Here is a 108,719-nt window from a genome sequence, read left to right on the forward strand (position 1 = left end):
AGCAATCGCCGGGCGCGCAGGAACATCTCCAGCCGCTGTGCCGCGATCAGGCCGAAGGCGAGTGCGAGCAGCATGTCGGAGAGCGCGATCGGGTCGAGGTGAAGGACCGCCGCGCCTTCCGCTCGCGCCGCCTGCCGCAGGACGACGATCGCCAGGATCAGGACCAGCGCGGCCGGCGACGAGGTCTGGCTGAGCCGGTGCGTGACCGGATCCACGTCGATCCGCATCATCCGGCCGCGCTGCCAGCCCAGGGCCGCGCCGAGCAGCATGGCGCTTGCACAGAAGAGCCAGGCGATGCCGTGGGGCGGTGCGCTGGCGAAGCTGGCGATCACGGCCACGCCGAGGATGGCGGGAAGGATCCAGAGCCGCTCGATCCGCAGGGGCAAGGCTCGACCGGTCCGCCGCCATCGTATCGCCAGCACGATCGCGAGGACCACCGCGGTGATGGCGTAGGTGACGAGGGTGTCGGGCCGCTGTTGCATGGCGCGCATCATGTCTCGGCGGCGGCCACGGGTCCAGCCGGTGCTTGAACGCACGCCCGGCTTCGCGCAGGCTGCGGTCATGATCCGATCGATGCTGCTGACCGCCTCAGTCTTCGCGCTTTTTCCCGCTCACGCCGCCGCTGCGCAATCCCCGCCCGCGAGCGCCGCGCCACAACCGGCCAACGCTGCCGACGCGCGCTTCGTGACGATCTGGCAGGAGGAATATGCCTGGCGGCAGAAGGAGGGCTTGGCCGACGACGACCGCGATGCCGCGAGCGACCGGCTGCCGGATGTCTCGGCAGCCGCGCAGACCCGCCGCGCGGCCTATTGGCAGCAGGTGATGACGCGGCTCGACGCGGTCGATCCCGCCGCCTTGTCCGCTGCGGAGCGCGTGAACTATCTCGTCTATCGCAATCAGATCTGGGGATTTCTCGACGATGCGCGCTTCCGCGAATGGGAGAAGCCGCTCAACGGCGACAGCGCCTTCTGGGGCGATCTGCAATATGTCGCGCGGGGGCAGTTCGCGCGGGGGTCGGCTGACTATCGCAACTACCTCAAACTGCTCGGCGACATTCCCCGCTACCTGGATCAGCAGACCGATAATCTGCGCAGCGGCCTGAAGCGCGGCTTCACCCCGCCGGCGGTGGTGATGAAGGGTCGCGAGGCACCGGTCGTCGCGATCGCCGAGGCGAAGACGGCCGAGGCGACCGTCTATTACGAGCCCTTCGCCAAGATGCCGGCGACCGTCGCGGACCGCGACGCGCTCCGGGCCGAGGCGAAGCGGGTGATCGAGACCCAGGTCATTCCGGCGCATCGCAAGCTGCTCGCCTATCTTCGCACGAGCTACTTTCCCGGCCTTCGCACGAAGCTCGATGCGACGAGCTACCCGGACGGTGCCGCCTATTACCGCAGCCGCATCCGCCAGTTCACGACGCTGGACATGAGCCCCGACGCGATCCACGCCCTGGGGCTGAGCGAGGTCGCGAAGATCCGCGCAGAAATGGAAACGATCAAAGCTGAGGTGAAATTCCAAGGCGATCTGAAGGCATTCCTGACCTTCCTTCGCACCGATCCGCAATTCTACGCCAAGACGCCCGATCAATTGCTCAAGGAGGCCGCGTGGGAGGCCAAGCGGTTCGACGCGATGGCGAGCCGCTGGTTCGGACGGAACCCGCGGGCGCGATTCGCGATCCGGCCGGTGCCCGCGGACATCGCCCCCTTCTACACCGCCGGCCGCGGTGGCCCGGGAGGCTATCTGGTCAATACCTACGACCTGCCGTCGCGCCCGCTCTTCCAGCTCCCGGCGCTGACGCTGCACGAAAGCGCCCCGGGCCATGCCTGGCAGATGTCGCTCGCAAACGAGAATAGCGGCCTGCCGCCCTTCCGCCGCTACAGCTACATCTCCGCATTCGGCGAAGGCTGGGCGCTCTATTGCGAGCGTCTCGGCGACGAGATGGGCTTCTACGAAACGCCGTACGAGCGGTTCGGCATGCTAAGCTATCAGATGTGGCGGGCGGCAAGGCTGGTCGTGGACACGGGCATCCATGCCAAGGGCTGGACCCGCGATCAGGCGCTGGCCTTCCTGCGCGACAACACCGCCCTGTCCGAGCGCGAGATCGGGACCGAAGTGGACCGCTATATCGGCTGGCCCGGCCAGGCATTGAGCTACTATCTGGGGCAGCTCGCGATCCAGCGTGATCGTGCGAAGGCGGAGAAGGCGCTGGGCAACCGGTTCGACATTCGCGCCTTCCACGACACGGTGCTGTCGCTGGGCTCGGTCCCGCTGCCGGTCCTCGACGGCCGCGTGGATGAATTCATCGCCGGCGGCGGCAAGGGCCCCTACCCCGCGGACGGGTGACGCCGGCGGGGCGCCACCCCTCCGGCAGGGGTGGCGCCCACGGCCGGGTTCCTACTCGGCCGCTTCCCGCTGCGGCGCAGGGTCCTTCCACACCAGTACCGGCTTTCGCGCGGCCAAGGTCTCGTCCAGCCGGGCGCGCGGGGCGAAATGCGGGGCCGACTTGAGCGCGGCATCCCCCGCCTTCGCCCGCTCCGCCACCGAACGCAGCGCCCCGATGAACTGGTCGAGCGCCGCCTTCGACTCGGTCTCGGTCGGCTCGACCAGCATCGCGCCGTGGACGACGAGCGGGAAGTAGACGGTCATCGGGTGGAAACCCTCGTCGATCAGCCCCTTCGCGATATCGAGGGTGGAGAAGCCCTGCGCCAGGTTCGCGTCGGAGAACAACGCCTCGTGCATGCAGGGCCCCGCCCCCGCGAACGGCGCGTCGAGCACATCCTCGAGCGAACGGAGCACGTAATTGGCGTTGAGCACCGCATCCTCCGCGACCTGCCGCAGCCCGTCGGCGCCATGGCTGAGGATATAGGTCAGCGCACGGGTGAACATGCCCATCTGGCCGTGAAAGGCGGTCATCCGCCCGAAGCTGTCGAGCCGCCCGTCGAAATGCTCGGCAGAGAATTCCTCGGCGCGCTCCTCCTCGATCAGGTGGACATGGCCGTCGCGGGTGCGCGCGGTATAGGGCAGCGGCGCGAAGGGCGACAGGGCCTCCGACAGCACCACCGGCCCCGAGCCCGGTCCGCCGCCGCCATGCGGGGTCGAGAAGGTCTTGTGCAGGTTGATGTGCATCGCGTCGACGCCGAGGTCCCCGGGGCGGACGCGACCGACGATGGCGTTGAAATTGGCGCCATCGCAATAGACGTAGCCGCCCGCCGCGTGCACCGCGTCCGAGATCGCCTTGAGATCGCGCTCGAATAGGCCGCAGGTATTGGGGTTGGTGATCATCACCGCGGCGATGTCCGGCCCCAGCCGCGCCTCGAGCGCCGCCAGGTCGACGCGGCCGTCCGGAGTGGCGGGAATGTCCTCGACGGTGAAGCCGGCAAAGGCCGCGGTGGCGGGGTTGGTGCCATGCGCGGATTCGGGAACGAGGATCACCTTGCGATGGCCTTCGCCGCGCTTCTCCAGTGCCGCCTTGATGCACAGAATGCCGCACAGCTCGCCATGGGCGCCCGCCTTGGGGCTCATCGCGACGCCGTGCATGCCGGTCAGCTCGATCAGCCAGAAAGCGAGCTCGTTGATCACGCCGAGCGCGCCCTGCACCGTGTCGACCGGCTGCAGCGGATGGACGTCGGCGAAACCGGGCAGCCGCGCCATCTTCTCGTTGAGGCGCGGATTGTGCTTCATCGTGCACGAGCCGAGCGGGAAGAGGCCGAGATCGATCGCATAATTCTGCCGCGACAGCCGGGTATAGTGACGCACCGTCTCCGGCTCCGACAGGCCGGCAAGACCGATCGGCGCCGTGCGGGCAAGACCGCCGAAGCGGCTCGCTCCGGTACGGGCGACGGCCGGCAGGTCGACGCCCGTCGTCTCCCCGTCGCCGATCTCGAAGATCAGCGGCTCCTCCAGCATCAGCGCCTTGTTGCCGGTGAAACCCGGGGCCGGCGCGCGGCTGTCGCCGGCGGTCATCTCGGGACGCCAGCCGCTCTGGTTGATGCTCATGCCAGTATCTCCTCCAGCGCCGAGGCGAGCCTCTCGACATCCTCTTCCGTAGCAGTCTCGGTCACCGCGACGACGAGCCCGTTGGCCAGCGCGTCCGCACCGGGATAGAGCCGCCCCAGCGACACGCCGGCCAGGATGCCGCGATCGGCCAGGGCTCGCACGATCGGCCGCGCCTCCTGCCCCAGATCGAGCGTGAACTCGTTGAAGAAGCTCTCGTTGATCAGGCGGACGCCCGGCACCGCTGCCAGCCGGTCCGCCGCGGCGACGGCCGCGGCATGATTGATTCCCGCCAGGCCACGCAGGCCCTTCTCGCCGAGCAAGGTCATGTGGATCGAGAAGGCCAGCGCGCAAAGCCCTGAATTGGTGCAGATGTTGGAGGTCGCCTTCTCGCGCCGGATATGCTGCTCGCGCGTCGAGAGCGTCAGCACGAAGCCGCGCTTGCCATTCGCATCCACCGTCTCGCCGCAGAAGCGCCCCGGCATCTGCCGGATATATTTCTCCTTGCAGCCCATCAGCCCGACATAGGGGCCGCCGAACTGCAGTCCGACGCCGATCGACTGCCCTTCGCCGACGACGATGTCGGCGCCCATCTCGCCCGGCGAGCGGATCGCGCCGAGCGCGACCGGCTCGGTGACGACGGCGATCAGCAACGCCTTCTTCGCCTGGGCGGCTTCGGCCAGCGGCGTCAGGTCGGCAGTGCGACCGAGAATGTCGGGATATTGCACCACGACGCAGCTGGTATCGTCATCGATCGCGGCGATCAGCCGGTCGAGATCGGTCTCGGCCGAGAGATCGGGCAATGCCGTTTCGAGCGCGTCGCCGGTATATTTGGCCATCGTCCGGGCCACCGAGACATAATGGGGATGCAGTCCGGAGGAGAGGATCGCCTTGCCGCGCTTGGTGATGCGCCGCGCCATGCCGATCGCCTCCCAGCATGCGGTCGAGCCGTCATACATGCTGGCATTGGCGACATCGGTCCCGAGCAGGCGGGCGACCTGCGTCTGGAACTCGAACAGCATCTGCAACGTGCCCTGCGCGATCTCCGGCTGATAGGGGGTATAGGCCGTCAGGAACTCGCCGCGCTGGATCAGGTGGTCCACCGAGGCGGGCACATGGTGGCGATACGCGCCGCAGCCTAGGAAGAAGGGCACCTCGCCCGCCACGACGTTTTGCCGCGCGAGCGCCGTCATGTGCCGCTCGACCGCGAGTTCCGAGGCATGGCTCGGCAGGCCCGAGACCGGGCCGGACAGACGCGCCGCCTCCGGCACGTCGGCGAACAGATCATCGATCGACGACGCTCCGATCACCGAGAGCATCTCGGACCGGTCGGCGGACGTGAGGGGCAGGTAGCGCATGATTTCCCTTCTTCCCCCTCCCCATCAGGGGAGGGCCGGGTGGGGCGTCACCCCGCGCGCGGCGCCTGCGGCCACGCCCCACCCCCAAAGCCCTTCCCGAGAGAAGGGACTCGTTGCCGTCAGAGCTTGGCGACGAACGCTTCGTAGGCGGCTTCGTCCATCAGGCTTTCCAGCTCGGCTTCGTCCGACAGGGTCAGGCGGAAGAACCAGCCTTCCCCTTCGGCATCGGAATTCACGAGATCGGGCTGGTCGGCGAGCGCGGTATTACCCTCGAGCACGGTGCCGGAGACGGGCGAATAGACGTCGGACGCCGCCTTGACCGATTCCACGACGGCGGCCTCGTCGCCCTTGCCGAGCGAGCGGCCGTCGGCCGGTACGTCGACGAACACGATATCGCCGAGCTGTCCCTGCGCGTAATCGGTGATGCCGACCGTGCCGATCTGGCCGTCGACCTCGATCCATTCATGATCTTCGGTGAAATAACGCATGTCAGGCTCCCTTGGTGGCGCTGGCGCGCACATAGCGATGGGGGACGAAGGGCATGGCCGCAACGGTCGCCTCATGGACCTTGCCGCGCTGGACGAGCCGCACGCCGGTGCCCGGCGCGGCGAGATCGGCGGGCACATAGGCCATCGCGATCGCCGCCCCCAGGGTCGGCGCGAAGCCGCCGCTGGTGACGCGGCCGATCACCGCGCCGTCCTCGGCGACGACCGAGGCGCCCTCGCGCACCGGCTGGCGGCCCGAGACGAGCAGGCCGACGCGGCGGACCGCCGCGCCCGCCTCGCGCTCCGCCAGGATCCGTCCGGCCCCGGCGAAGTCGGCGGCGTCGCGCCGACGCTTCGACACAGCGAAGCCGAGATCGGCCATGACCGGCGTCGTCTCGGGATCGAGATCGTGGCCGTAGAGAGGCAGCCCCGCCTCCAGGCGCAGCGAGTCGCGGGCACCGAGCCCGATCGGCTTCACCTCCGGCTCGGCATAGAGCGCATCGGCGAGGGCGGCGGCCGCCTCGGCCGGCACCGAGATCTCGAACCCGTCCTCGCCGGTATAGCCCGACCGGCTGATCCACAGCGCATGGCCGTTCCAGGAGAAGCTGCCCGCGGTCATGAACACCAGCGCCTCGACGCCCGGCACCAGCCGCGCGAGCGCGTCGACCGCCTTGGGGCCCTGCAGCGCCAGCAGCGCCTGCTCGTCCTGGAGGTTCATCGTCACGTCCTCGGGCAACACGTCGAGGAGATAGCCGATGTCATCATATTTGGTGGCGCCGTTGACGACCATGTAGATCTCGTCCTCGCCCGTCGCGTTCGCGCGGCGCGTGACCATCAGGTCGTCGAGTATGCCTCCCTCTTCGTTGAGGAGCAGCGAGTAGCGCATCCGACCCTCGCCGAGGCCGCCGATATCGCCGGGAAGCATCGCCTCCAGCGCCCGAGCGACCGCATCGACCCCGGCCTCGGCGGTGAAGACCAGCTGGCCCATATGGCTGACGTCGAACAGCCCGGCCGACTCGCGCGTCCAGAGATGCTCGGCCATGATGCCCTCATACTGGACCGGCATCAGATAGCCCGCGAACGGAACCATGCGGCCGCCGCGCGCGCGGTGCCAGCCATCGAGCGGCAAAATCTGCGGCTCGTCGACGCCCTCGGGCGCGTCTTCCACGTTGAGCTGCGTCTCGGTCGCGAGGTCGGTCATCGGCGGCACTCCGGCAAGGGGGAACGTCGGGCGGAATGCCGCCGATCGTCCTGAGCCCCCCTCTGTCACGGAACCTGAGAGCTTTCCCCCGGGCATTGCCGGGGTTACCCCTTCGGTGGCCTGCCGCCTGAAAGGCCGGCGCTTTCCAGAGTGTCGTAGAGCCTCGCGCGGTCCCTGGTGCCTGAGAGATTCCGGGGTGGTTGCTCCTTCGGCGGCCCCTTCAGGGGCTCTCTCCCGCGCGTCGCATCGACGCACCGGCTCTGGCCAGCCGCGCGGGCGTCGTCAAGCGCTTTGAACGCGTCGATTGATCCTCAGCGCGCCAGTCGCTCGAAGGCCGGAACGCACGCCCCACCTGGCAGCGTCCTGGCCGACACCGCCACCGGCCGGGCCGGGCGCGGCGCATCCGCCTTCCCGTTTCTGCCCTGCGACGCACCCGCCAACACCGCCGGAAGCGGCTGGACGACCTCGGCGCGCGGGCCGAAGACCACCTTGCGCATCGCGGGGATCGCCGCGGGCACGGCCTGCTCGGCGAGCACCGGCCCCTCGGTCGGGACCTGCGCCAACGCCGGCGTCGCAGCGTCCTGCTTCAGGGCCAGCGCGGTCGGCTGCCCCATATCGGTCGCCGCGGGCTGCACGCCGAGGAGTGCCGCCACCTGCTCGGTCGGACGCTTCGCCTGGGCGAAGGCGATCCATTCGAGCATGCGGGCGTCGAGATCGGCCGGCGAGACGTCGACCGCCGCGACGACCCGGGCCATCTGCCACTGGCCGGATAAGGCGAGGCTCAGCGCCAGGTTCTGGCGAACCTGAGCCGTGGCGCCGCGATCGCGCGCGGCGGCGGTCAGCAGCGTCACGGCCTGGGCGGGTTCGCCGGACAATGCGAGTGCGAGGCCGAGGTCGGACGCGCTGATTCGCTCGCGGAAGCTGGCGAGGGTCGCGCGGGCGCTCTCCGGATCGCCGCAGGCGATCTGTGCGAGCGCGAGGTTGAGCGCGGCGCGGCCATTCAGCGGGTCGAGGGTCAGCACATCGGCAAAGGCCTGACGCGCCGAGGCGAAGCGCCCGTCGGCGAGATAGGCGCGTGCCAGGATGAAGCGATAGTCGGCCCGGTCCGGCGCGGCCTGGACCGCCGCCTCGGCCAGCAGGACCGCGCGCGGATCATGCCGGTCGAGCGCGCGACTCGCCTGTCTGGCATAGTCCGCCTTGGGCGCCGCCGCATCGCCCGCCGAGGCGACGCCACGGGCCGGCCGGTTGAGCGCGCAGCCGGCGGTCAACGTACCGCCGGCAAGCACCAACGTGCCCAGCGCGAACAGCGAACGAACGGTCATCGACGGCTCCTCCGATTGGCCTTGGGAAGCTGGCCGGCCAGTTGCTCGACCGCCGGCATTGTGGCGAGAAAGGCATCGAGCGCGTCGGTCAGCAGCAGCTGGGCGGACTGTCCGGCGACCGCGCTGGCGAGCCGCAACCTCAGGTGGCGATCGGCATCGAGCCGCAGGGTGAAGGCCGCCTTGCCGCGCGCCGTCTGCGCCGCGCTCTCGCGCCCGATCCGCGCCGCGGTCGCCGCGGAGATGGCGGATACCGGTGCCGCAGGGGCCGGCTCCGGGGCGCGAATTGGCTCGGCGGACGATCGCGGCTCCGGCGTCAGTTCCAGTCGCTCGCGCAGCCGCTCGCGCGTCGCCACGACCGGCGGCACGGCGGGCGTTTCGCCCCAGCCCATGTCGTTCCAGCCGAGATCCTCGAGCTGGGAGGGCGAAGCGAGGCCGCCGCCCGAAAGGTCGACGAAGCTCTGCGGACGCATCGCCGGTCGCGCCTGCCCCTTGCGGGCGAGCAGGCCCGAGCTGAGCGAGGCGAGCGGCTTGGCGGTTCCCATGATGCCCATCTCAGCCGACCTGCCGGCGACCGAAGGTGGCGGCGGGCGCACCCGGACGCGCGCCGATGCCCGGTGCGGCGAAGGGAGCGGCGAAGACGGTGCGGCGGAAATTCTTCTCGAGGCGGTCGCCGATATAGCTCCAGAGTGCGGCGATCTCGGCCGCCGACTTGCTCTTGGGATCGCACTCCATGACGGTGCGGCCATCGATCATCGAGGCGGCATAGTCGTTGCGCTGCTGGATGGTGATCGGCGCGACGGTGCCGTGCTGCGACAGCGCGACCGCCGCCTCGCTGGTGATGCGGGCCTTCATCATCGCGGCGTTGACGACGAAGATCAGCGGCTTGCCGGCCCGCTCGCACAGGTCGACCGTGGCGCCCACCGCCCGCAGGTCATGCGGGCTGGGACGGGTCGGCACGACGATCAGCTCGGCCACCTGGATGACGCTCTGGATCGCCATGGTGATGGCGGGCGGCGTGTCGATGACGGCCAGCTTGAAGCCCTGCTGACGCAGCGTATCGAGATCGGAGGACAGGCGGGCCACGGTGGTCTGGGCGAAGGCCGGATATTCCGCCTCGCGCTCGTTCCACCAATCGGCCAGCGAGCCCTGCGGATCGATATCGATCAGCACGACCGGGCCATGGCCCTGACGCTGCGCCTCTACGGCGAGATGGCCGGACAAGGTCGTCTTGCCCGATCCGCCTTTTTGAGATGCCAGTGCGAGAACGCGCATCGTCCGGTCACATCCTTCCCGAATAATCGGAACGGGCGTGACACGGTCGGCGCTAAGAAGCGGTTAATGCTCGCAAAGCGCGCGTCTACTCCGCGGCCCAGTCGGCGCGGGCGATGCCTTGCGCATAGAGCAGCGCGGACAGGTCGCCATGCGCGATCCGTGCCGCGGCGGCGGCCGCCACCACCGGCTTGGCGTGATAGGCGACGCCCAGCCCCGCCGCCTCGATCATCGGCAGATCGTTGGCACCGTCGCCGACCGCCAGGGTTTGAGCCGGGGCAAGCCCGAGCGCGTCGGCGACGGCCCTCAGGGTCTCCAGCTTGGTGGCCGCGCCGACGATCGGCCGCGCGACCCGGCCGGTGAGCGTGCCTTCCGCCACGAGCAGGCGGTTGGCGATCGCGCGGTCGAACCCGATCTCGCGCGCGACCGGCTCCGCGAAGCGCGTGAAGCCGCCCGACACCAGCACCGTCCCGGCGCCCCGCGCGCGCATCGTCCGCACCAGTCGCTTCGCGCCCGGCATGATGCGCACCCGCTCGGCGAGGCAGCGGTCGATCGCCTCTTCGGGCAATCCGGCGAGCAGGCCGACCCGTGCGTCCAGCGCGCCCTCGAAGTCGAGTTCGCCGCGCATGGCACGTTCGGTGATCTCCGCGATCTGCGGCTTGAGGCCCGCATAGTCCGCCAGCTCGTCGATGCATTCGACCGTGATCATCGTCGAGTCCATATCGGCGACGAGCAGCCGCTTCTCGCGCCCGTCACGGGGCTGCACCACGACATCCGTCCCGCGAAAGGCCCCTTCCAGAGCGCCCCGCGCGGCCGCGGGATCGGCGGCGAAGTCGATGTCACAGGCGATGCCGGGCTCCACCCATCGCGGCGCAGCCGGTCCGCAGGCCACCGCCGCCAGCCGGTCGGCCGCGGCCGAGACATCTCCCGCAGCCAGCCCGTCGCCTGCTATCAGCGTCGCCGTGAACATCGAATATTCCCCCAAACCGGTCGTCGCGCTCATCGCAGGGCCTACCGCCAGCGGCAAGTCCGCCGCCGCGATCGCGATCGCGGAGCGCCATGGCGGCATCGTCATCAATGCGGATGCCAGCCAGGTCTATGCGGATCTCCACGTCCTGTCCGCCAGACCCTCCGCCGAAGACATGGCGCGGGTACCGCACCGACTCTTCGGCCATGTCGACGGCGCCGACACCGGCTATTCCGCCGCGCGCTGGGCGGCCGAGGCGCGGGCCGCGATCGACGCAGTGTTGGAAGCCGGTTCGCTGCCCGTCCTCGTCGGCGGCACCGGCCTCTATATCCGGACGCTGCTGGACGGAATCGCGCCCGTACCGCCGATCGCCGCGGCGATCCGGGCCGAGGTGCGCGCCCTGCCCGTCGCGGACGCCTATCGCGCGCTGGCGAAGGAGGACCCGGTCGCGGCAGCCAGGCTGCACGCCGCAGATACGACGCGGGTCGCCCGGGCGCTGGAGGTGATCCGCTCGACCGGGGAGCCGATCGGCGCGTGGCAGACGCGGCGGGAAGGCGGCATCGGTGACACGATCCGGCTCGCCGCGATACGGCTGCTGCCCGATCGGCACGCGCTCGCCCGCCGCATCGAGGCTCGCGCCGACGCGATGTTCGATCCCGCGCTCGCCGAAGTCGCGCGGCTCGCAGGGCGTGCCGACGTGCCGGCAGACGCGCCGGTGCGCCGGGCGATCGGCGTTGCGCCGCTCGAAGATCATATCGCAGGCACGCTGTCGCGCGATGCGGCACTGGCGCAACTGACCGGAGACACAAGGCGATACGCCAAGCGACAGTATACGTGGTTCCGCAATCAACCGCCGGAAGAATGGATCATCGAGACAGAATATTCCAACGCGGAGGTGACTTTCGAACGATTATTGTGACGAGGCGGGTTGACGCAGTGCAAAACGGAGACTAGCGCCCCTCCCACTCTTCCCGATACCCGAACGGAGCGACACCATGACCGAGCGAAGCGGAGCCGACATCCTCGTCGAGGCCCTGTGCGATCTCGGTGTCGAGGTCATTTTCGGCTATCCGGGCGGCGCGGTGTTGCCGATCTATGACGCGATGTTCCGGTCGAAGCGGATCCGGCATATCCTGGTGCGCCACGAACAGGCCGCGACGCACGCCGCCGAAGGTTATGCGCGGTCGACCGGCAAGCCCGGCGTCGTGCTGGTCACCTCGGGGCCCGGCGCGACCAATGCGGTGACCGGGATCACCGATGCGCTGCTCGATTCGATCCCGATGGTCGTGATCACCGGCCAGGTGCCGACCGCGCTGATCGGGACCGATGCTTTCCAGGAAGCGGATACGGTCGGCATCACCCGCCACTGTTCGAAGCACAATTATCTGGTCAAGGACCCCGCGCATCTCGGCGCGGTAGTGCATGAGGCGTTCCATATCGCGACCTCCGGCCGTCCGGGTCCGGTCGTGATCGACATCCCCAAGGACGTTCAGGTCGCCACGGCCCGCTACACGCGCCCCGGCCCGATCCAGCACAAGACCTATCGCCCGCAGGTCAAGCCGGACCGGCAGGCGATCGAGGCGGCGGTCGACATGCTGGCCGCGGCCGAGCGGCCGGTCCTCTATACGGGCGGCGGCATCATCAATGCCGGGCCGGCCGCGTCGCAGCTGCTGCGCGAGCTGGTGCGCCTGACGGGCGCGCCGGTCACCTCGACGCTGATGGGGCTCGGCGCCTATCCCGCGACCGGCCCGCACTGGCTCGGCATGCTCGGCATGCACGGGACCTACGAGGCCAATATGGCGATGAACCAGGCCGATCTGGTGTTGGCGATCGGCAGCCGCTTCGACGATCGCGTCACCGGTCGGCTGGACGCGTTCAGCCCCGGCAGCCGCAAGGTGCACATCGACATCGACCGGTCGAGCGTGAACAAGAACGTCCGCGTCGATCTGGCCGTGATCGCCGATGCCGGCCGCGCACTCGAGGACATGATCCATGTCTGGAAGGCCCGCCAGCATCCCAAGCCAGACCTGTCCGAATGGAACCGGCGGATCGACGGTTGGCGCGCGGTGCGCTGCCTCGACTTTCCGGAGGCGGGCAGCGAGATCATGCCGCAGCGGGCGATCCGCGCGCTCTACGAGGCGACCAAGGATCGCGCGCCGATCATCACGACCGAGGTCGGGCAGCACCAGATGTGGGCCGCCCAGCATTTCGGCTTCGATGCACCCAACAAGTGGCTGACCTCGGGCGGGCTGGGCACCATGGGCTATGGCCTGCCCGCGGCGATCGGTGCGCAGCTCGGCAACCCCAGGGCGCTGGTGATCGATATCGCCGGCGAGGCCTCGATCCAGATGAACATCCAGGAGCTCGCCACGGCGACCCAATACCGGCTGCCGGTCAAGATATTCATCCTCAACAACGAATATATGGGGATGGTGCGCCAGTGGCAGGAGCTGACCTATTCGTCCCGCTATGCCGAGAGTTACAGCGAATCCCTGCCGGACTTCGTGAAGCTTGCCGAAGCCTATGGCTGGAAGGGCATCCGGATCGAGACGCGCGATCAGCTGGACGGCGGCATCGCCGACATGCTGGCGCATGACGGGCCGGTGCTGGTCGACTGCATGGTGTCCAAGCTGACCAACTGCTTCCCGATGATCCCATCGGGCGCGGCGCATACCGACATGATCCTGCAGGCGAACGAGGTGTCGGGCGAGATGGACGACGAGGCGAAGGCGCTGGTCTGACGACCGGCGGACGCCTCGACGGCCGGGCGGAGGCTCGGCCGTAGCTGATCTTATAATAGGGGGATCCCGGCCGGAGCCGGGATGGCGACCGGATGCATATCAAGACCGAAACCGTCGAACGCCATACGCTGGCGGTGATCGTCGACAACGAACCGGGCATCCTCGCCCGGATCGCCGGCCTGTTCACGGCGCGCGGCTACAACATCCAGAGCCTGACGGTGTCCGAGATCACGCAGGACAAGGCCGTCAGCCGCATCACCATCGTCACCAGCGCCTCGCCGCCGGTGATGGAGCAGATCATCGCGCAGCTCGACCGGCTGGTGCCGGTGCACAAGGTCGTCGATCTCACCGTCGCGGGCGATCATGTCGAGCGCGAGCTGGCGCTGGTGAAGGTGGCGGGCAGCGGCGACCGGCGGATCGAGGCGTTGCGCCTCGCCGAAGTCTATCGCGCGCGCGTGGTCGATGCGACAATCTCCAGCTTCGTCTTCGAGGTGACCGGCACGATCAGCAAGATCGACAAGTTCGTCGAGCTGATGGGCGAGGTCGGACTGGTCGAGGTCGCGCGCACCGGCATCGTCGCTATCGCCCGCGGTCGCGAGGCGGCCTGATTGTTCCCTCTCCCGCCGGGAGAGGGAGGGAGCGCCGACGGCGCGGAAGGGGCGAGGGCCGTCGAGGCCCCTGCCACCACTAACTCCGGCTCGGCAGCACACTGCCAAATTTTCGTATCCTTTCCCGCAGGGAGAGGAAGAGAAGCAAAGGGAACATCATGAAGGTCTATTACGATCGCGACGCCGATCTGAACCTGATCACCGGCAAGAAGATCGCCATCCTCGGCTATGGCAGCCAGGGCCATGCCCATGCGCAGAACCTGCGCGATTCGGGCGTGGGCGAGATCGCGATCGCGCTGCGCCCCGGCTCCGCCTCCGCGGCCAAGGCCGAAGGCGCCGGCTTCAAGGTGATGGCGAACAAGGACGCGGCGCAATGGGCCGACATCCTGATGATCCTGGCGCCAGACGAGCATCAGGCGGGCATCTACGAGGCGGACATCAAGGGCCATATGCGGCCGGGCAGCGCGCTCGCCTTCGCCCACGGCCTCAACGTGCATTTCGGGCTGATCGAACCGCCGGCGGACATCGACGTCATCATGATCGCCCCCAAGGGTCCGGGCCACACCGTCCGCAGCGAATATGTGCGCGGCGGCGGGGTGCCCTGCCTGATCGCCATCCATCAGGACGCCAGCGGCAATGCCCATGACGTGGCGCTCGCCTATGCGAGCGGGGTCGGCGGCGGCCGCTCGGGCATCATCGAGACCAACTTCCGCGAAGAGTGCGAGACCGACCTGTTCGGCGAGCAGGCCGTGCTGTGCGGCGGCGCTACCGCGCTGGTCCAGGCCGGGTTCGAGACGCTGGTCGAGGCCGGCTATGCCCCCGAAATGGCCTATTTCGAATGCCTCCACGAGCTGAAGCTGATCGTCGACCTGATGTACGAGGGCGGCATCGCCAATATGCGCTACTCGATCTCGAACACCGCCGAATATGGTGACATCAAGACCGGCCCGCGCATCATCACCGAAGAGACCAAGAAGGAGATGAAGCGCGTGCTCGCCGACATCCAGTCGGGCCGCTTCGTCAAGGATTTCGTGCTCGACAACCGGGCCGGCCAGCCCGAGCTGAAGGCCAGCCGGATCGCCGCCAAGCGCCACCCGATCGAGCAGGTCGGCAGCGAGTTGCGCGCGATGATGCCCTGGATCGGCGCGAACAAGCTGGTGGACAAGGCGAAGAACTGATCGGATCGTCTCTGCCGGAGCATGCGCAATGCGCTCGCTCCGGCACTCTTCGGGATCGGCGCGCGTAGGAAACGGTTCGTTGCCGGACCGGCGTTTGACCTCGATCACTTCGCAGGCCAGCATCGCCCTGTATCAACAGGGAGTTTGCCTGCATGCGCTTCGTCTACGCCGCCGCCCTTCTTGCCGCCGCCGCGGCCCCTGTGCTGGCCCAGGCGCCCGGCCTTCCCGGGTCATCCGACCGGTCGGTGGTCAAGGCCGGCACCTATCAGGTCGATCCGGCTCACACGCAGGTGACCTGGACGGTCAACCATATGGGCTTCTCGATGCTGTCGGGGCAGTTCGGCGCCGGCTCGGGCTCGATCACGCTCGATCCCGCCAAGCCCGCCGCGACCAAGGTCGACGTGACCTTTCCGGTCGACCAGCTGTCGGTCACCGCGGCCCCCTTCGCGAATCACCTGAAGTCGAAGGACTTCTTCGACGTCGCCAACAACCCGACCGCGCGCTTCGTCTCGACGCAGGTCACGCCGATGGGCGATCACTGGATGATGAACGGCAATCTGACGCTCAAGGGCGTCACCAAACCGGTCAGCCTCACCGTGCGCTTCGTCGGTGCCGGCACCAACCCGATGAGCAAGAAGGTCAACTTCGGCTTCCATGCGACCGGGTCGATCAATCGCAGTGACTTCGGCCTCGGCTATGCCGTGCCGGCCGTGTCGGACAAGGTCGATCTGGCGATCAACGCCGCCTTTACCCAGGGCTGAGACCCGACGGGGCGCCGCGCGGCCGGTCAGGCCGCGCGGCGCATCTCGGCAAGCCCCAGGAACGTGCCCTGCACCGCGGGGCTCGCGCCGGAGGAAAGAGAGGCGACGCGGGCGATCGTTGCCGCGGCATCCTCGTCGCGCCGCTGGAACGCCATCGACCAGTCGCCGAACTCGCGCGCCTCGATCGTGCGACGCGACAGAATCACGATCGCCCGGTGGCGGGGATCGCGGCTAATCCGGTCGAACACCCTGACCACATCGGCCTCCTCTCCTTCGAGCACCTGCAGGAAGCGCCGACCATCGTAGAGGAGCAACCCGGTCACGCCATCGCGGACGTTGTTGCGGCGCGACACCGCCAGAATGGCATCGGCATCGATCGGCGCCCCCGCCTGTTCGCGCGCCGTGCTGATGTAGAGAAGCTGGTGCATCGACGATCCTGTCCTTCGGCCGGCCCCCACCCGCTGCATCCAGAGCTACGTCCGTTTCCTTAATGACCGGATAAGTCGCCGACGGCGAAGTGATCGATCGAGATCAGCTTTCGCGTTCGGAGGCTGTGCGGCGAAGTAACGCCATATAGCGCTCGACAAGTGCGACCGGGCGAGGCATTTGGCCCCCATGAAATGCGCACGTGAAGACCTGCGACTTACCCGCCCTTAGGGCGGCTGTGCAGCCTCGCGCGCGGCTTCCCTAAGGGCTGACGATCACCGAAAGCGCCATTTCGGCCGCACCGGGTATCGCATGCCCGCCGTGCGGCCCCGACCCGGAAGGGACGTTTCATGCTCCGCGACCCATCGACCAAATACCGCCCGTTTCCGACGATCCCGCTGCTTGACCGGCAATGGCCGTCGCGCACCATCACCCGCGCGCCGCGCTGGCTTTCCACCGACCTGCGCGACGGCAACCAGGCGCTGATCGATCCGATGGATGCAGAGAAGAAGACCCGCTTCTTCGACTTTCTGGTGAAGACCGGATTGAAGGAGATCGAGGTCGGCTTCCCCAGTGCCGGCGCGACCGAATTCGACTTCATCCAGGGGTTGGTGCGCGACGGCCGCATCCCGGACGACGTGACGGTACAGGTGCTGACCCAGTCGCGCCGCGACCTGATCGAGACGAGCTTCGCCAGCCTGAAGGGCGCGCGCCGTGCGATCGTCCACCTCTACAATGCCGTATCGCCCGCCTGGCGGAAGATCGTGTTCGGGATGACCCGCGACGAGGTCAAGGCGATCGCGATCGCCGGGGCCAAGGTGCTGCGCGACGAGGCCGGCAAGCAGCCCGAAACCGAATGGTTCTTCGAATATAGTCCGGAGACCTTCTCGACGGCGGAGCTCGACTTCTCGGTCGAGGTCTGCGCCGCGGTGATGGAGATCCTGCGCCCCACGCCCGATCGCCCGCTGATCCTCAACCTGCCGGCGACCGTCGAATGCGCGACGCCCAATGTCTACGCCGACCAGATCGAATGGTTCGGCCGCAACATTCCCGATCGCGACAGCGTCGTCCTTTCGCTCCACACACATAACGATCGCGGCACCGGCGTGGCGGCGGCGGAGCTGGGACTGATGGCCGGCGCCGACCGGGTCGAGGGATGCCTGCTCGGCAATGGCGAGCGGACGGGCAATTGCGATCTCGTGACGGTCGCGCTCAACATGTACACACAGGGCGTCGATCCCGGGCTCGACCTGTCGGACATCGATGCGGTGGTGAACACGGTGCAATATTGCACCAACATCCCCGTCCACCCGCGCACGCCCTATGCGGGCGATCTCGTCTTCACCGCCTTTTCCGGCTCGCACCAGGATGCGATCAAGAAGGGGTTCGCCGCCCAGTCCGCGCGCAACGACGGATTGTGGGAGGTTCCCTATCTGCCGATCGATCCCGCCGATCTGGGGCGGAGCTACGAGGCGGTGATCCGCGTCAACTCGCAATCCGGAAAGGGCGGCGTCGCCTGGGTCATCGAGCAGGACAAGGGGCTCAAGCTGCCCAAGCGTCTGCAGGCCGACTTCTCGCGGCACGTCCAGGCGCTCGCCGACGAGACCAGCCGCGAACTGAATGCCGCGGATATCTGGGGACGGTTCGAGGCGACCTATCTTCCCCGCGACGGCGATCGGTTCGCGCTGGTCGACTATGAGGAAAGCGGCTCGGCCGGGGCGCGCGTCTTCGTCGGTCGCGTCTCGGTGGACGGAGAGGAGCGCTCGATCTCGGGCCGGGGTAACGGCCTGATCTCCGGCGTGGTCGCCGCGCTGGCGGACAGCACCGGGCCCGACCTCGATGTCGTCGACTATAGCGAGCATGCGATCGGTCACGGCGCCGATGCCCAGGCGGCCGCCTATGTCGAATGCCGTACGGCGGATGGGCGCACCGTGTTCGGCGTCGGGCTCGACACCGACATCGCGACGGCGAGCGTCCGCGCCGTGCTTTCCGCGGCGAACCGCGTCGGCTGAGTGGTCGGAGACTATCGGGCGAGCGAGACGAAATCCTCGTCGAAGGGCACAAGATGCGCGCCGCCGTCGACGAACAGCGTCTGCCCTGTGACGGGGGCCGCGGCGAGATAGGCGACCGCGTCGGCGATGTCGTTCGGCGTCGGCAGGCGGCCGAGCGGCATCAACGCCGACAATCGCGCCATCTGCGCGGCGTCATAGTCCCCGGTCGGCAGCGTGAGCCCCGGTGCCACCGCGTTGACGCGGAGCGTCGGGAAGCTGGCGGCAGCGATAGTACTCCAGCCGGCGAGCCCCAGCTTGCCGAGCGTGTAGGAAAGCTGGTCGCGATGCGGGTGGGCGATGCGCTGGTCCAGGATGTTGATCACCGTCCTGCCCCCAGCCGCCGCCATCGCCTGCGTGAGCAGCACCGGCGCGGCGCAATTGACCGCGAAGGCCTCCGCGAGCGTCGCCGCGGTCGCTTCGCCCGCACGATCCGGGCCGAAGACCGAGGCATTGTTGACGAGCAACGCCGGGGGGCGGCCGCAGCAAGCGACGACGCTGCCGAACAGTCGTTCCGCTGCGCCGGCCTCCGCGAAGTCGGCGACGAAGGTCGCACAGCCTAGATCTGCCAGCGGCGGCTCCAGCGCCTTTTCCCGGCTGCAATGGATGGCGAGGTCATAGCCTTCCTGCGCCAGCCGCGCGGCAATCGCTGCACCCAGTCGACGGGCGCCGCCGGTGACGAGAGCCAGCGGACGCACCATGATCAGTCCCGGCTCCGCAGGCCCATCAGGTTGAGCACCTCCTTGCGGCTGCGCTCATCCTCGCGGAACACGCCCATCATCCGGCTGGTGGTCATCGAGACGCCGGGCGTGCGCACGCCGCGCGCCGTCATGCAGGCATGGGTCGCCTCGATCACCACGGCGACACCCTGCGGTCGCAGATGCTCCCAGATGCAATCGGCGACTTCCGCGGTCAGCCGCTCCTGGACCTGCAGGCGCCGGGCGAAGCCGTGCAGCACCCGCGCCAGCTTCGAGATGCCGACGACGTGGTTGCGCGGCAGATAGGCGATGTGGGCCCGGCCGATGATCGGGGCCATGTGATGTTCGCAGTGCGACTGGAACGGGATGTCGCGCAGCAGGACGATCTCGTCATAGCCGCCCACCTCCTCGAACACGCGGGACAAGTGGATTGCCGGATCGTCTGCATAGCCCGCGCAATATTCGCGCCACGCCCGCGCCACCCGGCGCGGCGTGTCGACCAGCCCCTCGCGGGAGGGATCGTCACCGGCCCAGCGGATCAGCGTGCGGACGGCCTCCGCGACGTGATCCGGGATCGCGATCTTGCCGTCGCTGCCGATCAGGTCGCCATCGACCAGGGCATTCCCGCCGCCCTCACCCGCCGCATTCGACACGCGCATACCTCCGCCATGGAAACCAAAACCCTCCCTGCCGCGCTACAGAGGCTGCAAGCAAGGAGACGATGCGATGGCCGATCTGAAGAAGGGCGACAAGGTGAGCTGGAACTCGCACGGCGGGACGGCTCATGGCGAGGTCGAGAAGAAGGTCACGAGCGACACCAAGATCAAGGGCCATACCGTCCGCGCCTCCAAGGACGACCCCCAATACATTGTAGAGAGTGACAACGGCGGAAAGGCGGCGCACAAGGCGTCCGCGCTCGACAAGGCGTGATTCCGCTTCGTGCGGATGGACAGGTTTTGCAAAGGGAACAAACGAGATGGCCACAGCCAAGCAGGAAGCGGGCGCCAAGAAGGCGGCTACCAAGCAGACCAAGGAAGGCTCGGGCATCCATGCGCCCGTCAAGCCGTCGGGCGATCTGGGCGCGATCGTCGGCAACGACGCGCTGCCGCGCAGCGAGGTGATCAGCAAGGTCTGGGACTATATCAAGAAGAACAACCTGCAGAATCCCGAGAACAAGCGCGAGATTCTCGCCGACGACAAGCTGAAGAAGGTCTTCGGCAAGGACAAGGCGACCATGTTCGAGATGAACAAGTACATCTCGGCGCATCTCAGCAAGGCTTGAACCGACCGGTCGGGGGCACCAGCCGGTGCCCCCGAAGAGTTCGAGCCGCCGGTTGGCGACGCCTTCAGCCCTGCGGCACCGGCAGGCTTCCGATCCCCCGCCCTGCCAGCGGTCTATAGAAGCGGTCGTCGATGGCGGCCGTCGTCGCCACGGCGCCGTCCGGCGTGGATCAGAAACGCTCCAGACGCTTCAGACGGCGCGACCGCTCCAGATTCAGCCTGTCCAGCTTTTCCTGGAAAAAAGCCGCACTCTGCGGCGTCAACCGTCCTCCTTCTGCCGCCTGCTGCTTCAGCGCGGCCTTGCGCAGCTGCTGGAGGTCTTGCCGATAATCCTGATCGATGAAGATGATCGAGGAGAATGGGCGGGCGGTGATATAGCCGTCCAGGTTCGGCCGGACCACGGGCGCCGAACCGACCGCCAAAGCGGCAGAACTGGGTTGCGCCGCCAGCGGCGCTTCCACCAGCAACACGGCTCCCGCAACAATCATCAACGCTGCACGCATGATGTTTCCTTTCCTTCACCCAGCCCGAAAATGACGGTCCAGTTCGAACGGCGACACCGAAGATTGTGTCCCGCCCGATCCTCTACAGCATTCAAATGGCAGTCAATTCCGATTCGCCGCCGCGGTGGATCGATCGCATGCCGCGCCTATCCGCCACGGGAATGCCAGGCGCGCGACGTTGGTGGTGCCCCCGAGAGGACTCGAACCTCCGACCTGCGGTTTAGGAAACCGTCGCTCTATCCGGCTGAGCTACGGGGGCACTGGCGCGGGCGGAGGGATAGGCGAAAGCCGCCCGGTGGGTCAACGACCGCGTTGTCAGCGCCTCGCCGCAGACGGGGCGAAGGTCGGGTGACCGCCCTCAGTCGAGCGACAGGCCGCGCGTCGCGTCGCTGGCGTGGAGCGCACCCGCAGCCGACCGCTCGCCGCGAACCACCACCACGCTGCCGGCGACGATGAGAACTCCTCCGAGCAGCAGCGGCAAGCCCGCCGGATCGCCGAACAGGCCGATGCCCAGGCTGGCCCCGATCAGCGGCTCGATATTGATGAAGACCCCGGCGCTCGCGCTGTCGACGCGGGCCGCGCCATATTGCCAGGCGGCGGTGGCGATGAAGGTCGAGAGCACCCCCTGCCCGACCATCCCGCCCCAGGCGACGGCGGATAGACGCACCGGCGGCAAGCCGTGGAGCAGCAACGCCACTGGCAGCACCACCGCGGTGGCGACCACCAGCGTCACGGCCGGCACGGCCAGCGCCGATTGCGTTACCGGCGCCCGACGCAGCACCAGAAGCCAGCCCAGGAAGATCAGAAGCGATGCCAGCGACAGGGCGATGCCCAACGGAGTGCCCGCGCCGCCGGGCTTGCCCGCGATCAGTGCGGCCCCCGCGGTCGCCGCGGCGACGCCCAGCCACGATGCGCGACTGACCGGCTCGCCCGTCAGTCTGGCGCCGATCGCCACCAGGGCGGGCATGGCTCCGACCAGAAGCGCCGCCAGCGTGACCGTCACGCCGGCCAAGCCTTCGAACTGCACCATGAAGCCTAGCCCGTACAGGGCACCGGCAAGCAGCACCGGCGGCGACCGGAAGAGCGCCCGCCCCTCGCGACTCAGGGCGAAGGGCAGCGCGATCAGGCTGGCGACGGCGAACCGCCACAACACCATATGCGCCGGCGCGATCTCGCGAAGGGCGAGCTTGCCCAGCGGAAAGCCGAGGCCCCAGAAGACGCCCGCCAGCACGAGCGCGGCGAAGGCAAGGCGGCGACTGCCCATGGCGCCGGTCAGTTGAGCTGCTCGGGAGGCGTGACGGGGAGCGGCAGCGGCAGGATCGGCACGCCCTCTTCGACGAGTGCCTTGGCCTCGGCGGGGCTGGCCTGGCCATGGATCGTCGCCTGGGCCTCCTGCCCCAGATGCATCGCACGTGCCCGCGTCGCGAACGCGGAGCCGACCCACTCCGAGTGCTCCAACAGGGCCGCCTGCTTCGCCGCGAGCTCGCGGATCGCGGCCCTTCTGTCGGCGGCCGGACGATCGTCTGCGCGATTGCCCTTCGCTGCCACGGCGGGCGCCATGACCGCCTTCGCCACCTCGCTACTGCCGCACAGGGGGCAGATCAGCCGGCCAGCCTCGCGCTGCTCGTCGAAGGCGGTGGACGAGGCGAACCACGCCTCGAAGACATGGCCTGCGGTACAGCGAAGGTCGAAGACGATCATGACCGACTGATGGGTGCGATGGTGCGCCGGTGGCTCAGGGCGGGGATCCGCGCCCGCACCTCTGCCACCCGCGCCGGATCGAGGGCGATGACGGCGAGCTCGGCCTCTTCCCCCATGTCGAGAAGAACGTCGCCCCATGGATCGACGGCGAGCGAGTGCCCGTAGGTCGCACGGCCGTCCTGATGCACGCCTGTCTGCGCCGCCGCCAGTACGAAGCTTCCCGCTTCGATCGCCCGTGCGCGCAGCAGGACATGCCAATGGGCGGCGCCCGTCGGACGGGTGAAGGCGGCCGGCACGGCGAGAAGGGACGCTCCCGCATCGGTCAACGCCCGGAACAGGTCCGGGAAACGAAGGTCGTAGCAGATTGCGAGGCCCAGCTTGCCCAGCGGAGTATCGACGACGACCGCTTCCTCGCCTGGCGCATAGCTGGCCGATTCCCGCCAGCTTTCGCCCGAGGGCAGATCGACATCGAACAGGTGCATCTTGTCGTAGCGGGCCCGAATGGCGCCATCGGCGTCGATGACGAACGCGCGGTTGGCCAGCCTGCCATCCTCGCGCCGAACGGCCAGCGAACCAAGATGGATCCAGATGCCGTGCCGGACGGCCGCCTCTCGCGCCGAGGCCAGAACCCCGTCGTCCTCCTCCCGGGTGATGGCGCGGGCGGCTCTGGCCCGATCGCGATCGATCAGGTTCGTCATCTCGGGCGTGAACAGCATCGCTGCGCCCTCGCCCGCTGCCCGCTCCGCCGCATCGATGACGAGCCGGGCATTGGCGGCGGGATCGATCCCCGCCGTCATCTGCAACACTGCCGCGTTCACGCCGCCAACAAAGGATCGAGCCCGCCGGCCCGCTCCAGCGCCGCCAGATCGTCCGATCCGCCGATGTGGCGGCCGTCGATGAAGATCTGCGGCACGGTAGTGCGACCGCCGGCGCGCTGGATCATCTCGGCGCGGCGCGGGCCGCCCATCGTGATGTCAAACTGGTCGGGCTCGACCCCCTTGTCGGAGAGCAGCCGCAAGGCGCGCGTGCAATAGGGGCAGAACGCCTTCGTGTAGATTTCGACCTGTGCCATATGGCGGAGGTGTGGCGTGCATGGCCGCTTGTCAATCGTTCGCATCCGCGCCCGCCAGCACGCGCGCCCAGCACAGGATCGTGACGGACCCCGCACCGGCGGCGAGCAGCGCCCGCGTACAGGCAAGGGCCGTCGCTCCGGTGGTATAGACGTCGTCGACCAGGATCACGGACCGCCCCTTGATCGCGGCACGGCGCGACGGACGGACCCGGAACGCGCCGGCCACCATCCGCGCCCGCGCGCGGCGACCCAGCCCTCGCAACAGGCGGGTGGCCCGAAGACGCTCCAGGACGAGCGGATCATGCGCCACCCCGCAGCGCCTGGACAGCGCGGCCGCGATCAGCGCGGCCTGATTGAACCCGCGTCGCCACAGCCTTGCGCGATGGAGCGGCACCGGGATCAACAGGTCCGCGCCTTCGGGCACCAGCCTGACCATCGCGCGTGCCATCGTGCCGGCGATGGCGATACGGCCGCCATGTTTCAGCCGCACCGCAAGCGATCCCGCCACATCGCCATAGGCGACCGCGGCACGGACGCCGGCATGGCGGGGCGGCGCGGCGGCGCATGACGCGCACACTGCCCCCTCGCCACGGTCGAAGGCGAACGGCACATGACATGCGGCACACCAGGGTGGCGCGATGAAGCGCAGCTTGCCCCAACAGGTCGCGCAGAAGCGATGGTCCTCGCCGACCGGCGTCCCGCAGCCGGCGCAGCGCGGCGGCAGGACGTAATCCACCGCCCAGCGCAGCGGCGAGGTGAGGCGATGCAACATGGATCGCTTGTCGCCGCGGTCACCGCGCGGCACAAGCCGCACCATGTCCGTTCCCGACATCTTCGATCGCGCAGTGCGACGCCGGCGGCGCGACCGCGCATTGCAGGATTTCGGCGCGCATGACTTCCTGCGCGCAGCCATGCTGGACGGTATCGCCGAGCGCCTCGATGCCGTCACCCGCGATTTCGCCGAGTTTCTCGATATAGGCTGCTACGATGGCGGCTTCCTGCCGCCGCCCGCTGCGCGGATCGCACGGCTGGATCCGGGCTATCGGTTCGCGCAGCGGAGCGGCGGCGTCCAGGGGGACGAGGACCGGTTGCCGTTCGCCGACGGCAGCTTCGACTGCGTGATCAGCGCCGGCGTGCTCGATCAGGTCGGGGACCTGCCCGGCGCGTTGACGCTCGCGCGTCGCGTGCTGCGGCCGGACGGGCTGTTCCTCGCCGCGTTCGTCGGCGCGGGCTCCTTTCCGATGCTGCGGCGCGCCCTGGCGGAGGGCGAGCGCGACCGGCCAGTGGCGCGACTGCATCCGCAGGTCGACGTGCGCTCCGCCGGCGATCTGCTGATGCGGGCGGGGTTCGCCCTGCCGGTGGCGGACGTGGAGACGCTCAGCATCGGCTACCCGCACCTCTTCCGCCTGATCGAGGACCTGCGCGGTATGGGCGGCACGAGCATCCTCGCCGACCGTCATCCGCTGTCGCGCGACGCGCTGGCCCGCGCCGCCACGGCGTTCGCCGGGATGGCCGGCCCGGACGGGCGAGTCCGCGAGCGGGTCGAGATCCTGTTCCTGACCGGCTGGGCGCCCGATCCGAGCCAGCCCAAGCCGGCCCGGCGGGGCAGCGGCACAGCGTCGCTGGCGCAGACCTTGGGGAGCAGACCCTGAGGGAGAGAATGTGGTGCCCCTGGCCGGACTCGAACCAGCATGCCTCGCGGCGTTCGATTTTGAGTCGAATGCGTCTACCAATTTCGCCACAGGGGCAGCGAACAGGGGCTCGCTAGCCGAGGGGCCCTGAGACCGCAAGCCGCGTCGCTCAATTGCGTGGCGGTTGCCGGCGATAGGACAGGGCCTCGGCGACATGGATGCGCCCGACCTCTTCGGCGCCTGCCAGATCGGCGATGGTGCGGGCGACGCGGAAGATCCGGGTATAGCCTCTCGCCGTCAGCCGCATCGCCGCGGCGGCATGGGCAAGCAGCTCGCGCCCGGCCGCGTCGGGCGTGGCCACGGCATCGAGTAGCGGTCCGTCCGCTTCCGCGTTGGTTCGCGCCGCATGGCCGGCAAAGCGCGTCCGCTGGAGCGATCGCGCGTCCGCCACCCGGGCGGCGATCTCCGCCGACCCCTCGGCGGGTACCGACAGCATCAGATCGGCGGCGCTGACGGCCGCCACGTCGACATGAAGGTCGATCCGGTCGAGGAGCGGCCCAGAGACCTTCGCCTGATAGTCCGCGGCGCACCGGGGCGCGCGGGCGCAGGCGAGCGCCGCATCGCCCAGATGCCCGCACCGGCACGGATTCATCGCCGCGATCAACTGCACCCTCGCCGGGAACGTGACGTGCGCATTGGCGCGGGCCACGGTTACCGTCCCCGTCTCGAGCGGCTGGCGGAGCGAGTCGAGCACGGCGCGATTGAACTCGGGTAGTTCGTCGAGGAACAGGACCCCCAGATGCGCAAGGCTGACCTCGCCCGGCTTAACCTTCAATCCGCCGCCGGTGAGGGCAGCCATCGACGCCGAATGGTGCGGCGCCCGGAAGGGACGCGCGCGTGTCAGCCGACCGCCGGCCAGCGTCCCGGCGACGGACTGGACCATCGAAACCTCCAGGGCCTCCGCGGGATCGAGCGGGGGCAGGATGCCGGGCAGGCAGGCGGCCATCAACGACTTGCCCGCGCCCGGAGGACCACAGAACAGCAGATTGTGCCCGCCGGCCGCCGCAATCTCGAGCGCGCGCTTGGCGGTCTCCTGCCCTTTGACCTGGCGCAGGTCCGGGCCGGATGGCACCTCTTCCATTCCCCCGGGCTGCGGTGCCGGCAACAGTCCGTGGCCTCTGAAATGATTGATGATCGCGAGGAGGTCGGGCGCCGCGAGCACCTCGACCGAACCCGCCCAGGCCGCCTCCGCACCCTGGGAGGCGGGGCAGATCAGACCCTTCCCTTCGGCCCCGGCATGCAAGGCCGCAAGCAGCACGCCCGGCGATGGAGCGATCCGACCGTCGAGTCCCAGTTCGCCGACCACGACGAAGTCCGCCAGCGCCTCGGCATCGACCACGCCCATCGCGGCGAGAAGCGCCAGCGCGATCGGCAGATCGAAATGGGACCCCTCCTTCGGCAGGTCCGCCGGCGACATGTTCACCGCGATCCGCTTCGGCGGCAGCGCGAGACCCATCGCGGCGATCGCCCCCCGCACCCGCTCGCGGCTCTCGCCGACCGCCTTGTCCCCCAGGCCGACGACGTTGAAGGCCGGCAGGCCGGCGATGAGCTGCACCTGTACCTCGACGGCGCGTGCTTCCAGCCCCAGATACGCCACCGTCGCCACGATCGAAGTCATCGCCGTCCCCCCGCCCCGCTCTTAGCGACAGGGGTCGACCCAAGGGAATGGCGGAGCGGTGCCCGGAACGGGACAGCCGATTGACTTGGCGGGTCTGCGCCTCTATGCGCCAGCCAACAAAGGCCGTCCCACGGGCGGCCCTTTTTCGTTGTAGATGAATTTGCCGAGGAATGAACGATGAAGCGCACCTTCCAGCCGAGCAACCTGGTGCGGGCTCGCCGCCACGGCTTCCGCGCGCGGATGGCGACGGTGGGCGGCCGTGCGGTGATCCGGGCGCGTCGCGCCCGCGGTCGCAAGAAGCTGTCGGCCTGACCATGCTGACTCGCCGCCGGGATTTCCTGGCGGCGAATGCAGGGCGGCGGGCGCCGATGCCCGGTTTCGTCCTGCTCGTACAGTCCCGCGACGACGGCGATGCGATGATGCGCGTCGGCTATACCGTCACCAGGAAGATCGGCAACGCGGTCGTCCGCAACCGCATGAAGCGCCGCTTCCGGGAACTGGCGCGCGAAATCTTGCCGACGGCGGGGATCAGCGGCGCCGATCATGTGCTGATCGGCCGCAGCGGCGGGATCGAACGGGATTTCGCCAGCCTCCGCTCGGAGCTCGCCAAGGCCCTGCGCAAGGTGGCGCGGTGAGCCGGGCGGGCGATCCCGAGGGCTCGCCCGGCCTCGCCGACCGGGGGGCAGGATCGGCCGAATCGGCCACGCGATCCGACAAGACCTTGCGCGCGAACGATCCTACCGGCCTGGGCGCGACGATCCTGATCTGGCTCGCCCGGGCATGGCAATTGGGTCCCTCGCTGGTGCTTCCGCCATCCTGCCGGTACGATCCCTCCTGTTCGGCCTATGCAATCACCGCCCTTCGCCGCTATGGCGCGCTCAAAGGGGGCTGGCTTGCCGTGAAGCGCATCGCGCGCTGTCATCCATGGGGGGGCCACGGCCCGGACCCGGTTCCCTGACCGACTGACCAACCCGATTGGGACACAACGATACCGTGAAAGACGATCGCCAGAATTTCGTGCTGTTCGCGGTCATCGCGGCGCTGATCCTGTTCGGCTGGCCGCTGATCCAGAACCGATTCTTCCCCACCGCCAATCCGCCCGCGACCAAGATCGAGAAGGGCAAGCAGGTCGCCCTTCCCAAGCCCGGCGCCGATCCGACCGCCGACAGCCCCGCCGCGATCCGCGACCGGCAGCAGGTGTTGGCGGAGACTCCGCGGGTGCGGATCGAAACGCCCGCGCTCAAGGGCTCGATCAACCTGCGCGGGCCGCGCATCGACGACCTGGTACTGACCCGTTACAACGAGACGGTCGCCAAGGACTCCGCGCCGATCCGGCTGCTGTCGCCTGCCGGTGCGCCAGAGGCCTATTTTGCCGGCTTCGGCTGGCGTGCCGAGGGACTCAACCCGCCGGGCGCCAACACCGTATGGACCGCCTCCGCGCCCGTGCTCGCTCCCGGCAGGCCGGTGCGACTGGAAGCGGCGAATGCGACCGGTCAGCGCTTCCGCATCGAGATCGCGGTCGATCAGGACTATCTGTTCACCATCCGCCAGACGGTGATGAATGCCGGGAGCGCGCCGGTCACGGTGGCGCCCTATGGCTATGTGAACCGCATCGGCGTGTCGAAGGATCCGGACAGCTGGACGATCCATACCGGACCCATGTCGGTCAACAACGGTGCGGCGCAGTATTCGACCAACTTCAAGGATCTGGCTCAAGGTCCGCAGCGCTTCACCACGCAGGGCGGCTGGCTGGGCTTCACCGACAAATACTGGCTGACCGCGCTGGTGCCCGATGCGCAGCAGGCCTTCGACGGCCAGTTCCGCGCCGGTGCCAATACCAGCTTCCAGGCAGACTACAGCGTCGCGCCGCGCATCCTTCAGCCCGGCCAGGCGCTGACCGAAAGCGCGCGCTTCTTCGCGGGCGCCAAGGAAGTGGCGCTGCTCGACCGCTATACCGATCAGGGGATTGTCGCGAAGCTCGACTATGCGATCGACTGGGGCTGGTTCCGGCTGGTCGAGAAGCCGATCTTCTACGTGCTCGACTGGCTGTTCCGGATGGTCGGCAATTTCGGCGTGGCGATCATCCTCTTGACGCTGATGATCCGTGCGCTGCTCTTCCCGATCGCGCAGCGCCAGTTCGCCTCCATGGCCGCGATGCGTGCGCTTCAGCCCAAGATGAAGGCGCTGCAGGAGCGGTACAAGGACGATAAGCAGCGCCTGCAGCAGGAGGTGATGGCCCTCTACAAGACCGAGCGGGTCAACCCGCTGGCCGGCTGCCTGCCGACGCTGATCCAGATTCCGATCTTCTACGCGCTGTACAAGGTGCTGCTGCTGACGATCGAGATGCGGCACCAGCCCTTCGTGCTGTGGATCAAGGATCTGTCCGCGCCCGATCCGCTGACCCCGGTCAATCTGTTCGGCCTGCTCGCCTTCACCCCGCCGCACTGGCTGGGCATCGGCGTGGTGCCGATTATCCTCGGCATCAGCATGTACTTCCAGTTCAAGCTCAATCCGCAGGCGATGGACGAGACGCAGCGCCAGGTCTTCGCGATCCTGCCCTGGGTGCTGATGTTCGTGATGGCGCCCTTCGCGGTCGGCCTCCAGGTCTACTGGATCACGACGAACTGCGTCTCGATCCTTCAGCAGCGGCTCCTCTATGCGCGGCATCCGGGGCTGAAGCAGCCGGTGGCGAAATGAGCGAGCAGCCTCCCCATGCGGATCATGGGGAGGGCGCGGCCGAGGCCCCCTTCCCGCCCGAACTCGTCGAAGCCGCCCGCAAGCTCTTCGCCGGCCCCGTCTCCTTTCTGAAGTCGGCGCCGAAGCTGGAGCACCTGCCGGATCCCGTCGTGCCCGAAGTGGCCTTTGCCGGGCGTTCCAACGTCGGCAAGTCCTCGCTCCTCAACGCCCTGACGAACCGGAACGCGTTGGCGCGCACCTCCAACACGCCCGGCCGCACGCAGGAGCTGAACTTCTTCGACGTCGGTCAGCCCCTCGCGATGCGCCTCGTCGACATGCCGGGCTACGGCTTCGCCAAGGCGCCGAAGGACATGGTCCGCCAGTGGCGCTACCTGGTCAACGACTTCCTGCGCGGCCGGCAGGCGCTCAAGCGCGCCCTCGTGCTGATCGACTCGCGCCACGGCATCAAGGATGTCGATCGCGAGATCCTGACCATGCTCGACAAGGCGGCGGTCAGCTATCGCGTCGTCCTTACCAAGGCCGACAAGGTCAAGGCGACCGAGCTGGCGGCAGTGCTCGCCCGCACCGAGGAGGAGGCACGCAAGCGCCCGGCCGCCCATCCGGCGATCATCGCCACCAGCTCGGAGGGGGGCATGGGCATCGCCGAGCTACGCGCCGCAGTGCTCGAGGCCGCGCAGCTGTGATCGCCGCCGTGGAAGAGGTAGCCGATCAGAGCCTCTTCTCCTACGGCACCTTGCAGGATCCGTCCGTCCAAATCGCCACCTTCGGCCGCCTGCTCACCGGTCAGCGCGACGCGCTGGCCGGCTGGCGGATCGCAACCGTACAGATCCGCGACCCTGACGTGCTGGCGACCAGCGGCATGGCGGAGCATCTCGCGCTCGTCCCCGATGCCGAGGCGCCTGCCGTGCACGGAGCCGTCTTCCTCCTCACCCGCGCGGAACTGGCGGCGGCCGACGTCTACGAGAGCGAGCACTACCGGCGCGAGTGGATCAGGCTCGTCTCGGGGCGCCACGCCTGGGTCTATGTGAAGGCCTGAGTGCATCGGCCGGCGCGGCTCGGTTGCCGAGCCCCGGTGCAGCGGCTACCCCATCGGCCATGAAGCTCATCATCGGCAACAAGGCCTATTCCTCCTGGTCGCTGCGCGGCTGGCTCGCCTGCAAGCAGGCGGGCGTTTCCTTCGAGGAAGTGGTCGTGCCGCTCTACGACGCCGAGTGGGACAGGCGGCGACAGGGCGACGAGTTCGCCCCCTCGTCGGGCAAGGTCCCGATCCTGTGGGACGGGGACGCGGTGGTCTGGGACAGTCTTGCCATCGTCGAATATCTCGCCGACAAGGTCGGCCGTGACCGCTTCTGGCCGGCCGACGATGCGGCGCGGGCCATGGCCCGATCGATGGCCGCGGAGATGCACTCCTCCTTCCAGGCACTGCGCCGCAAGCATCCGATGAACATCCGGCAGATCCATCCTCCCGCGCGCCCGGACGAGGACGTCATGGTCGATATCGCGCGGATCATGGAACTCTGGGCGCAGGCGCGCGCCCGGTTCGGCGGGTCCGGCGACTTCTTGTTCGGGGATTTCGGCGCGGCCGACATCATGTTCGCGCCGGTGGTTACCCGCTTCGTCACCTATCAACTCCCGGTCGCCCGCTTCGCCGCCGCCTATATGGAAGCGATCCTCACGCATCGCTGGATGCAGGACTGGATCGCCGGCGCGCAGGAAGAGGAATGGGTGCTCGAACGGTACGAGCAGGCAGCAGGCGCGTGATCGATCCGGTCGCGCTCGCCGCGGCGCTGATCCGGGCGGACAGCATCACGCCGGCGCGCGGGGCGGTCTTCGACGTGCTGGAAGCGGCATTGCAGCCGCTGGGCTTCGCCATCGATCGCTTCGTCGTCGGCGAGGCACCCGATGGCCCCGTCGAGAATTTGCTCGCCGTGCGCGCCGGTACGGGTCGCCACCTTGCCTTTGCCGGGCATGTCGATGTGGTCCCTCCCGGAGAAGGCTGGACCGGATCGCCTTGGTCGGGCGAGGTCCGGGCCGGCCTCCTCTACGGGCGCGGAGCGGTCGACATGAAGGGCGCGATCGCCGCCTTCGTCGCCGCCGCGGCGCAAGAGGATCGCGCACCGCTCAGCCTGATCATCACCGGTGACGAGGAGGGTCCGGCCACCTACGGCACGGTCGCGCTGATCGCACGCATGGCCGCGCGCGGCGTCGCGCCCGACCTGTGTCTGGTCGGGGAACCCACCTCCGCGCAGCGGCTCGGCGACACGATCAAGATCGGCCGACGCGGCTCGGTCAATATCTGGCTGTCGCTGGAAGGTCGGCAGGGGCATGTCGCCTATCCCCACCTGGCCGACAATCCCGTACCCCGGCTGGTCGCGATGCTGGCCGAGATCGATGCGGTCGTCCTCGATCATGGAAATCGCTGGTTTCAGCCGTCGAACATCGAGATCACCGACCTCTATGTCGGCAATCCCGCCACCAACGTCATCCCGGCGCGGGCAGAGGCGCGGATCGCGATCCGCTTCAATGACGAGCATCGGGGCGAGGCGCTCGTCGCCCGCATGGCTGACATCGCCGCACGTCACGGCGGTCAGGCACGCGCGCGCATCTCGGGCGAGGCCTTCCTGACGCCGCCCGGTGCCTTGTCGGAACAGGTTGCCGGGGCGATCACGCGGCATACGGGGCTCACGCCCGAACTGTCGACCACCGGCGGAACGTCCGACGCCCGCTTCCTGTCGCGCCTGTGCCCCACGGTCGAGTTCGGGCTGCTCAACGCCACCATGCATCAGGTCGACGAAGCGGTGGCCGTCGAGGACGTGATGACCCTGACCGCCATCTACGCGGACATCATCCGCAGCGTGGCCGCCTGAGGACGATGTAGAGCGCACCCAGTCCGCCGTGCCGCGGATGGGCGCCGCGCACGGCGGCGATGGCATCGGCATGGCGGGAGGCTGCGATCCAGTCCGCCACGGCCGCGCGGATCGCGCCGCGGGCATGCGGACGCTCGCTGTCCGGCCGTGGCGGCTTGCCGGTCACGAGCAGCAACACGCGATCCCCACGCCGGATCGCCCGGTCGAGGCCCTGGTCCAGCAGGGCATGGGCCGATGCCAGCGTGTGGCCGTGCAGATCGATCGAGCTGTCGGGTAGCACGATCCCGCGGGTCAGCTTGCGGTTCCAGGATGCATCGAGCGTATTGGCAGCGGCCACAGGGCGCGGCGGTGTGGGCGCCGTTCGCGCGGTGCGCACCGACATTCTTGGCGGCTCCCGAGCGGGCGGCGTGACAGCCTTGGCCGGAGCCGAAGCCGGCGTCATTTTGGGGGCCGGGGCAGCCATCGCGCGTATCGGTCTGACCGAGGCCATAACCCGCCCCCAGGCTTCCGCCTCGTCAGGGCGTAGGCGTCGCACCTGCCGCTCCCTGGCTAGCGCCGAGCCGGGCGAGCGTTCCGATCGGCACCAACAGAAAGGCCGTACCGCGAGCCGACATACCCCCCGCGACGGTGGCTGCCATGGGCCCCGCACCCCAGAAGGTGTCGAAGCGGTTCGCGCCCTTGATCGCGCCGCCGGTGTCCTGCGCGACCCAGAGCCCGGTCGCATCGGCGCGATCGGCCGAGAGGAAGATCGGAGCTCCCAAGGGCACGAACTTCGGATCGGCCGCGACGCTGACCTGCCCCGTCACCGCATATCCCATTGCGCCCTGCGGCGGACCATCGAGTTCGCGGAAGAAGACGAAGCTCTTGTTCTCCCGCATCAGTGCGCGCCCCTGATCGGGGTTGGCGCGCAGCCACGCGACGATCCCCTGCATCGACGCCTGTCCCGGTGCAAGCAGGTTACGCTGGCGCATCAGGCTGCCGATCCCGGTATAGGAACGGCCGTTCTGCGTATCATAGCCGATCCGCAGGATGGCGCCGTCCGGCAGACGTACGCGACCCGAACCCTGGATCTGCAGGAAGAAGACCTCGACCGGGTCGGCCGCCCAGGCCAGCACCGGCGCGGTGCGCGCGATCGCGCCCTCCTCGATCTGCGTCCGGTCGTAATAGGGGACAAGCGTCGTACCGCTGACCCGCCCCCGTACCTTCTTGCCCTTCAGATCATCGGAGAATTGCGCCAGATCGACGTCGATCAGGTCGGTCGGTCGACCGTAGATCGGCACCTCATAGCCGCTTCGGCGATCGAGCGAGCCGCGGATCTCGGGCTCGTAATAGCCGGTCGCAAACGCCTTGCCGTCGCCGACCTGCACGGCCTCGAACCATTGCGCGAAGAAGGCGCGCGCATCGCCGCCGGCTCCCGCCGCCGCGCATGCGCCTTGCCAGTCGGCGCCCCGGGTCAGGCCGGACTGATCGGTGCGTCGCATCAGCCCCGGGCAGGATCGCGCGAAGGCCGCGCGCGCCGCCTCGGCCTGAACCGCGGTGATCGGCAGCGAGGCGATCGGCGGTCCGGCAAGCACCCCGGAGGCCGCCGCGGACGTCGCTGCTGCGGGAACGAACGCCGGCTGCGCCGGCAGCGGCACGGATCCGACGATCTGTCCGGTCGCGCCCCTGATGTCCTGCGCGGCCTCATCGCGAACAAGATGGTGGCGAGGCCGCTCAACACTCGCCCTCGGTGCCTCGACGCCGGGCCTGGCGGGCGGAACGAACCCGCCGACGCATCCGCCGATCGCGAGCGCGAAGGACAGCCCGCCCCAGCGGGCCGCCCATGACCACACCACCCGTATCCGCAAGATCACGCCTCGTCTGTGTCGGCGAGCGTCCAGTTCGGATCGGCGCTCTTCAGCGTCCGGGTGAACGTCCAGACATCGTGCGAGTCGACCGCGTCGGTCAGCGAGCCCGCAACCACCTGGCCTTCGGCATTCCGCGTCACCGCGGCGATATCGGCATCGAAGCGGATCGTGATCCGCGCCTCGCGCCCTTCGACCTGCGCATCGACGATCGTCGCCCGCTCGATGGTCACGAGCCGGTTCTCCAGCGTCTCGCCGGCAGCCTTGCGCGCCGCGATCGACTCGGCAAACGCCGCCCGGACATCGGGTTCGACCAGCGCGGCCAACGCCGCCTCGTCCCCGCGCCAGAAGGCCTCGAGGATCATGCGGTACGCGCCCTTGGCACCGTCGAGGAACCGGGCGACCTCGAAGCCGGGCTCGCCCGACACGATCGCACGCAGGCCCGGCTCTGCCCGCGGCTCGATATTGCGGTCGGTGCGCTCGCGCGGCTCGGCGACCACGTCCACCGTGCGCGCAGCCGGGGCGATTGCCGGGCGATCCTCGGCAGCCCGCGGCAGCGGCTGTTGCTCGTGCCCGGTACGCTTGCCGAGCACGCCATAGAGGCGGAGCGCCACGAAGGCGGCGATCATGGCGAACACAACTACGTAGAGCACTGGGCCTCCGATCTTCGCGCCAACATAGGCGCAACGCCGCGGCTATTCAAACCCGGCCCGTTGAAACTGCACCGGGGCGCTGCTAGGCGCGCCCGACCGGATCGAACGCGCGGACTCGCCGCTTCGCTCCCCCGTTATCGTGAAGGAAGAACGACATGGACGATCTGGACACCGGCGCATCGCAGCAGCCCCTGGGCAACGGCGCCGACACCGCACCCGCCGCGGGCCTGATCTCCCAATATGTCAAGGATCTCTCCTTCGAGAATCCGAATGCGCCGGCGATCTTCCAGAGCCAGGCGCAGCCGGCGATCGACGTGCAGTTCAACATCGGCGCGACCCAGGTTGCGGACGAGGTGCATGAGGTGGTGCTGAAGATCGACGTCCGCGCCGAGGTCGACAACCAGGTCGCCTTCATCGTCGACCTGTCCTTCGCCGGCCTGTTCGGCTTCCGCAACGTGCCGGCCGACCAGATCCAGCCCTTCATGCTCGGCGAGGCTCCGCGCCTGCTGTTCCCGTTCGCCCGCCGCGTGCTGGCCGATGCGGTGCGCGACGGCGGCTTCCCGCCGCTGCTGCTGGAGCCGATCGATTTCGGCCAGCTCTACCTCCAGCAGGCCCAGCAGCAGCCGAACACGACCGAAGTCGGTCAGGCCTGATCCGCCGCTGATCCATGAACCTTTCCAAGGCGCTGGGCTCGGTCGGCGGGCTGACGCTGGCCAGCCGCGTCTTGGGACTGGTGCGCGACGCCTTGTTCGCGCGCTTCGTCGGCGCAGGCTTCGCGTCCGACGCCTTCCTGATCGCCTTTCGGCTGCCCAACATGTTCCGCGCCCTGTTCGCGGAAGGGGCGTTCTCGGCCGCCTTCATCCCGATGTTCAACCGCAAGGTCGCCGAAGCGGGCAGTGACGGCCTGCCGCAGGGCGTTCGCTTCGCGGAGGACGCGCTTTCGGTCCTGCTGCCGATCCTGATCCTGATGACCGCCGCGGTCGAGGTCGCGGCCTATCCGGCGACCTGGCTGCTCACCTGGGGCTTCAACGACGCGACGCCGGCGCAGTTCGCCTATGTGGTCGAGCTCTGCCGGCTGACCTTCCCCTATCTGCTGCTCATCAGCCTGGTCTCGCTGTTCGGCGGCATCCTCAACTCGCTCCATCGCTTCTGGGTCGCCGCCGCCGCGCCGATCCTGCTCAACCTGACGCTGATCGTCGCCCTGCTCGTCTTCCATGCCGAGACCCCGCTGCTGACCGCGCGGAACCAGGCGATCGCCGTCACTCTCTCGGGCGCGCTCCAGCTTCTCTGGCTCTGGTGGGCGTGCAGGCGCGCGGGCGTGTCGCTGCGGCTGAAGGCCCCCCGCCTGTCGCCGGACGTGAAGCGACTCCTCGCGCTGATCTGGCCCGCGGCGGCAGGCGCCGGCGCGGTCCAGATCAACCTCGTCATCTCCACCGCCCTCGCCGCGCGCATGCTGGAGCACGGTTCGGTCACCTATATCTATATGGCCGACCGGCTGAACCAGCTGCCGCTTGGCCTGGTCGGCATCGGTCTCGGCACGGTGCTGCTGCCCACCATCTCCCGCCTGCTCGGCAAGGGCGACGAGGCTGGCGCGATGGAGACCCAGAATCGCGGGATGGAGCTGGCGCTGTTCCTGACCCTGCCGGCAACGGTCGCGCTGATCATCTGCGGCCTGCCGATCGTCGCCGCCCTGTTCCAGCACGGCGCATTCTCCGCGACCGACTCGGTCGCGACGGCGCAGGCGCTCGCCGCCTTCTCGATCGGCTTGCCGTCCTACATCCTCGTGAAGGTGCTGACGCCCGGCTACTATGCCCGGTCGGACACGCGCACGCCGGTCCGCTATGCGACCGTGTCGATGGCGGTGAACCTGATCCTCAATCTCGCGCTGATCGTGCCGCTCCGGCATATGGGACCGCCGCTCGCGACCGCCATCGCCTCCACGGTCAACGTCGCGCTCCTCTATCGTACGCTCGTGCAGCGAGGGCATTTCCAGGCGGACGCGCAATTGCGCCGCCGGGCGCCGCGCCTCGCCCTTTCCGCCCTGCTGATGGGCGCGGCGATGTGGTTCCTCAACGACCTCTTCCACCCCTTCGTCACCGGCAGCACGATCGAGCGCTGGGGCGCCATGGCGGCGCTGGTCGCCACCGGCGTCCTCGTCTATGCGGCGGCGGTGTTCGTAACGGGGGCGGTCCGACCGGCGGACCTAAAGCGCCTGATCCGCCGCCCCGCCTTGAAGGAATAATCGACGTGCGTATCGTTTCCGGCATCCAGACGACCGGCAATCTCCATCTCGGCAATTATCTGGGGGCGATCCGGCAGTGGGTGGCGATGCAGGAACAGGGGGATGCCCTGTTTTTCCTTGCGGACCTGCACTCGTTGACGATCGCCATCGACCCCGCCGAACGCGCGGCGACCACGATCGAGATGGCCGCGACCCTGCTTGCTGCCGGGATCGATCCTGACCGCGCGATCCTGTTCAACCAGGCCCGTGTCCCCGCGCATGCCGAGCTGTGCTGGATCCTGCAGGGGACGGCGCGGATGGGGTGGCTGGGCCGCATGACCCAGTGGAAGGACAAGGCGGGCAAGAACCGGGACAGCGCCTCGGTCGGTCTCTTCACCTATCCGGTTCTGCAGGCGGCGGACATCCTCGCCTATCAGGCGACGCATGTTCCCGTGGGTGACGACCAGAAGCAGCATCTGGAGCTGGCGCGCGACATCGCGATCAAGTTCAACACCGATTTCGGCGTCGAACTGTTCACCTTGCCGGAGCCTTATATCTCGCCGGCGGCGCCGCGGATCATGTCGCTGCGCGACGGCAGCGCCAAGATGTCCAAGTCCGACCCCTCCGACGCCTCGCGAATCAACCTGACCGACACGGATGACATGATCGCGCAGAAGCTGCGCAAGGCACGCACCGACGCCGAGCCGCTGCCGGCGACCATGGCGGCGCTGGCGGATCGCGCGGAGGCGCGGAACCTCGTCACCATCTTCGCGGCTCTGGAGGGGAGCGCACCGGACGCGGTGCTCGCGCGCTTCGAAGGTCAGGGCTTCGGTACGTTCAAGCCCGCCCTTGCCGACCTCGCCATCGCCGTGCTCGGCCCGATCCGTGCGCGGCTCGTCCAGCTGCTCGACGACCGCGCCGCGGTCGCCGCCGTTCTGGAGCGCGGGGCCGAGCGGGCTCGGTCGCTCGCGGCGCCGACGCTGCTGGCTGCCCAGCGCGCGGTCGGGCTGCAAGTCTGATCCCGCGCCGCCAGCAGGCGGTGACGACCGACAGCAGGTAGGCCAGCACCATCCGCATCCGGCGGACGGCGCCACCGGTCACGCGCCGAGTTCCCGCATCAGCAGCCGCACGGCCGAGTCGACCTCGCGATCGCTATCGCGCAGCTCCTCGATCCGACGCACCGCATGGATGACGGTGGAGTGATCGCGGCCGCCGAACTTGCGGCCGATCTCCGGCAACGATCGCGTCGTCATCCGCTTGGCGAGATACATGGCGATCTGTCGCGGCCGCGCGACCGCGCGTGCGCGCCGCGCCGAGACCAGATCGAGCGGCTTCAGCTCGAAATGATGGGAGACCGCCTTCTGGATCTCGTCGATCGTCACCCGCCGCTCGGCGCCGCGCAGCGCCTCGCCCAGCGTCTGGACGGCGAAATCGAGATCGAGGCGTTCTCCGGTCAGCTGCGAATAGGCGACGACGCGGTTGAGCGCGCCCTCGAGCTCGCGGATGCTGTTGTGGATTCGCGCAGCGATCAGATCGAGGACCTCGCCGGGTATCTCTGCCGCGGGCATCTCGCCGGCCCGCTGAGCGAGGATGGCGCGCCGCAGGGTGACGTCCGGCGCCCTGATGTCGGCGACGAGACCGGCGGACAGGCGGCTGACGATGCGCGGCTCGACTCCGTCGAGCGACTGGGGCGACCGGTCCGCAGCGATCACCAGTCGCTTGCCGGCGCCGACCAGCTCGTTGATCGTATGGAAGAACTCTTCCTGGGTCGCGTCCTTGCCGGCGATGAACTGCAGGTCGTCGATCAGCAGCAGATCGGCCGAGCGGAGCCGCGCCTTGAACGCGAAGGTGTCCCGCGCCCGCATCGCCGCGACGAATTCGAACATGAAGCGCTCGGCCGACATGCACAGCACGACCGCGTCCGGATGCGCGGCGATGAAGGCATGGCCGATGGCATGCATTAAATGGGTCTTGCCCTGCCCGGTCGCGGCATGGAGGAACAGCGGAGAGAAGCGCGGCACGCCCGGCTCGGCGATCGCCCGCGCCGCGTTGCAGGCCACCCGATTCGACGCGTCGCCCACGAAGCGGTCGAAGGTCAGCCGCGAATCGAGCGCGGGCCGCTCGATCGGCGCACCGGCCGCACGCAGCGCGACCGCCGGGACGGGCGCGGGCTGCGGCGCAGCAGCCGGAGCTGCCGGCAATATGGTGATCGCGGCAGACGACGGCGCCGGCACGGTCTCGCCATCCCCCTCTCCGGCGAGCATCAGCGCGATCGGCTGGGGGCCGGGCAGGCGAGTCTCGATCACGACATTCTGCACTTCGGGCAGGATCTGCCGGAACTCCATGTGCAGCCGGTCGGCGTAATGGCTGCGCACCCAGTTCGTCATGAATGCCGATGGCAGCGCCAGCCGGACGACATCGGGCTCGTCCCCCTCGATCAGCTGGATCGGCTTGAGCCATTGATCGAACAGGCGCGTGCCCGCCGTCTCGCGCAACGACGAACGCACGCGCGCCCAGGCCTTCGCCTGTTCGCTCGCCGATCCTCGCTGCCAATGGCTCACGCACGCACTCCCTCTTCGGCGAAAGCAGGTGCTTCGCCGTTCTTCCGATCACACAGGCAACAAGCCCCCGTTGGGCATCCCGAGGAATGCCCGGCCCTTGCTCAAATGCTGTCATGGCGCCCGGTGGTCACCGATGGCGTGGGGGCATTTATGAAGGTCGCGCGAGTCCAATCAAGCCCGCCGTCGGCCATAAAATTGAAATAAAGCGGATTGACACGCCCAACCCCGCAGAAATCCGTCAAACTTTCTTATAAGCCCTTGATATCACGTACTTTTCTTGGCGTTTTGTTGGACCTTTCCTACCGGAATCTGAGCTTTTCCGCCATTTCTGGCGAGGGGCTGCTTGGTTCCCGCGCACGCACGAAAAAACCCGCCGGAAATGCTTCCGGCGGGTCGTTCGATTTCAGCCTTGAGGGCGTGTCAGGCGAGCGCCGACACCCGCTTTGTGAGGCGCGAGAACTTCCGGCTGGCGGTGTTCTTGTGGAGCACGCCCTTCGCCACACCGCGCTGCAGCTCCGGCTGCACCGCCGCCAGCGCTTCGGTCGCAGCGGCCTTGTCGCCCGACAGCAGCGCTGCCTCGACCTTCTTCACGAAGGTCCGGATACGACCGACGCGGGCACCGTTGATCTCGGCACGACGCGCGTTGCGACGGATACGCTTCTTGGCTTGCGGCGTGTTCGCCATCGACAGTCCCTTAAAATCCAGAAATGAAAAGGGAGCGCGAGACAAGCCTCACGCTCACCGGTTGGTGGCGCCTTATCGCCTCTGGTCGCTCCGGTCAACCATGGCCGCGGCTAGCCGCGCTGGCAGCGGGCGCACCAGAAGGTCGACCGGCCCGATTCGCTCCGCCGTCTGACGGCGGCTCCGCAGGAGCATGGGTCGCCCTCTCGCCCATAGACCAGGAACTGCTTGGAGAAATAGCCGAGCTCGCCGTCGGGAGCGGCGAAGTCGCGCAGTGTCGATCCGCCCGCATCGATCGCCGCGAGCAGGACGGCACGCACCGAATCGATCAGCCGCTCGAGACGGGGCAGCGCGATCCGTCCCGCGGCCCGCGAGGGCGCGATCCGGGCCATATGCAGCGCCTCGCAGACATAGATGTTGCCGAGGCCTGCGACGATCCGCTGGTCGAGCAGCATCGCCTTGATCGGCGCCGACCGGCCGTCGAGCGCGGCCAGCAGGTAGTCGGCGGTGAAATCCGGACCGAGCGGCTCCGGGCCCATCGCCCCGAATGCCGGATAGGCTCCGATTGTCCCGGTCGGCACGATGTCGAGAAAGCCGAAGCGCCGCGGGTCGTTCAGCGCCAGGCGACGACCGGCCGCGGTGTCGATCAGCAGATGGTCGTGCGCGATGGTGTCGCCCGGGTCGACGCGCCAGCGTCCCGACATGCCGAGGTGGAAGATCAGCGTATCGTCGCGATCGGTCGCGATCAGCCCGTATTTCGCCCGCCGCCCCAGGCCGGTGACGACGGCCCCTTCGAGCCGCTGCCGCAGGTCGACCGGGATCGGCTTGCGCAGGTCCGCGCGCTGCGGCGCGACCCGGATCAGGCGTTGACCGAGAAGCACGGGGGTCAGCCCGCGAACCGTGGTTTCGACTTCGGGAAGTTCTGGCACCCCTCTGAGCTAGGTTGGGTTTGCTCCGCCCACAAGGCGCGGCTAGGGCGGTAGGATGACCGACACCGTCTCCTTCGGCTATGAAGACGTCGCCCCCGCCGAGAAGACCGCCCGCGTCGGCGGCGTCTTCGCCAGCGTCGCATCCAGCTACGACCTGATGAACGACGCGATGTCGGCCGGGATGCATCGCTTGTGGAAGGACCGCTTCGTGCGCCGGGTCAAGCCGCGGGCGGGCGAGCAGATCCTCGACATGGCCGGCGGCACCGGCGATATCGCCTTTCGCATGGAGTCCAGCGGCGCCAGGATCACCGTCGCCGACATCAATCCTGCGATGCTCGAAGTCGGCATGGACCGGGCGCGCAAGCGGGGCATCGACAGCCTCGTCTGGACCGAAGCCAATGCCGAGACGCTGACCTTCCCCGATCGCTTCTTCGATGCCTATACGATCGCCTTCGGGATCAGGAACGTCACCGACATTCCGGCGGCGCTGCGCGAGGCGAATCGCGTCCTCCGCCGCGGCGGCCGATTCTTCTGCCTCGAATTCTCGACCGTCGAATGGCCGGGCTTTGCCGAGGTCTATGACGCCTATTCGCACCACCTCGTCCCACGCATGGGCCAATTGCTGGCACGCGATGCGGACAGCTATCGCTACCTCATCGAATCGATCCGACGTTTCCCGCCGATGCCGGCCTTCGAGGCGATGGTGCGCGAGGCCGGCTTCGTGAACACCCGGGTCGAACCGATCATGGGCGGTCTTGTCGCGATTCATTCGGGCTGGAAGATCTGACCTGGTGGCCGCATCGATCGTCCATGTCTGGCGGCTCCTGAAATGGGGTCGCATCCTTGCGCGCCACGGCGCCCTGCGCGGGATCGAGCGGGACCCGAATACGCCCGCCCCGGTCCGGCGACTCGCCCGGATCGCGCGCTTCGGCGCGCGCGTACCCTCGGCGCCCCGCTACGCCGATGCGTTCCAGGCGATCGGCCCGGCGGCGATCAAGCTGGGCCAGACCCTGGCGACCCGTCCCGACCTGGTCGGCGAAGCGGCGGCCGCCGACCTGCTGCGCCTCCAGGACCAGCTGCCGGCGGTCCCCTTCGCCACGATCCACGCCGCGCTGACGGCCAGCCTCGGCCGCGATCCCGCGACCATGTTCGCCAGGATCGAGGAGACCCCGGTCGGCGCCGCGTCGATCGCGCAGGTTCACCGCGCCGTCACCACCGATGGCCGGCAGGTCGCGGTGAAGGTGCTGCGCCCGGGGGTCGAGGAGGACTTTGCGCGGGCGATCGACACCTATGAATGGGCCGCGGCGCATCTGGAGGCGATGAGCCCCGAGGCGCGCCGGCTTCGCCCCCGCCTCACGATCGAGAATTTCCGTCGGTGGACGCTCCGCGAACTCAATTTCCGGCGCGAGGCGGCGTCCGCCTCCGAACTGGCCGAGGCGATGACGGCGGAACCCGACTTCGTCGTTCCGGCGATCGACTGGCAGCGTTCGACCGCCAAGGTCCTGACGGTCGAGTGGGTCGACGGGATCAAGCTTTCGGACCGCGCCGCTCTGGTCGCCGCAGGCTATGACCTGCCGAGACTGGCGCAGACGCTGGTCCGGGCGTTCCTGCGCCAGGCGATCGCCGAGGGCTTCTTCCACGCCGACATGCATCAGGGCAATCTCTTCGCCCTGCCCGGCGACCGGCTGGCCGCGATCGACTTCGGCATCATGGGCCGCATCGATCGCCGGGCCCGGATCTGGCTCGCGGAGATTCTCTACGGCTTGATCACCGGCAATTACCGACGCGTCGCGGAAATCCACTTCGAGGCGGGCTATGTTCCCGCGCATCACAATGTCGCCGAGTTCGCGACGGCCCTCCGCGCCGTTGGCGAGCCGATGCGCGGTCTTCCGGTCAAGGACATGTCGATCGGCATGATGCTCGACGGCCTGTTCTCGATCACGCGCGACTTCGACATGGTGACCCAGCCGCATCTGCTGCTGCTGCAGAAGACGATGGTGATGGTCGAGGGGGTCGCGACCAGCCTCGACCCGGAGATCAACCTGTGGGATTCGGCCGCGCCCTTCGTGCGCGAATGGATCCGGACCGAACTGGGGCCGGAGGCCGCCGTGGCGGACCGGATCATCACCGATCTGCGGACGCTCGCCGGCCTGCCCGATCTCGTCCGCCGGATCGAGGCCCGCTATCCCGCGCCGGGCGGCGAGCCGCCGGCGCCGCCGCTGAAGGAGGTCGAGATCATCCGGCTTGGCGGCGGCTGGCGCTACGCGGCCGTGGCGACCGTTTCCGCGGCCGCCGCGGTAGGCGCTACCTTGCTCCTCGTGCACTGAGCATGGCGCGGGTCAGGCCCCCGCTTTTGCTGAGAACGTCCACGCGCTGGGCGGGACTGTCGCGGTCATCCGCGCAGCTGATTCTCGGGGGGATCCCCCTGCTCGTGCTGGCGGCGCTGCTCCTCCCACCTGCCGGACTTGTGCCATGGGAGGCGGAGATCGGCTTCCACCACGCCCTTGCCGATCGGATCCGGCACGGCGACGAGGACTTCTACACGGCGGCGCTGGCGGCCCTGCGCGCGAGCGGCCTGCCCGCCGGTCCCTTCACCGCGATTCCGCTGCCGCTTACGGCAACGATACTCGCCGCCGTTCCGTCTCTCGCGGCGACACTGGCGCTCTCCCTTCTGGTGACGGGCACCGGGCTGGCATGGGCAAGGCACGTGGCGTCGGGGATCGCCGGACGCGCAATCGTCTTCGGCCTGGTGCTGCTGGGGGGTGGAGCGACCTTCGCGCCCGGCATGATCACGGTGCCGGCGCTTTGGGCGGGATGGCTGATCACCCTGTCGCTGGCGCTTCGCCGGCCGGGCCATTGGCTGGACGCCGCCGCGCTCGGCGCCGCCGCCGCGCTGCTGCACGAGGGCGCCGCCTTCTATATCGTCGTGATGGGGGCCTGGGCCTGGCGCGATGGCAGCCGCAGGGAAGCGCTGGCCTGGTGCGCGGCGCTGGTGCCGCTCGGGCTGGCCCTGAGCGCACATGTCTATGCCTCGTCGCTGGTTGCCGGAGCGGTCGCGGGCGCCGCCGCGGCATCTGCCGGACCGGGTCCGGCGCTCGCCGAAGTCTTCGGAGCGGGCGGATATCTGTCGCCCCGCCTCGCGGCCCCGGTCGCGATCGTCGTACTCCTTGGCTGGAGCGCGTGGCGCGATCCGATTGCGGTCCGTGCCGCCACGGTCCTGGCGGCGTACGCCATAGTGTCGATCGCGCCGACCGGCTCGTCTCTTCTGCCGCTGCTCTGCGCGCCGATGGCCCTGATCGGTCTGGCGCCAGCGGTGGACGGTCTGCGCGACCTGCTCGCCGCCGCGCTCGACAGGCGGCGGATCACCGTGACAAGGGTCGTACGATGAAGCGAATCCTCCTGATCGTCGGTGGCGGCATCGCGGCCTACAAGGCGTGCGAGTTGATCCGGATCCTGCGCCGCCGCGGGCATGCCGTACGCTGCGTCCTGACCGAGGGGGGCAGCCATTTCGTCACGGCGATGACGCTCGCCGCTCTCAGCGAGGACAAGGTCTACACCACGCTGTGGGACCTGAAGGACGAGGCGGAGATGGGGCATATCCAGCTCAGCCGCCAGGCAGACCTGATCCTCGTCGTGCCGGCCACGGCAGACCTGATCGCCCGCATGGCCGCCGGCATGGCCGACGATCTCGCCACCACGCTGCTTCTCGCGACCGACACGCCGGTGCTGGTCGCACCCGCCATGAACGTGCGGATGTGGGACCATGCTGCGACCCGGCGGAACATCGCGCAGCTTCGATCCGACGGTATGACGGTCCTCGATCCCGACGAGGGCGCCATGGCCTGCGGGGAATATGGGTCGGGCCGATTGCCGGAGCCAGCCGTGATTGCAGACGCTGCCGAGGCCCTGCTCGCGCCGGCGAGTCGTCCCCTGGCCGGACGACATGTCCTCGTCACCGCCGGGCCGACGCACGAGCCGATCGATCCGGTCCGCTACATCGCGAACCGCTCGTCGGGCCGCCAGGGCTACGCCATTGCCGAAGCGCTGGCCCGCCTGGGGGCCCGGACGACGCTCGTGACCGGTCCGGTCGGCCTGCCGACGCCCTTGGGCGTCCGCCGTATCGACGTCGAGACCGCAGACGAGATGGCGGCGGCGGTGGCCGCCGCACTGCCGGCGGATGCCGCCGTCATGGTGGCGGCCGTCGCCGACTGGCGCGTCGCGCCAGCCATGCACAAGATCAAGAAGGGCAGCGGCGCTCCGACGCTCTCGCTGATCGAGAATCCCGATATCCTCGCCGCGGTATCGCATGCGGTTCCGCGCCCCCGGCTGGTCGTCGGCTTCGCGGCGGAAACCGAGCATGTCATCGAACATGCCAAGGCGAAACTGCTGCGCAAGGGGTGCGACTGGATCGTCGCCAACGACGTATCGCAGGGCGTCATGGGGGGGCCAGCCAACCAGGTGCATCTCGTGACCCGGGACGGTGTCGAGACATGGCCTCGCGACGCCAAGGAGCGGGTGGCGGCGGGGCTCGCCGAGCGTATCGCCGATGCGCTAGGAGCCGAATCATGAGCGAGATAGCCATTGCCGTTCGCCGCCTGCCGCATGGCGAGGGATTGCCCCTGCCGGCCTATGCCACCCAAGGTGCCGCCGGAATGGACATCGTGGCCGCCGAGAGCCTGACGCTCGAGCCCGGCAGTCGCCATGCGGTGGCGACGGGTTTCGCCATCGCCATTCCGCCGGGCTTCGAGGTACAGGTCCGGCCACGATCCGGCCTGGCGCTGAACCACGGCGTCACCTGCCTCAACACGCCCGGCACGATCGACGAGGATTATCGGGGCGAGGTGAAGGTCATTCTCGCTAATCTGGGCGACCGGCCGTTCGAGGTCCTGCGGGGAGAACGGATCGCGCAGCTCGTACCAGCCGCGGTCCAGCGCGCCACGTTGCAGGAGGTCGAGATGCTCGACGAGACAGCCCGCGGCGCGGGTGGTTTCGGATCGACCGGACAATGATCGCCGCGCTTCTGCTTGCTGCATTGCAGCCCGCCGCACACGGTCCGCCACCGGTCGAGGGCTGGGACTCCTTGCCGGTCTTCCCCCTTCCCCGCGTCGCGAACGTCACCGACGAGGCCGAGTTCGTCCGCCGGGAAGTGGAGGCCGGCCGGTGCGCGGCCGCTCTGCACGACGGCGCGACCATGCGTCTGTCCGCCCCGGTCGCGATCCGCGTGGATGGCAGCGGCGTGGTTCGGCAGATCGTGCCGCAGGCGATCGGGTGCCCGACCGTCGAACAATATACCGTGGGTTTTCTGCAAGCTCTGACTCGCGGGGGACCGGGTTCGTCCGCGCCGCTCCGCGCCGGCTGGTATAATTTAACCGTTGGCTACAGCTGGTAACTACCGTGGCCAAGCCGGCGAATTGCGATGACTGGTGCAGTAGTTCGCACATCCTTCATTCTTTGACGCTAGGAAAATCGCGCCGCACCGGCTAAACTGTCGTCGCTGCATCACGTGACTGATTGCGGGGGTGTAGTGTCGTCGGCTTGTTTTGTGCGCTGCGGTGTGCAAAGGGGTCGGTGACGACCACAAAGGGAGTTCAACATGCGTCTTGGGAAGTATCTCATGGCTGCCGCCGTCGCCACCATGGCGGTTGCGCCTGCCGTCGCCGCTCCGGCGAACCCGGCTGCCAGCCTGTCGGTTGCCAAGTCGGCCCGTGCGGGCTCGGCTTCGGCCAAGAAGAACGAGCTGGCCGGTGGCGGTCTGATCGTTGCTCTGATCGCGGCTGCCGCCGTGGTTGCCGGTGTCGTGATCGTCGCCGATAGCGACGACGACTCCGACAGCAACTAAGTTTTACTGCGCTTCGGCGCGGTTTGACGGAATAGCGGTCCTTCGGGGCCGCTATTTTTTTGTCCGGCGTTCATTGCGGCTTTTGCTGCAACGGGTACGCCGAATGGTTTCCGCAGCCGGCCGACAGGCCTACATGGCGTCGATGGACGCGCTCACCGACCTCGATCTCGAACGCTATGCCCGGCACATCGTGCTTCGCGAGATCGGCGGCGACGGCCAACTGCGACTGAAGAACGCGACCGTCGCCATCATGGGAGCCGGCGGCATCGGTTCGCCGGCGATTCAATATCTCGCCGGAGCCGGGGTGGGCACGATTCGGATCGTCGACGACGACACCGTCGACACGTCCAATCTGCAACGCCAGACGATTTACAACGGTGCCGATCTTCGAACCACCAAGGCAGACGCCGCGGCGGCCTTCGCCATGCGCTTGAACCCGGGCGTCGCCGCATCGGCCTGCCGCGCCCGGATCGACGCCGAAAACGTCGCGGCGCTGATCGAAGGCGCAGACGTGGTCATCGACGGCACCGACAATTTCGCGACCCGACTCCTGGTCGCGAAGGCGGCGCATGCCGCGCGGATACCGCTGGTGTCGGCAGCTGTGGGGCAGTTCGAGGGGCAGCTGGCCGTCTATCGCGGCTGGGAAGCCGGCAAGCCCTGCTATCGCTGCCTGGTCAGCGACGACCCCGATCGCGTTGACCGCAATTGTTCGGAGCAGGGCGTTCTGGGGCCGGTCACAGGCGTTCTCGGCACGCTGGCTGCGCTGGAAGCGATCAGGGCCATCGTGCCGTTCGGCGAGGACGTGGCCGGCCGACTGCTGCTAGTCGACCTACTCTCGTGGCGCTTTCGCGCGATTGCCGTACCGCCCGATCCTGCCTGCCCGGTCTGCAGCGATCACGCGCTCCGATAGGTTCGGTACCAGTCGACGAAACGGGTCACCCCGACCTCGAGCGCCGTCGTCGGCCGGAAGCCAAGATCGCGTGCGGCCTCCGCAATGTCGGCAAAGGTGGCGGGCACGTCGCCCGCTTGCATCGGCTGGAGGTCGCGGATCGCGGCCCGGCCCGCAGCCATCTCGATAGCGGCTATCAGCCGATCCAGCGGCTCGGGCCGATTGTTGCCCAGATTGTAGATGGCGTGCGGTGCCCGGCTGCCTCCGGGCTTGACCGCAAGGTCGTCGGCCGGCGGCCGGTCGAGCGCCGCGACCACGCCGTCGACGATGTCGTCGATGAAGGTGAAGTCCCGCTGCATCGCGCCCTGGTTGAAGACCCGGATCGGGCGGCCTTCCAGGATCGCCTGGGTGAAGAGCCACACCGCCATGTCGGGCCGCCCCCATGGCCCGTAGACCGTGAAGAAGCGCAGCCCGGTTTGCGGCAGGCGATAGAGATGGGCGTAGCTTTCGCTCATCAACTCGTCCGCCTTCTTGGTCGCGGCGTAGAGCGACACCGGGTGGTTTACCGGATCGTCGACGCGAAAGGGCAAGGACGTATTGCCACCATAGACCGACGAGGACGAGGCGTAGACGAGCTGTTGCGTCGTTCGGGCACGGGCCAGTTCGAGGATGTTGAGGTGGCCGAGCAGGTTCGCGCGGGCATAGGCGCGCGGATTGTCGATCGAGTAGCGGACTCCCGCCTGCGCGCCGAGATGGACGATACGGTCGATCTCGACTCCGGCGACGGCGGCATCGAGGGCGGCGTCATCGGCGAAGTCGGCCTGGACGAAGCGCACGCGCGCGCCATGTCGCTCAGCCAGGGTCGCCAGTCGCGCCCGTTTCAATGCCGGATCATAATAGGGATTGAGATCGTCGACCCCCAGCACGGTATCGCCACGCGCGGCCAGCCTGTCTGCGACATGGAAGCCGATAAACCCGGCCATGCCCGTGACGAGGACGGTCCGCACCTAAGATCAGCCGATCAGCGCCCGGACATAGTCCCGAACGGCAGACCCGATGTCCTCCCGCGCGAGCGCCAGGGCGATGTTCGCCTGCACCCAACCCGCCTTGTCGCCGCAGTCATGGCGCGCACCGTCGAAGGTGAAGCCGTGGAACGGTTGCGTGCCGATCAGCTTCGCCATGGCATCGGTCAGCTGGATTTCGCCCCCGGCGCCCGGCTCCTGCGCATCCAGGATCTTCATGACCTCAGGCTGTAGGATGTAGCGGCCGGGAATCATCAGGTTCGACGGCGCCTTGCCCTTCGGCTTCTCGACGAGCGCCAGCACCTCGGTCAGTCGCCCGTCGCGCTGGCCCGGAGAAATGATTCCGTATTTGTCGGTCTCGCTGTCCGGCACCTCCAGGGCGCCGATCACATTCCCGCCGACCTGATTATAGGCCTCGACCATCTGGCGCATGAAACCACCGACCATCAGCTCGTCCGGCAGCAAGACGGCGAACGGCTCGTCGCCCACGATCTCCCGGGCGCACCAGACGGCGTGACCGAGGCCGAGCGGCTCCTGCTGGCGGACATAGACGGGGCTGCCCGGCTTCTGCCGGATGCCCTCGATGAGGTGCATCGACTTGCCCCGCGCCTTCATCGTCGCCTCCAGCTCGTAGGAGACGTCGAAATGATCCTCCAGCGCGCTCTTTCCGCGTCCGGTCACGAAGATGATCTGCTCGATCCCGGCCTCCAGTGCCTCCTCGACCGCATATTGGATCAGCGGCTTGTCGACGACCGTCAGCATCTCCTTCGGCATCGCCTTCGTCGCCGGAAGGAACCGGGTGCCGAGGCCGGCGACGGGGAATACGGCTTTCTTCACGGGCTTGACGGTCAACGGGAATCTCCACGGACGATCGATCGGCAGGCGCTTATCTGCGTACCGCGCCGCCGCCTAGCCCCAACTCCGTTGAGATGGCTTTAAGCCAGAGCAGCGCAGGGCGCAGCTATGACAAAGATCCTCGTCGTGATCGGCACCAGACCGGAGGCGATCAAGATGGCGCCCGTGGTCCACGCGCTTCGCGAGCACGCGACCGTCACGGCGGTGATCCTGGCGACCGGTCAGCATGGCGCGATCGTCGACCGGCTGCTCGACCTGTTCGGGATTCCGCCCGATCGCCGCCTCCCTCCGCCGCCGCCCGGGCAGACGCTCGACCGGCTGGTCGCCTGGTTGCTGACGGGCATCGGCGCGCAGCTCGACGCGGTGCGACCCGATCTCGTGCTGGTACAGGGCGATACGGCGAGCGCCCTGGCGGGCGCAACGGCGGCCTATCATCGCGCGATCAGCGTCGGTCATGTCGAGGCCGGCTTGCGGTCGGGCAACGCGCGCCATCCCCTGCCCGAGGAAGGCTATCGGCGCGCCATCGCCGGCTATTGCGACCTCCACTTCGCACCGACCGAGCAAGCGCGCAGAAATCTCGATCGCGAACAGGTCCATGGGAGAATATATCTGACCGGCAACACGGTCGTCGATGCCTTGGGCTGGATGCGCGAGCGCATGGGAGACGCTCCCGCGGGCGGCGACGGTCGCCGCCTGATCCTCGCGACGCTGCACCGGCGCGAAAACTGGCCGCACCTCCCCCGTATCGCGCGAGCCATCGGGCGGCTCGCCGACCGGGGGGACGTTAGAGTGATGCTGCCGATGCAACCGAACCCGGCGGTCCGCGAGCCGCTGCTGGCCGTGCTGGGCGGCGTCCCCGCCGTCAGCCTGACCGAACCGCTCGACTATCCCGATCTCGTCCGTGCGCTTTCGGCCTGCCACTTCGTCATCACGGACTCCGGCGGCCTTCAGGAAGAGGCGCCGGCGCTCGGCAAGCCGGTGCTCGTCCTCCGCGATGCGACGGAACGACCGGAGGGCGTGGCCGCCGGTGTCGCGCGGCTCATTGGGACGGACGAGGAACGGATTGTCCGGGAAGGGGTTGCTCTGCTAGACGACATGGCTGCCCATGCTGCCATGGCGCGACCCTGCTCTCCTTATGGTGACGGACTGGCGGGTCGGCGGATTGCCGACATCATCGCCGACGTCGCCGGTGCGGGCGGGGTGAAGGACTATTGGATACGACACCGCCACGATGCTGCGCAAATTGCTGAAGGCCAGCCGCCGCCATGACCCTCGGCCATCCGTGCCCCCCGGTCAGCGGGTCTACGCGATCGGTGACATCCATGGCTGCGCCGACGAGCTCGGCCGGCTGCTGCGCCTGATCCACGCCGACGACGCCGCGCGCGCGCCGGCCGACACGACGCTGGTCTTCCTGGGCGATCTGGTCGATCGGGGTCCGGCCTCGGCAACCGTGATCGACCAGCTGATGACCCTCGGAGCCGATGGCGGACGGCTGCACTTCATTGCCGGCAACCATGAGGAGATTTTCCTCGGTGCGCTGGACGGTGACGTCAAGCTGCTGAAATTGTTCACCCGTGCGGGTGGCCGCGAGACGGTGCTGAGCTACGGCATGACGCCCGAGGATTATAACGCGCTCGACTATCCCGAATTGCAGGCCGAGATGATTCGTCTGGTGCCTGCCGCGCACCGGCGCTTCCTCGAAGCGTTCGAGGACATGGTGATCATCGGCGACTATGCCTTCGTTCATGCCGGCGTCCAGCCGGAGGTGCCGCTCGCGGAGCAGCGCCGCAGCGACCTTCGCTGGATCCGCGAACCCTTCCTGTCGCATGCCAGACCGCTCGAGAAGGTGATCGTGCACGGTCACACCATCGCCGAGACCGTCCAGCAGACTCCGGCCCGCATCGGCATCGACACCGGCGCCTACCAATCGGGCCGCCTCACTGCGATCGGGCTGGAGGGCGAGGACCGCTGGTTTATCGATACGGCAGACTGATCGCGTCCGGCGACGGCCGCTTCGCTTGCATAAAACAGAGGCTATTCGTCGACGAGCTTCACCAGCCGGCGTTCGACAGGCGCGAGGATCGGGTTGAGCTCGTGCCCGCGCTTGAGCACCGCACCCGCCTCCCCGATCAACGCCCACATACCTTGGCGCTGACGTAGGGCCGGTCGCTTCTCGATACGGATTTCGGGACGCTCGGCGGTCCGGCGGAAGGCGGAGAAGACGGCCGCATCACGGCCGAGCTCGATCGCATAGTCCCGCCAATGTCCGGCCGCGACCATGCGCCCGTAGAGATCCAGGATCCGGCCAAGCTCGACCCGGTCGAAGCCGACCTGCTGCTCGCCGCGTTTGGGAAACGGAAGGACGCCCATCAGGCCCGGTCGCGCTCCCCGGAATCATTGATCAGGCCGCCCTGCCCCTCTCGTTCGGCAAGCAACGCGTCCAGCCGGCGCCGGAGCTGCTCGACCTCGCAGCGGAGAAGTTCGGTCTTCTGCGTTACCGGATCGAAGGTCTCGGCGCACTTGGTTCCGTAGGGCAGAAATTCCGGCTTGGGCTGGGTGCCCCCCTCGACCACGACCGGGCGGGCGGGGATGCCGACCATCACCGCGCCATCGGGAACGTCGCGGGTGACCACGGCATTGGCACCGACCCGTGCGCCGCGCCCGACGGTGATCGGCCCCAGGACCTGTGCGCCGGAGCCGACGATCGCCCCATCGAGCAGCGTCGGATGCCGCTTGCCGCCAACGCCGTTGTCCGGGCTCGTCCCGCCGAGCGTCACGCATTGGTAGATGGTCACGTCGTCACCGATCTCCGCCGTCTCGCCTATGACGACGAACCCGTGGTCGATGAAGAAGTTGCGACCGATCCGGGCACCCGGATGGATGTCGATCGCGGTCCAGGCCCGGGTCCAGTGATTGACGATCCGCGCCAGCAGGAAAAACCGGGCGATGAAGAGCCGATGCGCGATGCGATGCCCGATCAACGCCCAGACGCCGGGATAGGTCAGCACCTCCCAGCGGCTGCGCGGAGCCGGGTCGCGGGCGCGGATGGAATCGAGATAGGCGACGAGGCGACCGGCCATGGATGCTCCCCCTGGCGCATTCTGGCGGCGCCGGATGCGAACTCATCTAGGATGCCGCCCGCGAGGCGGCAATGGCCCGGCTTGTGCGGCGCGATAGCCTATCTTCCTTGTGGATATTCGCGCCGGCCGGCACGTTGGCCGCCACGAAAGGAACCTCATGCCCGATCTTGCCAGTTTCGACGTCTCGCAGATCCTGCCCTTCATCTTGATCGGTTTCGCCGCGCAGGTCGTCGACGGTGCGCTGGGCATGGCGTTCGGCGTGATCTCGAACACGGCGCTCCTGTGGATCGGCGTGCCGCCCGCGGCGGCCTCCGCCGGCGTGCACACGGTCGAGGCCTTCACGACGGCCGTGTCGGGCGTCAGCCATGTCGCCCATCGCAACGTCAACTGGCGGCTGTTCCTGCGCATCATGATACCCGGCGTGATCGGCGGCGTCCTGGGCGCCTATGTCCTGTCGAACATCGATGCGGCGATCGCCAAGCCCTTCATCCTGGCCTATCTGACCGGCATCGGCCTCTACCTCCTGTGGCGCAGCCTCCATTATCCCCCGGTCGCGCGCGAGCCGAAGATCGTGGAGCCGCTGGGTCTCGCCGGCGGCTTTCTCGACGCGGCGGGCGGCGGCGGCTGGGGCCCGGTGGTGACGTCCAATCTGCTGGTGCAGGGCGCCAGCCCGCGGACGACGATCGGCTCGGTCAATACCGCGGAGTTCTTTGTCACCGTCACCATCTCGGCGACCTTCCTCAGCCAGCTCGGCTGGGCGGCCTTCACGACGGCCACTGCCGGACTGCTGATCGGCGGGGTGCTGGCAGCGCCGTTCGGCGCGATGCTGGCCAAGCGGGTTCCGGCGCGCCGCCTGATGCTGATGGTGGGCATCGTCCTGATCGTCACCAGCCTGTTCGGACTGTGGCGCGCGCTGCACGGCTAGGCTAGCGATGCGGCCATGGCCGCCACCTATCTGCCGACGCTTAAACAGCTTCAATATCTTGTCGCATTGCGCGACCATGGCCATTTCGGCCGGGCCGCGGAGGCGTGCTTCGTCACCCAGTCGACATTGTCCGCCGGCCTGCGCGATCTCGAGACGCTGATCGGGGTCGTCCTGGTCGAACGCACCCGTCGGGTGGTCCGCTTCACGCCGCTGGGCGAACGCTTCGTTGCCAAGGCGCGTCGCGTTCTGCGCGAGGCGGAGGAGCTGGGCGATCTCGCCCGCGCCGCCGGCCGGCCCCTGACGGGCGAAATGCGGATGAGCGTCATTCCCACCATCGCGCCCTTCATGCTGCCCCGCATCCTGCCGCGGCTGCGGCGGGATTATCCCGAGCTCAAGCTGTTCCTGCGGGAGGAATCGAGCGCGGCGGCCTGCGAGGGGCTGCATGCCGGGCGGACCGACTGCGTCCTGCTCGCCCTGCCCTTCGCCTGCGGCGAGGTGGCGAGCATGCCGCTGTTCGACGATCGCCTCTTCCTCGCCTTCCAGGACGAGGGCGAGGATATCCCAGCGACCGTCGATCCCGATACGATCGACGCCGACAGCCTGTTGCTGCTGGAAGACGGTCACTGCCTGAAGGACCACGCCTTGGCGGCCTGCAACCGGCCGGACCTCCGCGCGGGCGCGACGATGCTCGGAACGTCGCTGCACACGATCGTCCAGATGGTCGATAACGGCTTGGGTGTCACCGTGCTGCCGGAAATGGCGCTGAAGGCCGGCATCCTCGATCACACCAGCATCACGGCGCGGCCGCTGGGTGAAGCCAGTGCGGTGCGGCAGGTCGCCTTGGTCTGGCGGCGCGCCTCTCCGCGCGAGAGCGATTTCCGGCTCCTGGCCGGCGTACTGGCCGATATCGGCTAGGCCGATCGGACCGCCGTCTCGCGCAGACGCAGGGAACGATCCGCGCGCTCGGGCGTGGAACAGACCCAAATCAATGACTCGGGAGTCTATGATGCGTCTCACTCTTGCCCTGACCACGGCGATCGCCGCCACGCTGGCCGTGCCATCGCTGGCGCAAACCGCCACCAACCACGCCGCCCACACCACCGCCGCGACCCCGGCGGCTCAGACGACCGCACCCGCGCAGACGACGACGCCCGCCGCCCCGGCGGCGACGCCGGCTCCGGCAGCCAGCACCACGATCGCCGCGGCCGTCGCGGCCTCCCCGGACCACAAGACCCTGCAGCGCCTGCTCGTCGCCGCAAAGCTCGACGCAACGCTTGCAGGTCCGGGTCCCTTCACCGTTTTCGCGCCGAACGATGCGGCGTTCGCGCTGCTCCCCGCAGGCACGCTCGACACGCTCCTCGCGCCGGCCAATGTCGCCAGCCTGACTACGATCCTGAAGAACCATGTCGTCGCCGGCGCCATGACCTCGGACCAGCTGCGGGCAGCCATCCAGGCGGGCGGCGGCAAGGCCACGCTCAACACCCTTTCGGGCCAGGCGATCACCGCCTCGCTGGAGAATAATGCGATCCTGCTGACCGACGCCGTCGGCAACAAGAGCTATGTCGACAAGCCGGACCTTCGCCAGACCAACGGCGTGATCCATTCGACGAACGGCATCAGCCTGCCCAAATTGGGCTGATCGTCAGGCGTCGCGCCAGCGCTCGGCCGCACGGTCGTCGCTGGCGCGCGCCTCGACCCACCGCGCCTCCCCCCCGGAGGTCTCGCGCTTCCAGAAGGGCGCATCGGTCTTCAGCCGATCGATCAGGAACGCACAGGCATCGAGCGCCGCGCCGCGATGGGCCGCGGCCGTCCCGACGAAGACAATCCGGTCGCCTGGAGCCATCATTCCGACCCTGTGCACGATCGTGGCACCGGACAGCGACCAACGGGCTTCCGCCTCGCCGGCAAGGGCGTGCAGCGCCGCCTCGGTCGCACCGGGATAATGTTCGAGTTCGAGTGTCTCGACCTTGCCTTCCGCCTTCGCGTCCGCCCGCACCAGGCCCGTGAAGGTCGCGATCGCGCCGGCACTATGTCCGGCCTCGATCCTGTCCATCTCCACCGAGAGGTCGATGATCGCCGGACTGACGAGGATGCGGATCATCCGCCCGTCACCGGGGGAAAGATCGCGACCTCGGATGCGTCACCCAGCGGCGTGTCGAGCGGAACGAACGCCTGGTCGAGCGCGGCGCGCAGCCGATCCGGTGCCGCCAGGGCCAGGCCATGCCCGTCCGAGCGACCGGCAAGCCAGCCGATCAGATCCGCCACCGTTTCCACGCCGGCAGGGGGATCGACGACTTCCTCAGAGGTTCCGATCCGCTCGCGGACCCAGGCGAAATACAGGACTCGCATCGCTCCGCTCAATCCATGTGCCGCAGGCCGACGCGAAGATAGTCCCAGCCGGTGACGAGGGTCAGCACCGCCGCGCCCCACAGACTGGCCAGACCCACCGTCGCGATCCAGGGCGCGTGCGGCAAGGCGCCGGCCAGGATCAGCGCACCCAGCGACACGAGCTGGAGCGTCGTCTTCCACTTGGCGAGTTTCGAGACGGGGACCGAAACGTGCAACGGCGCCAGGAACTCGCGCAGGCCGGACACGGCGATCTCCCGCAACAGGATCACCAGCGCCGCGATGATGCTGAAGCCGGCGATGTCGCGCGTGCCGACCAGCATCAGGATCACCGCCGCCACCATGATCTTGTCCGCGATCGGATCGAGGAACACGCCCAGCCGCGACACCGCACCGTTGGCGCGCGCCAGATAGCCGTCGAAATAGTCGGTGATGCCCATCAGGCAGTAGAGGGCGAAGGCGATCGCGTAGCCTGCCGCCCATTGCGGCCACCACAAAAGTCCCACGAGCAACGGCACCGCACAGATGCGCGACAGGGTGAGAAGGTTGGGCAGGGTCAGCATGCCGGCACTTCCCTATCCCGCCGCGCGGCGTCCGCAAAGCCCGCTTCGGCGGCGGCGCTTCCGGGACGGATCGTGCAAAGCCTTGGCGTGACGGCCATTGCTCGTCTACAAGCGACACCGGTTCAACGCATCAAGGCGCACTCATGATCAATGCGTTGGGGTTGCTGAAGCGGCGACGCTTCCTGCCCCTGTTCGTCACCCAGTTCCTCGGTGCGTTCAACGACAATCTGTTCAAGACGTCGATGGTCCTCTTCGCGACCTACGCCATCTTCAACGATGCCGGGCACGAGGCCAATTTCAACGCGTTGGCGACAGGCCTTTCGATCCTACCCTTCTTCCTTCTGTCCGCGCTCGCCGGCCAGCTGGCCGACAGCTACGACAAGGCCCGCATCATCCGCATCGTCAAGGCCGCGGAGATCGCGATCATGGCCGTGGGAGCCAGCGGCCTGCTCCTGGCGCAGAACGGCTACCGGACCGCCGGCCTCGCCCTGATGCTCGGCGCGGTCTTGCTGCTCGGCATCCATTCGACCTTTTTCGGACCGATCAAATACGCGATCCTGCCGCAGCATCTCGCGCCATGCGACATTCTCGGCGGGACCGGGCTGGTCGAGGCCGGCACCTATCTTGCGATCCTCGCCGGCACCGTGCTGGCCGGCTGGATCCGCATCGAGACCGCGGCGGCGACCGTGCTGGGCATCGCCGCGATCGGCTTCGCGGTCGGCCGCCAGGTACCGCCGGCGCCGGCCGAGGGGCCACCGCTCAAACTCAACTACAATCCCTTCACCGCTTCGTGGCGGCTCATCTCGGCCACCATGCACATCCCGCGGCTGTTCCTGGCGATCTGTGCGATCAGCTTCTTCTGGACGATCGGATCGGTCCTCATCATCGTCTTTCCGCCGCTCGTCAAAAACGTGCTGACCGCCGACGAACGGGTGGCGAGCGGCGTCATCGCCGTCTTCTCGGTCGGCGTCGCGATCGGATCGGTCGTCATCAACACGATGCTGAAGGGACGGATCTCCGCGCGCTACGCGCCGGCCTCGGTGATCGCGATGGGCGCCTTCGTCATCGTCTTCTCGCTCCTCGCCCGCAACTGGATACCGGCGCCGCCGGGCACGCTGTTGGGCTGGGGCGCCTTTCTCGCCCATCCGGGCTCGATCGCGGTTCTGGGCACGCTGCTCGCCATCGCGATCACCGGCGGCATGTTCGTCGTGCCGCTCTATGCCTTTCTGACCACCACGGTGACGAAGGATCAGACCGCGCGCACGGTGGCCGCCAACAATGTCGTCAACGCCGGTGCCATGACGCTCGGCGCGATCGCGGTGCTGCTGATCGGCGGACTGGGCGTCAGTTCAGAGGATATGCTCTTCCTTGTGGCGGGCATGTGCCTGATCTCGGCGGCGATCGCCCGGAAGCTCCACAAGGTTTGTGACCGGGAAGATGCCTGCCTGCCCTGCGCGGACGGCGAGGCCCGCTAAGCCCGACGGCCGATCTAGAAGATGAAGCTGTAGAAGCAGATGAAGAAGGCCGCGAAGCTCAGCATGAACAGCTTGACGTCCTGATCGTCGCTGGGAGTCGCCACGGGCAGGCGCACCGGCGGCAAGGCCCGGCGGAACGGATGGCGAGCCCCTTCATTGGTCAGGACGAGGCGTCGGGAGAGGCTGCGCTGGGTCATGGCCTCGTTAACGCGCAATTCACCATTCGGCACCATGATCGAAGATGGTAAAATTCGCGCTGTGCCGCGATGGAACGTCCCGCCCTGGACAGTCCTTTTTCCTTGTCATTCCGCAACAGCTTGAGCCGGCTGGATTCGCCCGCCATGATCCGCGGATGATCCTGTCACTGATCGCCGCCTCGGCAGCCGCATCGCTTCCCTCCCCCTCCACGACCCGGATGCGGTCCGACGTCGCCACTTTGGTCGGCTTCGGGACCCGGCACACCGCCTCCACCACATCCGATCCGCGGCGCGGCATCGGGGCGGCCCGGAACTGGGCAGCCGCGCAGTTCGAGCAGATCGGCCGACGCTGTGGCGGTTGCATCAAGGTGGAGCGGATCGAGCGTCGCTTCACCGGCCCGCGGGCGCCGGGCGGCGTGGTGGTCGAGGATGTCCTGGGCATCCAGCCGGGCCGTGATCCCAATCGGGTGGTGATCGTCGGCGCGCATATCGACAGCCGCGTCACCGATGTCATGGACGCGACCAGCGATGCGCCCGGCGCGAACGACGACGCCTCCGGCGTGGCGCTGGTTCTCGAAGCGGCGCGCAATCTTGCCGGGCGCCAGTTCGACGCGACGATCGTCTACGCGATCTTCTCCGGCGAAGAGCAGGGCCTGTGGGGCGCGACCCTGCTGGCGGAGACGGCCAAGGCTCGCGGCTGGCAGGTGTCGGCGATGCTAAACAACGACATCGTCGGCAATACGGTCGGCCAGGGGGGCGTTCGGGAAAGCCGGTGGGTGCGGGTATTTTCCGAAGGCATCCGTGCCTCTGAAGACAATCCCGCGCAGCTCGTCCGGCGCGGCAATGGCGGCGAGGACGACGGGCCGAGCCGCGCGCTGGCGAAGGCGATCGACGGCATCGCCGCCAAGGGGCGATTCGGGCTGGACGTCTTCATCGACCGGCGGCCGGACCGCTTCGGACGCGGCGGCGACCACGAGCCGTTCCTGAAGCTCGGATATCCTGCCGTCCGCTTTTCGGTCGCCAACGAGAACTGGGACGCGCAGCATCAGGACCTGCGCACCGACAGGGGCGTCGTCTATGGGGACACGATCGACCGGATGGACTTCGGCTATCTGGCGAAGGTGACGGCGATCAACATGGCGACGCTGGCCCGCCTCGCGGCCGCGCCTGCGGCACCGAACAGCGTCACGATCAAGGGCGCCCTGTCGCGCGACACCGATGTCAGCTGGCCGGCGGTGCCGGGCGCGAGCCGCTACCGGGTCTCGTGGCGGCGGACCGATGCCGCCGACTGGACGGCCTGTCGCGAGGTGACCGGAACGTCCACCATCCTGAGCCAGACGCCGGTGGACGATCATTTCGTCGGGGTATCGGCGATCGGCCGGGACGGCGCGGAAAGCCTGGTGACGTTCGGCGGGCGCTGAGGGCCCGCCGCCACGTCGATCGTTCGGGACTCTTGGGGTCAGGCGACCGCGGTCGCCACCACCTCGCCGGGCTCGCGCAGCACATAGCCGCGGCCCCACACGGTCTCGATATAGTTCTCGCCCTCGCAGGCCATCGACAGCTTCTTGCGCAGCTTGCAGATGAAGACGTCGATGATCTTCAGTTCCGGCTCGTCCATGCCGCCATAGAGATGGTTGAGGAACATCTCTTTCGTCAGCGTGGTGCCCTTGCGGAGCGACAGCAGCTCCAGCATCGCATATTCCTTGCCGGTCAGGTGAACCCGGGCGCCATCGACCTCGACGGTCTTGGCATCCAGATTGACCGCCAGCTTGCCGGTGCGGATCACCGACTGCGAATGCCCCTTGGACCGGCGCACCACCGCATGGATACGGGCGATCAGCTCCTCGCGGTGGAAGGGCTTGGTGACATAGTCGTCGGCGCCGAAGCCGAAGCTGCGCACCTTCGAATCCATCTCGTTGATGCCCGACAGGATCAGCACCGGAGTGGTCACCCGCGCCACCCGAAGCTTCTTGAGCACGTCATAGCCGTGCATGTCCGGCAGGTTCAGATCGAGCAGAATGATATCGTAATCGTAGAGCTTGCCGAGATCGAGGCCTTCTTCGCCCAAGTCGGTGGTGTAGCAGTTGAAACCTTCGGCATGGAGCATCAGCTCGATCGCCTTGGCAGTCGTCGGCTCGTCCTCGATCAGCAGCACGCGCATCAACCATTCCCCGGTTTTTGGCAGCCGCACGCCGTGGACGCATGGCCGGTCTGATTCATTAACCAAAGGACATCTGAAGGCAAAAGGTTAATTCGCAGTTAAGCGCCCCGGTCAGGCATATTCCGTGGCGGCAGCAGCCGGTCGTGCTCCGCCCGCGGAATGTCCTCGCCCAGCACTTCGCGCAAGTAGAGGCTGCGAACCAGGGTGAAGAAGACGACGAGCAGCGCCGCCGAGAAGAACAGGCCGAACAAGCCGAAGATCACGCCGACGCCGATGATCGCGAAGACCGTGACCGCCGGCGGGATCGCGATCACCCGTTGCTGGACATAGGGCGTGATGAAGTTGGTCTGCACCAGCCGGACCAGGGCATAGGTCACGAGCGCGCCGATCACCGGCCCGGTCCCGACCGTCGCGCCCAGACCCAGGGCGGGGATCATCGCTGCGGTGGGCCCGACATAGGGGATGAACTCGGAAAGGCCGGCCAGCAGACCCAGCGCCGCCGCCGAGGGCACGCCGGCGATCCATAGTCCCAGCCCGACCAGCACGCCCATGCTCGTCATCAGGATCAGCTGCGAGCCCAGCCACAGGCGAAGGGTGCGCCCGACGTCGAACAGCGCATCCTCGAACGGCGCACGCTTGGACGGCGGAACGAGGAGCAGCAGACCGCGCTCGTACACCTTGGGATCCGCGGCGAGGAAGAGCGCGCCGACGAGAAGCAGAAGGCAGTTGAGGATGAACTCGCCTCCCCCTTCGACCAGTCCGCTGACGTCCTGTGCCGCCCGGCTGCCGGCATAGGCCTGCCGGACGGCGTCCGCGATCTTCGCGCCGACCGGGGATTGCGAGGCCCAGGCATCGAGCTGGTCCAGCAGCGTCGGCAAATGCGTGACGAGGATGTTGACCTGCTGGCGGAACTCGACCGCGAACAGCCAGACGAGGAAGCCGAGCACCGCAAGGACGGTCGCATAGCCGAGGGCCAGCCCCGCCCGTCGCGACACGCCGAGAGCCTCGCGCCAGAGCCCGGCTACCGCGTGGATGACGATCGCGCCGAGCACCGAGCCGAACAGAAGGATGAGCAGGTTGCTGGCGCGGTAGAGCGCCGCCGCCACCGCCAAAATGACGATCAGCAGCACCACGCGCCTGACGAAGCGGGCATCGGCCGCATCGGGAGCAAGGCGGGAACGGTCTCTCGGGGGCGGCGATTCGGACGAAGGATCGTTCATGCGCGTGCAACGCCGCAGGGACGCGTATCGACCCAGCCCGCGGTATATGGGCGCAAGGACGCCTCACCCATGGGCGAAGGCCGGCTGCCCGGCGTGCGTCTTCAGCGCTTCGGCACAGGGATCGCGCAGCCGCTCCGCGAAGAACGCGATCAATGCCTCGACACGCGCCGGCCGCAGGGGGCTGGGCGGAGTCAGCAGATGCAGGCTGACGGGCGGCGGCGTCCAGTCCGGTAGGATCGCGACCAGCGCGCCGCTCTGCAGATGCGGACCGACGATGAAGCCCGGCAGGGCGGCGATGCCGAGCCCCGCGACCAGCGCAGGGACCAGCGCGTCGCCGCTGTTCGCGTTGAGGGGGCCGTCGGGCCGGACCGCCACCTCCTGCCCGTCGGGACCGCGAAACCGCCAGGGGCCGAGGATGTTCGCGTAGCGGAGCATGCGGTGGTGGGACAGTTCGGCCGCATGGCCGGGCTGGCCGGCGGCAGCGAGATAGGCTGGCGCCGCCACGATATGCGTCGCGATCCCGCACAGTCGCCGGCCGCGCAGCGAACTGTCGGCGAGCTCGCCGATCCGCAACGCGATGTCGAATCCCTCGGCGACGATGTCGACCCGCGCGTCGGACAGATGAAGGTCGATATCGACCGCCGGGTGCCGGGTCAGGAATTCGGCCACGAGCGGCGCGACATTCGCCACCCCGAAGCTCATCGGCGCGGCCACCCGCACGGTCCCCTGGGGCGCGCTGGCGGCGTCCCGGGCCGCCTCCTCCGCGGCCCGCGCCTCTCCCACCATGCGCCGCGCATGGTCCGCGAGCGGCTTACCGGCCTCGGTCAGGGCGAGACGGCGAGAGGTGCGGTGGAACAGCGACTGGCCGAGCTGTTGCTCCAGCCGCGACACCGCCTTCGACACCGTCGCCTTCGACAGGCCGATCGCATCGGCCGCCCCGCTGAACGATTGGTGATCGGCCACGGCGGCGAAGATCGCCCAAGCTTCCAGATCAGGCAGGCGCATCGTCGACTCTCCTCGAGCCCATACTATAATCCGAAACGATCGTTTTCCATCGTTTCCGTTTACGTCCCAATCGCGGCACCTATCTTGGCGGCAACACCAAGGGAGTGTTCTTCCGATGACCGACATCCGTACCAAGATCGATCGCCGCGCCTTCGAAACGCTGGGCCATGCCGACCATGGCTGGCTGGACGCGCGGCATCATTTCTCCTTCGCCAGCTATTACGATCCCGATCGGATGGGATGGGGCGCCATCCGCGTGTGGAACGACGATGTGATCGCACCGCAGACCGGCTTCCCGCCGCATCCGCACCGCGACATGGAAATCGTCACCTATGTCCGGACCGGCGCGATCACCCACCAGGACTCGCTGGGCAACAAGGGCCGTACCGAGGCCGGCGACGTCCAGGTGATGAGCGCCGGATCGGGCGTCCGCCATGCCGAGTACAATCTCGAGGACGTGCCCACCACGATCTTCCAGATCTGGATCGAGCCGACCACCAAGGGCGGCGAGCCCGGCTGGGGCGCCCGTCCCTTCCCCAAGGGCGATCGCGCGGGGCAGCTGACGGTCCTCGCCAGCGGCTTTGCCGAGGATCAGGGTGAGGAAGGCGCGCTGCCGATCCGGGCGGAGGCGCGGGTCCTCGCGGCGACGCTGAAGGCGGGTGAAACGGTGACCCATCAGGTCGCGCCGGGCCGCCATGCCTATCTCGTTCCGGCGGTCGGCGCGGTCACGATCGACGGCGAGACGGTGAACGCTCGCGACGGAGCTGCGTTGTCGGCCGGTACCTTCACCATCGCCGCCGTCGAGGATGCCGAGATCGTCCTGGTCGACGCCGAGTAATCCGCAGTCCTTCCGCCCCGGTCGATACCGGCCGGGGCGGCCTTGCCCGACCCGATCCCAGAGGGAGCTATCCGCATGACCAAGGTTCTTGTTCTTTATTACTCCTCATACGGCCATATCGAGCAGATGGCCGATGCCGTCGCCGAGGGCGCACGGGCCGGCGGCGCCGACGTGGACATCCGGCGCGTGCGCGAGACCGCGCCTCAGGAGATTGTCGAGGCGGCGCACTTCAAGACCGATACGGCGCATCCCGAGATCGAGGGGCCCGATGCGCTCGCCCAATATGATGCGATCATCGTCGGTGCACCGACCCGCTATGGCCGGATGCCGAGCCAGATGGCCGCCTTCTGGGACACGACCGGCGGCCTCTGGATGCGCGGTGGACTCGTCGGCAAGGTCGGCGGCGCCTTCACCTCGACCGCCAGCCAGCATGGCGGGCAGGAGACGACGCTCTTCTCGATCATCACCAACCTGCTGCATCACGGCATGACGATCGTCGGTCTCGACTATGGCTATGCGGGGCTTCAGGGCGTGGACACCGTCCAAGGCGGTACGCCCTATGGTGCCTCGACCATCGCCGACGGCGACGGCAGCCGCCAGCCGACCCAGATCGAACTCGACGGCGCTCGCTATCAGGGCAAGCGTATCGCCGAGACCGCCGCCAAGCTGGCCGGCTGATCCGACCGCGATACCGTCGCCTCGCCACGCGACATCGGATCAGCGGCGCCGTCGCCGGGGCTTCGTCTCGGGCGGCGGCGCCGCCGCTGTCGCCGGCGGCGACGGCTGGGCGGTCAGGACGATCCGGAGCGGCGGGTAGATCCCGGGCTCGGCCGGAAAGGTCGCGCGCGCCTTGGCGAAGATCAGCCGGGCACGGGCCGCGCCCGGCGTGTCGGCGCCAGCCCCCACCCAGCGCCAGTGCCATGGCTCCCACTTCACCTGCTGACGGTTGCCCGGCGGAAAGCTGAGCTCGAAGCCGAAGCGCGGCGCATGGCGGACGAGCCAGCGCGCCGCCGGCAGGGCCGCCACGCAGGCCTCCGCGTCGGGACAGCCGGATGACGGCCGGATGGCGAAGTCGATGGCATAGCCCGTACTGTGTTCGGTATGCCCGGGCGGGGCGACGGAGATCGCGCGCTCCGCGGCATCCCCCTGCCCGCCGCCCGCGAAGACGCCGCCCTGCCGCGGGATGGACCGGTGGCAGGACAGGCCGCGGATCGTGCCGCCGACCTCGGGATCGGCCGCCGCCGCGGCGAGCAATCTCACCAGGTCGGGATAGACTTCGCGGCGGATCCGGCACGCGTGCAGGGCGAAGCCCGGCGGCGCGTCGACGAGATCGCCGGGAGCCGCGTCGCCATAGGGAAAGTGGCCGAGCAGCCGGCCGTCGCCGGCGGGGGCCGGCGCAGCGGCCTGGGCGAGCTGGGCGAGGAAGAGGGCGAGCATCGCGTCCGCGCCTCTGGCATGGCGGTGCATAGGGTGGCAAGGGAGCGGCCATGGAAGGCGAACGCGTACTCTTCATCGATGGCGAGGCCCTGGTGATCGACAAGCCCGCCGGGCTCCCCGTCGACCGTCCGCGCGATGGATCGATCAGTCTGGAGAACCATCTCGACTCGCTGCGCTTCGGCTTCCAGCGATGGCCGATCGCGGTGCACCGGCTGGATCGCGACACCAGCGGATGCCTGCTCCTCGCCCGCAATCCGAAGGCGCAGGCACGCTATCAGCAGGCGTTCGAGTCCGGCGTCGTCGAGAAGCGGTATCTGGCGGTGCTCGAAGGATCAGTGTCGGGGGAAGGAGAGATCGCCCTGCCGCTGCTCAAGGTCAGCACGGCGGAAGCCGGCTGGCGGATGGTTCCGGACGACAGGGGGAAGGCGGCCCTGACCCGCTGGCGGGCACTGGAGCAGCGGGGCGGCCGCACCCTCGTCGAGTTCCGCCCCGCGACCGGCCGCACGCACCAGATCCGGGTCCACGCAGCGAGCGCGCTCTCGGCGCCCGTCGTCGGCGACCCGGTCTACGGCCGGGCCGACCGCGCGGGCATGCTGCTCCACGCCGCGGATCTCGTCGTCCCCCGCCCCGGCAAGGAGCCGATCCGGGCCGAGGCGCCGTTTCCCGACCGGTTCGGCGCATGGTGACCGTGCCGGAGGAAGCGATCGAAGAACGCTTCCTCGCGGCGACCGGTCCGGGCGGACAGAATGTCAACAAGGTCGCGACCGCCTGCCAGCTGCGCGTCGACATCTTCCGACTCGGCCTGCATCCCGAAACCTATCGGCGACTCAAGGTCATCGCCGGGAGCCGGCTGACCGCCGCGGGCACGCTCGTGCTGACCGCGCGGCGCTATCGCACGCAGGAGGCGAACCGGCAGGACGCCCGCGATCGCCTCGCCGAAATGCTTGCCAAGGCCGAGGAACGCGAGGCACGGCGGGTCAAGACCAAGCCCTCCAAGGCCGCCAAGGCGCGACGGGTGGACGCGAAAAAGGGCCGCAGCGCCGTGAAGGCGGGGCGCGGCCGCATCAGGATCGATTGACCATGTTCCAGTTCGATATCGCCGCCGGCTCGAAGGCCGAGCTCTACCGGGACCTCCACGCCTCGCTGGATGCGCTGACCGGCGACGAGACAGACGGCATCGCGAACATGGCCAACGCCGCGGCGATCCTCTGGCAGTATCTCCCCGACCTCAACTGGGCGGGCTTCTACCGCATGGTCGGCGGCGAACTGGTTCTCGGCCCCTTTCAGGGCAAGGCGGCCTGTATCCGCATCCCGGTCGGCAAGGGGGTTTGCGGCACCGCGGTGGCGACGCGGACGACGCAGCTGGTCGCGGATGTCCATGACTTTCCGGGTCATATCGCCTGCGACGCGGCCAGCCGCTCGGAGCTGGTGGTGCCGCTGATCCGCGACGGCGAAGTCCTCGGCGTCCTCGATCTGGATAGCCCGGTGCCGGCCCGCTTCGATGCGGAGGATGCCAGGGGCTGCGAGGCGTTCGCGGCACTGCTCGCCGGCCGGATCTGATCCCAAACGGGACTCACATCGCTCTGGCGACTCGCCTGACCGAGCGGTAAGTCTAGGCCATCAGATGCCCGATCGCCGTGCCGGGGAGGGACCGGTGCTTCGGGCTCTTCGTGGCCTTCCCAAGCCGAAGGCCCGCGGCGATGCCGCTCCGCCTGAACTCCCGCGGGGCGGCATTGCTGCGTTCGGAGAGGGCCGTCGCAGCTATTTCCGCTCCCACACCTTCTCGCCGCCGACCCACGTCTCCTCGACCTTGGTCTGGCGCAGCTCGGCGGGCGATGCCGCCAGCGGATCGCGATCGACGATGATGAAGTCGGCCCGCTGGCCCGGCGCCAGCCGCCCGAACACCGTTTCGGCGAACGCGGCATAGGCGCCGCCCTGGGTGAAGGCCTTCCAGGCCTGTTCGCGCGTCACCGCCTCTTCGGGGCGCCAGCCGCCGGGGGGCATACCGTCGGCACCCTGGCGCGTGAAGGCCGCCGCCCAGCCGGCGAACGGATCGGGGCTCTCGACCGGGAAATCGGAGCCGAAGGCCAGCCCGGCGCCGTCCGCCAGCATCGTGTGCCAGGCATAGGCCCCGGTCAGCCGCGCCGCGCCCAGCCGCGCCTCCGCCATCGTCCGGTCGCTGGTCTGATGCGTCGGCTGCATCGAGGCGATCACGCCATGCTTGCCGAAGCGCGGCAGGTCGGCCGGATCGACGACCTGTGCATGCTCGATCCGCCAGCGCCGGTCGCCGCCATAGGTGTCAGACAACTCGTCGATCGCATCGAGCACCTGCGCATTGGCACGGTCGCCGATCGCGTGGACGGCGACCTGGTATTTGTCCATCGCCGCGCGGCTCATCAGGTTGCGCAGCACGGTGTCGGTCTGGAAGCCCAGCCCCTTCTCGCCCGGCGCATCGGCATAGGGTGCCTTCAGCCAGGCCCCCCGCGACCCCAATGCCCCGTCGCCATAGAGCTTGACGCCGGCAAGGCGCAGGCGGTCGGCATAGAGCCACGGCGTCGGACCGGTCCCGCCGATCCGCACCGTGTCGTCGATCCCCATGCCATAGCTGATGATCCGCACCCGTAGCGCACCGCGGTCGCCCATGCGGCGATAGCTCAACCAGTCGTCGACGCTCGTGCCCATGTCCGCCGCCGCGGTGACGCCCAGCGAGAGCAGCGTCGCCTGCGCCTTGAGGAAGGCGGAGTCCCTGTCCTTGGGCAGGGGTTGCGGAACCGCCTTCTGCATCAAGGCCTGCGCCGCATCGACGAAGACACCGGCCGGCTTGCCCCCCGCGCCCTTCTCGATGCGGCCGCCCGGCGGCGACACCGTCGCTGCGGAGATTCCGGCCTCGCGCAGGGCGGCGCTGTTCGCCCAGCCGGCGTGGCCGTCGATGCGGGCGAGCCATACCGGCTTGTCGCCGACGACCGCGTCGAGATCGGCGGCCGTCGGGAAACGGCCCAGTCGCCATCGCTCCTGGTTCCAGCCCCCGCCCAGGATCCATTTGCGGTCGGGATTGGCGGCGACATAGGCGGCGATCTTCGCCTTGGCCTCGTCGAGCGAGCGCGTGTCCGAGAGGTCGAGCTCCAGCGCGCGGAACCCCAATTCCATGACATGGCCGTGCGCATCGACGAAGCCGGGCATCAGCACCCGCCCCTTCATGTCGGCCCGCCAGTCCAGCCGGTCGGGGCGCTTGTCCTTCGCGCCCAGCAGCCGCACCACCTTGCCGTCGGCCGTCATCAGGATGCCGGTGAACCGGACCACCTTCCCGTCCGCGTCGAGGGTCATCCCGTTGACATTGTCGACCAGCGCCTCGGCCTGAGCGGATACAGGAGCCATGATCGTCACGGCGAGGAGGAGAAGCGGAGCCAGTCTTGCCATAGCGGCGGCATAAGCGGTGTTCCCCCGCGGCGCCAGACGGTCTAACGCGGCCGGCTATGGCAACGCAGATCAAACCGGCCGACACGGGTTCGCTTCCCGTCACCATCGACGACGTTCGGGCCGCCCATGCCCGCATTCGCGATGCGATCGTGCGGACGCCCACCCTTGCCAGCCGGACCCTCTCGCAGCTGACCGGCGCAACCGTCTATCTCAAGTTCGAGAATTTGCAGTTCACCGCCGCCTACAAGGAGCGCGGCGCGCTCAACACGCTGCTGCTCCTGTCGGACGAGGCGAAGGCTAAAGGCGTGATCGCCGCATCGGCCGGCAACCATGCCCAAGGCCTCGCCTATCACGCCAATCGGCTCGGCGTACCGGCGACGATCGTGATGCCGCGCAACACCCCCACGGTGAAGGTCGTCCAGACCGAAGGCCATGGCGCTACCGTCGTGCTGGAAGGCGACACCTTCGATGCCGCCTACGCGCATGCGCGGGTGCTCGAGGCCGAGCGCGGCTTCACCTTCGTCCATCCGTTCGACGATCCCCGCGTGATCGCCGGCCAGGGAACGGTCGCGCTCGAGATGTTCGAGGATGTCCCGGCGATCGACACGCTCGTCACGCCGATCGGCGGCGGCGGGCTGATCTCCGGCATGGCCACGGTGGCGCGGGCGCAGGGTCGCCCGGTCGAGGTCGTCGGCGTCGAAGCGGAGCTCTATCCCTCGATGTACAACCGGATCAACGGCACCGACATGCCCTGCGCCGGAGACACGCTCGCCGAGGGTATCGCGGTGAAGGAGCCGGGCGGGATCCCGGCCCGGATGGTGCGCGCGCTGGTCGACGATATCCTGCTCGTCAGCGAACGCAGCCTCGAAGAGGCGGTCAGCCTCCTCCTCCAGATCGAGAAGACCGTGGTCGAGGGCGCCGGCGCCGCCGGCCTGGCGGCCCTGCTCGCCCATCCGGGGCGGTTCACCGGCAGGACCGTGGGCGTGGTGCTGTGCGGCGGCAATATCGACACGCGGCTGCTCGCCAACGTGCTGCTGCGCGATCTCGCGCGGTCGGGGCGGCTGGCGCGGCTGCGGATCCGGCTGCAGGATCAGCCGGGCTCGCTCTACAATGTCGCGCGCCTGTTCGATCAGGAACGCGTCAACATCATCGAGGTCTATCACCAGCGCGTCTTCACGACGCTGCCGGCCAAGGGCCTGATCACGGACATCGAGTGCGAGACGCGCGACAACGCCCATCTCCAGCGCCTGATCGACGCCCTGCGGGGGGCCGGCTACGAGACCGCGCAGGTCGAGCTCGCCTGATCGGGGCGCGACCGTACCGACGCTTCGGCGCGTTAAGGCTTGGGACGCAATTATGCGGTAAAGCCGCTTGGCATCTGGCGGCCCCTGCCCTCATAAGGCATCCCGCATACCTTCCCTCGGAGGCCCGCCGTCGGTGACCGCGCCGTTTCGTTTCCCGCGCTTCTTCGTCACCAGCCCGTCTCCCTGCCCCTATCTGCCGGGGCGGCAGGAGCGGAAGGTGTTCACCGAACTGGTTGGCCCGCACGCCTCCGAACTGAACGACGCGCTCGGCCGCATCGGCTTCCGGCGCAGTCAGGGCGTCGCCTACCGACCCTCCTGTGCGGGATGCACGGCCTGCGTGTCGGTGCGGGTCGTCACCGCCGATTTCGTCCCCAATGCGACCCAGCGCAAGCTGCTCCGCCGCAATGCCGATTTGGAAGTCACCGCCTGCCGCGCCTGGGCGACTGAAGAACAGTATCAGCTGATGCGCCGCTATCTCGCCGTCCGTCATCCGGGCGGCGGCATGGCCGGCATGGACGACGACGATTATGCCGACATGATCGAGCATTCGCCGGTCAACTCGCTGATCGTCGAATATCGCGAGCCGGCGGCCCCGGGCGGTCGCCGCGGCCGGCTCGTCGGCGCGTGCCTGACCGATCGGCAGGCCGACGGGCTGTCGATGATCTACAGCTTCTTCGATCCCGACCATGCCGCGCGGCCCGCACTCGGCAACTTCATCATCATGGACCATATCGTCCGCGCGCGCGACGCGGGCCTGCCCTATGTCTATCTCGGCTATTGGGTGAAGGGGTCGGCGCGGATGGAGTACAAGACGCGCTATCGCCCGCTCGAGGCGCTGGGTCCCACGGGCTGGCGACGGCTGAGCGACGACGACATGGCGCCGGTGCCGCCCGGATCGAAGCTTTGATCCTTTCGGGCTGAAACTACCGTCAGGCCCAGCCGCGGCTGGCACCTGACGACGATCGCGCGACGGACAAGCCGGATGACATGACGGTGACCGTCCGTGCAAAGCGACCTCGAAGCACGGATCGGTCTCACGCCCTTCGACCGCGCTCCCGGCGAACGGTCAGGGGTGGGTCACCCGGATGTCATGTCGCTCCGGCGCGTCATTCCGGATCGCGATCATGGCGAACGACATCGGTAGGGAGCGAGACCCAGGGCCGGCGGGCACGGTCGTAGACCGAGACGGTCGGACCCGGAAATCGCCGTCGGCGAAAGCCCCGACTGCGACGGATACTCGACGCTCCTCCTGACCGGCTTCGCGATGGAACAGCGTCGTTCCGCACACCGGGCAGAAGTGGAAGCGGAACAGGCTGCCCGCATCGCCGGTCCGGCGCAATTCGGTCCATCGACCCTCCACATGCCATGGGGGCGCAAAGCTGGCCTGCGTGGCGAAGACGCTGCCGGTGCGGCGCTGGCAGCCCGTGCAATGACATAGGCCGACGCGAAGAGGCTGATCGCCGACCGTGATGCGCAGCTGCCCGCAGCTGCACGCGGCCGTCCGCGTCACGCCTCCTCGACCCGCACCTCGACGTCGAGCTGCTCGGCGCCTTCGCCCAGCCGCGAACCTGCGACCGGCGCAGCACCGGCCGCGTCGAGGGCGACCGCGACGCGGACATGATCCTCCTGCGGCGACAGGCCGGTGCAGGGATCGAACCCGACCCAGCCGAGATCCTCCACCCAGGCCTCGGCCCAGCCATGCGGGGTCGGATGCTCCTGGTCCGCATGGCGGCAATAGCCCGACACATAGCGGGCCGGCTGTCCGAGATGCCGCGCGGCGACCGCGAAGATCTGCGCCAGATCGCGTGGAGTCGCTTTCGCGCGGGACCATGCCTCGCCGGCCGAGCGGCCCGCCACCGGGCGGCCGTGATCGACCTCGAACCGCTGGTGGATCGCGCCATTCAGGCCATGCAGCGTGGTCAACGGGTCGGTCTGCCGCAGATCCGCCGCCCAGGCGAGGATCGCCGGATCCGGTGCCGTGGCGGGGGTGGAGCGAAGATAGAGCCCGGGCGGCAGCATTTCGGCCACGCCGCGGATCACGCCGTCCGAATGGCTGGTCAGCACCTCGCCCGAAACCTCGATCGCGATCTCCTCGACCGGTCCTTCGACATAGAGCATCGTGGTGACATTGCCCCAGCCGTCGCGACCTTCGCTCATGCGCGCGTCGCGATCGATGTCGATCCGCCATCGCGCGACGGTCTGGTCGTGCGAATTCTGCGGGGTGAGCCGCAGCATCTGCACCAGCCGCGCCTGCGGGGCGGAGAAACGATATGCCGTGCGGTGGTGGATCGACAGCCGCATCGCCCTTGTGCCCCCTGTTCGCCGGCGCTCAGCCGAATTTGAACTGCCGCCCGATCGCCGCGTGCAGCAGCGCGTTCTCGTGGATGAAGCCTTGCAGAAACTGATGGAGGCCCGAGGCGATCACCTCGCCCGACCGGGTCCGCTGCATGCGGGTGGCGCGCAGCCGCGCCATCCGGTCCGCCTCGCCATGCTGGCCCGTCCGGCGCGCCAGCAGCCCAAGCACCTCCACCGTCTCCTCGATGGAGGCGGCGAGGCTGCGCGGCAGCTCGGGCCGGGCGATCAGCAGGTCGATGACGTTGGCGGGGCTCAGCCCGTCGGAATAGAGCCAGCGATAGGCGGTGACGGCGGACACGGTCTGGAGGATCGTCGTCCACTGATCGCGGTCGACGACGCCGCCGACCCGTTCGCCCTCCGGAAGCAGGATGTGGTACTTCACGTCGAGCAGCCGCGCGGTATTGTCCGCCCGCTCGACCGCCTGACCCAGCCGGATGAACCATGTCGTCTGGTTGCGGAGCATGCGGTGAACCGCTCCCTCGAAGCCCCGCGTCTCGCTCTTCACGGCATCGACCAGATTGAGCACGGCCGTCGGGTCGTCGGCCGGCGGCCGCCCCTCGAACAGCAGCCAGGCGCGATTGATCGCCGACCATGCCTCCCGGGTCAGCGCGGTGCGGACGGCGCGGGCGTTGGTCCGAGCCGCCTCGACGCAATAGACGATCGAGCCCGGGTGCGATCCGTCCACGGTGAGGAAGCGGGCCACGTCGCGTCGCCGCACCTCGCCGCCGGTCGCCGCGAAGGCAACATCGGTATAGGTCACCGCCAGGGCGGACTCCCAGGCCGCGCGACCCGCCGGCCGGGCCGATAGCACGTCGAGCCGCACGGTCGCCTCGACCAGCCGCGAGATGAAATCGACCCGTTCGAAATAGCGACCGAGCCAGTAGAGCGAGGAGGCGGTGCGGCTCAGCATCAGCGCGCGCCCCCGTCCGGCCGCAGGGCCTGGATCTGCGACTGGCTCTGGCTCTGGCTCTGGGTCGCCCCGGCATCGGCCATCAGGACGAAGCTGTCCTTGGTGCCGCCGCCCTGGCTCGAATTCACGACGAGCGAGCCCTCGCGCAAGGCGACGCGGGTCAATCCGCCCGGCACGACCTGCACCCCCCGCGTGCCGGTCAGCACGAAAGGCCGGAAGTCGACATGCCGCGGCGCCAGACCCGCCTCGGCCATCGTCGGCACGGTGGACAGGGCCAGGGTGGGCTGAGCGATATACCGGTGCGGCTCGGCAACCAGCGCGGCGCGGAAGCGATCGATCTCCTCGCGGCTGGCGGTCGGGCCGACCAGCATCCCGTAGCCGCCGGACCCGTCGACCAGCTTGACGACGAGCTCGTCGAGATGATCGAGCACGTAGCGCAGCGCCTCGGGCTCGCGGCAGCGCCACGTCTCGACATTGGGCAGGCTCGCCTCGCTGCCCGTATAGTAGCGGACGATCTCAGGCATGTAGCTGTAGATCGCCTTGTCGTCGGCGATGCCGTTGCCGGGCGCGTTGATGATCGCGACATTGCCCGCGGCATAGGCGGCGATCAGCCCGGGTACGCCGAGCATCGAATCGGGACGGAAGACCAGAGGATCGAGAAAATCGTCATCGACCCGGCGGTAGATCACATCGACCTTCACCCGCCCGGCGATCGTCCGCATCCAGACGATGTCCTCGTCCACCACCAGGTCGGCGGCCTCCACCAGCTCGATTCCCATCGAGTCGGCAAGGAAGCTGTGCTCGTAATAGGCCGAATTGAAATGCCCGGGGGTCAGCACGACGCAGGTCGGCGTCGCCACGCCGCGCGGCGCGACCGACTTCATCACCTCGAGCAGCCGATCGGGATAGGAATCCACGGCCGCGACGCGAAAGTTGCGGAACAATTCGGGGCAGAGGCGCAGCATCGCCTCGCGATTCTCCAGCATATAGCTGACCCCCGACGGCGTCCGGGCATTATCCTCCAGCACGAAGAAGTCGTCGGGGCCGGTGCGGACCAGATCGATCCCGCAGATATGCGCCCAGACCCCGTGCGGCGGGCGGATGCCGGCGATCTCCGGGCGGAATTGCGGATTTCCGAGGATCAGATCGGACGGCAGCACGCCTTCCTTGAGGATGCGCCGCTCGCCATAGATATCGTCGAGAAAGGCGTTGATCGCCTCGACGCGCTGCACGAGCCCGCGCGACAGCCGGTCCCACTCGTCGGGCAGGAAGACGCGCGGCACGATGTCGAAGGGTATGATACGCTCGGAGGCCTCGTTGTCGCCATAGACCGCGAAGGTGATGCCGAGCTGCCGGAAGGCGGCCTCGGCCGAGTGCTGGCGGCGACGCAGCTCGATCGCGGGTGTCGCCTCCAGCCAGCGGGCCAGCGCGTCGAGCTCGGCCCGCGGCGGCCGGCCGGCCATGCCCATGATCTCGTCGAACGCCTGCGCTCTCATTGCCCCTCGTCAGCCAGAGCCGATGAACGCATGCTGCGCGCAATTGCGGCAGCGCACAAGAGGCGTCGGCCGATCAGCCTCGCGCGGCGAGCTCCGCCAGCATGGCGGGGGTCAGGATCTGCGGAAGGACGCGCGGCTCGGCGCTGCCCGGCGCGTACCAGAGATACAGGGGAACCCCGGCCCGGTTGTGCCGCTCGATGAAGCGGCCGAGTTCTGGATCGCCGTCGGTCCAGTCGCCTACGAGCACGGCCACCTTCCCCCGGCGGAAGGCATCCGCGGTCGCCGCCGTCTCGATCGCCGCTTTCTCGTTGACCTTGCAGGTCAGGCACCAGTCCGCGGTGAAATAGGCGAAGACCGGGCGGTTGCCGGCACGCAGCGCCGCCAGCCGCGCCTCGCTGAAGCGCTCCGCCCCGCTGCCCGCAGCAAGGGCCGCGGCCGGGCGCGACGTCGGGACGATCAGCGCTCCGGCGAGGGCGACCAGCGCCAGCCCTCCCGCCGCCGCGGCCCCGAAGCCGCGGCCGCCGCGCTGTCGCGTTCCCGCGAACCACAGCAACAGGCCGATGGCGAGCGACAGCGCCAGCGCCAGCGTCATCGCCTCAACCCCGGCTTGGCGACCCAGCACCCAGGCGAGCGCGATCGCCGTCAGCCACATCGGCACCGACAGGATGCGGCGCAGGCGCTCCATCCAGGCGCCGGGCCGCGGCAGCCTGCGTCGCAGGGACGGGATGAAGCCGAGCAGCAGAAAGGGCAGCGCCAGACCGAGGCCGAGGCCCGCGAAGACCGCGAGCGCGGCCGGCCAGGGCAGGACCAGCGCCGCCCCCAGCGCCGCCCCCATGAAGGGACCGGTGCACGGCGTCGCGACGAAGGCGGCCAGCGCGCCGGTCGCGAAGGCGCCGCCATTCCCGCCCTCGCCGGCGAAGCGGGGCATCGGCACCTCGAACAATCCCGCGAGGTTCAGCGCGATCGCGACCGAAAGCAGCAACAGGATCAGGATCATGCGTGGATCCTGGAGCTGGAACGCCCATCCCACCGCGCTGCCGCCGGCCCGCAGCGCTAGGATCGCACCGCCCAGCGCGAGACAGACCAGAACGACGCCGCCGGTATAGGCCAGGGCCTCGCGCCGGGCCGCCACCTCGCTCCCATGGCCCGCCCGGGCGAGGCTGAGGGCCTTGAGGCTGAGGATGGGAAAGACGCAGGGCATGACGTTGAGGATCAGGCCGCCGGCAACGGCGCCCAGAAAGGCCAGCATGGCCGTCGCGGCCCATCCGCCGGGCTGCGCCCCGGCCTGGACTGCGACGCTGCCCGGCGCCGCGACGATCTCGAGCCCCTGCCCCGCTCCGGTGTCGAGCACGCCCTGGATGCGCCCTCCTGCAGGGCTGGCTGCGGCGGCCGTCTCGACCAGCAGCCGATCGCCGTCCCGCGTCACGTTCTGCTTCGCGGCATAGTCGAGCGCCCCGGCCGCCTCCGGATAGAACCAGGCCTGGCCCAGCGCGGCACCGGCGGGAAAGGGAATGGAGAGGCGGAAGCGCTTGTCGGCGACCTGATAGGTCGCCTCCGCCCCGAGCGGACGTGGTATCGCGCGCCGCCACCCGTCGAACTTCGCTGTCACCTGTGGATCGGCGCCACCGTCGCCGACCGTCAGCCGCGTCGCCAGCGTCTGGCTCTCGGGCACGCAGACCGTGTCGGTGCAGACGAGGTAATCGAGCTTCACCCGAACGGGCAGCGCCGTTCCCCGCGCCAGTCCGGCCGGTACCGACAGATCGACCAGCAGCGCGAAGGGCTTGTCGTATACATGGTTCATCAGCCCGGCGACGAGCAGGCGCTGCGGCACCGGATAGCGAAGCGGCCCCGCCCGCAGGCCCGCGGGGAGGGTCCAAGCGGCGAGGGTCTCGATCCCGGCATCGCCGGGGTTCTTCCAATAGCCGTGCCAGCCGGGTGCCGGGTCCACGGCGATCGCCAGGGTCACCGTCCGCCCCGGTGCCGGAGACGCGCTCTCCGGGATCAGCCGCATCGCCAGATGAGGTCCCGCGCCCGGCGGCGCGACCTCGGCAAGTCCGGCCGCGGCGAGCGACAGGCCGATCAGCGTCATGACGATGTAAACGAAGCGGCGCAGGGCGCGCCTTGCCGGGACGATCATGTCCCTGCCATAAACGCTGCCGATCTTCCCACCAAGGACTACCGATGTCGCGCTTCGCCGCCCTGTTGCTCGTGACGACCGCCGCGTTTGCGGGCGCCTGCCCGGCCGCGGCGCAGACGAATTCGCCGCCCCCCGGCGGCGCGGTACCCGCCGCCGCCGGACCCGCGACCCCGCCACCGCCGCCCTTCCCCGCGACGCCGCCCAAGCTGATCGTCGCCATTTCCGTCGACCAGTTCTCTGCGGATCTGTTCGCGCAATATCGCAACCACTATACCGGCGGCCTCGCCCGACTGCTGACCGGCGGGGTCTTCCCCAGCGGCTATCAGAGCCACGCTGCCACCGAGACGTGCCCCGGCCATTCGACGATCCTGACCGGCTATCGGCCGGCCCATACCGGCATCATCGCCAACAACTGGATCGACCAGCGCGTCGGCCGTCCCGACAAGACCGTCTATTGCTCGGAGGACGAGCGCGTCGCCGATTCGTCCCACGAGCGCTACACCGTCTCCGACATGCACCTGAAGGTGCCGACGCTCGGGGAGCGGATGAAGGCCGCCGACCCGCGCAGCCGCGTCGTCTCCGTCGCGGGCAAGGACCGGGCGGCCGTGATGATGGGCGGGCACAAGGTCGACGAGCTCTGGTGGTGGGACGGCAAGACCTACACCTCCTATGCCGGCCGCGCCGTGCCGCCGGTGGTCCAGCGGACCCGCGACGCCGTGGCGGCACTGATCGCAAGGCCGCAGGCGGCACTGCCGCTGCCTGGCTGGTGCCGGCCGCTCGACCGCGCCATCACCGCGGGCACCGCGACGGTCGGCCAGGGCCGCTTCGAGCGCGCCGCGGGTGACGCCAAGGCGTTCCGGACCTCTCCCGCCGCGGATGCCGCGGTGCTGGCGATGGCGGCGGGGCTCGTGCAGGACATGCAGCTGGGCAAGGGCCCGGCGACCGACATCATCGCGGTCGGGCTGAGCGCCACCGACTATATCGGCCATGCCCTCGGCACCCAGGGCGCCGAGATGTGCATCCAGATGAACGAGCTGGACCAGTCGCTGGCAGGCTTTTTCGCCGTGCTGGACGACACCGGCGTCGACTATGAGATCATGCTGACCGCCGATCATGGCGCCCACGACATGACCGAGCGCCAGCAGCAGCGTGCGATGCCGATGGAGGCGCATGTCGCGCCCGAGACGCTGGCCGGTGCGGTCGGCGCGGCCATCGGTCGGGACCTGGGCCTGACCGGTCCGGTGCTGCTCGGCGGCGAGGGCGACGTCTATCTGTCGACCGCGCTGCCGGCGGCGCAGCGCAGCCGGGTGCTGGCAGAGGCGGTGCGCCGCTACAAGACGCTGCCGCAGGTCGCCGCGGTCTTCACCGGAGCGGAGATCGCCGCATCGCCCATGCCCTCTACCCCGCCCGAGACCTGGAATCTGCTGGAGCGCGCCAAGGCCAGCTACGATCCGGATCGGTCCGGCGACCTGCTCGTGCTGCTCAAGCCGCGCGTCACGTCGATCGAAAAGCCGGCGGCTGGCTATGTCGAGACGCATGGCAGCCCCTGGGACTATGACCGGCGCGTGCCCATCCTCTTCTGGCGCAAGGGCATGACAGGCTTCGAACAGCCGCTGTCGGTCGAGACGGTCGACATCATGCCGACCCTTGCCGCGACGATCGGCCTGAAGGTTTCGGGGCAGGACGGGCGCTGCCTGGACCTTGATCCGGGTCCGGCCGACACCTGCGCACGATAGCGCGATCTGTCCCGATCCTCGCCTGCCATGCGAGGATCGGGACAATCAGCCTGGGCGCCTCCGCGCCAGTACCGGTCAGCGGGTGACGTTGTAGCGCAGCTGTGCGTCGGTGAGCTGGAAGCCGACCAGCGCCTCGAAGGTGGCGGACAGAACGGCGCGGCGCACCTCGGGCTGTGCGAGCGGATCGACCGCCGCATCCTCGTCGCCCGCCTTGCGCTTGCGGGTCAGGCGGTCGCGCACTTCCTGCGGCAGGGTCGCGGCGGCGCGGCTGATCGAGGTGGTGCCGGCGCCGCTGACCTCCGCGCGTGCCTGGCCCGCGTCGAAATGCAGCGTGACGGTGCTGACGCGCTTCGCGGTCACCTGTGATCCGCCGCGCACCACCGCGACATAATAGGGGAGCTGGACGTCGCGGGCTCCTTCCGTCCCGGTGCGGCGCGCTTCGACGTTGAAGCTGATGGTGGTGACGATCTCGTCGCCCGAATCATTGCAGCTGCCACGGACATTGGTCATCGTCGCGACCAGATCGATCGCGCTCGCGTCCTGGCTGGCGGGCGGATCGAACAAGGTCACGTCGCCGGTGCCGGCCGCAAGTCCCACCACCGGGCAGGCGGAACGCACGGCGGTGATACCGCCGGTCGCGTCGATCTCGCCGGTACGGGCGCAGCCCGCCAGCAGGAGCGCGGCGGCGGAAACGGTGAGCAGGGCTTTCACGGACAAGCGTACCTTTACTGGCGACATCATCGCTTGCCATAGGAACCGGGTTGGAGCGGCGCAAGCAATCGCGTAAGGCCCGGACCATGCAGGCCCCCTCGCCCAAGCTGCCGCTCGAGCTTCTCATCGCCGCCCCGCGCGGCTTCTGCGCCGGCGTCGACCGGGCGATCCGGATCGTCGAACTGGCGATCGAGAAGTACGGGCCGCCGGTCTATGTCCGGCACGAGATCGTCCACAACAAGTTCGTGGTGGACCGGCTGAAGGCGATCGGCGCGATCTTCGTCGAGGAGCTCGACGCGGTACCCGACGGCAAGCCGGTCGTCTTTTCCGCCCATGGCGTCCCCAAGTCGGTGCCCGCCACCGCCGAGCAGCGGGGGCTCGACTATCTCGATGCCACCTGCCCGCTGGTGTCGAAGGTGCACCGACAGGCGGAGCGGCTGGTCGGCGCGGGGCGGCATATCGTCTTCATCGGCCATGCCGGCCACCCCGAGGTGATCGGCACGTTCGGCCAGGTGCCCGCAGGGGCGATGACGCTGATCGAGACGGTCGAGGATGCGGAGGTCTTCGCACCCTCCGACCCCGCAAACCTCGCCTTCCTCACCCAGACGACGCTGTCGGTCGACGACACGGCCGAGGTGGTACGCACGCTCCAGCAGCGCTTCCCGACCATCCAGGCGCCGCATGGCGAGGACATCTGCTACGCCACCTCGAACCGTCAGGCGGCGGTCAAGGCGATCGCCGCGGCCTGCGATGCGATGCTGGTGATCGGCGCGCCCAATTCGTCCAATTCGCTGCGTCTGGTCGAGGTCGCCCGGCGCGAGGGTATCCCGGCCGAGCTGATCCAGCGCGCGACCGATCTCGATTGGGGTTTTCTGGACGGGGTCGGCACGCTCGGCATCACCGCAGGCGCATCGGCGCCGGAACTGCTGGTCCGCGAGCTGGTCGATCGCCTGTCCGAGCGCTTCGACGTCACCGAGCGCGAGGAAGAAACGACTCGCGAAACCGTCGCCTTCAAGCTGCCGCGCGGGCTCGAAGCCGCAGCCTGATGGCCGTCTACACGCAGGTTTCGGCAGAGGCGCTGTCGCGCTTTCTGACGCGCTTCGACGTCGGTGCCCTCGTATCCGCCAAGGGGATCGCCGAGGGCGTCGAGAACAGCAACTATCTCGTCGACACGAGCGAGGCGCGGTTCATCCTGACATTGTACGAGAAGCGGGTCGCGGCGGACGATCTGCCCTTCTTCATGGCGCTGCTCGACCATCTCGCCTCCAAGGACCTGGCGGTGCCGCCCGCCGTGCCCGACCGTGACGGGCGGACGATCCACGAACTGGAGGGCCGGCCGGCCTGCCTGATCCGATTTCTGCCCGGCGTCTCGGTCACCCAGCCGACACCGGCTCAGGCCTTCGCCGCCGCCGATGCGATGGGCGCCATGCACCGGGCGGTCGCCGACTTCGAGGGTCTCCGGCCGAATTCGATGGGGTTAGACAGCTGGCGCCCCCTGTTCGAGCGCTGCGGGCGGGCACTGGACGAGATTGCGCCGGGCCTTCACGCGGATCTCGGCGAGGCGCTCGACCGGGTATGCGAGCGATGGGACGACGCCGCCTTTGACCGCTGCGTCATCCATGCGGACCTGTTCCCTGACAACGTCCTGATGCTCGGCGACACGGTCACCGGGCTGATCGACTTCTATTTCGCCGCCACGGACATCCGGATCTATGACCTGGCGATCATGCACAGCGCCTGGTCGTTCGATCCGCAGGGTCGCAACTTCCGCCCCGCGGTCGGCGACGCCCTGATCGCCGGCTATTCGCAGCATTACCCGCTGTCCGCAGCCGAAAAAGCGGCCTTCGCGACGCTGGCGAGCGGCGCCTGCGTGCGCTTCGCCCTGTCGCGTGCCTGGGACTGGCTCAACACGCCGGCCGATGCGCTGGTCACCCGCAAGGATCCCCTCGCCTATATGCGTCGCCTTCATCACTACGACCCCGAATTGGCGACCCGCACCGCATGAGCGAGGCCGTGGTCGAGATCGCGACGGACGGCGCGTGCAAGGGCAATCCCGGCCCGGGGGGCTGGGGCGCGCTGATCCGGTTCGGCACCGCGGAAAAGGAACTGTCCGGCGGCGAGCCGGAGACGACCAACAATCGCATGGAACTGACCGCCGCGATCGAGGCGCTCAACGCCCTGACCCGGCCCTGCACGGTGAAGCTGTCGACCGACAGCCGCTACGTCATGGACGGCCTGACCAAATGGATCCATGGCTGGCAGCGCAACGGCTGGAAGACGGCCGACAAGAAGCCGGTCAAGAATGCCGAGCTCTGGCAGGCGCTGCTGGAGGCCGCGAAGCGCCACCGGATCGAATGGCTATGGGTCAAGGGTCATGCCGGCCACCCCGACAACGAGCGCGCGGACCGGCTCGCGAGCGACGCGGCGCTCGCCGCGGGCAAGCAACGCCCGGTACGCGGCTGAGCGGCCGGTCCGCTCTACTCGACTTCTTCGACCGTCGCTGCCGGTCCGTTCTTGAGGATCGAGGCGATCGCATTGCGGGCGCTGGCGCGGCTGGAATAGCCCTCGGTCCAGAAGATCGTCTCGCTATTATGCTTGAACTTGGCGACGAACTCGCCGGCCTTGTTCTTCTCGATCGTGAACTTGTGCGCCATGATATCGAGCCTCCTCAAGCGGATGGGGACGCCATAGCATCGAAGCGGGCGGGCGAGTAGCGGTCCGCATCGACTTGCGCCAGTTCGCAGGGCCTGCCCAGCAGCAGGGCCGCAGCCAGCATCGAGGCCGCGGGTGCCGTCTGGATGCCGAAACCGCCCTGCCCTGCGCACCAGAAGAAGCCCGGAGCCGCCGGGTCGAAGCCGTAGACGGGGAGACGGTCGGCCGCGAAGCTGCGAAGCCCTGCCCAGCGTCGCTCAACCGCCAGGACGCGCCATTCGACGACCCGCTCCAGACGATGGATGGCCAGCGCGACGTCGATCTCCTCGGGTGCGGCATCGCAGGGCGCGGACAAAGTCTCGTCATGGGGCGTCACCCACAGGCGCCCGCCCGCCTCCGGCTTGAAATAGAAATTGCCCGAAAGATCGACGACGTGCGGCAGGTCCGCCGGCACGGGCGGATCGACGCGCACCTGCACCATGGTCCGCCGATAGGGCCTGATGCCGAGCGGGCGAACGCCGGCCGCCGCCGCCACGGGATCGGCCCAGGCCCCCGCCGCATTCACGAGGATCGCCGCGGTATAGCGACCGGCGCTGGTCTCGACCTGCCAGATCCCATGCGTTCGGGACGCCCGTTCGAGCCGAGCGCCGGTGACGAGCTTTACCCCATGCCGCCGCCCATCCTGCAGATAGTGCGCATGCAAGGCCGCGACGTCGATATAGGCGCAGCTGGGCTCCAGCACGCCCACCGACCATGTCGGGCGAAGACCGGGAATCAGGCTGGCGGGATTCACCGGCGTCAGCTCGACCGGACGCCCCGCAAAGGCGGACAGCAACGCCCCCGCTTTCGGTCGGTCCGGCGCCTCGCCCAGATGGAGCGACCCGAGCGGATCGAGAAAGCCGCCGGTCCGCAGCATCGGCCCGGACGCGGTCGTCAGCGGTTGGACACCGGGGCCGCCATAGGTCTCCGACCAGAAGGCCGCGGACCGGCCCGTCGCGTGAAAACCCGGTTGCGACTCGGCCTCCAGCACCAGCACGCGGACGTGCCGCGCCAGCGCCGACGCAAGGCTTGCCCCCGCCATTCCCGCGCCGACGATCGCGACGTCGAAGCGCGCCGCGTCGCTCATGCCGGGGAGTCGCAGGAAAGGTCGGTCATCGCGCGGCACGGTTACGGTTTCGCAAGCCCTGCCGTCTAGGACACATTCCCGATGGACTGGAACTGTTTGCGTATCGGACTGGCCCTTGCGGCCGTCCTGATCCTGCTTTCGGCGGGGCTGGAGGACGTGCGGTCGCGCGAGATCGCGGATCGCAAGCCGATCGCGCTGGTCGTGCTCGCGCCCGCATGGTGGTGGTCGATGGGCCTTTCCCTCTGGCCAGGCGCGCCGATCCAGCTGGCGCTGGCGGCTGCCATCTTCGCCCTCTTCGCCTTCGCCTTTTACCTCAATGCGATGGGCGGCGGTGACGTGAAGCTGATCGCGGCGCTGTCGCTCTGGCTGCCTGTCCAGCCGCTCGTCGCCATGCTGGCCACGATGGCCATCGCCGGTGGCGCCGTCACGCTGGCGATGCTCGCGGAGCGGGCGATCGGTCGGTTGCGCGGCAGGGTCGCGAGCGGGCCCGTCGAGGTGCCCTATGGGGTCGCGATCGCGGTCGCCGGCATCCTGGCGCTGCGCGAACCCATATTTAACCAATTTGTCTGATGCTTAACGTCGGATCAACCCGGCGGCCCGGAAAGGCGCGAGAAAATAGACATGGACAGTCGTAAGGTCATCCTGCTGGTCGGCGCGTTGGTGGTGGCGATCGTCACCGCTCTTTTCGCCCGCTCGCTGATCGCCGGCAGCGCCGCGCCAGAGGCGGTCGCAGCGGCCGCCCCGCTCCAGCCCGTACCGGGCGGCCCGGAAGTGCTGGTCGCCACCCGTGCCCTGCCCGTCGGCACCATCCTCGATGCCAGCGCGCTGAAATTCCAGCCTTGGCCCAAGGAGCTGGTCGACAACGCCTATTTCCTCAAGACCGCGACCGATCTGAAGGCGTTGCAGGGCACCGTGGTGCGCAACGCCATCACCGCCGGCCAGCCGGTCACTCAGGGTGCGCTGGTCAAGCCCGGCGATCGCGGCTTCCTGGCAGCAGCGCTCGGGCCGGGCATGCGCGCGGTGACGGTGCCGGTATCGGCGCAGTCGGCCGTCGCCGGCTTCGTCTTCCCGGGCGACCGTATCGACCTCGTCCTCACCCAGTCGGTGCAGGGCGGCGGCGACGGCCAGCCGCTGCACGTATCGGAGACGATCATGCGCAACCTGCGCGTGCTCGCGACCGATCAGCGGACCGACAACACGGTCGGTGAGGACGGCAAGACCCAGGTTCGTACCTTCTCGACCGTCACGATCGAGGCGACGCCGCGAATTGCGGAGCAGCTGGCGGTCGCGCAGACGGTCGGCTCCATCTCGCTGTCGCTCCGGTCCATCGCGGACAATTCTTCGGAGCTCGAAGAGGCGATCGCCAACGGCACGGTGAAGATGCCCGACGGCGACGTGAAGGCCGAGAAGGCGATGCTGCTGCGCGTTGCCAGCCAGCCGCAGACGGGATCGACGACCTTCGCCACCGGTGCCGACGTGTCGCGGTTCCAGCGCCGCACGGTGCCGGGCCGCAGCTTCGATGCGCCCACCGGCGGGGCACCGGCACCCGCTCCCGCCTCCGGCCCGTCGCTAGGCGGCTCCGCCATTCCGGCCAGCATGGTCGTCGCGGTCAGCCCCGTCGTCCGGATCGCCCGCGGCAACAACGTCACGACCGTCTCGGTCGGAGGAAAGTAAGATGCGCGCTTCGATGACCCTGCCGGCGACTGCCGTCGGCCTCGCCCTGGCGCTCGTCGCGCCGCACGCCACGGCCCAGACCGATGCACCGGTGCCGCCCGTCGCCTCCGTCGTCGCGCCGCCGCCGGCCGCGCCGGTGATCGAGGTGGCGACCGGGCGGGGACGCCTCGTCACCCTCTCGCGGCCAATGAGCGACCTCTTCATCGCCGACGACTCGGTCGCGGACGTGCAGGTCCGCTCGCCCACCCAGCTCTACGTCTTCGGCAAAAAGACCGGCGAGACGACGATCTCGGCGACATCGAAGGCGGGTGCGGTCGTGTTCGGGGCCACCGTGCGCGTCGGCAACAATCTCGGCTCGGTCGGGCAGATGCTCGCCCTCGCGATGCCGGAGGCGAAGATCACGGCGACCCCGATGAACGGGATCGTCCTGCTCACCGGCACCGTCGCCGCCCCCGCCGACGCGGCGGAAGCCGAGCGCCTGACCCAGGCGTTCGTCGGCGACTCGACGCGGGTGCTGTCACGCCTTCGCACCGCGACCCCGCTCCAGGTCAGCCTGCAGGTCCGCATCGCCGAGGTCAGCCGCAGCTTCATCAAGAATGTCGGCGTCAACTTCGGCTCGGTCGATGCGACCGGCGGCTTCAAGTTCGGCCTGACCCGGGGTCGTGGCGGCGGCAGCACCTTCACCCCCGGCGGACCGCTCGGCGTCGGCTTCACGACCGGCCCGGCCGGCGGCAGCCTCGTGACGCAGAACAGCAACGGCACCTCCGCCGGCCTCGCCGGTCGCCTGCTGGGCCTCGATCTGCTCGCAGCCATCGATCTGGGCGAGACGATCGGCCAGGTCACCACGCTCGCCAACCCCAATCTCACGGCCCTGTCGGGAGAGACGAGCACGTTCCTCGTGGGCGGCGAAATTCCCATCCTGGTCAGCCAGGGGCTCGGCGCGGTGTCGGTCCAGTACAAGGACTATGGCGTCGCCCTGTCCTACACGCCGACGGTGCTGGCGGACGGACGGATCAACCTCCACGTCCGTCCCTCGGTGTCGCAGCTGTCGTCGGCCGGCTCGATCCAGACCAACGGGACGACCATCCCTGCCCTGTCCACCCGCCGCGCCGAGACCACGGTCGAGCTGGGCTCCGGACAGAGCCTGGTGATCGGCGGCCTGATGTCGAACAACCATCAGAACTCGATCGACAAGACGCCCTTCCTCGGTGACCTGCCGATCCTCGGCGCGCTATTCCGGTCGAACAATTTCCGCCGCGACGAGACCGAGCTGGTGATCGTGGTGACGCCCTATCTGGTGCATCCGGTCGACAGCCCCTCGCAGGTCGCGCTGCCCACCGACGGCTACAAGGCGCCCAACGATGCGGAGCGAATCCTGCTCGGCAAGCAGAGCGGCGGCGAGACGGGCGGCACCCGTCCCGTACCCCGGATGGCCGCGCCGAGTGCCGCCTCCCCGGTGTCGCCACCGGCGCCTGCAGGTGCCGGCGGGGCTCCGATGCTCCGCTCCAGCAAGCCCGGTGTCGCCACGCCCGGCTTCTCCAACTGATCGCCCGAGGTAGCCCTGACATGACCCAGCGTTCGCGTCTTCTTCTTGCCGGGCTGGTGCCGGCGGTCATGCTGGCCGGTTGCGCCGGCACGACCAACCGCGGTGTCGAATCGGTGCACCAGCCGGTGGTCAACCGCACCGACTATGCCCTCGACCTCTCCGCCCCCGGCGGTCGCCTGGCGCCCGGCGAGCAGCAGCGGCTGTCCGGCTGGCTGACGGGCCTGCGTGTCGGCTATGGCGACCGGGTTTCGGTGGATGATCCGCAAGGCTATGGCGCCGCCGCGCGCGACGCGGTGGCGGGCGTCATCGCCGGATATGGCCTGCTGCTCGCCGACGAGGCGCCCCCGTCCGCCAGCCCGGTCTCACCCGAAGCTGTGCGCGTGATCGTCAGCCGCATGCGGGCCAGCGTTCCCGGCTGCGCCGACTGGTCGCGCGACAGCTCGTCGGATCTCGATCAGAACACCTCGTCCAACTATGGCTGCGCGACCAACAGCAACCTCGCCGCGATGATCGCCAATCCGGCCGACCTGATCCGCGGATCGGGCGCGACCGGCGTCGCCGACCCGGCCATCGTCTACAAGACCGTCGATTCCTTCCGAAAGGCCGCGCCCAGTGGTGGCGGCGGCCAGACCGTGAAGGCCGATAGCGCAGGAGGCCGCTGACATGAACGCTCCCTGGAAGCCGGGCGCCCTGCGCGATCCCTTCGCCGCCTATGTCGCCGACGAGGCCACGGCCGAGGCGCTGCGGCCGATCGCGGCCGAGATGGGCTGGTCGATCGAGAAGGTGCAGAAGGGCGGTCTGCGCAGCGCGATCCAGTCGCTGTCGGTCGCGGCAAGCCCGCAGATCCTGTTCGTCGACCTTTCCGACGCCGCCGATCCGCTGAACGACATCAACGCGCTGGCCGAAGTGTGCGAGCCGGGGACGATGGTGATCGCCGCCGGTCAGGTCAACGACGTGCGCCTGTACCGCGACCTGGTGACGAGCGGTATCCAGGATTATCTGCTCAAGCCGATCCATCCGGAAACGCTGCGGCAGGCGCTGAACAACGCGCAGGCGATCCTCAACGCGCCGCGCGCGGCGGAAGCCGCCGAGGACCGCCCGCACGCTGCCGTCGCCGTCATCGGCGCGCGCGGCGGGGTCGGCGCGTCGACGATCGCCGGCTCGCTCGCCTGGCTGCTCGCCGAGCGCGAGCAGCGGACCACGGCGCTGCTCGATCTCGACATCCATTTCGGCACCGGCGCCCTCGCTCTCGACCTGGAGCCGGGCCGCGGCCTGACCGATGCGATCGAGAACCCCAGCCGCATCGACGGACTTTTCATCGAACGCGCGATGGTCAAGGCGTCGGAACGGCTCGCCGTGCTGTCCGCCGAAGCGCCGATCAACGCGCCGCTCGTCACCGATGGCGCCGCCTTCTACCAGTTGCAGGAGGAGATGCGCGCCGCCTTCGAGTGCACCGTCGTCGACCTGCCCCGCTCGATGCTGGTCCAGCATCCGCACCTGATGGCGGAGGTTCAGTGCGCGGTGCTGGTCACCGAACTGACGCTCGCCGCCGCGCGCGACACGATCCGGCTGCTCTCCTGGCTGAAGACCAATGCGCCGCAATGCCAGGTCCGCGTGATCGCCAACCGCATCCAGCCTGCCGGCCAGCCGGAGATCACGCGCAAGGACTTCGAGGGATCGATCGAACGCAAGATCGACTACGCGATCCCCTATGACGTGAAGCTCGCGATCCAGTCTGCGAAGCTCGGCAAGCCGGTCGCGGAAACAGGGAAGAACAGCCGTACCGTCGCTCCGCTCGTCGAACTCGTCACCGCCATCACCGGCGTGATGAGCGAGGGCGAGGTCAAGGCAGAGGCGGGTGCCAAGGCCGATTCGCTGCTCGGCAAGCTGGGCGACTTCCGCGCCCTGCTGTCGAAGCAGCCAAAGAAGAAGTAAGCGGCGATGCTGCCGCAGATCCTGATGGTGGCCGCACTGGCGTCGGTGACGATGGTGCTGCTGGTGCTGGCCCTGTCCGGTCCGTCGGCGACCCGCATCCAGGCGCGTCGCGTGGCCGGGCTGCGGGACCGCCACCGGACCGAGGAGGTCGTGCAGGCGCAGATCAAGGGCATCGCCACCGCGCGCGACAGCAAGATGGACGTGGCCTTCGGCCGGATCCTCCCCAATCGCGAGCAATTGGCCAAGCGCCTCGCCATGACCGGGCGCGACTGGACCGTGGGCCAATATGGTCTCGTCACCGCGATCCTTCTGGTTGTCACCATGGCGGTGCTGTGGCTCAAGGGACTGCCGCTCGTCCTTCTCCTGATGCTCAGCCTGCTGATCGGCGCGGGGCTGCCGCACTTCGTCGTGGGGCGGCTGATCGCGCGGCGGGTGAACAAGTTCACCGTGCGCTTCCCCGACGCGATCGACCTGCTGGTCCGCGGCCTGCGCTCCGGTCTGCCGATCAGCGAGACGATGGGCGTGGTCGGCGCGGAGGTCGTCGGCCCGGTGGGCGAGGAGTTCCGGGCGATCGCCGACAAGATGAAGATCGGTCGCTCGATGGACGTGGCCTTGCAAGAGACTGCGGACCGGCTCGGCACGCCGGAATTCCAGTTCTTCGTCATCACCATCGCCATCCAGCGCGAGACCGGCGGCAACCTCGCCGAGACGCTGGCCAATCTTGCCGATGTCTTGCGCAAGCGTGCGCAAATGAAGCTGAAGATCCGTGCCATGTCCTCGGAGTCGAAGGCATCGGCCTATATCGTCGGCTCGCTGCCCTTCGTCGTGTTCGGCCTGATCTGGTTCATCAACGACAAATACATGCAGAACTTCTTCGTCGACGAGCGGCTGATCGCGGTCGGTGTCGGCGGCATGGTGTGGATGGGCATCGGCGGCTTCATCATGGCCAAAATGGTCAGCTTCGAGATCTGAGGGAAACAGGCGGATGATCGGCCAGACGGGCGGACCGACGGTATTGGGCGTCGATGTGGTGATGGTGGCGACGATCCTGTCGGGCGTCGCCGCCTTCGCCATGGTCGTCGCCATCTACGCGGCGACGACCGTGCGCGACCCGATGGCGAAGCGGGTCAAGGCGCTCAACGATCGCCGCGAGCAGCTCAAGGCGGGCATCTCCGCCTCGACGAAGCGGCGCGCGAAGCTGGTCCAGCGCAACGAGATGACCGATCAGCTGCGCTCGTTCCTGTCGTCGATGAAGATGCTGCAGGACAGCCAGATCAAGGAGGCGCAGCAGAAGCTGCTCCAGGCGGGCATCCGCCGCAAGGAATGGGCCGTCGCCGTGATCTTCGGCCGCCTCGCGCTGCCGGTCGTGTTCGGCACGCTGGTCGCCTTCTGGGTGTATGGCACCGATGGGTTCGCCGAGTGGTCGCCGCTGAAGAAGTACGGCCTCGTCGCGACCACGCTGATCCTCGCGTACAAGGCGCCGGATCTCTTCCTCAAAAACAAGATCACCAAGCGTTCGGACGCCATCCGCAAGGGGCTGCCCGATGCGCTCGATCTCCTCGTCATCTGCGCCGAGGCGGGGCTGACCGTCGATGCGGCCTTCCACCGCACCGCGCGCGAACTGGGGCGCGCCTATCCGGAACTCGGCGAGGAATTCACGCTGACCGCGATCGAGCTGGGCTTCCTGACCGACCGCCGCCAGGCCTTCGAGAATCTCGCCCATCGCGTCTCGCTCGACGCCGTGAAGGGCGTGGTCACGACCATGATCCAGACCGAGAAATACGGCACCCCGCTCGCATCCGCCCTGCGCGTGCTCTCGGCGGAGTTCCGCAACGAGCGGATGATGCGGGCCGAAGAGAAGGCGGCGCGGCTGCCGGCGATCATGACCGTGCCGCTGATCCTGTTCATCCTTCCGGTGCTGTTCGTGGTCATCCTCGGTCCGGCCGCCTGCTCGATCAAGGACGCGTTGCTCAGCGGAAACTAACCGCGCGCGCATCGTTCTCGCTCCGTAACAGGAGAGATGCGATGCTGTTCACGACGCCGACGCAGTTCGTGGTGCTGGGCCTGGTGCTGGTCGCCGGCTGGCTGCTGGGTCTGGCCAGCCATCCCGGCGGACGCCGCTGGAAGGAACGCTACGCCGCCGAGCGCGAGGCCCATGCCGCCGCCCGCCGCGACGCCGACGCGCGCATCGCGGAAGCAGATCGCCGCGCCACCGAAGCGGAACGTGCCCGGGCAGCGGCGCCGGTAGTGACCGAGCGTCCCGTCGTGACAGAGCGGCCGGTCGTCGCCGACCGTGTTGATGCGAGCCGACCGATCGCGGCCAGCGCTGCCCGGCCTGCCTATGTCAGCGGCGAGCGCCGCAGCTGGTTTGACTTCAACCGACCGACGGTTCGCTGAGTCTCACGTCCGAAACACTCGTCGCCCCAGCGAAGGCTGGGGCTTCTCGCTTGTGGCGTGCCGCATGAGCCGCGGGAGATGCCAGCCTTCGCTGGCATGACGAAGCGGGGGAGGCTTTACCTCCCCCGCCCGCTCATTTCCGCGCCAGCGCCGCCTGCGCCGCCGCCAGCCGGGCGATCGGCACGCGATAGGGGCTGGCCGATACGTAATCGAGCCCTACCGTCTCGCAGAAGGCGATGCTGGCCGGATCGCCGCCATGCTCACCGCAGATGCCGAGCTTGATGTCCGGCCGCGTCTTGCGGCCGCGTTCGGCGGCGAGCTCGACCAGTTCGCCCACACCGTCGACGTCGAGGCTGACGAACGGGTCCTTGGCGTAGATGCCTTGCTCGACATAGGCGCCGAGGAAGCGGGCTGCATCGTCCCGGCTCACGCCCAAGGTGGTCTGGGTGAGATCGTTGGTGCCGAAGGAAAAGAACTCCCCGGTTTCGGCGATCTCGCCGGCCTTGAGCGCCGCCCGTGGCAGCTCGATCATCGTGCCGACCAGATAGTCGACCGTGCGGCCGCGCTCCGAGAAGACCGCCTGCGCCGCCCTGTCGACGACCGCCTTCATCAGGTCGAGCTCGCGCTTGGTCGCGACGAGCGGGATCATCACCTCGGGGATCGGCGCCGCTCCCGACTTCTCGGCCACGTCGATCGCCGCCTCGAAGATCGCCCGCGCCTGCATCTCGTAGATTTCCGGATAGGTCACGCCCAGCCGGCAGCCGCGATGGCCCAGCATCGGATTGAACTCGTGCAGCTCCGCGGCCCGGACCTTCAGCGTACCGATGTCGACGCCGGCCGCTGCCGCCACTTCGGCAAACTCGGCCTCTTCGTGGGGCAGGAATTCATGCAAGGGCGGGTCGAGCAGCCGGATCGTCACCGGCAGGCCGGCCATCACCTCGAAGATCCCGACAAAGTCGCTGCGCTGTTCGGGCAGCAGGCGATCGAGCGCCGCGCGCCGCCCGGCCTCGTCGGACGCAAGGATCATCTGCCGCACCGCGGTGATTCGGCCCGCCTCGAAGAACATGTGCTCCGTCCGGCACAGTCCCACACCTTCCGCGCCGAACTCGCGCGCGGTGCGACAATCGTCGGGCGTCTCGGCATTGGCACGCACCTTCAGCCGCCGGACCTCGTCGGCCCAGGCCATCAGCGTGCCGAAATCGCCGGCGAGCTCGGGCTGAACCGTCGCCACCGCCCCCGCCATGACCTCGCCGGTCGCGCCATCGATGGTCAGGATGTCGCCCTCGCGCACCTCGCGCCCGGCAACGCGCATTACTTTGTCCCTGGCCGAAATCGACAGGCTGCCCGCGCCGGAGACGCAGGGCCGGCCCATGCCGCGCGCCACGACCGCCGCGTGGCTGGTCATGCCGCCGCGCGCGGTCAGGATGCCGCGTGCCGCATGCATGCCGTGAATGTCCTCGGGCGAGGTTTCGGTCCGTACCAGGATCACGGCCTTGCCGTCTGCATTCCAGCGTTCGGCGGTGTCCGCGTCGAACACCACCGCGCCCGACGCGGCGCCCGGCGACGCCGGCAGCCCCTTGGCGATGACGTCGCGCGGCGCATCGGGATCGAGCGTCGGGTGGAGCAGCTGGTCGAGCGCGGCCGGATCGACGCGGGCGATCGCCTCCTGATGCGAGATCAGCCCTTCATTCGCCATGTCGACCGCGATCTTCAGCGCCGCCTTCGCGGTCCGCTTGCCCGAGCGGGTCTGGAGCATCCACAGCTTGGTCTGCTCGACCGTGAACTCGATGTCCTGCATGTCGCGATAGTGGTTTTCGAGCGTGTCGAAGACCTGCGCCAGTTGCGCATAGACCTCGGGCATCGCCTCTTCCATCGAGGCTGCCTTCGCGCCGGCTTCCTCGCGGGCCGTGCGGGTCAGATATTGCGGCGTGCGGATGCCGGCGACGACATCCTCCCCCTGCGCGTTGATCAGGAACTCGCCATAATAGGCGCGATCGCCCTTGGACGGATCGCGGGTGAAGGCGACTCCGGTGGCCGAGGTGTCGCCCATATTGCCGAACACCATCGCCTGCACGTTGACCGCGGTACCCCAGTCGGCCGGAATGTCGTTGAGCCGCCGGTAGACCTTGGCCCTCTCCGACTGCCACGAACCGAACACCGCGCCGACCGCACCCCAGAGCTGGTCATGGACGTCCTGCGGGAAAGGCCTGCCCCACTCCTTCTCCACCAGCCCCTTATACTCGGCGACCAGCGCCTTGAGGTGATCGGCATTCAGCTCGGTATCGAGGGTGAAGCCGTTGTCCTCCTTGGCGATCTCCAGAGCCTCCTCGAAGGCGCCGTGATCCAGCTCGAGCACCACGTCGGCATACATCTGGATAAAACGGCGATAGCTGTCCCAGGCGAACCGCTCGTCGTCGGCCGCGCGTGCCAGTCCGACGACCGTCTCGTCGTTGAGACCGAGATTGAGGACCGTGTCCATCATCCCCGGCATCGACACGCGCGCGCCCGAGCGCACCGATACCAGCAGAGGATTGGCCGGTTCGCCGAAGCGCTTGCCGGTCACGCCCTCGATATGGGCGATACCCTGCGCCACCTCGTCACGCAGCGAGTCGGGGAAGCGCTCCCCCTCCTCGTAATAGCGGGCACACATGGCCGTGGAGATGGTGAAGCCCGGCGGCACCGGCAGGCCGATCGACGCCATCTCGGCGAGGTTCGCGCCCTTGCCGCCCAGCAGGTTCTTGTCCCCCTTGCCTCCGTCCGAAACGCCGCCGCCGAAACGATAGACATAGTGGGTCATGCTGCGCTCCATTGCCGCCTCCCGGAAGGAGGACCGATGGCGCCCTGTTAAACAAGTTAAACGCGCGCGTCAGCCCTCGATTTTCGAGAAATCCGCCACGGAATGAACCGCCGCGCGTACGCGTCCGAGCAGGGCGAGCCGCGCGGTGCGCCTGGCCGGATCGGCATCGTTCACCGTCACCTGATCGAAGAAGGCATCGATCGGCGCTCGGAGCGTCGCGAGCGCCGCCATCGCCGCTTCGAAATCCTCCGCCGCAACGGCCCGGGCGGCTTCGGGTTCGGCGCGCTCAAGCGCAGTGATGAGCGCCGCTTCTGCCGGTTCCGGCGCATATGACGGCGCGACAAAGGTGAAGTCGGCCGCGCCTTCCTTCTTCAGGATGTTCGCCGCTCGCTTGTACCCGGCGAGCAGGTTGGCCCCGTCCTCGGTCCCGACGAACGCCTGCAAGGCATGAACGCGGGCGAGCAGCCGGACGAGATCGTCCTCACCGCCGAGCGCGAACACCGCGTCGATCAGATCGTGACGAACACCCGCTTCCCGCTGCTGGACCTTGAGGCGATCCGCGAAGAATTCGAGGACCTCGGCATCAACGGTGCGCCGCAAGGGGAAGCGCAAGTTGTTTTCGAGGATCAACGCGATGACGCCGAGCGCCGAGCGCCGGAGGGCGAACGGATCCTTGGATCCGCTCGGCTTCAGGTCGACGCCGAAGAACTGCATGATGCTGTCGAACTTGTCGGCCAGCGACACCGCCACGGAGGCAGGCGCAGACGGCACCTCGTCGCCCTGCCCGACCGGCTTGTAGTGATCGCGGACAGCTGCCGATACCGCCGCGGACTCTCCTTGCGCCGCGGCGTAATAGCCGCCCATAAGCCCCTGCAATTCGGGGAACTCGCCGACCATGCCGGTGACGAGATCGGCCTTTGCAAGCCGCGCCGCCCGCTCGGCCTGGTCGGGATCGGCGCCGGGAACGATGCCCTCCTTCGCCAGCCAGCGGGCGAGCTTCGCCACACGTTCCACCTTGTCGGCGACCGTTCCCAGCTTCTCGTGGAAGACGATCCGGTCGAGCTTCCGGACCTGCTCCTCCAGCGGCACCTTCAGGTCGGTCTCGTAGAAGAAACGCGCGTCGGACAGGCGCGCCGCCAGCACCTTGCGGTTGCCCTCGACGATCTTCGCGCCGCCGTCCGCCGCCTCGATATTGGCGGTGCAGATGAAGGCGTTGGCCAATCGGCCCTCACCGTCGCGGCAGACGAAATATTTCTGGTTCACCCGCGCGGTCAGCTGGATCACCTCCGGCGGCACGTCGAGGAACGCCGCATCGAACCGGCCGAGCAGCGGCACCGGCCATTCGGTCAGCCCCGCATTCTCGGTAACGAGGCCTTCATCCTCGACCAGCGTCAGCCCAGCCTCGGCCGCCAGCGCGGTCGCGCGGGCGCGGATCAGGGCGCGGCGCTCGGCCTGATCGACGATGACATGGCAGGCGTGCAGCTTCTCGGCATAATCCGCCGCCGATCCGATCGTGATCGGACCCCTATGGTGAAAGCGATGGCCGAGCGTCGTCGCGCCCGAGGCGACTCCGGCGATCTCTACCGGCACGATCTCTTCGCCGAACAGCGCCACGATGCCTTGCAGCGGGCGCACCCAGCGCAGCGACTCGGGGCTGGCCGAGGCGGCGCCCCAGCGCATCGACTTGGGCCAGGGGAAGGCGCGGATGATCGCCGGGATCGCCTCTGCCAGCACGTCCGCCGTGGCGCGGCCGGGCTTCTCCGTCACCGCGAAGAACACGCCGTCGCGCTCGGCGAGTTGCTCGCGCGTCAACCCGGTCTTGCGCAGGAAACCCTCCAGCGCCTGCGCCGGGGCGGAGGATTTCGGCCCCTTGACCTCTTCGGTCACCGCCTGGGTGGCCTGCGGCAGGCCCCGCGCGATCAGCGCCAGCCGCCGCGGGGTCGCGAAGGTCTCGATCGCGGCGGGCACCAGCCCAGCCTTCGCCAGCTCCGCCGTGAACAGGCGCGCGAGATCCTCCCGCGCCTTGTCCTGCATGCGCGCCGGAATTTCCTCGGAGCGGAGTTCGAGAAGGAAGTCGGTCATCGTCACGCCGCCCACCCGTTCTTCTCCATATACGCGGCGCACGCGCCCTTCGCGAGGTCGCGCACCCGGCCGATATAGGCCTGCCGCTCCGCCACCGAGATCACGCCGCGCGCCTGAAGCAGGTTGAAGCTGTGGCTCGCCTTGATCGCCTGCTCATAGGCAGGGATGGGCAGCCCGCGCGACAGGCAGTTTTCGCACTCGGCCGCCGCCTTGCGGAACAGGTCGAACAGCGCGTCGGTGTCGGCGACCTCGAAGTTCCAGGTCGACATCTGCCGCTCGTTCTCGAGGAACACGTCGCCATAGGTGACGCCCCGATCGTTGAAGGCCAGATCATACACATTGTCGACATTCTGGATGTACATCGCCAGCCGCTCCAGCCCGTAGGTCAGTTCGCCGGCGACGGGGCGGCAGTCGAACCCGCCCATTTGCTGGAAATAGGTGAACTGAGTCACCTCCATCCCGTCGCACCAGACTTCCCAGCCGAGCCCCCAGGCCCCCAGCGTCGGGCTTTCCCAATCGTCCTCGACGAAGCGGATGTCGTGGACGGTCATGTCCACCCCGATCGCCTTCAGGCTGCCGAGATACAGGTCCTGCAGGTCGGGCGGCGACGGCTTCAGGATCACCTGATACTGGTAATAATGCTGCAGCCGGTTGGGGTTCTCGCCATAACGCCCGTCGGTCGGCCGGCGGCAGGGCTGGACATAGGCCGCGTTCCACGCCTCCGGCCCCAGCGCGCGCAGCGTGGTGGCCGGATGGAAGGTTCCCGCCCCCATCTCCATGTCATAGGGCTGGAGGATCACGCAGCCTTGCGCGCTCCAATAATCGTGAAGGGCAAGGATCATGCCCTGGAAGGATAGAGGCTGGGTCACGGGTCGGACCTGTGGCCGATGGGGGCCCGCTCTGGCAAGAGCCGCGCGTTGCGCCTACCTCTCGGCCCGAACCTCCGCTGCCGAAGGAAGAGCCGCTTGCGCCTGATCCGTTCCCGTTCCCTGCGCGCCGCTGCCTCGGCGCTGTCGCTGCTCCTTGCGCTGCCGGCTTGCGCCAAGGCGCCGCAGCCCAGCCAGGCGCAGGCGAACGATGCCGATCCCGCTTTGTGGGTGGTTAAGGACAAGGACACGACCATCTATCTCTTCGGCACGATCCACGTGCTCAGGCCCGGCCTGACCTGGTTCGACGAGGCGGTGAAGGCGGCCTTCGATCGTTCCAACGAACTGGTGCTAGAGACGGTGCTTCCCGCCCCTGACCAGATGGCCGATCTGGTCAAGGCCGTCGGGCTGGCTGCGCCCGGCACGCCGCCGCTGAGCGAGCGGATCCCCGCGGATCGCCGCGCCGCGTTCGACGCGGCCGTCGTCGCCACCGGTGCACCGCCGGGCGCGTTCGACCGGTTCAAGCCCTGGCTGGCAGCGACGCAGCTCTCGATCGGCCCGGTCGGCAAGCTCGGCTACGAAACCGTCAATGCGCCGGAAGCCGTGTTGACCGCCGCCGCCAAATCCGCGGGCAAACCCGTGCTGGGGCTGGAGACGCCGCAGCAACAGCTCGGCTATTTCGGAGCACTGTCCGACGGCGCGCAAATGGCGCTGCTGACCGAGACGCTCGACGAGATGCCCAAGGTCGGCGAGACGATCGGCCGTATGGTCGATGACTGGGCCAAGGGGCGCCCCGACGCGCTGGCCGACGAGATGAATGACAGCCTGAAGGCCTCGCCGGAGATCGCCCGCTCGCTCCTGCTCGACCGCAACCGGCGCTGGGCCGAGTGGGTGACGGCGCGCATGCAGAAGCCCGGCACGGTGTTCATCGCGGTCGGTGCCGGTCACCTTGCTGGCCAGGGCTCGCTCCAGGCCCTGCTGGCGCAACGCGGTTTGAAGGTTCGGCGGGTTCGCTACTGACTCCGCGCCGCGGAGGGCGGGATCGACGGCCGACCTTGCCTTTTGGCTCTGCCCCCGCTATGCGCGCCCGCTTCCGGCCATGGTCATCCCTGGAGGCGTGGGCGGAAGATCTGCAACGAGTTTCGGAGAATTACCATGAGCGACACGCTGACGCTCGCAGCCGAGACGCGCGATCGGGTGGGCAAGGGAGCCTCTCGTGCGCTGCGTCGTGACGGCCGCGTCCCCGCCGTGATCTACGGCCAGAACAAGACGCCCGCCTCGATCCACCTCGAGGAGAAGGAGCTGGTCAAGGCTCTGATGACCGGTCACTTCTTCAACTCGGTCGTGATGCTGAACGGCGAGCGGACCCTGCCCAAGGACGTCGCCTTCCACCCGGTCACCGATCGCCCGACCCATGTCGACTTCCTGCGCATCGGCGAGCACACGACCGTCACCGTCGCGGTGCCGGTGGTCTTCGCCGACGAGGACGAGTGCCGGGGCCTGAAGCAGGGCGGCGTGCTCAACATCACCCGCCACGAGATCGAGCTGGTCGTCGATGCTGCGGACATTCCCGCCGAGATCACCGTTTCGCTGAAGGGCCGCGAAGTGGGCGATTCGATCCACATCTCGGACGTCGAGCTGCCCAACGGCGCGACGCCGGCGATTGAGGATCGCGACTTCGCGATCGCGACCATCGTGCCGCCGACCGTGCCGACCGCGGCCGACGATGCCCTCGAGGCCGAAGTCGCGGAAACCCAGTCGGTCGAAGCGGCCGCCGAGGCTTCTGACGAGGAAGACAAGGGCTGATCTCCCTAACCGGGATCGCCTGACGGGGCAGGGTGGCGGCGACGCTCCCCTGCCCTTTTTCGTTGAATGCGGCGAAACGGAGACGAGCGCGATGCAAATTTGGGCGGGGTTGGGCAATCCGGGCGCGCAACATGCGATGCAGCGGCACAATGTCGGCTTCATGGCGGTCGATGCGATCGCCGAGGTTCACGGCTTCGGCCCCGTGCGCAAGCAATTCCAGGGCTGGACCCGCGAAGGACGGGTGGGCCAGCATAAGGTGCTGCTGTTGAAGCCGGCCACCTTCATGAACGAAAGCGGCCGGTCGATCGGCGAGGCGCTCCGCTTCTACAAGCTCGGCGTAGAGGCGTTGACCGTCTTCCACGACGAGCTCGATCTGGCGCCGTTCCGCGTCAAGGTGAAGATCGGCGGCGGCGCCGCCGGCCATAATGGTCTGCGCTCCACCGACCAGCATTGCGGGCAGGACTATCGCCGCGTCCGCCTGGGCATCGGCCATCCCGGGCACAAGGATCGCGTCCATGGCTATGTGCTGGGCAATTACGCGAAGGAGGAGATCGATCCGCTGAGCGACATGCTCGGAGCGGTGTCCGCCGAAGCGCCGCTGCTCGCAGCCGGCGACGATGCGCGGTTCATGAACGATGTCGCCCTGAGGCTCGGCTAGCGCCCACCATTGTAAATGATAGTCGCTCGCAAAGAAGGACATTGCAGTTGATAGTCGGTCGCAGAACAATCAACACTTGCGACTTACTTGCAGATCGCGTGAGAACATCTCGCAAAAGTTGATTATTGTTGTTTTGGGAACTTCTGCTGGGTAATGGCGGTTTCAGCGTTCAACTGTTCAATCTTCGGGAGATCAGCCATGGCTCTTACCACCGCCGGTACCGCCGCTTGCGCCAAGTGCAAGTTCTTCGAGGCAGAAGCCTCGGCCGAGCTCGGCCTGTGCCGCTACAATCCGCCGATCAGCCAGCCGAGCGGCGACACCGCAGGCGTCTGGCCGAAGGTCGAGGCCAGCGACTGGTGCGGCCATTTCGAGCCCGCCACGGCCTGATCCAGCTGGCCGCTCCGATGGGCGGCGCTACAGTCAAAGAGCCGGTCGCGAAGCATCGCGGCCGGCTTTTTTTTTGGCGTGACAGATGTTTTGGGGGGTCGCCGGGAGTTCGGCGTCCGCATGACGAGTCGATGCCGGGGTTAGCGGCGCGGCCCGACGCCTCCCGTGGGCCGGCTATGAAAGAGCCGATGTAGACCCGTCGCCGATCGACGCCTCCGCCATATGCCGGCGTGCCTAGGTGCTTCGTCTCGCTCGAACACACCTAAGGGCTCATGCCTTGGTTAGGACGACGGCCAATCCGACTGCCAGGCGGACGGCCAAAGGCTCCCTGCGCCAGTCTTATTCGTCAGGCAGATCTCACGGGACCGCACCCATTGGTCGGTAAACCGTTCATATGGCCCTGGAAGGCCACGAGTCGGCCGGGCCGCACCGCAAGGGCGGCCCGGACATGGCCTCAGCGCGTCGCGAGCCGGTCGGGGCTCAACGTCAGGGCATGCTGCGCGATCGCATGCGCCGATACGCTCGCACCGGAGGGCATCAGCATCGCGACATCCGGCTGGTCCAACACGGCACGGTACAATTGCCGGGCGGCATCGGCACGTCCGGTGCGACCGTAGACGGCGGCGAGGTTGAGCATCAGTTCGGGTCGACGGGGATAGATGCGGCGCTCGGCTGTCAGCGTCGCTTCGGCCTGCGACAGGTCGCCCTGTGCAATCGCCTGATATCCGGTCCGATCGCCTTGAGCGAAGCCTGCTGCGGGCATCGCCATCGCGACCGCTGCCACCGCCACCATCATCCTGCGCATCACCTTCTCTCCTCGTCTACCCGACGCTCCGCGTTACGGTTTTGTGACACATTGATGTCACTTTGAAGACGAACAGACAAGTGCAATGGTTGCAGCGACGCCGGGCGGATCGCCCCCAAGCGGCAGCGTCGTGAACGCGACACCGGCCGCTCCCGTCCCGCAGCTATGAGATCCGCTGCGCCATCCGGACAGACCGCGGACTGCGCCGTCGTCCGGGCAACCAGCCGGCGTTCAGCCCGAGCGAGAACACCCGACGCCCCGCCGTCATTTTGGATCGACGGTATTGGTGACACCTACAAGCGGTGGTGATGAAGCGACGCAGGGCAGGGCAAGGCGGAGCCCTCGAGATACAGCCTGGTGCGGAGGATGCGACGGCGCGATATCTTGCTGCCGCTGCGGGCCAGTTGAAACCTCGCCTGGTGCAGGCAAGCGCATCAAGCCCGGCGGTCTCCGCGCCTTTTCTGCGCGGTCTCAGCCTTTTGCAGGCGTAGTCCTCGGTTGCCTCTGGATGGACTGAGGTCCCGCCGCGCGTTCGCGAGCGGCCGAGGCAGCGGTATCGGACAGGCCTGGGCCGCCCGACGGCAGAGCCCGCGCACGTCCGGCCACCATCGTCCCGAGGCTAGCGAGGGCGACGGTCTGCGGCCGCCCTCCCCACTACGGTGTCGACGAAGTCCGGCCTTGAGACAAAAAAAGGGGCGGCCCGATGAGCCGCCCCGTCCTGGCGAACCCGAAGGCTCGACCCGTTTCGCGATCGATCAGAAATCGTTGCGATACTGCTCGTTGCCGATGAAGCCAAGCTTGGTGATCGCAGAGCGCTTGATCACCGCCAGCGTGCGATCGACCTGCTCGTAGCGTGCGTCGGGCGCCGGCTGGAAATGGAGCTCGGGCTCCGGGTTCATGCCGGCGGTCTGATCCAGATACTGGCGCAGCGTCACCTCGTCGACCGGGGCGCCGTTCCAGGCGACCGTGCCGGCGGCATCGATGGTGATCTTGTTCTTGTCCGCGTTGACCGGGTTCGCCGGCGTCCGCGAGTTCTGCGGCAGATCCACCTTCACCGCATGGGTCTGGATCGGGATGGTGATGATGAACATGATGAGGAGCACGAGCATGACGTCGATCAGCGGCGTCGTGTTCATTTCCATCATCGGCTCGCCATCGTCGCGGCCTGCGCTCATTGCCATGGCTTATACTCCTCGGTGAGCCGTCAAACGCGCGGATTGGCGCCCGGCGGCGGCTCGGAAATGAAGCCGACGCGCGCGAAGCCGGCCGACTGCATCGTATAGATCGTACCGCCGATGCAGCGATACGGGGTGTTCACGTCGCCGCGGATGTGCGCCTCGGGCAGTTCCAGCCCTGCGGCGTTCGGTCCGCCCTGACGATCGATCTCGGTCTTCAGCTTGTTGACCGCCAGCTCCAGCAATTCCTTGCTGTTGACGCGCGACAGGTTCCAGTAGACCGCGCACTCGCCATTCTCGGAGGTGACCGAGAGGTTGACGTTCTCCGGCTTGGTCTGCGTCGGGTCGAACCGCACGTCGGGAAGCTTGAGCGGCACGGTCTGCAGCACGACCGGGACCGCGATCAGGAAGATGATCAGGAGCACCAGCATGACGTCCACGAGGGGCGTCGTGTTGATGTCCGACAACGGGGTCTCGTCAGAGCTCCCACCAACGCTCATCGCCATATAAGGCAGTCCTATCCTTTAACATGCGCCGCACCCAGACGGGCCCGGCGGGTGGCGGAACCTGCCATGAGCAGGCTCCGCCCCTTGTGATCAGCCGCGGGTCTGCACGCCACCGGCCTGGCCGGCGGTGGTGGTCGCAGCAGCCGGCTTCACCGGAGCCTTGGCAGCCGTCGCGACGGTCGGGCGGACCGCACCGTTCGAGGCGAGGAAGCCGAGCACGTCGTTCGAGAAGGCCGACAGGTCTTCAGCGATCGACTTGTTGCGGCGCTGCAGCCAGTTGTAGGCGAGCACGGCGGGAACCGCGACGACGAGGCCGAGCGCGGTCATGATGAGCGCCTCACCGACCGGACCGGCGACCGCGTCGATCGACGCCTGACCCGACGAGCCGATCTTGATCAGCGCGCGGTAGATGCCGATCACGGTGCCGAACAGGCCGATGAACGGTGCGGTCGCGCCGACCGTCGCGAGGAAGGCGAGACCGCCGCCCAGCTTCGAGTTGATCGCGGCCTCCGAGCGGGCCAGCGAGCCGTGCAGCCAGTCATGCGCCTCGACCGGATCGGTCAGGTTCTTGTGCTGCTCCTGGGCAGCCAGACCGTCGTCGACCAGCTGCTTGTAGGCCGAGTTCTTGTCGAGCTTCGACGAACCCTCGCGCAGGTCGCGCGACTGCCAGAAGCCCTGACGCACGCGCTTGGCCTGGTTGATCACCTTCTGCTGCTCGAAGAGCTTCGAGAACAGGATGTAGAAGGAGACGACCGACATCAGCACCAGGATGGTGAAGACCGACTGCGAGATGAGGCCGCCTTCGCGCAGCGCCGCACCGAGACCGTACGGGTTCGCTTCGGAGCCGGCGGCCGCGCCGCCAGCGGCCAGGATGGTGATGAGCATTGGGGTTGAGTCCTTTGGTTAGATCGTATGACGATGAACGTTGGGCCGTTATTGCGCCGGCATCTTCCACACCACGCGCCGGGACGAGCTCGACCGGATCGGATTGCCCGACTGGTCGAGGGCCGGCGAGTAGCGTCCGCGCCGGGTGATCGCGGCGCAGGCGGCGCGATCGAGCGCGGCGGAGCCGCTCGACTGGGTGACGCGGCAGTTCTCGACGCGGCCCTGGGTGTTGATGTCCCAGGCGATGGCGGTCGTGCCTTCCTCTTCCGCGCGCAGCGAGCTGGGCGGATAGTCGTCGGTCGAGATCCAGTCCGCGGGATTCCCCTTCGCACCCGCAGCCTTGCTGACCACGGGAGCGGCCGGCGGCGCCGGCGGCGCAGGCGGAGCAGGCGGCGCAGGCGGAGCGACCGGCTGCGACGGCGGAATGATCGTCGAGGTGTTGATCGCCGGTGCGGGCACCGGGACGTTCACCACGGGCGGCGGCACGACGACCGTGGTCGGCGGCGGCGGCAGGTTCGGCTGGTCCGGCGGCGGCGGCGGCGGTTCGTCCGGCGGCGGCGGCGGCGGCGGCGGTTCGACGTCAAAGGTGTTCAGATCGCCCGACACCTGCTTGACGTACTTGTACGCCAGGCCGGTGATGAAGGCATAGCCAAGCAAGGCGTGGATGAGCACGACGATCACGATCGCGACCATCTTGCCGCCGCTCATCTTTTGGTCAACGTAGGCCATTCGGCAACGACACTCCCTATGCTGTCCGGAACGCCGACGACACAATGCGGACACGAAGGCCCGCAACGGCGCTGGATCGGCAGCCCTCCGTGAACAGTTACCTGATTCCTACCGTCGAGCCGTTCGTCACGCAAACTCTTTGTCAGACGAAACAAACGTACAATCGCCTACGCGAAGCATATCAACTATGTGCCGCGATGGGACTGGGACAACCGGAGAGTTTATGATCGACGTTAACAGGAGTGTGGCGGTGCTGCTCGTCGCGGCCCTCGCCTGCCCCGCAACCGCCGCACAGGCGCCGGATTCGCGCCCCGTTCCTGCCACAAACGCTACCGGCCCGGCCGCCCCGCCCTATGCCGATCTGGCGGATTTGATCCAGGTCAGTCCGGTCATCGCGGACGCGACGATCCGCTCGACCGCCCGGATCAAGGGCGCCGAGGCCGCGAACGTCCCCGCCGGACGTCAGCGCCTCTATGTCACCGCCGATGTCGGGGCGCTGATTCGCGGTGAGGCAGGCCTGCCGCCCCGCATCGGCTATCTGCTCGACGTCGCGCCGGATGCGCGCGGGCGGATACCGAACCTCAAGAAGATGCGCGTGCTCGTCTTCGCCCGCCGGGTGACGGGCGTGGCCGATCAGCTTCAGCTCGCCGGACCGCAGGCCCAGATCGCCTGGTCCCCCGCTGCCGATTCGCGCGTCCGCACGATCGCCCGCGAGCTTCTTGCCACCGATGCGCCGCCGGCGATCACCGGGATCGGAAACGCCTTCCACGTACCGGGCGCCCTGCCGGGCGAGGGCGAGACGCAGGTCTTCCTCCAGACGCGCGACGCGCGGCCGGTCTCGCTCTCGATCCTGCGCCGTCCGGGTGAGCAGCCCCGCTGGTCGGTGGCGCTCGGCGAGATCGTCGACGAGGGCGCCGGCCCGCCCGCCCGCGACACGCTGCTCTGGTACCGGCTCGCCTGCGGATTGCCGGCCCAGCTGCCCGACACGTCGGTCAGCCAGCTCGGGCCGGACGACGCGGCCCGTGCCCGCGAGGATTATCGCGTCGTTCTCGACGCTCTGGGACCCTGCACCCGGTCCGCTCGCTGAAGCTGCGCCCGATCAGCCAATATCGGTCAGCCGATATCGATCAGCTGACCCGTCACCGCCTCGGCATGCTCCAGATAGGCGATGGCGGCGGCGATGGCCGATTCGTCCACCGCCGGCCCCGTCGCGATCAGGTTGATTCGCATCGGTGCCCGGCGGGCGGCAATATCGGCGAGCGTCGCGGCCAGCAGCGCGCGTGCGGCAGCACCCGCCGGGCGCGGCACGATCGCCAGCGCGGTCGGCCCCTCCGCACGCTCCAACAGGTCCGGCACCGCCGCCGCCGACGCCGCTCGGAGCGGGGCGGTCATCGCCGGTGGCGCGTGAGGGTGATGCCGATTGCCTCCCCGGCTTCGGCGATGGCGAGCTTCACGATCTTGACGGTGACGCTCAGCACCCGCTCGTCCTGAAGGAAGAGCGTGTCGCAGATATGATCGGCAAGTCCTTCGATCAGCGTGAAATGCAGCCCCGACGGCAATGCCGTCGCGGCGCGGCGCAGGTCCATATAGTTCTTCGAGGCCGAAAGGGGGGTGTCCGGCGTGAAGACGTCGGGACAGGCCAGTTCGACGGTCAGCGAGATCCGCAGCGGCTGCGGCAGGTGGGTCTCTTCGGAATAGATGCCGGTCAGCACCGGCACCTCCATGTCATGCACTTCGAGCAGCAGCCGGTCGTTCATGGCGCGGCGTCCTAGGCCCGGGCGGGCGGCAGGGCAATGTCGCGATCGTCCTTGCGCTGACACATGATGGCCCTACAGGGCGCGTCCCGATGGATCATGCGGCAAGGACTATGGACGCAGACGCAGCGCTGACGACGATCGTGCCACTCTCGCCGGATCGCGACGCGGCGGTGGAGGATCTGCTCGACCGGGCCTTCGGACCCGACCGGCGCCTGCGCACCGCCTACAAGGTCCGGGGAAGCAGCGCGCCGATCGCATCGCTGGGCTTTGCCGCGCTCGGCGCCGATGGCGAGCTGATCGGGTCGATCCAATGCTGGCCGGTCGCGCTGGCGACCGACAACGGCGCTTCGGTATCGATGATCATGCTGGGCCCCGTCGCGGTCTCGCCGGACCGGCAGCAGGGCGGCATCGGCCGCCGGCTGACCGAGGCCGCGCTGGCGGCCGCCGAACGGCAGGGGCTGGCCGGGGCGATCATGCTGATCGGCGACCCGGAATATTATGGCCGCTTCTTCGGCTTTTCCGCCGAGCGGACGGGCGGCTGGCGGCTGCCCGGCCCGTTCGAGGCGCGCCGGCTGCTGGCGCGCGGCGACGCCGTGCCGGCGCTGAGCGGTACGCTCGGACCCGATCCGTCTCGCTGACCGGCCTTTACGCCGCCCCCCGCCCCGCCTACCTCGCCCGGGCTATGCCGATGGAGCCGATACCCGACCTCGATACGCTCAGCCTGGCGCAGATCGCCCGGCTGGCGGAAGACCATCGGCTTCCCCCGGTCGAGCAATGGCATCCCGATCATTGCGGCGACAGCGAGATGCGCATCGCGCGCGACGGCACCTGGTACCACCAGGGCTCCCCGATCGGCCGTCCGGCCATGGTCCGATTGTTCTCGACGCTTTTGCGCCGCGAACCCGACGGAAGCTTCGTCCTCGTCACGCCGGTCGAGAAGCTGACGATCGCCGTCGAGGATGCGCCCTTCCTCGCCGTGGCGATGAAGGCGGAGGGCGAGGGCGAGGACGCACGCCTGGCCTTTCAGCTCAACACGGGCGATCTGGTCACCGCCGGCCCGGACCATCCGATCCGTTTCGTCGAGGCAGGCGACGGACCACGCCCCTATTTGCATGTCCGAGGCGGGCTCGAGGCGCTGGTCGCCCGCCCGGTCTATTACGATCTCGCCGGACGGGCGCTCGCTGCGCCCGAACGGCCCGGGATCTGGAGCAACGGCATCTTCTTCCCGCTGGTGGCCGAGTGACGCTGGCCGATCGGTTGCGGCACGCGCTCGACCGCGTGCATGACGGCGCGCTGCTCGCCGCCGATATGGCGGAAATGGCCGGGCAGCCTGCCGACGCGATGGTGTCGGCCGCCGTGCTGATCGCCGTGACCGATCGGCCGGGGCCCGGCATCATCCTGACCCAGCGCACCGAGACCTTGCGGCGCCACGCCGGACAGGTCGCCTTTCCTGGCGGGCGCATCGATCCCGGCGAGACGGCAGTCGAGGCGGCCCTGCGCGAGGCGGAGGAGGAGATCGCCTTGCCGCCCGACCGGGTCGACCTGATCGGCCCGGTCGACCGCTACCGGACCGCCACGGGGTTCGACGTCACGCCCATCGTCGGCGTGATCCCGCCCGACCTTCCTCTGATCCCGGCGGAGGCCGAGGTGGCGAGCGTCTTCGAGGTGCCATTGTCCTTCCTGCTCGACACGCGCAATCACCGGCCCGGCAGCGCCGTCTTCCGCGGCGCGGAGCGCCGCTTCATCGAGATTCCCTGGCAGGACCGTCGCATCTGGGGGGCGACGGCCGCGATGTTGGTCAATCTGTCGCGGCGGCTGCAATGGGCCTGACCGATGCCGTCTTCCTGCCGGCGGCGGACTGGCAGCGTTGGCCGGGGCTGGACCGGCTCGCGGACGCGCTCGGAGCGGGCTCGGGCGACGCACGCTTCGTCGGCGGCGCGGTCCGAGACAGCCTGCTCGGCTGCCCGGTCGCGGATGTCGATATCGCGACCGTCCATGCCCCCGGTGCGGTAATCGATCGCCTCAGGGTCGCATCGATCCGCGCGGTGCCGACCGGGATTGACCACGGCACCGTCACCGCGATCATCGACGAGGGACGGCCGGTCGAGGTCACGACCCTGCGGCGCGACGTCGCCACCGACGGCCGCCATGCGACGGTCGCTTTCACCGACGACTGGCGCGAAGACGCGGGCCGCCGCGATTTCACGATGAACGCGCTCTACGCCGATCCGGTCACGGGCGCGATCCACGACTATTTCGGCGGCCTGCCCGATCTCGCCGCGCGTCGCGTGCGGTTCATCGGCGATCCGCTGCGGCGCATTGCGGAAGATCACCTTCGGATCCTGCGCTTCTTCCGGTTCCACGCCCGGTTCGGCGATGCGATCGATGCCGAAGGCCTTGCCGCCTGCGTCGCGCGGGCGAACGACCTGATGGCGTTGTCGCGGGAGCGGATCGCGGCGGAGCTGCTGAAGCTGCTGGTCGCGCCTGCGGCGGTGCCGGTCATGGCCCTGATGGTCGAACACGGCATCTGGCGCGCGGTCCTGCCGGAGATCGACCGGTCCGGTGCGGAGCGGCTGGCCGCCTTGGCGGAACGCGAGGGCCGGGCCGGGGTCGCGCCCGATCCCATTCGCCGGCTCGCCGCGCTGGTCCCACCCGACTCGGCCGAGAGCATCGGCGCGCGGCTGAAATTGTCCAACGCGCAACGCAAGCGGCTGATCGCGGCGACCGCCGGTCCGGGTGAGGAAGGGCCGCTCGCCCTCGCCTATCGCGCCGGCGTCGAAGGCGCGATCGACCGATTGCTGCTGGCAGGGGAGGCTCCCGCGCAGCTTCGCGACTGGCAGCCCCCCCGCCTGCCGATCGGCGGCGGAGCGCTGGTTGCCCGCGGCCTGGACAAGGGACCCGCGGTGGCGCGCGCGTTGCGCGAGGTGGAGTCACTGTGGATCGCCGAGGGCTTTCCGGACGCGGAGCGGGTCGAGGCCCTGGCGGACGAGGTCGCGGCGCGCCTGCGCGGCTGAACGGCTCAGCCGCGAAGCATCGCCAGCGCCGCATCGGCCTCGAGCGGGCGGGCATAGAGATAACCCTGGCCGTATACGCAGCCCAGCGCGGCGAGGGTCTGCGACAGCTCGACCGTCTCCACACCCTCTGCCGTCGTCGCCATGCCGAGGGCATGCGCCAGGCCGAGGATCGCGCGGACGATCGCCACCTTGTCGCGGTCCGCGAGCATATGGGTGACGAACGAACGGTCGATCTTGAGCACGTCGATCGGCAGCTGCTGGAGATAGGCGAGGTTCGAATAGCCCGTCCCGAAATCGTCCATGGCCAGACGGGCGCCCATATCGCGCAGGGCATGCATCACGCCGGCAATGTGATCGGGATCGCTGACCAGCGCACTTTCCGTCAGCTCGAGCGTGAGGCGATCACCCGACAGGCCGTGCGCGGCGAGGGTGCGCTCGACCAGCGGCACGACGGCGTCGCGCTGCAACTGGATCGCGGACAGGTTCACCGCGACCCGCACGCCGCAATCGCCCCCCGCGACCCGATCCCAGCGGGCCAGGGTCCGGGCGGCCTCATCCATCGCCCAGCGGCCGAGCGGGACGATCAGACCCGATTCCTCCGCGACCGGGATGAAGTCCGTCGGCGGGTGATCC

The 108,719-nt window shown here is 68.5% G+C and carries 121 protein-coding genes, 2 tRNA genes and 1 riboswitch (2 of these 124 only partly in view); of the genes, 64 read left to right on the forward strand and 59 right to left on the reverse strand.

Annotated elements, in window-relative coordinates; genetic code table 11:
• On the reverse strand, positions 1-563 hold the 5' portion of the coding sequence (locus IEX18_RS00660) for a CcdC protein domain-containing protein (protein WP_229664285.1). Its footprint begins 22 nt before the window's first position; 563 of the gene's 585 nt are visible here — the first part of the coding sequence; its start codon is at positions 561-563; the stop codon falls past the left edge of the window.
• On the opposite strand from IEX18_RS00660, the gene IEX18_RS00665 reads away from it, so the two are divergent.
• The gene (locus tag IEX18_RS00665) at positions 562-2,340 is read left to right on the forward strand and encodes a DUF885 domain-containing protein (protein WP_188656699.1); all 1,779 of its coding nucleotides are present in this window, start codon (positions 562-564) and stop codon (positions 2,338-2,340) included. The genes IEX18_RS00660 and IEX18_RS00665 overlap by 2 nt on opposite strands.
• A 51-nt stretch (positions 2,341-2,391) precedes the next feature.
• On the opposite strand, the gene gcvPB is transcribed toward IEX18_RS00665, so the two are convergent.
• The 8 genes from gcvPB to serB all read right to left on the reverse strand — a co-directional run bounded on the left by gcvPB (position 2,392) and on the right by serB (position 10,595).
• Positions 2,392-3,993 (reverse strand): aminomethyl-transferring glycine dehydrogenase subunit GcvPB, encoded by a 1,602-nt coding sequence (gene gcvPB, locus IEX18_RS00670; protein ID WP_188656700.1) that lies wholly within the window; start codon positions 3,991-3,993, stop codon positions 2,392-2,394.
• Entirely contained in the window at positions 3,990-5,348 is a 1,359-nt protein-coding gene (gene gcvPA, locus IEX18_RS00675; protein ID WP_188656701.1) for an aminomethyl-transferring glycine dehydrogenase subunit GcvPA, read from the reverse strand. Before gcvPA ends, gcvPB begins: the two co-directional genes overlap by 4 nt.
• 119 nt (positions 5,349-5,467) lie before the next feature.
• A complete protein-coding gene (gcvH, locus tag IEX18_RS00680) occupies positions 5,468-5,836 on the reverse strand; it encodes a glycine cleavage system protein GcvH (RefSeq protein WP_188656702.1) in 369 nt (122 codons plus the stop codon).
• Position 5,837: 1 nt separating this feature from the next.
• Positions 5,838-7,034, reverse strand: coding sequence for a glycine cleavage system aminomethyltransferase GcvT (gcvT, locus tag IEX18_RS00685; RefSeq protein ID WP_188656703.1), 1,197 nt, complete (start codon positions 7,032-7,034; stop codon positions 5,838-5,840).
• A 158-nt stretch (positions 7,035-7,192) separates the two neighbouring features.
• Positions 7,193-7,281: riboswitch (glycine riboswitch) on the reverse strand.
• Positions 7,282-7,345: 64 nt separating this feature from the next.
• On the reverse strand, positions 7,346-8,356 hold the full coding sequence (locus tag IEX18_RS00690) for a tetratricopeptide repeat protein (RefSeq protein ID WP_188656704.1): 1,011 nt from the start codon (positions 8,354-8,356) through the stop codon (positions 7,346-7,348).
• Entirely contained in the window at positions 8,353-8,898 is a 546-nt protein-coding gene (locus IEX18_RS00695; protein ID WP_188657762.1) for a hypothetical protein, read from the reverse strand. Before IEX18_RS00695 ends, IEX18_RS00690 begins: the two co-directional genes overlap by 4 nt.
• Before the next feature lie 10 nt (positions 8,899-8,908).
• Entirely contained in the window at positions 8,909-9,628 is a 720-nt protein-coding gene (locus IEX18_RS00700) for an AAA family ATPase (RefSeq protein WP_188656705.1), read from the reverse strand.
• Positions 9,629-9,713: 85 nt separating this feature from the next.
• Positions 9,714-10,595 (reverse strand): phosphoserine phosphatase SerB, encoded by an 882-nt coding sequence (gene serB, locus IEX18_RS00705; protein ID WP_188656706.1) that lies wholly within the window; start codon positions 10,593-10,595, stop codon positions 9,714-9,716.
• On the opposite strand from serB, the gene miaA reads away from it, so the two are divergent.
• The 5 genes from miaA (at position 10,588) to IEX18_RS00730 (ending at position 15,880) form a co-directional block, all read left to right on the forward strand.
• Entirely contained in the window at positions 10,588-11,511 is a 924-nt protein-coding gene (gene miaA / locus IEX18_RS00710) for a tRNA (adenosine(37)-N6)-dimethylallyltransferase MiaA (protein WP_188656707.1), read from the forward strand. The genes serB and miaA overlap by 8 nt on opposite strands.
• A 76-nt stretch (positions 11,512-11,587) precedes the next feature.
• Positions 11,588-13,333, forward strand: coding sequence for an acetolactate synthase 3 large subunit (locus IEX18_RS00715; protein ID WP_188656708.1), 1,746 nt, complete (start codon positions 11,588-11,590; stop codon positions 13,331-13,333).
• Positions 13,334-13,425: 92 nt separating this feature from the next.
• Complete coding sequence (gene ilvN / locus IEX18_RS00720) at positions 13,426-13,941, forward strand: acetolactate synthase small subunit (RefSeq protein ID WP_188656709.1); 516 nt, start codon at positions 13,426-13,428, stop codon at positions 13,939-13,941.
• A gap of 155 nt (positions 13,942-14,096) precedes the next feature.
• Complete coding sequence (gene ilvC / locus IEX18_RS00725) at positions 14,097-15,119, forward strand: ketol-acid reductoisomerase (protein ID WP_505988940.1); 1,023 nt, start codon at positions 14,097-14,099, stop codon at positions 15,117-15,119.
• 152 nt (positions 15,120-15,271) lie between these two features.
• Positions 15,272-15,880, forward strand: coding sequence for a YceI family protein (locus tag IEX18_RS00730; protein ID WP_188656711.1), 609 nt, complete (start codon positions 15,272-15,274; stop codon positions 15,878-15,880).
• A 26-nt stretch (positions 15,881-15,906) separates the two neighbouring features.
• Here IEX18_RS00730 and IEX18_RS00735 read toward each other — a convergent pair whose 3' ends face one another.
• Complete coding sequence (locus tag IEX18_RS00735) at positions 15,907-16,308, reverse strand: BLUF domain-containing protein (protein WP_188656712.1); 402 nt, start codon at positions 16,306-16,308, stop codon at positions 15,907-15,909.
• 348 nt (positions 16,309-16,656) lie between these two features.
• On the opposite strand from IEX18_RS00735, the gene leuA reads away from it, so the two are divergent.
• The gene (gene leuA, locus IEX18_RS00740; RefSeq protein WP_188656713.1) at positions 16,657-18,318 is read left to right on the forward strand and encodes a 2-isopropylmalate synthase; all 1,662 of its coding nucleotides are present in this window, start codon (positions 16,657-16,659) and stop codon (positions 18,316-18,318) included.
• Positions 18,319-18,329: 11 nt separating this feature from the next.
• Here leuA and IEX18_RS00745 read toward each other — a convergent pair whose 3' ends face one another.
• Both IEX18_RS00745 and folE read right to left on the reverse strand, forming a co-directional pair.
• Entirely contained in the window at positions 18,330-19,055 is a 726-nt protein-coding gene (locus tag IEX18_RS00745; RefSeq protein WP_188656714.1) for an SDR family oxidoreductase, read from the reverse strand.
• Between the two features lie 2 nt (positions 19,056-19,057).
• Complete coding sequence (gene folE, locus IEX18_RS00750) at positions 19,058-19,711, reverse strand: GTP cyclohydrolase I FolE (RefSeq protein WP_188656715.1); 654 nt, start codon at positions 19,709-19,711, stop codon at positions 19,058-19,060.
• 67 nt (positions 19,712-19,778) lie between these two features.
• On the opposite strand from folE, the gene IEX18_RS00755 reads away from it, so the two are divergent.
• Positions 19,779-19,982, forward strand: a complete 204-nt coding sequence (locus IEX18_RS00755) for a hypervirulence associated TUDOR domain-containing protein (RefSeq protein ID WP_188656716.1) — start codon at positions 19,779-19,781, stop codon at positions 19,980-19,982.
• Positions 19,983-20,028: 46 nt separating this feature from the next.
• Positions 20,029-20,334, forward strand: a complete 306-nt coding sequence (locus IEX18_RS00760) for an SWIB/MDM2 domain-containing protein (protein ID WP_188656717.1) — start codon at positions 20,029-20,031, stop codon at positions 20,332-20,334.
• 169 nt (positions 20,335-20,503) lie between these two features.
• Here the strand turns inward: IEX18_RS00760 and IEX18_RS00765 are convergent, their stop codons facing one another.
• The 7 genes from IEX18_RS00765 to IEX18_RS00795 form a co-directional block, all read right to left on the reverse strand.
• The gene (locus tag IEX18_RS00765) at positions 20,504-20,836 is read right to left on the reverse strand and encodes a hypothetical protein (protein ID WP_188656718.1); all 333 of its coding nucleotides are present in this window, start codon (positions 20,834-20,836) and stop codon (positions 20,504-20,506) included.
• A 182-nt stretch (positions 20,837-21,018) separates the two neighbouring features.
• Positions 21,019-21,095: transfer RNA gene (locus IEX18_RS00770), tRNA-Arg, on the reverse strand.
• Between the two features lie 99 nt (positions 21,096-21,194).
• Complete coding sequence (locus IEX18_RS00775) at positions 21,195-22,100, reverse strand: DMT family transporter (protein ID WP_188656719.1); 906 nt, start codon at positions 22,098-22,100, stop codon at positions 21,195-21,197.
• Between the two features lie 8 nt (positions 22,101-22,108).
• Positions 22,109-22,537, reverse strand: coding sequence for a DUF1178 family protein (locus IEX18_RS00780; RefSeq protein WP_188656720.1), 429 nt, complete (start codon positions 22,535-22,537; stop codon positions 22,109-22,111).
• Positions 22,534-23,355, reverse strand: coding sequence for a carbon-nitrogen hydrolase family protein (locus IEX18_RS00785; RefSeq protein ID WP_188656721.1), 822 nt, complete (start codon positions 23,353-23,355; stop codon positions 22,534-22,536). Before IEX18_RS00785 ends, IEX18_RS00780 begins: the two co-directional genes overlap by 4 nt.
• A complete protein-coding gene (grxC, locus tag IEX18_RS00790; RefSeq protein WP_188656722.1) occupies positions 23,352-23,609 on the reverse strand; it encodes a glutaredoxin 3 in 258 nt (85 codons plus the stop codon). Before grxC ends, IEX18_RS00785 begins: the two co-directional genes overlap by 4 nt.
• 31 nt (positions 23,610-23,640) lie before the next feature.
• Positions 23,641-24,381: a ComF family protein gene (locus IEX18_RS00795; RefSeq protein WP_188656723.1), complete on the reverse strand. Its 741-nt coding sequence runs from the start codon at positions 24,379-24,381 to the stop codon at positions 23,641-23,643.
• Positions 24,382-24,424: 43 nt separating this feature from the next.
• Between IEX18_RS00795 and IEX18_RS00800 the strand changes: the two genes are divergently transcribed.
• A complete protein-coding gene (locus IEX18_RS00800; RefSeq protein WP_188656724.1) occupies positions 24,425-25,261 on the forward strand; it encodes a class I SAM-dependent methyltransferase in 837 nt (278 codons plus the stop codon).
• A gap of 11 nt (positions 25,262-25,272) precedes the next feature.
• On the opposite strand, the gene IEX18_RS00805 is transcribed toward IEX18_RS00800, so the two are convergent.
• Together IEX18_RS00805 and IEX18_RS00810 are read right to left on the reverse strand one after the other, a co-directional pair.
• Positions 25,273-25,357 (reverse strand) — tRNA-Leu (locus IEX18_RS00805).
• Between the two features lie 52 nt (positions 25,358-25,409).
• Positions 25,410-26,918, reverse strand: coding sequence for a YifB family Mg chelatase-like AAA ATPase (locus IEX18_RS00810; protein WP_188656725.1), 1,509 nt, complete (start codon positions 26,916-26,918; stop codon positions 25,410-25,412).
• A gap of 177 nt (positions 26,919-27,095) precedes the next feature.
• On the opposite strand from IEX18_RS00810, the gene rpmH reads away from it, so the two are divergent.
• From rpmH to dapE, 8 genes are all read left to right on the forward strand, one after another.
• The gene (gene rpmH / locus IEX18_RS00815) at positions 27,096-27,230 is read left to right on the forward strand and encodes a 50S ribosomal protein L34 (RefSeq protein ID WP_028056723.1); all 135 of its coding nucleotides are present in this window, start codon (positions 27,096-27,098) and stop codon (positions 27,228-27,230) included.
• A 2-nt stretch (positions 27,231-27,232) separates the two neighbouring features.
• Positions 27,233-27,553, forward strand: a complete 321-nt coding sequence (gene rnpA / locus IEX18_RS00820) for a ribonuclease P protein component (RefSeq protein WP_188656726.1) — start codon at positions 27,233-27,235, stop codon at positions 27,551-27,553.
• A gap of 110 nt (positions 27,554-27,663) precedes the next feature.
• Positions 27,664-27,876 carry a membrane protein insertion efficiency factor YidD gene (yidD, locus tag IEX18_RS00825; RefSeq protein ID WP_188657763.1) on the forward strand — a complete coding sequence of 71 codons (213 nt, stop codon included), beginning with the start codon at positions 27,664-27,666 and terminating at the stop codon, positions 27,874-27,876.
• A 35-nt stretch (positions 27,877-27,911) separates the two neighbouring features.
• Positions 27,912-29,615 carry a membrane protein insertase YidC gene (yidC, locus tag IEX18_RS00830; RefSeq protein ID WP_188656727.1) on the forward strand — a complete coding sequence of 568 codons (1,704 nt, stop codon included), beginning with the start codon at positions 27,912-27,914 and terminating at the stop codon, positions 29,613-29,615.
• Positions 29,612-30,298: a ribosome biogenesis GTP-binding protein YihA/YsxC gene (yihA, locus tag IEX18_RS00835; protein ID WP_188656728.1), complete on the forward strand. Its 687-nt coding sequence runs from the start codon at positions 29,612-29,614 to the stop codon at positions 30,296-30,298. The genes yidC and yihA overlap by 4 nt, the downstream gene beginning before the upstream one ends.
• A gap of 8 nt (positions 30,299-30,306) precedes the next feature.
• Positions 30,307-30,651: a gamma-glutamylcyclotransferase family protein gene (locus tag IEX18_RS00840; RefSeq protein ID WP_188656729.1), complete on the forward strand. Its 345-nt coding sequence runs from the start codon at positions 30,307-30,309 to the stop codon at positions 30,649-30,651.
• Positions 30,652-30,710: 59 nt separating this feature from the next.
• Complete coding sequence (locus IEX18_RS00845) at positions 30,711-31,376, forward strand: glutathione S-transferase family protein (RefSeq protein WP_188656730.1); 666 nt, start codon at positions 30,711-30,713, stop codon at positions 31,374-31,376.
• Complete coding sequence (gene dapE / locus IEX18_RS00850; protein WP_188656731.1) at positions 31,337-32,482, forward strand: succinyl-diaminopimelate desuccinylase; 1,146 nt, start codon at positions 31,337-31,339, stop codon at positions 32,480-32,482. Before IEX18_RS00845 ends, dapE begins: the two co-directional genes overlap by 40 nt.
• Here dapE and IEX18_RS00855 read toward each other — a convergent pair.
• Genes IEX18_RS00855 through IEX18_RS00865 form a run of 3 tightly spaced genes read right to left on the reverse strand, consistent with a single transcriptional unit; the run spans position 32,460 to position 34,979 of the window.
• Positions 32,460-32,972 carry a Smr/MutS family protein gene (locus tag IEX18_RS00855; RefSeq protein ID WP_188656732.1) on the reverse strand — a complete coding sequence of 171 codons (513 nt, stop codon included), beginning with the start codon at positions 32,970-32,972 and terminating at the stop codon, positions 32,460-32,462. The genes dapE and IEX18_RS00855 overlap by 23 nt on opposite strands.
• A gap of 25 nt (positions 32,973-32,997) precedes the next feature.
• Positions 32,998-34,332, reverse strand: a complete 1,335-nt coding sequence (mltA, locus tag IEX18_RS00860) for a murein transglycosylase A (protein ID WP_444544611.1) — start codon at positions 34,330-34,332, stop codon at positions 32,998-33,000.
• On the reverse strand, positions 34,332-34,979 hold the full coding sequence (locus tag IEX18_RS00865; RefSeq protein WP_188656733.1) for a Tim44/TimA family putative adaptor protein: 648 nt from the start codon (positions 34,977-34,979) through the stop codon (positions 34,332-34,334). Before IEX18_RS00865 ends, mltA begins: the two co-directional genes overlap by 1 nt.
• Positions 34,980-35,134: 155 nt before the next feature.
• Between IEX18_RS00865 and secB the strand changes: the two genes are divergently transcribed.
• From secB to trpS, 3 genes are read left to right on the forward strand one after another with little or no spacing between them, the layout of a single operon-like run.
• Positions 35,135-35,632 carry a protein-export chaperone SecB gene (gene secB / locus IEX18_RS00870; RefSeq protein ID WP_188656734.1) on the forward strand — a complete coding sequence of 166 codons (498 nt, stop codon included), beginning with the start codon at positions 35,135-35,137 and terminating at the stop codon, positions 35,630-35,632.
• Positions 35,633-35,646: 14 nt separating this feature from the next.
• A complete protein-coding gene (murJ, locus tag IEX18_RS00875; RefSeq protein ID WP_188656735.1) occupies positions 35,647-37,221 on the forward strand; it encodes a murein biosynthesis integral membrane protein MurJ in 1,575 nt (524 codons plus the stop codon).
• 5 nt (positions 37,222-37,226) lie between these two features.
• A complete protein-coding gene (gene trpS / locus IEX18_RS00880; RefSeq protein WP_188656736.1) occupies positions 37,227-38,219 on the forward strand; it encodes a tryptophan--tRNA ligase in 993 nt (330 codons plus the stop codon).
• Between the two features lie 78 nt (positions 38,220-38,297).
• Here the strand turns inward: trpS and dnaA are convergent, their stop codons facing one another.
• From dnaA to mutM, 3 genes are all read right to left on the reverse strand, one after another.
• Positions 38,298-39,761 (reverse strand): chromosomal replication initiator protein DnaA, encoded by a 1,464-nt coding sequence (gene dnaA, locus IEX18_RS00885; RefSeq protein WP_188656737.1) that lies wholly within the window; start codon positions 39,759-39,761, stop codon positions 38,298-38,300.
• Positions 39,762-40,181: 420 nt separating this feature from the next.
• Positions 40,182-40,445 (reverse strand): 30S ribosomal protein S20, encoded by a 264-nt coding sequence (gene rpsT, locus IEX18_RS00890; protein ID WP_188656738.1) that lies wholly within the window; start codon positions 40,443-40,445, stop codon positions 40,182-40,184.
• A 110-nt stretch (positions 40,446-40,555) separates the two neighbouring features.
• Positions 40,556-41,371, reverse strand: coding sequence for a bifunctional DNA-formamidopyrimidine glycosylase/DNA-(apurinic or apyrimidinic site) lyase (mutM, locus tag IEX18_RS00895; protein ID WP_188656739.1), 816 nt, complete (start codon positions 41,369-41,371; stop codon positions 40,556-40,558).
• Positions 41,372-41,426: 55 nt separating this feature from the next.
• Here mutM and IEX18_RS00900 point away from each other — a divergent pair, with 55 nt between their 5' ends.
• The 8 genes from IEX18_RS00900 (at position 41,427) to IEX18_RS00935 (ending at position 48,120) form a co-directional block, all read left to right on the forward strand.
• Positions 41,427-42,158: a class I SAM-dependent methyltransferase gene (locus IEX18_RS00900; protein WP_188656740.1), complete on the forward strand. Its 732-nt coding sequence runs from the start codon at positions 41,427-41,429 to the stop codon at positions 42,156-42,158.
• Between the two features lie 4 nt (positions 42,159-42,162).
• Positions 42,163-43,698, forward strand: coding sequence for a 2-polyprenylphenol 6-hydroxylase (gene ubiB, locus IEX18_RS00905; RefSeq protein ID WP_188656741.1), 1,536 nt, complete (start codon positions 42,163-42,165; stop codon positions 43,696-43,698).
• Positions 43,699-43,802: 104 nt separating this feature from the next.
• Entirely contained in the window at positions 43,803-44,759 is a 957-nt protein-coding gene (locus IEX18_RS00910) for a hypothetical protein (protein WP_188656742.1), read from the forward strand.
• Positions 44,756-45,940, forward strand: a complete 1,185-nt coding sequence (gene coaBC / locus IEX18_RS00915; RefSeq protein ID WP_188656743.1) for a bifunctional phosphopantothenoylcysteine decarboxylase/phosphopantothenate--cysteine ligase CoaBC — start codon at positions 44,756-44,758, stop codon at positions 45,938-45,940. Before IEX18_RS00910 ends, coaBC begins: the two co-directional genes overlap by 4 nt.
• On the forward strand, positions 45,937-46,380 hold the full coding sequence (gene dut / locus IEX18_RS00920) for a dUTP diphosphatase (protein ID WP_188656744.1): 444 nt from the start codon (positions 45,937-45,939) through the stop codon (positions 46,378-46,380). The genes coaBC and dut overlap by 4 nt, the downstream gene beginning before the upstream one ends.
• The gene (locus IEX18_RS00925; RefSeq protein ID WP_188656745.1) at positions 46,377-46,760 is read left to right on the forward strand and encodes a hypothetical protein; all 384 of its coding nucleotides are present in this window, start codon (positions 46,377-46,379) and stop codon (positions 46,758-46,760) included. The genes dut and IEX18_RS00925 overlap by 4 nt, the downstream gene beginning before the upstream one ends.
• Positions 46,761-46,985: 225 nt before the next feature.
• The gene (locus tag IEX18_RS00930) at positions 46,986-47,210 is read left to right on the forward strand and encodes a hypothetical protein (protein WP_188656746.1); all 225 of its coding nucleotides are present in this window, start codon (positions 46,986-46,988) and stop codon (positions 47,208-47,210) included.
• 142 nt (positions 47,211-47,352) lie between these two features.
• The gene (locus IEX18_RS00935; protein ID WP_188656747.1) at positions 47,353-48,120 is read left to right on the forward strand and encodes a HesA/MoeB/ThiF family protein; all 768 of its coding nucleotides are present in this window, start codon (positions 47,353-47,355) and stop codon (positions 48,118-48,120) included.
• On the opposite strand, the gene IEX18_RS00940 is transcribed toward IEX18_RS00935, so the two are convergent.
• Both IEX18_RS00940 and galU read right to left on the reverse strand, forming a co-directional pair.
• Positions 48,105-49,106 carry an SDR family NAD(P)-dependent oxidoreductase gene (locus IEX18_RS00940; RefSeq protein ID WP_268234933.1) on the reverse strand — a complete coding sequence of 334 codons (1,002 nt, stop codon included), beginning with the start codon at positions 49,104-49,106 and terminating at the stop codon, positions 48,105-48,107. The two genes, IEX18_RS00935 and IEX18_RS00940, sit on opposite strands and share 16 nt — an antisense overlap.
• A gap of 6 nt (positions 49,107-49,112) precedes the next feature.
• Positions 49,113-49,973, reverse strand: coding sequence for a UTP--glucose-1-phosphate uridylyltransferase GalU (gene galU, locus IEX18_RS00945; RefSeq protein WP_188656748.1), 861 nt, complete (start codon positions 49,971-49,973; stop codon positions 49,113-49,115).
• A gap of 111 nt (positions 49,974-50,084) precedes the next feature.
• On the opposite strand from galU, the gene wecB reads away from it, so the two are divergent.
• Positions 50,085-51,245, forward strand: coding sequence for a non-hydrolyzing UDP-N-acetylglucosamine 2-epimerase (gene wecB / locus IEX18_RS00950; protein WP_188656749.1), 1,161 nt, complete (start codon positions 50,085-50,087; stop codon positions 51,243-51,245).
• Positions 51,208-51,969, forward strand: coding sequence for a metallophosphoesterase family protein (locus IEX18_RS00955; protein WP_188656750.1), 762 nt, complete (start codon positions 51,208-51,210; stop codon positions 51,967-51,969). Before wecB ends, IEX18_RS00955 begins: the two co-directional genes overlap by 38 nt.
• Before the next feature lie 41 nt (positions 51,970-52,010).
• Here the strand turns inward: IEX18_RS00955 and IEX18_RS00960 are convergent, their stop codons facing one another.
• Both IEX18_RS00960 and epsC read right to left on the reverse strand, forming a co-directional pair.
• Positions 52,011-52,346, reverse strand: a complete 336-nt coding sequence (locus IEX18_RS00960) for a DUF2794 domain-containing protein (protein ID WP_188656751.1) — start codon at positions 52,344-52,346, stop codon at positions 52,011-52,013.
• On the reverse strand, positions 52,346-53,056 hold the full coding sequence (gene epsC / locus IEX18_RS00965; RefSeq protein WP_188656752.1) for a serine O-acetyltransferase EpsC: 711 nt from the start codon (positions 53,054-53,056) through the stop codon (positions 52,346-52,348). Before epsC ends, IEX18_RS00960 begins: the two co-directional genes overlap by 1 nt.
• Positions 53,057-53,213: 157 nt before the next feature.
• Between epsC and IEX18_RS00970 the strand changes: the two genes are divergently transcribed.
• The 3 genes from IEX18_RS00970 to IEX18_RS00980 all read left to right on the forward strand — a co-directional run bounded on the left by IEX18_RS00970 (position 53,214) and on the right by IEX18_RS00980 (position 55,620).
• Complete coding sequence (locus IEX18_RS00970; protein ID WP_188656753.1) at positions 53,214-53,981, forward strand: sulfite exporter TauE/SafE family protein; 768 nt, start codon at positions 53,214-53,216, stop codon at positions 53,979-53,981.
• A 15-nt stretch (positions 53,982-53,996) separates the two neighbouring features.
• The gene (locus IEX18_RS00975) at positions 53,997-54,896 is read left to right on the forward strand and encodes a hydrogen peroxide-inducible genes activator (protein ID WP_188656754.1); all 900 of its coding nucleotides are present in this window, start codon (positions 53,997-53,999) and stop codon (positions 54,894-54,896) included.
• 88 nt (positions 54,897-54,984) lie between these two features.
• On the forward strand, positions 54,985-55,620 hold the full coding sequence (locus IEX18_RS00980) for a fasciclin domain-containing protein (RefSeq protein WP_188656755.1): 636 nt from the start codon (positions 54,985-54,987) through the stop codon (positions 55,618-55,620).
• A 3-nt stretch (positions 55,621-55,623) separates the two neighbouring features.
• On the opposite strand, the gene IEX18_RS00985 is transcribed toward IEX18_RS00980, so the two are convergent.
• From IEX18_RS00985 to pgsA, 3 genes are read right to left on the reverse strand one after another with little or no spacing between them, the layout of a single operon-like run.
• Entirely contained in the window at positions 55,624-56,082 is a 459-nt protein-coding gene (locus IEX18_RS00985) for a molybdenum cofactor biosynthesis protein MoaE (RefSeq protein ID WP_188656756.1), read from the reverse strand.
• A complete protein-coding gene (gene moaD, locus IEX18_RS00990) occupies positions 56,079-56,330 on the reverse strand; it encodes a molybdopterin converting factor subunit 1 (protein WP_188656757.1) in 252 nt (83 codons plus the stop codon). Before moaD ends, IEX18_RS00985 begins: the two co-directional genes overlap by 4 nt.
• Before the next feature lie 8 nt (positions 56,331-56,338).
• Complete coding sequence (gene pgsA, locus IEX18_RS00995) at positions 56,339-56,890, reverse strand: CDP-diacylglycerol--glycerol-3-phosphate 3-phosphatidyltransferase (protein ID WP_188656758.1); 552 nt, start codon at positions 56,888-56,890, stop codon at positions 56,339-56,341.
• 143 nt (positions 56,891-57,033) lie between these two features.
• Between pgsA and IEX18_RS01000 the strand changes: the two genes are divergently transcribed.
• Positions 57,034-58,365: an MFS transporter gene (locus IEX18_RS01000; protein WP_188656759.1), complete on the forward strand. Its 1,332-nt coding sequence runs from the start codon at positions 57,034-57,036 to the stop codon at positions 58,363-58,365.
• Between the two features lie 14 nt (positions 58,366-58,379).
• On the opposite strand, the gene IEX18_RS01005 is transcribed toward IEX18_RS01000, so the two are convergent.
• The gene (locus IEX18_RS01005) at positions 58,380-58,562 is read right to left on the reverse strand and encodes a hypothetical protein (protein WP_188656760.1); all 183 of its coding nucleotides are present in this window, start codon (positions 58,560-58,562) and stop codon (positions 58,380-58,382) included.
• A 155-nt stretch (positions 58,563-58,717) separates the two neighbouring features.
• Between IEX18_RS01005 and IEX18_RS01010 the strand changes: the two genes are divergently transcribed.
• Positions 58,718-59,983 (forward strand): M20/M25/M40 family metallo-hydrolase, encoded by a 1,266-nt coding sequence (locus IEX18_RS01010; protein ID WP_188656761.1) that lies wholly within the window; start codon positions 58,718-58,720, stop codon positions 59,981-59,983.
• 38 nt (positions 59,984-60,021) lie between these two features.
• On the opposite strand, the gene ctrA is transcribed toward IEX18_RS01010, so the two are convergent.
• The 3 genes from ctrA to IEX18_RS01025 form a co-directional block, all read right to left on the reverse strand.
• Positions 60,022-60,723 carry a response regulator transcription factor CtrA gene (gene ctrA, locus IEX18_RS01015; protein WP_188656762.1) on the reverse strand — a complete coding sequence of 234 codons (702 nt, stop codon included), beginning with the start codon at positions 60,721-60,723 and terminating at the stop codon, positions 60,022-60,024.
• A gap of 98 nt (positions 60,724-60,821) precedes the next feature.
• A complete protein-coding gene (locus IEX18_RS01020) occupies positions 60,822-61,943 on the reverse strand; it encodes an AI-2E family transporter (RefSeq protein WP_188656763.1) in 1,122 nt (373 codons plus the stop codon).
• Between the two features lie 63 nt (positions 61,944-62,006).
• Complete coding sequence (locus tag IEX18_RS01025) at positions 62,007-62,948, reverse strand: LysR family transcriptional regulator (RefSeq protein ID WP_188656764.1); 942 nt, start codon at positions 62,946-62,948, stop codon at positions 62,007-62,009.
• Positions 62,949-63,063: 115 nt separating this feature from the next.
• Between IEX18_RS01025 and IEX18_RS01030 the strand changes: the two genes are divergently transcribed.
• Together IEX18_RS01030 and wrbA are read left to right on the forward strand one after the other, a co-directional pair.
• Complete coding sequence (locus tag IEX18_RS01030) at positions 63,064-63,786, forward strand: pirin family protein (RefSeq protein ID WP_188656765.1); 723 nt, start codon at positions 63,064-63,066, stop codon at positions 63,784-63,786.
• A gap of 75 nt (positions 63,787-63,861) precedes the next feature.
• Positions 63,862-64,464: an NAD(P)H:quinone oxidoreductase gene (gene wrbA, locus IEX18_RS01035; protein WP_188656766.1), complete on the forward strand. Its 603-nt coding sequence runs from the start codon at positions 63,862-63,864 to the stop codon at positions 64,462-64,464.
• A 39-nt stretch (positions 64,465-64,503) separates the two neighbouring features.
• Here the strand turns inward: wrbA and IEX18_RS01040 are convergent, their stop codons facing one another.
• Positions 64,504-65,223, reverse strand: a complete 720-nt coding sequence (locus IEX18_RS01040; protein WP_229664286.1) for a D-alanyl-D-alanine carboxypeptidase family protein — start codon at positions 65,221-65,223, stop codon at positions 64,504-64,506.
• Positions 65,224-65,273: 50 nt separating this feature from the next.
• On the opposite strand from IEX18_RS01040, the gene IEX18_RS01045 reads away from it, so the two are divergent.
• From IEX18_RS01045 to msrC, 3 genes are read left to right on the forward strand one after another with little or no spacing between them, the layout of a single operon-like run.
• Positions 65,274-65,909 carry an RluA family pseudouridine synthase gene (locus tag IEX18_RS01045; protein ID WP_188656768.1) on the forward strand — a complete coding sequence of 212 codons (636 nt, stop codon included), beginning with the start codon at positions 65,274-65,276 and terminating at the stop codon, positions 65,907-65,909.
• Positions 65,903-66,301, forward strand: a complete 399-nt coding sequence (arfB, locus tag IEX18_RS01050) for an alternative ribosome rescue aminoacyl-tRNA hydrolase ArfB (RefSeq protein ID WP_188656769.1) — start codon at positions 65,903-65,905, stop codon at positions 66,299-66,301. Before IEX18_RS01045 ends, arfB begins: the two co-directional genes overlap by 7 nt.
• Before the next feature lie 2 nt (positions 66,302-66,303).
• Positions 66,304-66,783, forward strand: a complete 480-nt coding sequence (gene msrC, locus IEX18_RS01055; protein WP_188656770.1) for a free L-methionine (R)-S-oxide reductase MsrC — start codon at positions 66,304-66,306, stop codon at positions 66,781-66,783.
• Between the two features lie 201 nt (positions 66,784-66,984).
• Here the strand turns inward: msrC and IEX18_RS01060 are convergent, their stop codons facing one another.
• Complete coding sequence (locus IEX18_RS01060; RefSeq protein ID WP_188656771.1) at positions 66,985-68,640, reverse strand: amidohydrolase; 1,656 nt, start codon at positions 68,638-68,640, stop codon at positions 66,985-66,987.
• Between the two features lie 56 nt (positions 68,641-68,696).
• Here IEX18_RS01060 and IEX18_RS01065 point away from each other — a divergent pair, with 56 nt between their 5' ends.
• The gene (locus tag IEX18_RS01065) at positions 68,697-69,944 is read left to right on the forward strand and encodes a threonine ammonia-lyase (RefSeq protein WP_188656772.1); all 1,248 of its coding nucleotides are present in this window, start codon (positions 68,697-68,699) and stop codon (positions 69,942-69,944) included.
• A 133-nt stretch (positions 69,945-70,077) separates the two neighbouring features.
• Positions 70,078-70,851, forward strand: a complete 774-nt coding sequence (locus tag IEX18_RS01070) for an arginyltransferase (RefSeq protein ID WP_188656773.1) — start codon at positions 70,078-70,080, stop codon at positions 70,849-70,851.
• A 159-nt stretch (positions 70,852-71,010) separates the two neighbouring features.
• Here the strand turns inward: IEX18_RS01070 and IEX18_RS01075 are convergent, their stop codons facing one another.
• The 5 genes from IEX18_RS01075 to IEX18_RS01095 form a co-directional block, all read right to left on the reverse strand.
• A complete protein-coding gene (locus IEX18_RS01075) occupies positions 71,011-71,454 on the reverse strand; it encodes a GFA family protein (protein ID WP_229664287.1) in 444 nt (147 codons plus the stop codon).
• Positions 71,451-72,245 carry a transglutaminase family protein gene (locus IEX18_RS01080; protein WP_188656774.1) on the reverse strand — a complete coding sequence of 265 codons (795 nt, stop codon included), beginning with the start codon at positions 72,243-72,245 and terminating at the stop codon, positions 71,451-71,453. The genes IEX18_RS01075 and IEX18_RS01080 overlap by 4 nt, the downstream gene beginning before the upstream one ends.
• Before the next feature lie 28 nt (positions 72,246-72,273).
• Positions 72,274-73,209, reverse strand: coding sequence for an alpha-E domain-containing protein (locus tag IEX18_RS01085; RefSeq protein WP_188656775.1), 936 nt, complete (start codon positions 73,207-73,209; stop codon positions 72,274-72,276).
• Positions 73,209-74,705: a circularly permuted type 2 ATP-grasp protein gene (locus IEX18_RS01090; RefSeq protein ID WP_188656776.1), complete on the reverse strand. Its 1,497-nt coding sequence runs from the start codon at positions 74,703-74,705 to the stop codon at positions 73,209-73,211. Before IEX18_RS01090 ends, IEX18_RS01085 begins: the two co-directional genes overlap by 1 nt.
• 73 nt (positions 74,706-74,778) lie before the next feature.
• Positions 74,779-76,842, reverse strand: a complete 2,064-nt coding sequence (locus IEX18_RS01095) for a protein-disulfide reductase DsbD family protein (RefSeq protein WP_229664288.1) — start codon at positions 76,840-76,842, stop codon at positions 74,779-74,781.
• Between the two features lie 44 nt (positions 76,843-76,886).
• On the opposite strand from IEX18_RS01095, the gene IEX18_RS01100 reads away from it, so the two are divergent.
• Positions 76,887-78,578 (forward strand): alkaline phosphatase family protein, encoded by a 1,692-nt coding sequence (locus IEX18_RS01100; RefSeq protein WP_188656777.1) that lies wholly within the window; start codon positions 76,887-76,889, stop codon positions 78,576-78,578.
• A gap of 75 nt (positions 78,579-78,653) precedes the next feature.
• Here IEX18_RS01100 and IEX18_RS01105 read toward each other — a convergent pair whose 3' ends face one another.
• A complete protein-coding gene (locus tag IEX18_RS01105; RefSeq protein ID WP_188657767.1) occupies positions 78,654-79,316 on the reverse strand; it encodes a hypothetical protein in 663 nt (220 codons plus the stop codon).
• Between the two features lie 59 nt (positions 79,317-79,375).
• On the opposite strand from IEX18_RS01105, the gene ispH reads away from it, so the two are divergent.
• The 3 genes from ispH to rnhA are packed head-to-tail and all read left to right on the forward strand — an operon-like array spanning position 79,376 to position 81,752.
• Positions 79,376-80,335 (forward strand): 4-hydroxy-3-methylbut-2-enyl diphosphate reductase, encoded by a 960-nt coding sequence (gene ispH / locus IEX18_RS01110; RefSeq protein ID WP_188656778.1) that lies wholly within the window; start codon positions 79,376-79,378, stop codon positions 80,333-80,335.
• On the forward strand, positions 80,335-81,294 hold the full coding sequence (gene thrB / locus IEX18_RS01115) for a homoserine kinase (protein ID WP_188656779.1): 960 nt from the start codon (positions 80,335-80,337) through the stop codon (positions 81,292-81,294). The genes ispH and thrB overlap by 1 nt, the downstream gene beginning before the upstream one ends.
• Positions 81,291-81,752 (forward strand): ribonuclease HI, encoded by a 462-nt coding sequence (rnhA, locus tag IEX18_RS01120; RefSeq protein WP_188656780.1) that lies wholly within the window; start codon positions 81,291-81,293, stop codon positions 81,750-81,752. Before thrB ends, rnhA begins: the two co-directional genes overlap by 4 nt.
• Positions 81,753-81,766: 14 nt before the next feature.
• Here rnhA and IEX18_RS01125 read toward each other — a convergent pair whose 3' ends face one another.
• The gene (locus tag IEX18_RS01125; protein ID WP_188656781.1) at positions 81,767-81,943 is read right to left on the reverse strand and encodes a YegP family protein; all 177 of its coding nucleotides are present in this window, start codon (positions 81,941-81,943) and stop codon (positions 81,767-81,769) included.
• 14 nt (positions 81,944-81,957) lie between these two features.
• Complete coding sequence (locus tag IEX18_RS01130; protein ID WP_188656782.1) at positions 81,958-83,067, reverse strand: NAD(P)/FAD-dependent oxidoreductase; 1,110 nt, start codon at positions 83,065-83,067, stop codon at positions 81,958-81,960.
• Between the two features lie 81 nt (positions 83,068-83,148).
• Between IEX18_RS01130 and IEX18_RS01135 the strand changes: the two genes are divergently transcribed.
• From IEX18_RS01135 to IEX18_RS01170, 8 genes are read left to right on the forward strand one after another with little or no spacing between them, the layout of a single operon-like run.
• The gene (locus IEX18_RS01135; RefSeq protein WP_188656783.1) at positions 83,149-83,637 is read left to right on the forward strand and encodes an A24 family peptidase; all 489 of its coding nucleotides are present in this window, start codon (positions 83,149-83,151) and stop codon (positions 83,635-83,637) included.
• Positions 83,638-83,688: 51 nt separating this feature from the next.
• Positions 83,689-84,741 carry a Flp pilus assembly protein CpaB gene (gene cpaB, locus IEX18_RS01140; RefSeq protein WP_188656784.1) on the forward strand — a complete coding sequence of 351 codons (1,053 nt, stop codon included), beginning with the start codon at positions 83,689-83,691 and terminating at the stop codon, positions 84,739-84,741.
• Between the two features lies 1 nt (position 84,742).
• On the forward strand, positions 84,743-86,287 hold the full coding sequence (locus IEX18_RS01145) for a type II and III secretion system protein family protein (protein WP_229664289.1): 1,545 nt from the start codon (positions 84,743-84,745) through the stop codon (positions 86,285-86,287).
• Positions 86,288-86,307: 20 nt separating this feature from the next.
• The gene (locus tag IEX18_RS01150; protein ID WP_188656785.1) at positions 86,308-86,949 is read left to right on the forward strand and encodes a CpaD family pilus assembly protein; all 642 of its coding nucleotides are present in this window, start codon (positions 86,308-86,310) and stop codon (positions 86,947-86,949) included.
• A gap of 1 nt (position 86,950) precedes the next feature.
• The gene (locus IEX18_RS01155; RefSeq protein ID WP_188656786.1) at positions 86,951-88,222 is read left to right on the forward strand and encodes a pilus assembly protein CpaE; all 1,272 of its coding nucleotides are present in this window, start codon (positions 86,951-86,953) and stop codon (positions 88,220-88,222) included.
• 6 nt (positions 88,223-88,228) lie between these two features.
• Complete coding sequence (locus tag IEX18_RS01160; RefSeq protein WP_188656787.1) at positions 88,229-89,194, forward strand: type II secretion system F family protein; 966 nt, start codon at positions 88,229-88,231, stop codon at positions 89,192-89,194.
• Positions 89,195-89,207: 13 nt separating this feature from the next.
• The gene (locus IEX18_RS01165; protein ID WP_188656788.1) at positions 89,208-90,206 is read left to right on the forward strand and encodes a type II secretion system F family protein; all 999 of its coding nucleotides are present in this window, start codon (positions 89,208-89,210) and stop codon (positions 90,204-90,206) included.
• 41 nt (positions 90,207-90,247) lie between these two features.
• A complete protein-coding gene (locus tag IEX18_RS01170) occupies positions 90,248-90,619 on the forward strand; it encodes a hypothetical protein (protein ID WP_188656789.1) in 372 nt (123 codons plus the stop codon).
• A 133-nt stretch (positions 90,620-90,752) separates the two neighbouring features.
• Here IEX18_RS01170 and ppdK read toward each other — a convergent pair whose 3' ends face one another.
• From ppdK to IEX18_RS01185, 3 genes are all read right to left on the reverse strand, one after another.
• Positions 90,753-93,416, reverse strand: coding sequence for a pyruvate, phosphate dikinase (ppdK, locus tag IEX18_RS01175; RefSeq protein ID WP_188656790.1), 2,664 nt, complete (start codon positions 93,414-93,416; stop codon positions 90,753-90,755).
• Between the two features lie 69 nt (positions 93,417-93,485).
• Positions 93,486-95,498: a glycine--tRNA ligase subunit beta gene (gene glyS / locus IEX18_RS01180; protein WP_188656791.1), complete on the reverse strand. Its 2,013-nt coding sequence runs from the start codon at positions 95,496-95,498 to the stop codon at positions 93,486-93,488.
• A 2-nt stretch (positions 95,499-95,500) separates the two neighbouring features.
• The gene (locus IEX18_RS01185; protein ID WP_188656792.1) at positions 95,501-96,340 is read right to left on the reverse strand and encodes a glycine--tRNA ligase subunit alpha; all 840 of its coding nucleotides are present in this window, start codon (positions 96,338-96,340) and stop codon (positions 95,501-95,503) included.
• 123 nt (positions 96,341-96,463) lie between these two features.
• Between IEX18_RS01185 and IEX18_RS01190 the strand changes: the two genes are divergently transcribed.
• The 4 genes from IEX18_RS01190 (at position 96,464) to IEX18_RS01205 (ending at position 99,215) form a co-directional block, all read left to right on the forward strand.
• A complete protein-coding gene (locus IEX18_RS01190; protein ID WP_229664290.1) occupies positions 96,464-97,384 on the forward strand; it encodes a TraB/GumN family protein in 921 nt (306 codons plus the stop codon).
• 135 nt (positions 97,385-97,519) lie between these two features.
• Positions 97,520-98,170 carry a 50S ribosomal protein L25/general stress protein Ctc gene (locus IEX18_RS01195; protein ID WP_188656794.1) on the forward strand — a complete coding sequence of 217 codons (651 nt, stop codon included), beginning with the start codon at positions 97,520-97,522 and terminating at the stop codon, positions 98,168-98,170.
• Positions 98,171-98,261: 91 nt separating this feature from the next.
• A complete protein-coding gene (gene pth, locus IEX18_RS01200; RefSeq protein ID WP_188656795.1) occupies positions 98,262-98,828 on the forward strand; it encodes an aminoacyl-tRNA hydrolase in 567 nt (188 codons plus the stop codon).
• Between the two features lie 198 nt (positions 98,829-99,026).
• Complete coding sequence (locus tag IEX18_RS01205) at positions 99,027-99,215, forward strand: hypothetical protein (RefSeq protein WP_188656796.1); 189 nt, start codon at positions 99,027-99,029, stop codon at positions 99,213-99,215.
• 454 nt (positions 99,216-99,669) lie between these two features.
• Here the strand turns inward: IEX18_RS01205 and IEX18_RS01210 are convergent, their stop codons facing one another.
• The 5 genes from IEX18_RS01210 to IEX18_RS01230 all read right to left on the reverse strand — a co-directional run bounded on the left by IEX18_RS01210 (position 99,670) and on the right by IEX18_RS01230 (position 103,315).
• Entirely contained in the window at positions 99,670-100,020 is a 351-nt protein-coding gene (locus IEX18_RS01210; protein ID WP_188656797.1) for a tetratricopeptide repeat protein, read from the reverse strand.
• Between the two features lie 755 nt (positions 100,021-100,775).
• The gene (locus tag IEX18_RS01215; RefSeq protein ID WP_188656798.1) at positions 100,776-101,201 is read right to left on the reverse strand and encodes an ExbD/TolR family protein; all 426 of its coding nucleotides are present in this window, start codon (positions 101,199-101,201) and stop codon (positions 100,776-100,778) included.
• A 23-nt stretch (positions 101,202-101,224) separates the two neighbouring features.
• Positions 101,225-101,701, reverse strand: coding sequence for an ExbD/TolR family protein (locus IEX18_RS01220; protein WP_188656799.1), 477 nt, complete (start codon positions 101,699-101,701; stop codon positions 101,225-101,227).
• Between the two features lie 90 nt (positions 101,702-101,791).
• Positions 101,792-102,586: a MotA/TolQ/ExbB proton channel family protein gene (locus tag IEX18_RS01225; protein WP_188656800.1), complete on the reverse strand. Its 795-nt coding sequence runs from the start codon at positions 102,584-102,586 to the stop codon at positions 101,792-101,794.
• A gap of 48 nt (positions 102,587-102,634) precedes the next feature.
• Positions 102,635-103,315, reverse strand: coding sequence for a TonB family protein (locus tag IEX18_RS01230; RefSeq protein WP_188656801.1), 681 nt, complete (start codon positions 103,313-103,315; stop codon positions 102,635-102,637).
• Between the two features lie 223 nt (positions 103,316-103,538).
• Between IEX18_RS01230 and IEX18_RS01235 the strand changes: the two genes are divergently transcribed.
• Positions 103,539-104,402, forward strand: coding sequence for a hypothetical protein (locus IEX18_RS01235; protein WP_188656802.1), 864 nt, complete (start codon positions 103,539-103,541; stop codon positions 104,400-104,402).
• A 26-nt stretch (positions 104,403-104,428) separates the two neighbouring features.
• On the opposite strand, the gene IEX18_RS01240 is transcribed toward IEX18_RS01235, so the two are convergent.
• Both IEX18_RS01240 and IEX18_RS01245 read right to left on the reverse strand, forming a co-directional pair.
• Positions 104,429-104,707 carry a Rossmann fold domain-containing protein gene (locus IEX18_RS01240; protein WP_188656803.1) on the reverse strand — a complete coding sequence of 93 codons (279 nt, stop codon included), beginning with the start codon at positions 104,705-104,707 and terminating at the stop codon, positions 104,429-104,431.
• Positions 104,704-105,072 carry a dihydroneopterin aldolase gene (locus tag IEX18_RS01245; protein ID WP_188656804.1) on the reverse strand — a complete coding sequence of 123 codons (369 nt, stop codon included), beginning with the start codon at positions 105,070-105,072 and terminating at the stop codon, positions 104,704-104,706. Before IEX18_RS01245 ends, IEX18_RS01240 begins: the two co-directional genes overlap by 4 nt.
• Before the next feature lie 110 nt (positions 105,073-105,182).
• Between IEX18_RS01245 and IEX18_RS01250 the strand changes: the two genes are divergently transcribed.
• Genes IEX18_RS01250 through IEX18_RS01265 form a run of 4 tightly spaced genes read left to right on the forward strand, consistent with a single transcriptional unit; the run spans position 105,183 to position 108,086 of the window.
• Entirely contained in the window at positions 105,183-105,710 is a 528-nt protein-coding gene (locus IEX18_RS01250) for a GNAT family N-acetyltransferase (RefSeq protein ID WP_229664291.1), read from the forward strand.
• Positions 105,711-105,754: 44 nt separating this feature from the next.
• Positions 105,755-106,315 carry a DUF1285 domain-containing protein gene (locus IEX18_RS01255; RefSeq protein ID WP_188656805.1) on the forward strand — a complete coding sequence of 187 codons (561 nt, stop codon included), beginning with the start codon at positions 105,755-105,757 and terminating at the stop codon, positions 106,313-106,315.
• A complete protein-coding gene (locus IEX18_RS01260) occupies positions 106,312-106,902 on the forward strand; it encodes a CoA pyrophosphatase (RefSeq protein ID WP_229664292.1) in 591 nt (196 codons plus the stop codon). The genes IEX18_RS01255 and IEX18_RS01260 overlap by 4 nt, the downstream gene beginning before the upstream one ends.
• A complete protein-coding gene (locus tag IEX18_RS01265; protein ID WP_188656806.1) occupies positions 106,893-108,086 on the forward strand; it encodes a CCA tRNA nucleotidyltransferase in 1,194 nt (397 codons plus the stop codon). The genes IEX18_RS01260 and IEX18_RS01265 overlap by 10 nt, the downstream gene beginning before the upstream one ends.
• 5 nt (positions 108,087-108,091) lie before the next feature.
• Here IEX18_RS01265 and IEX18_RS01270 read toward each other — a convergent pair whose 3' ends face one another.
• On the reverse strand, positions 108,092-108,719 hold the 3' end of the coding sequence (locus IEX18_RS01270) for a putative bifunctional diguanylate cyclase/phosphodiesterase (RefSeq protein ID WP_188656807.1). 1,031 nt of this gene lie beyond the right edge of the window; the window shows 628 of its 1,659 coding nt (coding positions 1,032-1,659); its start codon lies off the right edge, out of view — the gene reads right to left on this strand; its stop codon occupies positions 108,092-108,094.

The sequence above is a fragment of the Sphingomonas metalli genome, assembly GCF_014641735.1.
GTDB lineage: Bacteria > Pseudomonadota > Alphaproteobacteria > Sphingomonadales > Sphingomonadaceae > Sphingomonas > Sphingomonas metalli.

Bases quoted from the DNA above. Each gene is read 5' to 3' on its own strand.
- IEX18_RS00665 (WP_188656699.1), top strand. From the start codon at position 562: ATGATCCGATCGATGCTGCTGACCGCCTCAGTCTTCGCGCTTTTTCCC.
- gcvPB (WP_188656700.1), bottom strand. From the start codon at position 3,993: ATGAGCATCAACCAGAGCGGCTGGCGTCCCGAGATGACCGCCGGCGAC.
- gcvPA (WP_188656701.1), bottom strand. From the start codon at position 5,348: ATGCGCTACCTGCCCCTCACGTCCGCCGACCGGTCCGAGATGCTCTCG.
- gcvH (WP_188656702.1), bottom strand. From the start codon at position 5,836: ATGCGTTATTTCACCGAAGATCATGAATGGATCGAGGTCGACGGCCAG.
- gcvT (WP_188656703.1), bottom strand. From the start codon at position 7,034: ATGACCGACCTCGCGACCGAGACGCAGCTCAACGTGGAAGACGCGCCC.
- IEX18_RS00690 (WP_188656704.1), bottom strand. From the start codon at position 8,356: ATGACCGTTCGTTCGCTGTTCGCGCTGGGCACGTTGGTGCTTGCCGGC.
- IEX18_RS00695 (WP_188657762.1), bottom strand. From the start codon at position 8,898: ATGGGAACCGCCAAGCCGCTCGCCTCGCTCAGCTCGGGCCTGCTCGCC.
- IEX18_RS00700 (WP_188656705.1), bottom strand. From the start codon at position 9,628: ATGCGCGTTCTCGCACTGGCATCTCAAAAAGGCGGATCGGGCAAGACG.
- serB (WP_188656706.1), bottom strand. From the start codon at position 10,595: ATGTTCACGGCGACGCTGATAGCAGGCGACGGGCTGGCTGCGGGAGAT.
- IEX18_RS00715 (WP_188656708.1), top strand. From the start codon at position 11,588: ATGACCGAGCGAAGCGGAGCCGACATCCTCGTCGAGGCCCTGTGCGAT.
- ilvN (WP_188656709.1), top strand. From the start codon at position 13,426: ATGCATATCAAGACCGAAACCGTCGAACGCCATACGCTGGCGGTGATC.
- IEX18_RS00730 (WP_188656711.1), top strand. From the start codon at position 15,272: ATGCGCTTCGTCTACGCCGCCGCCCTTCTTGCCGCCGCCGCGGCCCCT.
- IEX18_RS00735 (WP_188656712.1), bottom strand. From the start codon at position 16,308: ATGCACCAGCTTCTCTACATCAGCACGGCGCGCGAACAGGCGGGGGCG.
- leuA (WP_188656713.1), top strand. From the start codon at position 16,657: ATGCTCCGCGACCCATCGACCAAATACCGCCCGTTTCCGACGATCCCG.
- IEX18_RS00745 (WP_188656714.1), bottom strand. From the start codon at position 19,055: ATGGTGCGTCCGCTGGCTCTCGTCACCGGCGGCGCCCGTCGACTGGGT.
- folE (WP_188656715.1), bottom strand. From the start codon at position 19,711: ATGCGCGTGTCGAATGCGGCGGGTGAGGGCGGCGGGAATGCCCTGGTC.
- IEX18_RS00755 (WP_188656716.1), top strand. From the start codon at position 19,779: ATGGCCGATCTGAAGAAGGGCGACAAGGTGAGCTGGAACTCGCACGGC.
- IEX18_RS00760 (WP_188656717.1), top strand. From the start codon at position 20,029: ATGGCCACAGCCAAGCAGGAAGCGGGCGCCAAGAAGGCGGCTACCAAG.
- IEX18_RS00765 (WP_188656718.1), bottom strand. From the start codon at position 20,836: ATGCGTGCAGCGTTGATGATTGTTGCGGGAGCCGTGTTGCTGGTGGAA.
- IEX18_RS00775 (WP_188656719.1), bottom strand. From the start codon at position 22,100: ATGGGCAGTCGCCGCCTTGCCTTCGCCGCGCTCGTGCTGGCGGGCGTC.
- IEX18_RS00780 (WP_188656720.1), bottom strand. From the start codon at position 22,537: ATGATCGTCTTCGACCTTCGCTGTACCGCAGGCCATGTCTTCGAGGCG.
- grxC (WP_188656722.1), bottom strand. From the start codon at position 23,609: ATGGCACAGGTCGAAATCTACACGAAGGCGTTCTGCCCCTATTGCACG.
- IEX18_RS00795 (WP_188656723.1), bottom strand. From the start codon at position 24,381: ATGTTGCATCGCCTCACCTCGCCGCTGCGCTGGGCGGTGGATTACGTC.
- IEX18_RS00800 (WP_188656724.1), top strand. From the start codon at position 24,425: ATGTCCGTTCCCGACATCTTCGATCGCGCAGTGCGACGCCGGCGGCGC.
- IEX18_RS00810 (WP_188656725.1), bottom strand. From the start codon at position 26,918: ATGACTTCGATCGTGGCGACGGTGGCGTATCTGGGGCTGGAAGCACGC.
- rpmH (WP_028056723.1), top strand. From the start codon at position 27,096: ATGAAGCGCACCTTCCAGCCGAGCAACCTGGTGCGGGCTCGCCGCCAC.
- rnpA (WP_188656726.1), top strand. From the start codon at position 27,233: ATGCTGACTCGCCGCCGGGATTTCCTGGCGGCGAATGCAGGGCGGCGG.
- yihA (WP_188656728.1), top strand. From the start codon at position 29,612: ATGAGCGAGCAGCCTCCCCATGCGGATCATGGGGAGGGCGCGGCCGAG.
- IEX18_RS00845 (WP_188656730.1), top strand. From the start codon at position 30,711: ATGAAGCTCATCATCGGCAACAAGGCCTATTCCTCCTGGTCGCTGCGC.
- dapE (WP_188656731.1), top strand. From the start codon at position 31,337: ATGGGTGCTCGAACGGTACGAGCAGGCAGCAGGCGCGTGATCGATCCG.
- IEX18_RS00855 (WP_188656732.1), bottom strand. From the start codon at position 32,972: ATGGCCTCGGTCAGACCGATACGCGCGATGGCTGCCCCGGCCCCCAAA.
- secB (WP_188656734.1), top strand. From the start codon at position 35,135: ATGGACGATCTGGACACCGGCGCATCGCAGCAGCCCCTGGGCAACGGC.
- murJ (WP_188656735.1), top strand. From the start codon at position 35,647: ATGAACCTTTCCAAGGCGCTGGGCTCGGTCGGCGGGCTGACGCTGGCC.
- rpsT (WP_188656738.1), bottom strand. From the start codon at position 40,445: ATGGCGAACACGCCGCAAGCCAAGAAGCGTATCCGTCGCAACGCGCGT.
- IEX18_RS00900 (WP_188656740.1), top strand. From the start codon at position 41,427: ATGACCGACACCGTCTCCTTCGGCTATGAAGACGTCGCCCCCGCCGAG.
- coaBC (WP_188656743.1), top strand. From the start codon at position 44,756: ATGAAGCGAATCCTCCTGATCGTCGGTGGCGGCATCGCGGCCTACAAG.
- dut (WP_188656744.1), top strand. From the start codon at position 45,937: ATGAGCGAGATAGCCATTGCCGTTCGCCGCCTGCCGCATGGCGAGGGA.
- IEX18_RS00925 (WP_188656745.1), top strand. From the start codon at position 46,377: ATGATCGCCGCGCTTCTGCTTGCTGCATTGCAGCCCGCCGCACACGGT.
- IEX18_RS00930 (WP_188656746.1), top strand. From the start codon at position 46,986: ATGGCTGCCGCCGTCGCCACCATGGCGGTTGCGCCTGCCGTCGCCGCT.
- IEX18_RS00935 (WP_188656747.1), top strand. From the start codon at position 47,353: ATGGACGCGCTCACCGACCTCGATCTCGAACGCTATGCCCGGCACATC.
- wecB (WP_188656749.1), top strand. From the start codon at position 50,085: ATGACAAAGATCCTCGTCGTGATCGGCACCAGACCGGAGGCGATCAAG.
- IEX18_RS00955 (WP_188656750.1), top strand. From the start codon at position 51,208: ATGCTGCGCAAATTGCTGAAGGCCAGCCGCCGCCATGACCCTCGGCCA.
- IEX18_RS00960 (WP_188656751.1), bottom strand. From the start codon at position 52,346: ATGGGCGTCCTTCCGTTTCCCAAACGCGGCGAGCAGCAGGTCGGCTTC.
- epsC (WP_188656752.1), bottom strand. From the start codon at position 53,056: ATGGCCGGTCGCCTCGTCGCCTATCTCGATTCCATCCGCGCCCGCGAC.
- IEX18_RS00970 (WP_188656753.1), top strand. From the start codon at position 53,214: ATGCCCGATCTTGCCAGTTTCGACGTCTCGCAGATCCTGCCCTTCATC.
- IEX18_RS00975 (WP_188656754.1), top strand. From the start codon at position 53,997: ATGGCCGCCACCTATCTGCCGACGCTTAAACAGCTTCAATATCTTGTC.
- IEX18_RS00980 (WP_188656755.1), top strand. From the start codon at position 54,985: ATGATGCGTCTCACTCTTGCCCTGACCACGGCGATCGCCGCCACGCTG.
- IEX18_RS00985 (WP_188656756.1), bottom strand. From the start codon at position 56,082: ATGATCCGCATCCTCGTCAGTCCGGCGATCATCGACCTCTCGGTGGAG.
- moaD (WP_188656757.1), bottom strand. From the start codon at position 56,330: ATGCGAGTCCTGTATTTCGCCTGGGTCCGCGAGCGGATCGGAACCTCT.
- pgsA (WP_188656758.1), bottom strand. From the start codon at position 56,890: ATGCTGACCCTGCCCAACCTTCTCACCCTGTCGCGCATCTGTGCGGTG.
- IEX18_RS01000 (WP_188656759.1), top strand. From the start codon at position 57,034: ATGATCAATGCGTTGGGGTTGCTGAAGCGGCGACGCTTCCTGCCCCTG.
- IEX18_RS01005 (WP_188656760.1), bottom strand. From the start codon at position 58,562: ATGACCCAGCGCAGCCTCTCCCGACGCCTCGTCCTGACCAATGAAGGG.
- IEX18_RS01010 (WP_188656761.1), top strand. From the start codon at position 58,718: ATGATCCTGTCACTGATCGCCGCCTCGGCAGCCGCATCGCTTCCCTCC.
- ctrA (WP_188656762.1), bottom strand. From the start codon at position 60,723: ATGCGCGTGCTGCTGATCGAGGACGAGCCGACGACTGCCAAGGCGATC.
- IEX18_RS01020 (WP_188656763.1), bottom strand. From the start codon at position 61,943: ATGAACGATCCTTCGTCCGAATCGCCGCCCCCGAGAGACCGTTCCCGC.
- IEX18_RS01025 (WP_188656764.1), bottom strand. From the start codon at position 62,948: ATGCGCCTGCCTGATCTGGAAGCTTGGGCGATCTTCGCCGCCGTGGCC.
- IEX18_RS01030 (WP_188656765.1), top strand. From the start codon at position 63,064: ATGACCGACATCCGTACCAAGATCGATCGCCGCGCCTTCGAAACGCTG.
- wrbA (WP_188656766.1), top strand. From the start codon at position 63,862: ATGACCAAGGTTCTTGTTCTTTATTACTCCTCATACGGCCATATCGAG.
- IEX18_RS01040 (WP_229664286.1), bottom strand. From the start codon at position 65,223: ATGCTCGCCCTCTTCCTCGCCCAGCTCGCCCAGGCCGCTGCGCCGGCC.
- IEX18_RS01045 (WP_188656768.1), top strand. From the start codon at position 65,274: ATGGAAGGCGAACGCGTACTCTTCATCGATGGCGAGGCCCTGGTGATC.
- arfB (WP_188656769.1), top strand. From the start codon at position 65,903: ATGGTGACCGTGCCGGAGGAAGCGATCGAAGAACGCTTCCTCGCGGCG.
- msrC (WP_188656770.1), top strand. From the start codon at position 66,304: ATGTTCCAGTTCGATATCGCCGCCGGCTCGAAGGCCGAGCTCTACCGG.
- IEX18_RS01060 (WP_188656771.1), bottom strand. From the start codon at position 68,640: ATGGCAAGACTGGCTCCGCTTCTCCTCCTCGCCGTGACGATCATGGCT.
- IEX18_RS01065 (WP_188656772.1), top strand. From the start codon at position 68,697: ATGGCAACGCAGATCAAACCGGCCGACACGGGTTCGCTTCCCGTCACC.
- IEX18_RS01080 (WP_188656774.1), bottom strand. From the start codon at position 72,245: ATGCGGCTGTCGATCCACCACCGCACGGCATATCGTTTCTCCGCCCCG.
- IEX18_RS01085 (WP_188656775.1), bottom strand. From the start codon at position 73,209: ATGCTGAGCCGCACCGCCTCCTCGCTCTACTGGCTCGGTCGCTATTTC.
- IEX18_RS01090 (WP_188656776.1), bottom strand. From the start codon at position 74,705: ATGAGAGCGCAGGCGTTCGACGAGATCATGGGCATGGCCGGCCGGCCG.
- IEX18_RS01095 (WP_229664288.1), bottom strand. From the start codon at position 76,842: ATGATCGTCCCGGCAAGGCGCGCCCTGCGCCGCTTCGTTTACATCGTC.
- IEX18_RS01100 (WP_188656777.1), top strand. From the start codon at position 76,887: ATGTCGCGCTTCGCCGCCCTGTTGCTCGTGACGACCGCCGCGTTTGCG.
- IEX18_RS01105 (WP_188657767.1), bottom strand. From the start codon at position 79,316: ATGTCGCCAGTAAAGGTACGCTTGTCCGTGAAAGCCCTGCTCACCGTT.
- ispH (WP_188656778.1), top strand. From the start codon at position 79,376: ATGCAGGCCCCCTCGCCCAAGCTGCCGCTCGAGCTTCTCATCGCCGCC.
- thrB (WP_188656779.1), top strand. From the start codon at position 80,335: ATGGCCGTCTACACGCAGGTTTCGGCAGAGGCGCTGTCGCGCTTTCTG.
- rnhA (WP_188656780.1), top strand. From the start codon at position 81,291: ATGAGCGAGGCCGTGGTCGAGATCGCGACGGACGGCGCGTGCAAGGGC.
- IEX18_RS01125 (WP_188656781.1), bottom strand. From the start codon at position 81,943: ATGGCGCACAAGTTCACGATCGAGAAGAACAAGGCCGGCGAGTTCGTC.
- IEX18_RS01130 (WP_188656782.1), bottom strand. From the start codon at position 83,067: ATGAGCGACGCGGCGCGCTTCGACGTCGCGATCGTCGGCGCGGGAATG.
- IEX18_RS01135 (WP_188656783.1), top strand. From the start codon at position 83,149: ATGGACTGGAACTGTTTGCGTATCGGACTGGCCCTTGCGGCCGTCCTG.
- cpaB (WP_188656784.1), top strand. From the start codon at position 83,689: ATGGACAGTCGTAAGGTCATCCTGCTGGTCGGCGCGTTGGTGGTGGCG.
- IEX18_RS01145 (WP_229664289.1), top strand. From the start codon at position 84,743: ATGCGCGCTTCGATGACCCTGCCGGCGACTGCCGTCGGCCTCGCCCTG.
- IEX18_RS01150 (WP_188656785.1), top strand. From the start codon at position 86,308: ATGACCCAGCGTTCGCGTCTTCTTCTTGCCGGGCTGGTGCCGGCGGTC.
- IEX18_RS01155 (WP_188656786.1), top strand. From the start codon at position 86,951: ATGAACGCTCCCTGGAAGCCGGGCGCCCTGCGCGATCCCTTCGCCGCC.
- IEX18_RS01160 (WP_188656787.1), top strand. From the start codon at position 88,229: ATGCTGCCGCAGATCCTGATGGTGGCCGCACTGGCGTCGGTGACGATG.
- IEX18_RS01165 (WP_188656788.1), top strand. From the start codon at position 89,208: ATGATCGGCCAGACGGGCGGACCGACGGTATTGGGCGTCGATGTGGTG.
- IEX18_RS01170 (WP_188656789.1), top strand. From the start codon at position 90,248: ATGCTGTTCACGACGCCGACGCAGTTCGTGGTGCTGGGCCTGGTGCTG.
- ppdK (WP_188656790.1), bottom strand. From the start codon at position 93,416: ATGACCCACTATGTCTATCGTTTCGGCGGCGGCGTTTCGGACGGAGGC.
- glyS (WP_188656791.1), bottom strand. From the start codon at position 95,498: ATGACCGACTTCCTTCTCGAACTCCGCTCCGAGGAAATTCCGGCGCGC.
- IEX18_RS01185 (WP_188656792.1), bottom strand. From the start codon at position 96,340: ATGATCCTTGCCCTTCACGATTATTGGAGCGCGCAAGGCTGCGTGATC.
- IEX18_RS01195 (WP_188656794.1), top strand. From the start codon at position 97,520: ATGAGCGACACGCTGACGCTCGCAGCCGAGACGCGCGATCGGGTGGGC.
- pth (WP_188656795.1), top strand. From the start codon at position 98,262: ATGCAAATTTGGGCGGGGTTGGGCAATCCGGGCGCGCAACATGCGATG.
- IEX18_RS01205 (WP_188656796.1), top strand. From the start codon at position 99,027: ATGGCTCTTACCACCGCCGGTACCGCCGCTTGCGCCAAGTGCAAGTTC.
- IEX18_RS01210 (WP_188656797.1), bottom strand. From the start codon at position 100,020: ATGCGCAGGATGATGGTGGCGGTGGCAGCGGTCGCGATGGCGATGCCC.
- IEX18_RS01215 (WP_188656798.1), bottom strand. From the start codon at position 101,201: ATGGCAATGAGCGCAGGCCGCGACGATGGCGAGCCGATGATGGAAATG.
- IEX18_RS01220 (WP_188656799.1), bottom strand. From the start codon at position 101,701: ATGGCGATGAGCGTTGGTGGGAGCTCTGACGAGACCCCGTTGTCGGAC.
- IEX18_RS01225 (WP_188656800.1), bottom strand. From the start codon at position 102,586: ATGCTCATCACCATCCTGGCCGCTGGCGGCGCGGCCGCCGGCTCCGAA.
- IEX18_RS01230 (WP_188656801.1), bottom strand. From the start codon at position 103,315: ATGGCCTACGTTGACCAAAAGATGAGCGGCGGCAAGATGGTCGCGATC.
- IEX18_RS01235 (WP_188656802.1), top strand. From the start codon at position 103,539: ATGATCGACGTTAACAGGAGTGTGGCGGTGCTGCTCGTCGCGGCCCTC.
- IEX18_RS01240 (WP_188656803.1), bottom strand. From the start codon at position 104,707: ATGACCGCCCCGCTCCGAGCGGCGTCGGCGGCGGCGGTGCCGGACCTG.
- IEX18_RS01245 (WP_188656804.1), bottom strand. From the start codon at position 105,072: ATGAACGACCGGCTGCTGCTCGAAGTGCATGACATGGAGGTGCCGGTG.
- IEX18_RS01250 (WP_229664291.1), top strand. From the start codon at position 105,183: ATGGACGCAGACGCAGCGCTGACGACGATCGTGCCACTCTCGCCGGAT.
- IEX18_RS01255 (WP_188656805.1), top strand. From the start codon at position 105,755: ATGCCGATGGAGCCGATACCCGACCTCGATACGCTCAGCCTGGCGCAG.
- IEX18_RS01265 (WP_188656806.1), top strand. From the start codon at position 106,893: ATGGGCCTGACCGATGCCGTCTTCCTGCCGGCGGCGGACTGGCAGCGT.